The organism is Stomatobaculum longum (assembly GCA_000242235.1).
Lineage (GTDB): Bacteria > Bacillota > Clostridia > Lachnospirales > Lachnospiraceae > Moryella > Moryella longum.
The window spans coordinates 230,687-343,914 of record JH590863.1 but is presented as its reverse complement, the minus strand read 5'-3'; the positions used below and the strand labels follow the sequence as shown (position 1 = coordinate 343,914).

Annotated in this window: 117 protein-coding genes, 1 tRNA gene and 3 pseudogenes (2 of these 121 running past the window's edge); 19 read left to right on the top strand and 102 right to left on the bottom strand. The window is 52.3% G+C overall.

Annotation, left to right across the window (positions count from 1 at the left end):
- Both HMPREF9623_RS07395 and HMPREF9623_RS07390 read right to left on the bottom strand, forming a co-directional pair.
- A protein-coding gene (locus tag HMPREF9623_RS07395; RefSeq protein WP_009533274.1) for a 3-isopropylmalate dehydratase large subunit crosses the window boundary here: on the bottom strand, nt 1-909 show its 5' portion. Its footprint begins 345 nt before the window's first position; only the first 909 of its 1,254 coding nucleotides appear in the window; the start codon lies at nt 907-909; its stop codon lies off the left edge, out of view.
- Nucleotides 909-1,385 (bottom strand): LeuD/DmdB family oxidoreductase small subunit, encoded by a 477-nt coding sequence (locus tag HMPREF9623_RS07390; RefSeq protein ID WP_009533273.1) that lies wholly within the window; start codon nt 1,383-1,385, stop codon nt 909-911. Before HMPREF9623_RS07390 ends, HMPREF9623_RS07395 begins: the two co-directional genes overlap by 1 nt.
- Before the next feature lie 106 nt (nt 1,386-1,491).
- Here HMPREF9623_RS07390 and glmS point away from each other — a divergent pair, with 106 nt between their 5' ends.
- Nucleotides 1,492-3,354, top strand: a complete 1,863-nt coding sequence (gene glmS, locus HMPREF9623_RS07385; RefSeq protein WP_009533272.1) for a glutamine--fructose-6-phosphate transaminase (isomerizing) — start codon at nt 1,492-1,494, stop codon at nt 3,352-3,354.
- Nucleotides 3,351-3,737: an SMU1112c/YaeR family gloxylase I-like metalloprotein gene (gloA2, locus tag HMPREF9623_RS07380; protein ID WP_009533271.1), complete on the top strand. Its 387-nt coding sequence runs from the start codon at nt 3,351-3,353 to the stop codon at nt 3,735-3,737. The genes glmS and gloA2 overlap by 4 nt, the downstream gene beginning before the upstream one ends.
- A gap of 70 nt (nt 3,738-3,807) precedes the next feature.
- Here gloA2 and HMPREF9623_RS07375 read toward each other — a convergent pair whose 3' ends face one another.
- Nucleotides 3,808-4,347, bottom strand: a complete 540-nt coding sequence (locus HMPREF9623_RS07375) for a hypothetical protein (RefSeq protein ID WP_009533270.1) — start codon at nt 4,345-4,347, stop codon at nt 3,808-3,810.
- Between the two features lie 251 nt (nt 4,348-4,598).
- On the opposite strand from HMPREF9623_RS07375, the gene HMPREF9623_RS07370 reads away from it, so the two are divergent.
- The gene (locus HMPREF9623_RS07370) at nt 4,599-5,273 is read left to right on the top strand and encodes a YoaK family protein (RefSeq protein ID WP_009533269.1); all 675 of its coding nucleotides are present in this window, start codon (nt 4,599-4,601) and stop codon (nt 5,271-5,273) included.
- Here the strand turns inward: HMPREF9623_RS07370 and HMPREF9623_RS07365 are convergent.
- The 7 genes from HMPREF9623_RS07365 to HMPREF9623_RS07335 all read right to left on the bottom strand — a co-directional run bounded on the left by HMPREF9623_RS07365 (nt 5,214) and on the right by HMPREF9623_RS07335 (nt 13,004).
- The gene (locus tag HMPREF9623_RS07365; RefSeq protein ID WP_009533268.1) at nt 5,214-6,068 is read right to left on the bottom strand and encodes a metal ABC transporter permease; all 855 of its coding nucleotides are present in this window, start codon (nt 6,066-6,068) and stop codon (nt 5,214-5,216) included. The two genes, HMPREF9623_RS07370 and HMPREF9623_RS07365, sit on opposite strands and share 60 nt — an antisense overlap.
- On the bottom strand, nt 6,065-6,910 hold the full coding sequence (locus HMPREF9623_RS07360) for a metal ABC transporter permease (RefSeq protein ID WP_009533267.1): 846 nt from the start codon (nt 6,908-6,910) through the stop codon (nt 6,065-6,067). Before HMPREF9623_RS07360 ends, HMPREF9623_RS07365 begins: the two co-directional genes overlap by 4 nt.
- On the bottom strand, nt 6,910-7,653 hold the full coding sequence (locus tag HMPREF9623_RS07355; protein WP_009533266.1) for a metal ABC transporter ATP-binding protein: 744 nt from the start codon (nt 7,651-7,653) through the stop codon (nt 6,910-6,912). The genes HMPREF9623_RS07360 and HMPREF9623_RS07355 overlap by 1 nt, the downstream gene beginning before the upstream one ends.
- Nucleotides 7,654-7,669: 16 nt before the next feature.
- Entirely contained in the window at nt 7,670-8,638 is a 969-nt protein-coding gene (locus HMPREF9623_RS07350) for a metal ABC transporter solute-binding protein, Zn/Mn family (RefSeq protein ID WP_009533265.1), read from the bottom strand.
- Between the two features lie 267 nt (nt 8,639-8,905).
- Nucleotides 8,906-10,312, bottom strand: coding sequence for a lanthionine synthetase LanC family protein (locus tag HMPREF9623_RS07345; protein WP_009533264.1), 1,407 nt, complete (start codon nt 10,310-10,312; stop codon nt 8,906-8,908).
- A 225-nt stretch (nt 10,313-10,537) separates the two neighbouring features.
- Entirely contained in the window at nt 10,538-11,524 is a 987-nt protein-coding gene (locus HMPREF9623_RS07340) for an agmatinase family protein (protein ID WP_009533263.1), read from the bottom strand.
- Between the two features lie 238 nt (nt 11,525-11,762).
- Nucleotides 11,763-13,004, bottom strand: a complete 1,242-nt coding sequence (locus tag HMPREF9623_RS07335) for an Nramp family divalent metal transporter (RefSeq protein WP_009533262.1) — start codon at nt 13,002-13,004, stop codon at nt 11,763-11,765.
- A gap of 205 nt (nt 13,005-13,209) precedes the next feature.
- Between HMPREF9623_RS07335 and HMPREF9623_RS07330 the strand changes: the two genes are divergently transcribed.
- On the top strand, nt 13,210-14,034 hold the full coding sequence (locus tag HMPREF9623_RS07330; protein ID WP_009533261.1) for an IclR family transcriptional regulator: 825 nt from the start codon (nt 13,210-13,212) through the stop codon (nt 14,032-14,034).
- An 86-nt stretch (nt 14,035-14,120) separates the two neighbouring features.
- Here the strand turns inward: HMPREF9623_RS07330 and HMPREF9623_RS07325 are convergent.
- From HMPREF9623_RS07325 to HMPREF9623_RS07130, 41 genes are all read right to left on the bottom strand, one after another.
- Nucleotides 14,121-14,194 (bottom strand) — tRNA-Pro (locus tag HMPREF9623_RS07325).
- A gap of 45 nt (nt 14,195-14,239) precedes the next feature.
- Nucleotides 14,240-14,860, bottom strand: a complete 621-nt coding sequence (gene rdgB, locus HMPREF9623_RS07320) for an RdgB/HAM1 family non-canonical purine NTP pyrophosphatase (protein WP_009533260.1) — start codon at nt 14,858-14,860, stop codon at nt 14,240-14,242.
- A 1-nt stretch (nt 14,861) separates the two neighbouring features.
- On the bottom strand, nt 14,862-16,046 hold the full coding sequence (locus HMPREF9623_RS07315; protein WP_009533259.1) for a THUMP domain-containing class I SAM-dependent RNA methyltransferase: 1,185 nt from the start codon (nt 16,044-16,046) through the stop codon (nt 14,862-14,864).
- A 119-nt stretch (nt 16,047-16,165) separates the two neighbouring features.
- Nucleotides 16,166-17,029, bottom strand: a complete 864-nt coding sequence (locus HMPREF9623_RS10940; RefSeq protein WP_009533258.1) for a C40 family peptidase — start codon at nt 17,027-17,029, stop codon at nt 16,166-16,168.
- Between the two features lie 159 nt (nt 17,030-17,188).
- A complete protein-coding gene (locus HMPREF9623_RS07305) occupies nt 17,189-17,776 on the bottom strand; it encodes a C40 family peptidase (RefSeq protein WP_009533257.1) in 588 nt (195 codons plus the stop codon).
- Between the two features lie 274 nt (nt 17,777-18,050).
- The gene (locus HMPREF9623_RS07300; protein WP_009533256.1) at nt 18,051-19,193 is read right to left on the bottom strand and encodes an NlpC/P60 family protein; all 1,143 of its coding nucleotides are present in this window, start codon (nt 19,191-19,193) and stop codon (nt 18,051-18,053) included.
- A complete protein-coding gene (locus HMPREF9623_RS07295) occupies nt 19,153-19,599 on the bottom strand; it encodes a bactofilin family protein (RefSeq protein ID WP_009533255.1) in 447 nt (148 codons plus the stop codon). The genes HMPREF9623_RS07300 and HMPREF9623_RS07295 overlap by 41 nt, the downstream gene beginning before the upstream one ends.
- A gap of 34 nt (nt 19,600-19,633) precedes the next feature.
- On the bottom strand, nt 19,634-20,128 hold the full coding sequence (locus tag HMPREF9623_RS10935; RefSeq protein WP_009533254.1) for a DUF1700 domain-containing protein: 495 nt from the start codon (nt 20,126-20,128) through the stop codon (nt 19,634-19,636).
- Between the two features lie 14 nt (nt 20,129-20,142).
- Nucleotides 20,143-21,405 (bottom strand): DUF1015 domain-containing protein, encoded by a 1,263-nt coding sequence (locus tag HMPREF9623_RS07285; protein WP_009533253.1) that lies wholly within the window; start codon nt 21,403-21,405, stop codon nt 20,143-20,145.
- A 1-nt stretch (nt 21,406) separates the two neighbouring features.
- Nucleotides 21,407-22,576, bottom strand: a complete 1,170-nt coding sequence (locus tag HMPREF9623_RS07280; RefSeq protein ID WP_009533252.1) for a phosphoglycerate dehydrogenase — start codon at nt 22,574-22,576, stop codon at nt 21,407-21,409.
- Nucleotides 22,577-22,579: 3 nt separating this feature from the next.
- On the bottom strand, nt 22,580-23,659 hold the full coding sequence (gene serC / locus HMPREF9623_RS07275) for a 3-phosphoserine/phosphohydroxythreonine transaminase (protein ID WP_009533251.1): 1,080 nt from the start codon (nt 23,657-23,659) through the stop codon (nt 22,580-22,582).
- An 81-nt stretch (nt 23,660-23,740) separates the two neighbouring features.
- Nucleotides 23,741-25,408: a biosynthetic-type acetolactate synthase large subunit gene (gene ilvB / locus HMPREF9623_RS07270; RefSeq protein WP_009533250.1), complete on the bottom strand. Its 1,668-nt coding sequence runs from the start codon at nt 25,406-25,408 to the stop codon at nt 23,741-23,743.
- Entirely contained in the window at nt 25,401-27,077 is a 1,677-nt protein-coding gene (ilvD, locus tag HMPREF9623_RS07265; protein WP_009533249.1) for a dihydroxy-acid dehydratase, read from the bottom strand. The genes ilvB and ilvD overlap by 8 nt, the downstream gene beginning before the upstream one ends.
- Before the next feature lie 86 nt (nt 27,078-27,163).
- Entirely contained in the window at nt 27,164-28,246 is a 1,083-nt protein-coding gene (gene leuB, locus HMPREF9623_RS07260) for a 3-isopropylmalate dehydrogenase (protein WP_009533248.1), read from the bottom strand.
- Nucleotides 28,247-28,387: 141 nt separating this feature from the next.
- On the bottom strand, nt 28,388-29,362 hold the full coding sequence (locus tag HMPREF9623_RS07255; RefSeq protein ID WP_009533247.1) for an N-acetylmuramoyl-L-alanine amidase family protein: 975 nt from the start codon (nt 29,360-29,362) through the stop codon (nt 28,388-28,390).
- Nucleotides 29,363-29,602: 240 nt separating this feature from the next.
- Nucleotides 29,603-31,123: a ribonuclease Y gene (rny, locus tag HMPREF9623_RS07250; RefSeq protein ID WP_408640647.1), complete on the bottom strand. Its 1,521-nt coding sequence runs from the start codon at nt 31,121-31,123 to the stop codon at nt 29,603-29,605.
- A 115-nt stretch (nt 31,124-31,238) separates the two neighbouring features.
- Nucleotides 31,239-31,847 (bottom strand): regulatory protein RecX, encoded by a 609-nt coding sequence (locus tag HMPREF9623_RS07245; RefSeq protein WP_009533245.1) that lies wholly within the window; start codon nt 31,845-31,847, stop codon nt 31,239-31,241.
- Nucleotides 31,844-32,911 (bottom strand): recombinase RecA, encoded by a 1,068-nt coding sequence (gene recA / locus HMPREF9623_RS07240; RefSeq protein WP_009533244.1) that lies wholly within the window; start codon nt 32,909-32,911, stop codon nt 31,844-31,846. Before recA ends, HMPREF9623_RS07245 begins: the two co-directional genes overlap by 4 nt.
- A 115-nt stretch (nt 32,912-33,026) precedes the next feature.
- The gene (locus HMPREF9623_RS07235; protein WP_009533243.1) at nt 33,027-34,511 is read right to left on the bottom strand and encodes a hypothetical protein; all 1,485 of its coding nucleotides are present in this window, start codon (nt 34,509-34,511) and stop codon (nt 33,027-33,029) included.
- 137 nt (nt 34,512-34,648) lie between these two features.
- Nucleotides 34,649-35,161 carry a methylated-DNA--[protein]-cysteine S-methyltransferase gene (locus HMPREF9623_RS07230; protein WP_009533242.1) on the bottom strand — a complete coding sequence of 171 codons (513 nt, stop codon included), beginning with the start codon at nt 35,159-35,161 and terminating at the stop codon, nt 34,649-34,651.
- A gap of 43 nt (nt 35,162-35,204) precedes the next feature.
- Nucleotides 35,205-36,059 carry a CbrC family protein gene (locus tag HMPREF9623_RS07225; RefSeq protein WP_009533241.1) on the bottom strand — a complete coding sequence of 285 codons (855 nt, stop codon included), beginning with the start codon at nt 36,057-36,059 and terminating at the stop codon, nt 35,205-35,207.
- A gap of 263 nt (nt 36,060-36,322) precedes the next feature.
- Nucleotides 36,323-37,309: an SIR2 family NAD-dependent protein deacylase gene (locus HMPREF9623_RS07220; RefSeq protein WP_009533240.1), complete on the bottom strand. Its 987-nt coding sequence runs from the start codon at nt 37,307-37,309 to the stop codon at nt 36,323-36,325.
- Nucleotides 37,293-38,096 carry a protein-ADP-ribose hydrolase gene (locus HMPREF9623_RS07215; protein WP_009533239.1) on the bottom strand — a complete coding sequence of 268 codons (804 nt, stop codon included), beginning with the start codon at nt 38,094-38,096 and terminating at the stop codon, nt 37,293-37,295. Before HMPREF9623_RS07215 ends, HMPREF9623_RS07220 begins: the two co-directional genes overlap by 17 nt.
- Before the next feature lie 15 nt (nt 38,097-38,111).
- Entirely contained in the window at nt 38,112-38,774 is a 663-nt protein-coding gene (locus HMPREF9623_RS07210) for a 4Fe-4S binding protein (protein ID WP_009533238.1), read from the bottom strand.
- Between the two features lie 117 nt (nt 38,775-38,891).
- Nucleotides 38,892-39,665: a nuclear transport factor 2 family protein gene (locus tag HMPREF9623_RS07205; protein ID WP_009533237.1), complete on the bottom strand. Its 774-nt coding sequence runs from the start codon at nt 39,663-39,665 to the stop codon at nt 38,892-38,894.
- A 155-nt stretch (nt 39,666-39,820) separates the two neighbouring features.
- The gene (locus tag HMPREF9623_RS11500; RefSeq protein WP_154646135.1) at nt 39,821-40,165 is read right to left on the bottom strand and encodes a hypothetical protein; all 345 of its coding nucleotides are present in this window, start codon (nt 40,163-40,165) and stop codon (nt 39,821-39,823) included.
- A 128-nt stretch (nt 40,166-40,293) separates the two neighbouring features.
- On the bottom strand, nt 40,294-40,692 hold the full coding sequence (locus tag HMPREF9623_RS07200; protein WP_009533236.1) for a DUF3592 domain-containing protein: 399 nt from the start codon (nt 40,690-40,692) through the stop codon (nt 40,294-40,296).
- Between the two features lie 38 nt (nt 40,693-40,730).
- Nucleotides 40,731-41,384, bottom strand: coding sequence for an ABC-2 transporter permease (locus tag HMPREF9623_RS07195; RefSeq protein WP_009533235.1), 654 nt, complete (start codon nt 41,382-41,384; stop codon nt 40,731-40,733).
- The gene (locus HMPREF9623_RS07190; RefSeq protein WP_009533234.1) at nt 41,374-42,240 is read right to left on the bottom strand and encodes an ABC transporter ATP-binding protein; all 867 of its coding nucleotides are present in this window, start codon (nt 42,238-42,240) and stop codon (nt 41,374-41,376) included. The genes HMPREF9623_RS07195 and HMPREF9623_RS07190 overlap by 11 nt, the downstream gene beginning before the upstream one ends.
- Nucleotides 42,241-42,242: 2 nt before the next feature.
- A complete protein-coding gene (locus tag HMPREF9623_RS07185) occupies nt 42,243-42,617 on the bottom strand; it encodes a GntR family transcriptional regulator (RefSeq protein ID WP_009533233.1) in 375 nt (124 codons plus the stop codon).
- A gap of 289 nt (nt 42,618-42,906) precedes the next feature.
- Entirely contained in the window at nt 42,907-43,944 is a 1,038-nt protein-coding gene (locus HMPREF9623_RS07180) for a M42 family metallopeptidase (protein ID WP_009533232.1), read from the bottom strand.
- 107 nt (nt 43,945-44,051) lie between these two features.
- The gene (locus HMPREF9623_RS07175; RefSeq protein ID WP_009533231.1) at nt 44,052-44,420 is read right to left on the bottom strand and encodes a hypothetical protein; all 369 of its coding nucleotides are present in this window, start codon (nt 44,418-44,420) and stop codon (nt 44,052-44,054) included.
- Nucleotides 44,417-45,184: a DUF4300 family protein gene (locus tag HMPREF9623_RS07170; protein ID WP_242822163.1), complete on the bottom strand. Its 768-nt coding sequence runs from the start codon at nt 45,182-45,184 to the stop codon at nt 44,417-44,419. The genes HMPREF9623_RS07175 and HMPREF9623_RS07170 overlap by 4 nt, the downstream gene beginning before the upstream one ends.
- A 92-nt stretch (nt 45,185-45,276) precedes the next feature.
- Nucleotides 45,277-45,501, bottom strand: coding sequence for a DUF1858 domain-containing protein (locus HMPREF9623_RS07165; RefSeq protein ID WP_009533229.1), 225 nt, complete (start codon nt 45,499-45,501; stop codon nt 45,277-45,279).
- A 144-nt stretch (nt 45,502-45,645) separates the two neighbouring features.
- Nucleotides 45,646-46,149 carry an LURP-one-related/scramblase family protein gene (locus HMPREF9623_RS07160; protein WP_083826787.1) on the bottom strand — a complete coding sequence of 168 codons (504 nt, stop codon included), beginning with the start codon at nt 46,147-46,149 and terminating at the stop codon, nt 45,646-45,648.
- 74 nt (nt 46,150-46,223) lie between these two features.
- Complete coding sequence (locus tag HMPREF9623_RS07155; RefSeq protein WP_009533227.1) at nt 46,224-47,846, bottom strand: ABC transporter substrate-binding protein; 1,623 nt, start codon at nt 47,844-47,846, stop codon at nt 46,224-46,226.
- Nucleotides 47,843-50,368 (bottom strand): hypothetical protein, encoded by a 2,526-nt coding sequence (locus tag HMPREF9623_RS11660; protein WP_009533226.1) that lies wholly within the window; start codon nt 50,366-50,368, stop codon nt 47,843-47,845. The genes HMPREF9623_RS07155 and HMPREF9623_RS11660 overlap by 4 nt, the downstream gene beginning before the upstream one ends.
- On the bottom strand, nt 50,346-51,125 hold the full coding sequence (locus HMPREF9623_RS07145) for a hypothetical protein (RefSeq protein ID WP_009533225.1): 780 nt from the start codon (nt 51,123-51,125) through the stop codon (nt 50,346-50,348). Before HMPREF9623_RS07145 ends, HMPREF9623_RS11660 begins: the two co-directional genes overlap by 23 nt.
- Nucleotides 51,126-51,218: 93 nt before the next feature.
- Complete coding sequence (locus tag HMPREF9623_RS07140; RefSeq protein ID WP_009533224.1) at nt 51,219-51,938, bottom strand: hypothetical protein; 720 nt, start codon at nt 51,936-51,938, stop codon at nt 51,219-51,221.
- Nucleotides 51,928-52,263 (bottom strand): hypothetical protein, encoded by a 336-nt coding sequence (locus tag HMPREF9623_RS07135; protein WP_009533223.1) that lies wholly within the window; start codon nt 52,261-52,263, stop codon nt 51,928-51,930. The genes HMPREF9623_RS07140 and HMPREF9623_RS07135 overlap by 11 nt, the downstream gene beginning before the upstream one ends.
- A 262-nt stretch (nt 52,264-52,525) precedes the next feature.
- Nucleotides 52,526-53,656 carry a 5-methyltetrahydropteroyltriglutamate--homocysteine S-methyltransferase gene (locus tag HMPREF9623_RS07130; RefSeq protein ID WP_009533222.1) on the bottom strand — a complete coding sequence of 377 codons (1,131 nt, stop codon included), beginning with the start codon at nt 53,654-53,656 and terminating at the stop codon, nt 52,526-52,528.
- 119 nt (nt 53,657-53,775) lie between these two features.
- Between HMPREF9623_RS07130 and HMPREF9623_RS07125 the strand changes: the two genes are divergently transcribed.
- Nucleotides 53,776-54,675: a LysR family transcriptional regulator gene (locus HMPREF9623_RS07125; RefSeq protein WP_009533221.1), complete on the top strand. Its 900-nt coding sequence runs from the start codon at nt 53,776-53,778 to the stop codon at nt 54,673-54,675.
- Between the two features lie 4 nt (nt 54,676-54,679).
- On the opposite strand, the gene HMPREF9623_RS07120 is transcribed toward HMPREF9623_RS07125, so the two are convergent.
- The 5 genes from HMPREF9623_RS07120 to HMPREF9623_RS11655 form a co-directional block, all read right to left on the bottom strand.
- The gene (locus HMPREF9623_RS07120) at nt 54,680-57,364 is read right to left on the bottom strand and encodes a DNA-directed RNA polymerase subunit alpha C-terminal domain-containing protein (protein ID WP_009533220.1); all 2,685 of its coding nucleotides are present in this window, start codon (nt 57,362-57,364) and stop codon (nt 54,680-54,682) included.
- Between the two features lie 192 nt (nt 57,365-57,556).
- Nucleotides 57,557-57,688, bottom strand: coding sequence for a hypothetical protein (locus HMPREF9623_RS12015; RefSeq protein ID WP_306697232.1), 132 nt, complete (start codon nt 57,686-57,688; stop codon nt 57,557-57,559).
- Nucleotides 57,689-57,709: 21 nt separating this feature from the next.
- Nucleotides 57,710-57,979 carry a GNAT family N-acetyltransferase gene (locus HMPREF9623_RS11725; protein ID WP_009533219.1) on the bottom strand — a complete coding sequence of 90 codons (270 nt, stop codon included), beginning with the start codon at nt 57,977-57,979 and terminating at the stop codon, nt 57,710-57,712.
- A gap of 163 nt (nt 57,980-58,142) precedes the next feature.
- On the bottom strand, nt 58,143-58,337 hold the full coding sequence (locus tag HMPREF9623_RS07110) for a helix-turn-helix transcriptional regulator (protein ID WP_009533218.1): 195 nt from the start codon (nt 58,335-58,337) through the stop codon (nt 58,143-58,145).
- Nucleotides 58,334-58,858 (bottom strand): hypothetical protein, encoded by a 525-nt coding sequence (locus HMPREF9623_RS11655; protein ID WP_009533217.1) that lies wholly within the window; start codon nt 58,856-58,858, stop codon nt 58,334-58,336. The genes HMPREF9623_RS07110 and HMPREF9623_RS11655 overlap by 4 nt, the downstream gene beginning before the upstream one ends.
- 194 nt (nt 58,859-59,052) lie before the next feature.
- On the opposite strand from HMPREF9623_RS11655, the gene HMPREF9623_RS07100 reads away from it, so the two are divergent.
- Nucleotides 59,053-60,039 carry a hypothetical protein gene (locus tag HMPREF9623_RS07100; protein WP_009533216.1) on the top strand — a complete coding sequence of 329 codons (987 nt, stop codon included), beginning with the start codon at nt 59,053-59,055 and terminating at the stop codon, nt 60,037-60,039.
- Nucleotides 60,040-60,243: 204 nt separating this feature from the next.
- Nucleotides 60,244-61,074, top strand: a complete 831-nt coding sequence (locus HMPREF9623_RS07095) for an endo alpha-1,4 polygalactosaminidase (protein WP_009533215.1) — start codon at nt 60,244-60,246, stop codon at nt 61,072-61,074.
- A 43-nt stretch (nt 61,075-61,117) separates the two neighbouring features.
- Here HMPREF9623_RS07095 and HMPREF9623_RS07090 read toward each other — a convergent pair whose 3' ends face one another.
- The 17 genes from HMPREF9623_RS07090 to HMPREF9623_RS07015 form a co-directional block, all read right to left on the bottom strand.
- Nucleotides 61,118-62,140 carry a YeiH family protein gene (locus tag HMPREF9623_RS07090; protein WP_009533214.1) on the bottom strand — a complete coding sequence of 341 codons (1,023 nt, stop codon included), beginning with the start codon at nt 62,138-62,140 and terminating at the stop codon, nt 61,118-61,120.
- A 31-nt stretch (nt 62,141-62,171) separates the two neighbouring features.
- Nucleotides 62,172-63,023, bottom strand: a complete 852-nt coding sequence (locus HMPREF9623_RS07085) for a pyridoxamine kinase (RefSeq protein WP_009533213.1) — start codon at nt 63,021-63,023, stop codon at nt 62,172-62,174.
- Nucleotides 63,020-63,619, bottom strand: a complete 600-nt coding sequence (locus tag HMPREF9623_RS07080; RefSeq protein WP_009533212.1) for a glycosyl-4,4'-diaponeurosporenoate acyltransferase CrtO family protein — start codon at nt 63,617-63,619, stop codon at nt 63,020-63,022. The genes HMPREF9623_RS07085 and HMPREF9623_RS07080 overlap by 4 nt, the downstream gene beginning before the upstream one ends.
- Nucleotides 63,620-63,813: 194 nt before the next feature.
- On the bottom strand, nt 63,814-64,836 hold the full coding sequence (locus HMPREF9623_RS07075) for an ABC transporter ATP-binding protein (RefSeq protein ID WP_009533211.1): 1,023 nt from the start codon (nt 64,834-64,836) through the stop codon (nt 63,814-63,816).
- A 17-nt stretch (nt 64,837-64,853) separates the two neighbouring features.
- A complete protein-coding gene (locus tag HMPREF9623_RS07070) occupies nt 64,854-66,014 on the bottom strand; it encodes an ABC transporter ATP-binding protein (RefSeq protein ID WP_009533210.1) in 1,161 nt (386 codons plus the stop codon).
- Between the two features lie 21 nt (nt 66,015-66,035).
- Nucleotides 66,036-67,589, bottom strand: coding sequence for an ABC transporter permease (locus HMPREF9623_RS07065; protein ID WP_009533209.1), 1,554 nt, complete (start codon nt 67,587-67,589; stop codon nt 66,036-66,038).
- A 16-nt stretch (nt 67,590-67,605) separates the two neighbouring features.
- The gene (locus HMPREF9623_RS07060; RefSeq protein WP_009533208.1) at nt 67,606-68,592 is read right to left on the bottom strand and encodes an ABC transporter permease; all 987 of its coding nucleotides are present in this window, start codon (nt 68,590-68,592) and stop codon (nt 67,606-67,608) included.
- Nucleotides 68,593-68,730: 138 nt separating this feature from the next.
- The gene (locus tag HMPREF9623_RS07055) at nt 68,731-71,040 is read right to left on the bottom strand and encodes an ABC transporter substrate-binding protein (protein WP_040799901.1); all 2,310 of its coding nucleotides are present in this window, start codon (nt 71,038-71,040) and stop codon (nt 68,731-68,733) included.
- Nucleotides 71,041-71,145: 105 nt separating this feature from the next.
- Complete coding sequence (locus tag HMPREF9623_RS07050; protein ID WP_009533206.1) at nt 71,146-71,679, bottom strand: hypothetical protein; 534 nt, start codon at nt 71,677-71,679, stop codon at nt 71,146-71,148.
- On the bottom strand, nt 71,679-73,382 hold the full coding sequence (locus HMPREF9623_RS07045) for a M3 family oligoendopeptidase (protein WP_009533205.1): 1,704 nt from the start codon (nt 73,380-73,382) through the stop codon (nt 71,679-71,681). Before HMPREF9623_RS07045 ends, HMPREF9623_RS07050 begins: the two co-directional genes overlap by 1 nt.
- Nucleotides 73,383-73,613: 231 nt before the next feature.
- Nucleotides 73,614-74,813 (bottom strand): glycosyltransferase, encoded by a 1,200-nt coding sequence (locus HMPREF9623_RS07040; protein ID WP_195891214.1) that lies wholly within the window; start codon nt 74,811-74,813, stop codon nt 73,614-73,616.
- Nucleotides 74,814-74,833: 20 nt separating this feature from the next.
- Entirely contained in the window at nt 74,834-75,766 is a 933-nt protein-coding gene (locus HMPREF9623_RS07035; protein WP_009533203.1) for a 3-oxoacyl-[acyl-carrier-protein] synthase III C-terminal domain-containing protein, read from the bottom strand.
- Nucleotides 75,767-76,275: 509 nt separating this feature from the next.
- Nucleotides 76,276-77,568, bottom strand: coding sequence for a F390 synthetase-related protein (locus HMPREF9623_RS07030; protein ID WP_009533202.1), 1,293 nt, complete (start codon nt 77,566-77,568; stop codon nt 76,276-76,278).
- Complete coding sequence (locus HMPREF9623_RS07025; RefSeq protein ID WP_009533201.1) at nt 77,565-78,368, bottom strand: MBL fold metallo-hydrolase; 804 nt, start codon at nt 78,366-78,368, stop codon at nt 77,565-77,567. Before HMPREF9623_RS07025 ends, HMPREF9623_RS07030 begins: the two co-directional genes overlap by 4 nt.
- Nucleotides 78,365-79,348, bottom strand: coding sequence for an NAD-dependent epimerase/dehydratase family protein (locus HMPREF9623_RS07020; protein ID WP_009533200.1), 984 nt, complete (start codon nt 79,346-79,348; stop codon nt 78,365-78,367). Before HMPREF9623_RS07020 ends, HMPREF9623_RS07025 begins: the two co-directional genes overlap by 4 nt.
- Before the next feature lie 263 nt (nt 79,349-79,611).
- Nucleotides 79,612-79,710: a hypothetical protein gene (locus HMPREF9623_RS12010; protein ID WP_306697222.1), complete on the bottom strand. Its 99-nt coding sequence runs from the start codon at nt 79,708-79,710 to the stop codon at nt 79,612-79,614.
- Between the two features lie 103 nt (nt 79,711-79,813).
- Nucleotides 79,814-80,806 (bottom strand): AraC family transcriptional regulator, encoded by a 993-nt coding sequence (locus HMPREF9623_RS07015; RefSeq protein WP_009533199.1) that lies wholly within the window; start codon nt 80,804-80,806, stop codon nt 79,814-79,816.
- A 185-nt stretch (nt 80,807-80,991) separates the two neighbouring features.
- Between HMPREF9623_RS07015 and HMPREF9623_RS07010 the strand changes: the two genes are divergently transcribed.
- From HMPREF9623_RS07010 to HMPREF9623_RS06990, 5 genes are read left to right on the top strand one after another with little or no spacing between them, the layout of a single operon-like run.
- Nucleotides 80,992-81,603: an MptD family putative ECF transporter S component gene (locus tag HMPREF9623_RS07010; RefSeq protein ID WP_009533198.1), complete on the top strand. Its 612-nt coding sequence runs from the start codon at nt 80,992-80,994 to the stop codon at nt 81,601-81,603.
- On the top strand, nt 81,600-82,334 hold the full coding sequence (locus tag HMPREF9623_RS07005; RefSeq protein ID WP_009533197.1) for an energy-coupling factor transporter transmembrane component T: 735 nt from the start codon (nt 81,600-81,602) through the stop codon (nt 82,332-82,334). The genes HMPREF9623_RS07010 and HMPREF9623_RS07005 overlap by 4 nt, the downstream gene beginning before the upstream one ends.
- Entirely contained in the window at nt 82,331-83,842 is a 1,512-nt protein-coding gene (locus HMPREF9623_RS07000) for an ABC transporter ATP-binding protein (RefSeq protein WP_009533196.1), read from the top strand. Before HMPREF9623_RS07005 ends, HMPREF9623_RS07000 begins: the two co-directional genes overlap by 4 nt.
- A complete protein-coding gene (locus HMPREF9623_RS06995) occupies nt 83,835-85,592 on the top strand; it encodes an ABC transporter ATP-binding protein (protein WP_009533195.1) in 1,758 nt (585 codons plus the stop codon). Before HMPREF9623_RS07000 ends, HMPREF9623_RS06995 begins: the two co-directional genes overlap by 8 nt.
- A complete protein-coding gene (locus HMPREF9623_RS06990; RefSeq protein WP_009533194.1) occupies nt 85,589-87,298 on the top strand; it encodes an ABC transporter ATP-binding protein in 1,710 nt (569 codons plus the stop codon). The genes HMPREF9623_RS06995 and HMPREF9623_RS06990 overlap by 4 nt, the downstream gene beginning before the upstream one ends.
- A gap of 125 nt (nt 87,299-87,423) precedes the next feature.
- On the opposite strand, the gene HMPREF9623_RS06985 is transcribed toward HMPREF9623_RS06990, so the two are convergent.
- The 16 genes and pseudogenes from HMPREF9623_RS06985 to HMPREF9623_RS06920 all read right to left on the bottom strand — a co-directional run bounded on the left by HMPREF9623_RS06985 (nt 87,424) and on the right by HMPREF9623_RS06920 (nt 101,044).
- The gene (locus HMPREF9623_RS06985) at nt 87,424-87,873 is read right to left on the bottom strand and encodes an Hsp20/alpha crystallin family protein (protein ID WP_009533193.1); all 450 of its coding nucleotides are present in this window, start codon (nt 87,871-87,873) and stop codon (nt 87,424-87,426) included.
- Between the two features lie 280 nt (nt 87,874-88,153).
- Entirely contained in the window at nt 88,154-88,624 is a 471-nt protein-coding gene (locus tag HMPREF9623_RS06980; RefSeq protein WP_009533192.1) for a GNAT family N-acetyltransferase, read from the bottom strand.
- A 234-nt stretch (nt 88,625-88,858) separates the two neighbouring features.
- Nucleotides 88,859-90,355 carry a carboxypeptidase M32 gene (locus HMPREF9623_RS06975; protein ID WP_009533191.1) on the bottom strand — a complete coding sequence of 499 codons (1,497 nt, stop codon included), beginning with the start codon at nt 90,353-90,355 and terminating at the stop codon, nt 88,859-88,861.
- A 70-nt stretch (nt 90,356-90,425) separates the two neighbouring features.
- Nucleotides 90,426-91,235: a (deoxy)nucleoside triphosphate pyrophosphohydrolase gene (locus HMPREF9623_RS12100; protein ID WP_009533190.1), complete on the bottom strand. Its 810-nt coding sequence runs from the start codon at nt 91,233-91,235 to the stop codon at nt 90,426-90,428.
- Between the two features lie 248 nt (nt 91,236-91,483).
- Nucleotides 91,484-91,990 carry an EXLDI protein gene (locus tag HMPREF9623_RS06965; protein ID WP_009533189.1) on the bottom strand — a complete coding sequence of 169 codons (507 nt, stop codon included), beginning with the start codon at nt 91,988-91,990 and terminating at the stop codon, nt 91,484-91,486.
- A 242-nt stretch (nt 91,991-92,232) separates the two neighbouring features.
- Nucleotides 92,233-92,346, bottom strand: a pseudogene (locus tag HMPREF9623_RS12160) (arsenate reductase family protein); the annotation flags it as partial.
- An 84-nt stretch (nt 92,347-92,430) separates the two neighbouring features.
- The gene (locus HMPREF9623_RS06960) at nt 92,431-93,645 is read right to left on the bottom strand and encodes an ABC transporter permease family protein (protein WP_009533188.1); all 1,215 of its coding nucleotides are present in this window, start codon (nt 93,643-93,645) and stop codon (nt 92,431-92,433) included.
- Complete coding sequence (locus HMPREF9623_RS06955; RefSeq protein ID WP_009533187.1) at nt 93,638-94,528, bottom strand: ABC transporter ATP-binding protein; 891 nt, start codon at nt 94,526-94,528, stop codon at nt 93,638-93,640. The genes HMPREF9623_RS06960 and HMPREF9623_RS06955 overlap by 8 nt, the downstream gene beginning before the upstream one ends.
- 13 nt (nt 94,529-94,541) lie before the next feature.
- Entirely contained in the window at nt 94,542-95,309 is a 768-nt protein-coding gene (locus tag HMPREF9623_RS06950; protein ID WP_009533186.1) for a hypothetical protein, read from the bottom strand.
- Entirely contained in the window at nt 95,306-95,830 is a 525-nt protein-coding gene (locus HMPREF9623_RS06945; RefSeq protein WP_009533185.1) for an RNA polymerase sigma factor, read from the bottom strand. The genes HMPREF9623_RS06950 and HMPREF9623_RS06945 overlap by 4 nt, the downstream gene beginning before the upstream one ends.
- A gap of 389 nt (nt 95,831-96,219) precedes the next feature.
- Nucleotides 96,220-97,065 (bottom strand): CPBP family intramembrane glutamic endopeptidase, encoded by an 846-nt coding sequence (locus tag HMPREF9623_RS06940; protein WP_009533183.1) that lies wholly within the window; start codon nt 97,063-97,065, stop codon nt 96,220-96,222.
- Nucleotides 97,066-97,365: 300 nt separating this feature from the next.
- Nucleotides 97,366-97,644 carry a class I SAM-dependent methyltransferase gene (locus HMPREF9623_RS12250; protein WP_083826786.1) on the bottom strand — a complete coding sequence of 93 codons (279 nt, stop codon included), beginning with the start codon at nt 97,642-97,644 and terminating at the stop codon, nt 97,366-97,368.
- Between the two features lie 81 nt (nt 97,645-97,725).
- Nucleotides 97,726-98,598, bottom strand: a complete 873-nt coding sequence (locus tag HMPREF9623_RS06935; RefSeq protein ID WP_009533182.1) for an acyl-CoA thioester hydrolase/BAAT C-terminal domain-containing protein — start codon at nt 98,596-98,598, stop codon at nt 97,726-97,728.
- 515 nt (nt 98,599-99,113) lie between these two features.
- Nucleotides 99,114-100,277, bottom strand: coding sequence for a Fic family protein (locus HMPREF9623_RS06930; RefSeq protein ID WP_009533181.1), 1,164 nt, complete (start codon nt 100,275-100,277; stop codon nt 99,114-99,116).
- Between the two features lie 36 nt (nt 100,278-100,313).
- The gene (locus tag HMPREF9623_RS11190; protein ID WP_195891212.1) at nt 100,314-100,469 is read right to left on the bottom strand and encodes a hypothetical protein; all 156 of its coding nucleotides are present in this window, start codon (nt 100,467-100,469) and stop codon (nt 100,314-100,316) included.
- Nucleotides 100,470-100,561: 92 nt separating this feature from the next.
- Complete coding sequence (locus tag HMPREF9623_RS06920) at nt 100,562-101,044, bottom strand: GNAT family N-acetyltransferase (RefSeq protein WP_009533180.1); 483 nt, start codon at nt 101,042-101,044, stop codon at nt 100,562-100,564.
- 142 nt (nt 101,045-101,186) lie between these two features.
- Here HMPREF9623_RS06920 and HMPREF9623_RS06915 point away from each other — a divergent pair, with 142 nt between their 5' ends.
- Nucleotides 101,187-101,351, top strand: coding sequence for a hypothetical protein (locus HMPREF9623_RS06915; protein ID WP_009533179.1), 165 nt, complete (start codon nt 101,187-101,189; stop codon nt 101,349-101,351).
- 69 nt (nt 101,352-101,420) lie between these two features.
- Here HMPREF9623_RS06915 and HMPREF9623_RS06910 read toward each other — a convergent pair whose 3' ends face one another.
- From HMPREF9623_RS06910 to HMPREF9623_RS12090, 3 genes are all read right to left on the bottom strand, one after another.
- Nucleotides 101,421-101,987, bottom strand: coding sequence for a GrpB family protein (locus HMPREF9623_RS06910; RefSeq protein WP_009533178.1), 567 nt, complete (start codon nt 101,985-101,987; stop codon nt 101,421-101,423).
- A gap of 227 nt (nt 101,988-102,214) precedes the next feature.
- Nucleotides 102,215-102,400 (bottom strand): resolvase, encoded by a 186-nt coding sequence (locus HMPREF9623_RS12095; protein WP_195891211.1) that lies wholly within the window; start codon nt 102,398-102,400, stop codon nt 102,215-102,217.
- Nucleotides 102,401-102,487: 87 nt separating this feature from the next.
- On the bottom strand, nt 102,488-102,730 hold the full coding sequence (locus HMPREF9623_RS12090; RefSeq protein WP_330362070.1) for a hypothetical protein: 243 nt from the start codon (nt 102,728-102,730) through the stop codon (nt 102,488-102,490).
- 301 nt (nt 102,731-103,031) lie between these two features.
- Here HMPREF9623_RS12090 and HMPREF9623_RS11480 point away from each other — a divergent pair, with 301 nt between their 5' ends.
- A complete protein-coding gene (locus tag HMPREF9623_RS11480) occupies nt 103,032-103,391 on the top strand; it encodes an ATP-binding protein (protein ID WP_154646131.1) in 360 nt (119 codons plus the stop codon).
- A gap of 421 nt (nt 103,392-103,812) precedes the next feature.
- Here HMPREF9623_RS11480 and HMPREF9623_RS06890 read toward each other — a convergent pair whose 3' ends face one another.
- The 7 genes and pseudogenes from HMPREF9623_RS06890 to HMPREF9623_RS11835 form a co-directional block, all read right to left on the bottom strand.
- Nucleotides 103,813-104,139 (bottom strand): TfoX/Sxy family protein, encoded by a 327-nt coding sequence (locus tag HMPREF9623_RS06890; RefSeq protein ID WP_009533176.1) that lies wholly within the window; start codon nt 104,137-104,139, stop codon nt 103,813-103,815.
- Between the two features lie 12 nt (nt 104,140-104,151).
- Entirely contained in the window at nt 104,152-104,898 is a 747-nt protein-coding gene (locus tag HMPREF9623_RS06885; protein ID WP_009533175.1) for an N-acetyltransferase, read from the bottom strand.
- A gap of 19 nt (nt 104,899-104,917) precedes the next feature.
- Nucleotides 104,918-105,797: pseudogene (locus tag HMPREF9623_RS12155) on the bottom strand (radical SAM protein).
- 4 nt (nt 105,798-105,801) lie between these two features.
- Nucleotides 105,802-106,434: a GyrI-like domain-containing protein gene (locus tag HMPREF9623_RS06875; protein ID WP_009533172.1), complete on the bottom strand. Its 633-nt coding sequence runs from the start codon at nt 106,432-106,434 to the stop codon at nt 105,802-105,804.
- Nucleotides 106,435-106,440: 6 nt separating this feature from the next.
- Entirely contained in the window at nt 106,441-106,857 is a 417-nt protein-coding gene (locus tag HMPREF9623_RS06870) for a VOC family protein (protein WP_009533171.1), read from the bottom strand.
- A complete protein-coding gene (locus HMPREF9623_RS06865; RefSeq protein ID WP_009533170.1) occupies nt 106,854-107,774 on the bottom strand; it encodes a helix-turn-helix transcriptional regulator in 921 nt (306 codons plus the stop codon). Before HMPREF9623_RS06865 ends, HMPREF9623_RS06870 begins: the two co-directional genes overlap by 4 nt.
- Nucleotides 107,775-108,067: 293 nt before the next feature.
- Nucleotides 108,068-108,415, bottom strand: coding sequence for a CHC2 zinc finger domain-containing protein (locus HMPREF9623_RS11835; RefSeq protein WP_009533169.1), 348 nt, complete (start codon nt 108,413-108,415; stop codon nt 108,068-108,070).
- Between the two features lie 291 nt (nt 108,416-108,706).
- Between HMPREF9623_RS11835 and HMPREF9623_RS06855 the strand changes: the two genes are divergently transcribed.
- The 5 genes from HMPREF9623_RS06855 to HMPREF9623_RS06835 are packed head-to-tail and all read left to right on the top strand — an operon-like array spanning nt 108,707 to nt 110,721.
- Entirely contained in the window at nt 108,707-108,985 is a 279-nt protein-coding gene (locus tag HMPREF9623_RS06855) for a type II toxin-antitoxin system RelB/DinJ family antitoxin (RefSeq protein ID WP_009533168.1), read from the top strand.
- Nucleotides 108,986-109,411 carry a putative toxin-antitoxin system toxin component, PIN family gene (locus tag HMPREF9623_RS06850; RefSeq protein WP_009533167.1) on the top strand — a complete coding sequence of 142 codons (426 nt, stop codon included), beginning with the start codon at nt 108,986-108,988 and terminating at the stop codon, nt 109,409-109,411.
- Between the two features lie 40 nt (nt 109,412-109,451).
- The gene (locus HMPREF9623_RS06845) at nt 109,452-109,631 is read left to right on the top strand and encodes a hypothetical protein (RefSeq protein ID WP_040799883.1); all 180 of its coding nucleotides are present in this window, start codon (nt 109,452-109,454) and stop codon (nt 109,629-109,631) included.
- Nucleotides 109,632-109,676: 45 nt separating this feature from the next.
- Nucleotides 109,677-110,150 carry a hypothetical protein gene (locus HMPREF9623_RS06840; RefSeq protein ID WP_040799880.1) on the top strand — a complete coding sequence of 158 codons (474 nt, stop codon included), beginning with the start codon at nt 109,677-109,679 and terminating at the stop codon, nt 110,148-110,150.
- The gene (locus tag HMPREF9623_RS06835) at nt 110,140-110,721 is read left to right on the top strand and encodes a sigma factor-like helix-turn-helix DNA-binding protein (protein ID WP_009533165.1); all 582 of its coding nucleotides are present in this window, start codon (nt 110,140-110,142) and stop codon (nt 110,719-110,721) included. Before HMPREF9623_RS06840 ends, HMPREF9623_RS06835 begins: the two co-directional genes overlap by 11 nt.
- A gap of 506 nt (nt 110,722-111,227) precedes the next feature.
- Here the strand turns inward: HMPREF9623_RS06835 and HMPREF9623_RS06830 are convergent.
- From HMPREF9623_RS06830 to HMPREF9623_RS06820, 3 genes and pseudogenes are all read right to left on the bottom strand, one after another.
- Entirely contained in the window at nt 111,228-112,112 is an 885-nt protein-coding gene (locus tag HMPREF9623_RS06830; protein WP_009533164.1) for an SIR2 family NAD-dependent protein deacylase, read from the bottom strand.
- Nucleotides 112,113-112,306: 194 nt separating this feature from the next.
- A pseudogene (locus HMPREF9623_RS06825) lies at nt 112,307-113,226 on the bottom strand (DUF1848 domain-containing protein).
- Nucleotides 113,223-113,228, bottom strand: partial view of a nitroreductase family protein gene (locus tag HMPREF9623_RS06820; RefSeq protein WP_009533161.1) — the end only. The gene runs 864 nt beyond the window's last position; 6 of the gene's 870 nt are visible here — the last part of the coding sequence; its start codon lies off the right edge, out of view; its stop codon occupies nt 113,223-113,225. The pseudogene HMPREF9623_RS06825 and the gene HMPREF9623_RS06820 overlap by 4 nt, the downstream one beginning before the upstream one ends.

Here is a 113,228-nt window from a genome sequence, read left to right as displayed (position 1 = left end):
ATCCTCGATTCTGCCGTTGTTGCAGGAGCCGAGAAAGGCCTCATCAATGCGGATGCCGCTGCATTCCTCCGCCGGAACCACATTGTCCACAAAATGCGGCTTTGCGACAATCGGACGGATTTCCGAGAGATCGATTTCAAACACCTCTTCATAGTCCGCGTCCTTGTCCGGGTTCAGAACGGCGACCGGCTCTCTGCCGTGCGCTTTCAGGTAGTCGAGCGTCTTCGCATCCACCTCGCAGAGCCCGGTCTTTGCCCCCGCCTCAACGCAGAGATTGCAGAGCGCGATGCGGTCGGCAATGCTGAGCGAGGCGAGACCCTCGCCGCCGAACTCCATGGCCTTATAGTTCGCGCCGTTTGCGCCAATCTTGCCGATGATCGTGAGAATCAGATCGCGCGCGTAGACGCCCTGCGGCAGGCTGCCGCGGAGTTCAAAGCGCAGGGTCTTCGGGACCAGCACCCAGCTCTGTCCCGTGACCATCGCATAGAGATAGTCGGTGCAACCGACACCGGTTCCGAACGCGCCGAGCGCGCCGTAGGCACAGGTGTGGGAATCCGCGCCGAAGATAAACTGTCCGGGGGACACATATTTTTCCAGCATAATCTGATGACAGACACCCTTGCCCTCATAGAACGCAATACCGTTTGCGCGCGCAAAATCGCGCATCTTCTTATGAGAGGCCGCTGTCTTCACCGAGTCCGCCGGGACATTGTGATCGACAATCCAGACCAGTTTATTCTTGTCAGCAATGCGCGGGTGCTTCAAGTTCTCGTACATGCCGATGGTGAGATGCGTCGTGCCGTCGTTTGACATCATATAGTCTAGCGTGACCGTCTCGATATCACCCGCGTGCACCTCGGTCTTTCCCGCCGCGCGCGCAATGATTTTTTCCGCCATTGTCATAGCCATTATGCTTCCTCCCGGTTCAGCGCCGCAATAAGACCGCCCTGGTCCAGAATTGCCTGCATCTTCGGCGGCAGTTTGGTACAGCGATAACTCTGTCCGTTCACACACACCGTGCCGCTCTCCATGTCGAGCGAGAGCTCCTCGCCCGGCTTTACCTTGTCAATCAGCCCCTCGCAGACAATGACCGGCAGCCCGATGTTAATCGCATTCCGGAAGAAGATGCGCGCAAAGCTGTTGGCAAACACGGCGCGCACGCCGAGCGCCTTTAAGACAGCCGGTGCCTGCTCTCTCGATGAGCCGCAGCCGAAATTGTCGCGCGCCACCACAAAATCCCCCTCTCTGACCGCCGACGCAAAGTTCTCGTCCAGGGACTCAAAGCAATGCGGTGCCATTTCCTCGACACTCGGGTACAGGAGGTATTGTGACGCGATGATCTGATCCGTGTCCACGTCGCTGCCAAAACAAAATATCTTTCCCATGCAACTCCTCTTCCGTTTTTTTCCGCTTATTTTAGCATAGCTTTACAAGAGGTTCAAACACTTGCCCTTCCATGGTATGATAGTCACATTGAAAAGGAGGATTTTTATGTGCGGAATTGTTGGATACGTCGGCAGCAGACAGGCTGCCCCCATTTTGCTGGAGGGTTTGGAGAAGCTGGAATACCGCGGCTATGACTCCGCCGGCATTGCTGTCCGCGATGGCGACAAAGAACCGGTTGTTGTCAAAGCCAAGGGACGGCTCCGCGTCCTCGCCGATAAGACCGACAACGGCCATGCGCTGAAGGGGTGCTGCGGCATCGGGCACACGCGCTGGGCGACCCACGGCGTCCCCTCGGAGACCAATGCGCACCCGCATGTCTCTACGGACGGCTCCGTGCTCGCAGTCCACAACGGCATCTTTGAGAACTATCTGGAAATCCGGGAAAAGCTCGCACGCCACAACTACCGCTTCTACTCGCAGACCGACACCGAGGCGATTGTGAATCTCATCGACTACTACTATAAGAAGTACAAGATGGGCCCGATCGACGCGATTGCAAAGACCCTGGTCCGCGTCCGCGGTAGCTATGCGCTCGCAATCATGTTCCGCGACTACCCGGAGCAGGTGTACATCGCCAGAAAGGATAACCCCCTGATTGTGGGGCTCGGTGAGGGTGAGAATTTCATCGCCTCGGATCCGTCCGCCTGCTTGAAGTACACCCGCCGCGTCTGCTACATCGACAACTTCGAGATGGGCTGCGTGACCAAGGACAGTGTCACCTTCTACGACTTAAACGGCGATGTCGTCGAGAAGACACCGGTGTTAATCGACTGGGACGAGACTGCGGCCGAAAAGGGCGGCTATGAGCATTTCATGATGAAGGAAATTCACGAGCAGCCGAAGGCAATCGCCGACACCTTCCGCGCCTACTTAAGCGACGAGACGGACGGTAAGAAGCTCGACTACCGCGTGGATCTCGCAAAGCTCGGTCTGACGGACGAGCTGATTCAAAGCCTAAGCGGCGTCACGATTATCGGCTGCGGCTCTGCTTACCATGTCGGCGCTACGGCGCAGTATGTGATAGAGGATCTCGCAAAGCTCTCGGTCCGCGTTGAGTTCGCCTCGGAATACCGCTACCGTCACCCGGTGATCGACCCGAACAACCTGGTCGTCGTAATCAGCCAGTCGGGTGAAACCGCGGACACGCTCGCGGCGATGCGCGAGGCCAAAGAGCAGGGCTTAAAAACCCTCGCGATTGTCAATGTGATCGGCTCCGTCATTGCCCGCGAGGCGGACTTTGTGCTCTACACCTATGCGGGACCGGAGATTTCGGTTGCGACGACCAAGGCTTACTCGACCCAGTTGATCGGTGTCTACCTGCTCGCCATCTGCCTCGGCAAAGCGCGCGGCCTGATTGACGAACGCGAAGAGCAGCGGCTGCTCGCCGAGATCGCGGCCCTGCCCGAAAAGGTACAGCGCATCATCGACGACAAGGAGCGGCTCCAGTGGTTCGCCGCGAAGTTCAGCAACGCAAAGGATGTCTTCTTCATCGGCCGCGGCATCGACTATGCTATCTGCATGGAAGGCAGCCTCAAGATGAAGGAAATCAGCTACATCCACTCCGAGGCCTATGCGGCGGGCGAGTTAAAGCACGGCACCATCAGTCTGATTGAGGACGGCACCCTCGTGATCGGCGTGCTCACCCAGTCCGAGCTCTATGAGAAGACGCTCTCGAATCTCGTCGAAGTGAAGAGCCGCGGCGCTTACCTCATGGGGCTCACGACCTCCGGGAACTACGACATTGAGGACACGGTGAACTTCGCGTTCTTCCTCCCGAAGACCGACGAACACTTTGCGGACAGCCTCGCGGTGGTTCCGCTCCAGCTCCTCGGATACTATCTCGCGGTCTCGAAGGGGCTCGATGTCGACAAGCCGAGAAATCTCGCAAAGTCCGTGACCGTCGAATGAGCCTGAAACTCGAGGCAATTCACCATGTCGCCGTCATCGGAACGGACTATGCGCGCAGCAGACATTTTTACGCGGGGCTTCTGGGACTCCCCGTGATCCGGGAACATAGGCGCGAGGCAGAGGGCGATTGGAAAATCGACCTGCAGCTCGGCGATGCCGAACTGGAGCTCTTTATAAAACCCGACGCACCGCCTCGCAAAAGCTACCCGGAAGCACAGGGGCTTCGCCATCTCGCCTTTCGGGTCGCCTCGGTTGCGGAAACCGCCGAGGCGCTCAGAAAGGCAGGCGTCCGCGTGGAGCCCCTCCGCACCGATGCGTACACCGGCAAAGCGATGTGTTTCTTCTTTGACCCGGACGGCCTTCCGCTCGAACTCCATGAATGAGCAGGCGGAAAAACCGAAAACCGGACAAACAAAAAAAAGCGGCTCGCGCCGCTTTTTTTTGTTGTCGTAATTACTGAATCAGGTGACCCTGCATGTTGCCCGCCTGGGTCTCGAAGTGATACTCGACACCGTTGATGGTGTAGGTTCCGGTAATCATTCTGCCCTGCGTTCCGTCCGAAACCGGGTTCAGATAGTACTTACCGGTATTGTCCTCAAGCCAGCCGGTCTGCATCCAGCCTTTGTTGTCAAAGAAGTACCAGTCAGTTTTACCGTTGTAGCTGAGCTTTGCCCAGTTCGTCGCATAGCCGCCGTTCGAATAGCGATACCACCAGCGGCTGCCGGACTGCACCCACTCGCCTGCGCCGGTCTGCGGTGCCGCGCTGTTCGTCCAGACTCCCTTCGAGCCGATACGGCCGCCGGAGGAACGTGCGCCTCTGCCGCCGCCACCGCCGCCGCCTGCAATTCCGCTGCCCGCCGACGGGGTCGCAACGGAAGAGGTTGCAAAGGTAGACGAAACACTCGTCGAGCTTCCGGGTGCTGCGATGGCAGCACCTGCAGCGACAATCGAAACCGCTGCGGTCAGAGCGAATGCAAAAATCTCTTTTCTCATTTCCACTCTCCTTATTCGTTTTGAGGCTTAAGAAATACTTAAGCAATCCACAAGTATTTACTAAGACTTATACTGGTCAAAGCACGAATTGTCAAGGCTTTCCGGGGATTTTCAGCGCAAATTCGCGGAATTGTGCACTTTTTCGCGTGCCTTCGCCGAAAAGCACCGTCCGAGCCTTGCACCGTCGAAGAAAACTTACTATGCTTGAAGAACCAACGATTCTGTCTCACGCGCAGAAGAAAGGACTTCTCATGCAGAACCACACGACTCCCACCAGGCGTCAGGTCTCCGACACCATGTTGCTCACCGCCTTTCTCACCTTCAGCGGCGGCTTTCAGGACGCCTATACCTACATTGTCCGCAATCATGTCTTTGCGAATGCGCAGACCGGCAACATTGTCCTGATGTCGACCAAGTTTCTCGCGGGTGATTTTAGCGGCGGCATTCGCTATCTCTTCCCGCTCTTTGCCTTTGCCGGCGGCATTTTCGCAGCGGAGCAGTTTGAGGCCAGATTCAAACAGGCGCGCCGCCTGCACTGGCGGCAGAGTATCCTGCTGCTCGAAATTCTGCTGCTCGGCATTGTGGGGTTTCTCGGAGAGGACTGGAATTTGCAGGCCAATATGCTGGTCTCCTTTGCCTGCGCCATGCAGGTACAATCTTTCCGAAAGGTAAACGGCAATGCCTATGCGAGCACCATGTGCATCGGAAATCTCAGAAGCGGCACGGCTGCCGTCTCCGGTTATCTCCGCAGCAAGAAAAAGGAACAGCTGGAGCGCGCCCTCTACTACTTCGGTATCATTTTGATCTTTGGTCTCGGCGCCGGTGTCGGCGGCAATTTGTCCCCGATTTTCGGCATCAAAGCCATTTTATTCTGCCCCATCCTTCTGATTGTCGGCGTCGTGCTGATGATTGCGGAGGAGCGCTGAGAGACGCAACAGGAGCAAAACGAACAGGAACAGTGCCGCGCACATACCGGAGAGCGACACATTCATTCGGAGTGCCGCCACACTCCCGAGCACCGCAACCACAGCGCCGATTGCTAATGTGAGAAGCAACATCTCGCCGAGACTTCGCGCGAGCAGGCTCGCAGCAGCCGCGGCTGCGACAAAAAAGGCAATCGAGAGAACTGCGCCGACACTTTGAAACGCGACCACCGCACTAAACGCGCTCAGTGTGAGCAATGCATAGAAGATTCGCTGAAGCGGCAGACCGAGCAGGGTCGCATAAGAGGGGTCAAAGCAGGCATAGCAAAGCGGCCGGAAGCAGAGACCCGCGAAAGCCAAGTTTACCGCAAAGAGCAGCAAATTGAAGAGCACCGCGCGAGGCAAGCCAAAGCTCTGCAAAAAAGGCGCAAACAGCGGATTTCCCATCAGGATAAGTTCCGTGTCGAGGTGCACATTCCGAAAACAACGCGTCACCAGGATGACCCCGAGCGCAAAAAAGACCGGAAAAACCAGACCGAGCGCCTCGTCTCGCGCGACATTGCAGCGCAGTGCAATCCATTCGGTGAGAAGGATGCTAAAGAGGCCGAAGAGTGCCGCCGAGACAATGAGAACCGGCGAATTCAAATCCCGCACAAAGAAAAAGCCGAGCGCTATGCCGAGTAACACCGCGTGGCTTATCGCATCCGCCGTCATCGAGAGGCGGCGAAGCACCAGAAAACAGCCCGGAACGCCGAGGCAGAGCGAGGTGCTGAGCAGCACCAAAATGACATCTCTCATCCTCTCTCCTTTCCGAGGCGGAATAAAAATGCCGCTAATGTAAATACACCCATGCAGACAATGATCATGGGACCGGTCGATATCCCGGCCATACTTGTACTCACGGCGCAGCCGAGCAACGCACTGCACACTGCCATTGCCACAGCGAAGCGCAGCACCGCGGAAAGCGTCTTTGCGCACTGTGAAGCCGCGACACAGGGCAGCAGTAAAAAGGCCGAAATCAGCACCGCGCCGACCGTCCGTATGCCGAGGGCAATGACGGCGACCGTGAGACACAACATGACAGTGCCCATGAGCCGCTCGGGGATGCCGAGCGAAGCCGCATATCCCGGATCAAAACTCGAGTACTGCAGCGGCCGCCGAAAGAAATACAAGAGGCCGGCGAGCAGCAAAGCTCCGAGTAGCAAAAGCCATACATCCCGCTTCGTCATAAAGGCCGCCGAGCCGAAGATATAGACGCGGAGTCCTGACTGCGAGGCATTCCGAAACGCGGGATTGCCCTGAATAAAGGTCTTTAATACCATTCCGAGGCCGAACATCCCGGCGAGCACTGTCGCGAGCACGGCATCCGGCGCGAGTTTCTTTTCGCCCTGCAACCAGAGTATCAGGGCATAGGAAACCGCGGCGCTTGCCGCCGCACCGAGGCAGAGGATCAGCGGATTCCGTGTCCGGAACAGCATAAAAAAGAGCACCACGCCAGGGTAAGAAGCGTGTCCCAGTGCGTCGCCGATTAAACTCTGTCCCCGGTATACGCTGAAGCAGCCGATCACCGCGGCAATCGCCGCGAGGAGAGCTGCGCCGCTCGCGACCACCCAAAAATCGTAGGAAAATAATACGCGCATCACAGCCACTTCTCCGCCTGAAACACCTCGCCGTAGCACTTCCGCATGGCTTCGCTCACCACAACCTCCCGCGCCTCTCCGACCGCCTGTACCGTGCCGCCGTCAAGGAGCACCGCACGGTCAAAATAGCGCGTAATCGTGTGGACATCGTGGTGCACGGCGACTACGCTCTTCCCCGCGCCGACAAGCGCCTCCAGTTTTTCCATGATGGCGCGCTCGCTCCGATAATCCACACCGGCAAGCGGCTCATCGAGAAAAAACAAATCTGCATTCTGCACCAGCGCGCGCGCCAAAAAGACGCGTTTTTTTTGACCGCCCGAGAGCTCTGAAATCTGACGCTTCCTTAGATCCGTGAGTCCCAATTCTTCGAGTGCCTGTTCCACCCGCTCCCGCTCTGCCCTACCGGGCTTCCGAAACCACCCGAGCGAAAAGAAGAGTCCCATCTCTGCGACACCCTCCACGGTAATCGGAAAATTCCAGTTTACCTCCGCGCTCTGCGGCATGTAGGCGATACGCGACCTGACCTTTTCAAGCGGCTCCCCGAAAATCTCTACAGTCCCGCTCTTTGGCTTCAAAAAGCCGAGCATGGTCTTTAAAAGCGTGGACTTTCCCGCGCCGTTCGGACCGATTAAGGCAATTCTCTCTCCCGCGGGCAGAGAAAAAGCGACGTCCCGCAGCACCGTCCGCTTTCCGTATCCCGCAGACAGCTGATGCACTGCGACCGCCGCTCTCTCTTCGTTCATTCTTTTCTCCTTGCGCTCATTTCAGATGCGCCGCAATCAATTTCACATTGTGTTCCACCATCGTGATATATGTGTCTCCGTCCTCGCCCTTTTGCGCGAGCGAGTCGCTGTAAAGCTCATCACTTCCGCCGCTCACCACTTCGACCGCAAAACCGCGCGCGGCGCAGCTCTCCTTCAGCTTCTCCATGCGCGCCGGATCAGTCGTGGACTCCGCGAAGATTGCCTTAATCTTGTGCGCGACAATGAAGTCCGCCGTCTCCGCCATATCATTGGTCGAGAGCTCCGCATCCGTGCTGACACCCTGGGGCGCCTTCACTTCAATGCCGTAGCGTCTCGAAAAATAATGGAAGGCATCGTGCGGTGTGACCAGAATGCGGCTTTCCGCCGGGATTTCCGCAAGCGTTGTGCGAATCTCCGCATCCAAAGCCTCAAGTTTTTCCCGGTATGCCTTGAGGTTTGCCTGAATCTCTTTTTCATGCGCCGGGATCTTTTCGATCAGCGCCTTGGCTGCCTCGTCGCAGGCCTTCTCGTAGAGCTTCACATCGAACCAGAAATGCGGATCCGCCGCATTTGCCGCAAGGCCCATGCTACTGTCCGCAGACAGAATATCATCCTGCGTAAAGGAAGCCGTGACCGCATGGCCGTTGACCGCTTCCAGGAGTTCTGTCATGTGTCCCTCAAAGTGAAGACCGTGGTAGAGGACAAGCTCCGCCTGCTTAAACTTCTCCCTATCCTCCGGCTTTGCCTCATAGCTATGGGGATCCTCGCCCGCCGGAATGACCAGTGCAATATCGGTATAATCGCCCGCAAGCTGTTCCGTCATATCCTGCAAAAAGGTCGTCGTGACCGTCACCTTGAGTTTCCCGCTCTCCGCCTTGCTCTCCGCCGTCTGCCCCTTCTGCCCGCAAGCGCCAAGTGCCAGCAATGCGAGAAACGCAATGCCGAACTTCCGCAACTTTCTCTGAATCACCTGTACACTGTTCACGATTCTTTCCTCCGTTCGGTTATTGATTAGTTTAAACTAATCTATTTAATATGAAGATAGCATAGACTAACTTAATTCTCAAGACTTTTTCGAATTATTTTTAACAGAAAAAAGAGAAGGCTTTTCCTACGGAAAGCCTTCTCTTTTTTCGCTTGTAACAATCGGGAACTGCCGATGCTGAAAAGACAGGCACAAGCCGCGCGCAAAACTCGAACAAGCTCCCGGTCGCTTTATCTGCGTTTTGGCTGCCTCCGAATGCCATAGTACTCAGCGCTGCGCTACGCTCCCCACTGCCGGGAAAGGATCGTCCGGAAAACGGACTGCACGGAAGTTCCCGCAGAGAGCGGCATAGAGTTCCAAGAGCTGCATAGCCTCCCCCGCATTGCCGTCGTAGTAACCGATGCGCGCGTCCACCTTCCAAGGCTCAATGCGATGCCAAGACTGGAACCAACACCCCTGTTCTTCTCCGAGATCCGTAAACTGTCCCAAGAGGTAGCGACCGCTCCTCTCTGCGAGTTCCGCGTACTTTCGCTCCCCAGTCGCAAGATAAAAGCCCGTCAGAGTATTCAGCAATGAAGCCGTTCCGCAACACATACAGACCACATTCCAGTAGCCTTTGAAGTGGACTTCCGGTGCGCCAGCCGCGATGATACCTTCTATCATACGCACAGCAAAGTCTCCGTATGCATCGGGCGATTTGCATCCAGTCTCTTTGATTCTTGAAAGAAGGTAAAACAGTTTCACCGTGCCCGCAAAGCCGTTGCACATACCGAGAAAATATATCTGCTCGGGATTCGGGAGACAGAATGGCGTCAGAACCTTCTCGCCCTCTCGGATACAAATTCTTTCTATATAAGCTGCACCGCGTTCCGCTGCTTCGAGGAAAGCAGGCTCCCCGGTCTCCTCAAAGAAACGCGCCAGCACATAAGCTGTCCCGGCTGTCCCATAAAAGAAGTTCGGCATCTCACCGCCGTCATCGATACCAATGTTCGGTACCGTAATGGTACGCCACTTATACGCGCCGCCTTCTGTTTTAACCGCCTGTTCAAGCAAACGCTTTGCCGCGAGGATTGCGAGTGCCCTCCAATCTTCTCGCCCAAAGACTTTTGCCTCATAGAGTAGATAGAGGGCAATGCCCGCATCGTAGGAAATTCCGCCGGGCTCACCGAGCCATTCGACGCCTTCTCCGACCCGCTTCGCGAGCGCCGCAATCTTTTCGGTCTCCGCCGCGGCAAAATCCAGATACTTCTGTTCTCCCGTTGCCTTCCCGAGCTCGGTAAACACGAAACTTAGCCCTGCCGTTCCGCTGATCGGACCTATCTCGGAACCCGGAACCCCCATGTCGGTCTGCATCTTCCGCCCCTCGTCAAAATTTGCCAAGAGGTAATCCGCGGCAAGGCAGGCCTCCTCCCGCCAAGAGAAATCCCCCGTGATTTTCGAAAGTTCCAACAGAAAAAGTATGGGGCCCGGCATGCCGCTGTACACCGAAAATTCTCCCATGACCGTTTCTCCTTCCGGGTGCATGGGGTCTTCAAACCAATGTATGCCCGCCTCCGTCCGCTCCGCATTCGCTCTGAGCCAGCGCGCGACTCGTAATGCTGCCTTTAGGTAATCTTCTTTTGCCGGCATTCGAAACATCGGCTTTATCAAAGACTTCACCGTCTGTGCTTTCATATCTGTTTCCTCCGTCTTCATGCCTTTCCGGTATGCTTACCCGATGCCAAAAGGAGCAGAATTACCCTTCGGTTTCTGCCCCTCCTGTATTTCACTTTCGTACACCGGAGTCAGTCGTTTGCTCTCGGCACTCCGATCTCCGACACGTTTCTGTTCGCGAAGTACTTTCCGCCGTTTACCACGTCAGTCCAATTCTCACCGCTTTCACGGCTTTACTTCGATAACTTACTTTCCGCCATTTTTCTTTCTCTCCGCGTAACCATTCAGGTAGTAGAGAGCTGCCCAGCAAGCGTTGTGCGCCGCAGTCTGAAGACTATTGGTATCCGGATAAATCTCTACAAAGTCAAAGCCCTTTGCACCTGCAAGGCCTGCCTCGTGCACCATCATGCAGAGCTCGTACGAAGTCAAACCGCCCATGTCCTGCGGCCCCTGTGGCATGCTTGCGGCATCCAGCGCATCCGAGCAAATTGTGACATAGACAAAGTCCGTGTCCTTGAATGCGAGCTCGATTGCCTTGTCTATGCTTGCCTTCCAGCCGTTCTCCTTGACCTCTCTGCCGAGAATCACGTTTGCGCCGAATTTTTGCGCATTGTTAAACTCCTCTTGATGGTTTCTCGGACCGCGTATGCCGATGTGGACAATCTTGGACGGATCCATGTTCGGGTCCTCATAGAGCCGGTAGAAGGGCGAGCAGCGCGAGTAGAGATCATCGCCGAAGCAAGCGTAGTTGTCGAGGTGGGCGTCAAAGTGAAGAATACCGACACGCTTCGGATGGCGCTTCGCAATCTCACTGACAATCGGGAGTGCAATTCCATGGTCACCGCCGAAGGTCAACGGAACCGCTCCTGTATCGAGAATCGTTGCAATTCTCTCCCGAATCTGACGGAATGTGAAGTCGTAGTTGCCGTTCTGGCAGGCGACATCACCGAAATCCGCAGCCTTCAAATAATCGAAGGAGTCAAGATTAAAGTCCGGAAGGAAGCCGGTGTAGCGGATGGATACGGAGCGAATGCCCTTCGGCCCCTCTGTGGTCGAGGAATAGCCGCCGATTGTGCAGCCTCCCTCCCACGGGACGCCGCTCACAACAACATCGAGTCCCTCAAGATCTTCCTTGCACTCTGCGACCGAGAGATTTAACCAAGACGGAACACCGCTATAGACATTGTTCGGCAGAAAATTCGGGTCATAAATGGTCGGTTTGCTGTACTTCATACTGATACCTCCTGTATTTGTTTGCTATCGCCTGAAGAATGATCCTCTCATCAAAAGCTTATTCCCACATTTCTGAGTAAGAACAAGCTTTGCCTGACTCTAAGCTTTGTTGAAAACCTGCTGTGTCGTCTGAATACAGCCCGGCTGGTTTGGGGTGGCACCGGGCTATATTCAGACATCGAACAGGGGGAACTAATACTACCAAGAAAGAAAACACAAAGTTGAGTCTGAAGCTACTTTAGGAAAAAACACCGAGGAAACTGCTCACGCCGAGAATCAGCGAGATTGCAAAGATTGCAATGCCGAGAACCGTCTGAAGCATATTGTTCTTGTATTGTCCCATAATCTTTTCGCGACAGGTCAGATAGACCGTGACACCGACAACAACCGGAAGGACAATGCCGTTGACTGCCTGTGCCGTCATGATGAGACCGAGCGGATTGGTACCGAGCGCCGCAATTACAATACCGGTAATCAGAACCGCTGCGTTCGTGAACGTATAGCGCTTGTCTGAACTGTCGGTCTTCCAGCCGAAGAGGCCGGCAAGAACGTAGGACACTCCCATCGGGGTACAGACCGCACTGGAGACCCCTGCAGCGATGAGACCGATTGCCATGAAGGGGCGAGCCAGTGCGCCGAGGGTCGGCTCAAGCTGGATTGCCATATCCATCGCATTGTTGACGGTCATGCCGTGCATGACAGCTGCCGAGGTAACCATGATGGAACCGGTGACAATGCCGCCGACAATCATCGGAAGCGTGGTGCCGAAATTACATAACGGAAGTTCCTCTGCGCTGTGCCAGGTGCGCTTCGCACTCGCCGCGTGCAGGAACATGTTGTAGGGAACCACCGTCGTTCCGATCAGGGAAAGACAGGTCATAAGACCGCCGTTTTCCGGGATGCTCGGAACGCAACCCGCGAACATGGCCCCGAGATCCGGTCTCACAATGACCATGGTCATCATGAAGACAACCGCCATGATGATGACGCAAATACCGAGGAGCTTTTCGAGGTACTTGACCGCATCACCGGCGAAGTTGAGAATCAACAGAATACATAAACCCCATACGGGTGCAATAATCTTCGTTGAAATACCGGTCAAGGCACTGATACCGAGCGCCGTTCCGGTCAGGTCTCCGCCCATATAGGCGAAACCGCCGATTGCAATTGCCAGGGCAACGAGGCCACAGAGCAAGTTTCTGAGCAACGGGCGATCCGCAAAGTCATTTTTTAAGTTCTCCGCAAGTCCCTCCTGGGTGATGATGCCGAGTCTTGCCGACATCCCCTGTACCACGATAACCGCGATGACCGAGAAGATGACACACCAGAAGAGCTGGAAGCCGTAGGTTGCACCTGCTCGGGTTGAACTCGTGACGGTACCGGGTCCGATAAAGGAACCGACAATCAGGAAACCCGGCCCTAGTGCCGCCATTTTTTCTTTCCAAGTGAACTTGCGCGCTGAAGCAGTCTTTTGTTCCATATCGTTCCTCCTCTGTTCAGAACCATATAGCTTTCGATTTGTTTCAGGCACTGCACCGGCCGGGTTTCAGTGGCTTTTGTTGATGATTGTATTGTAAATGGTCTCTAAATTAACAGCAATATTGGTCAACTCTTTTTTGACATTGTCAAATACTTCTTTTTGTAGTAAGAATAGACTATACAGAAGTAAAATCGGAGGTGATGGTATGATGAATGGTCAAGAGAACAAACGAAACGGTAACAAGAAGACTCCGGGCGGCACACAGCTGCTGTCAGGAAAACAGATTCAGTCCGTACAGCGTGCCATTGACATTTTGAACTGTTTTAATCTAACCAACACCGAACTCACACTCGGGCAAATCAGCACTCGTCTCGGTCTAAACAAAGGAACCGTGCACGGCATTTTAAATACCTTGCACATGAACGGCTATATCAGTCAAAATAGTTCCGGAGAATACCTACTCGGCGCGGAGCTCTTCAATAAGGCATCTCTCGCATCTGATACCAAGCGGAGCATCCTAATTGACCGCTCTCACAACTACATGCAAAATCTGAGCGATTATTTTCAAGGCAACTGTACTCTTTTTCGCATTGATGAGTTATATCTCCAATTGATTCACTCGACCGAACCACACAACAGCACCTTTGTTGTTCGTCGCGCCAACTCCAACATGCCGCTCTACTGCTCTGCAAGCGGAAAACTCGTGTTGGCCCATCTGCGCGAAAGACTCCTCAATGTCTATCTAAAGGATGCCCCCTTCCCAGCCTACACTGCGACAACCCGCACGACTGCGGATGCTTTGCAGAATGAGTTCGAAAAAATACGAAAAGAAGGATTCTCCTATGAAAACGGAGAACTCTTCGAAGGAGTCGGTGCCCTTTCCGTCCCGATTTACTCGAGCAAGGACAATCACCTCTTCGCGACCCTGAGTCTCACCGGCATGAGCGTTACAATTGCGCGCCGCAAAAAGGAGATCTTCCCAAAACTCGCCGAAGTTGCCCGCCGTCTGCAGCAGACCATAGACTTCTGATTTCAGTCGCATCCCGCATTCCACCGATTTTCTCACGCAAAAAAGCGGAAGGCTTTGTCTCCAAAGCCTTCCGCTTTTCCTCTTCATCGGGGTGACAGGATTCGAACCTGCGACATCCTGCTCCCAAAGCAGGCGCCCTACCGGGCTGGGCTACACCCCGCATGGGTTCTACTATACTGTATTCTCCGCAAAATGTAAATCCGAATTACACCCTTCCGTCCACAGCGTCGGCGTAGATGCCCCGCAGTTTTTCCTGCATCTGCCGCAACGCCTTGCCGCGGTGGCTGATTGCGTTTTTCTCATGCTCACTGAGCTCGGCCGAGCATTTTCCGTATTCCGGCAGGTAGAGGATGGGGTCATAGCCGAAGCCGTTTTCGCCCGCCGGCGCCTTCGCAATCCGCCCTTCCATATGCGCTTCGGTGAGAAGCCGGGTGCCGTCGGGGAGGATGCAGGCAATCGCCGCGGTAAAGCGGGCGCTCCGCGCATCCCCTTCGACGCCCTCCAGGCGGCGAATCAGCTCCGCGTTCTTCTCGGTATACGAGGTATCGCGCCCGAGCCAGCGCGCCGAAAAGACGCCCGGTTCGCCGTTCAGATAGTCGACAGAGAGGCCGGAGTCATCCGACATCACAATCGCATCGGGGCGCAACGCATGCACGGCCTCTGCCTTAATAAAAGCATTTTCCGCAAAGGTCGCGCCGTTCTCCTCCGGGTCCGAGATCAGTCCCGCCTCTTTGAGCGAGTGAATCACAAAGGGAAGGCCCTCAAAAATCTCCCGAATCTCCCGCATTTTATTCTCATTTCCGGTCGCGAAAATAATCTCCTGCATCTCACTCTCCCTGCTTCTCTCGGCGCTTCTCGCGCTTCGGCGGCTTCTTACCGAGGAACTGGTAAAAATAGGTCTTCATCATGCCGTTATAAATTTTGCGATTCTTATCCGCCTTTCTGCCGATGCATTTCTCGGCGTCCGGAAATGCCGTAATCAGATAGAGCGACCAGTCCTGCAGCGCGCGGAAGCGCTCGCCGAGAGTGCTGTAGAGCGCCGCAATCCCCGCTTCCTCGCCGCTCTCGCCCATGAGACGGGCACCGTAGGGCGGATTGGTCACAATGAAGCCGTATTTTTTTGCGTGGCTGAACTGCGAGACATCCCGCTCCTGGAAATGAATCAGCTCGCTGACGCCCGCCTGCTCCGCATTGATTTTCGCGCGACGTATCACGCTGCCGTCAATGTCAAAGCCCTGGAGGTCGGTCTCGGGATGCGGAATCAGAAGTTCCTGTGCCTCATCGAAGCTGCGGTACCAGACCTTCTTCGGAATCAGGTGCTCCCAGGTCTGACTCAAAAATTCGCGGTTCATGCCGGGCGCCATATTGGACGCCATCATCGCCGCCTCAATTAAGAAGGTGCCGCTGCCGCAGAACGGATCCGCGAGAATGCGGTCGGCGTGCCAGGGTGTCAAAAGCAACAGCGCCGCTGCGAGGGTCTCGGTGATCGGCGCGCGCGCCGTCTCCGTGCGATAACCGCGCTTATGCAGCGAGATGCCGCTCGTATCGAGCAAAACCGTCACCATGTCCTTCTGAATGTTCACACGGAAGGGGAAGCTCTCGCCGTTCTCAAGGAAGGGCACAGCGCCGTAATAGCGCTCCATAGAGCGCACCATCGCCTTCTTCATGACGGACTGAATGTCCGAGGGCGAAAAGAGCTTGGAGTCCACCGATGTCGCCTTGGTGACCCAGAACTTTCCGTCCTTCGGCAGAAAGTCCCCGAAGGGCAGGGCGAGTGTGCCCTGAAACAGCTCCTCGTAGCTGGTCGCCCGGAAGCGCCCGATTTCCAGGAGCACGCGCTCCGCGGTCCGAAGCCATAAATTGGCGCGCGCAATCGCCTCGGCATCGCCGAGGAAACTCACCTTGCCGTTATCGACCGCTTTGATTTCGTAACCCAGATTTGTAATTTCCCGCTTTAAGACCGCCTCTAAGCCGAAGTGGCAGGGCGCCGTCAATGTATATGTCATCTTCATAGGAAAAGTGTACGCGAAAAAGGCAGTCCCTGCAAGCCGAAGCTCGTTGCATGCGGTAATTTTCCATCAAAAAATCCGTCAGCCGCAGCTGACGGATCTTTCAAATTCGATTGTTTCACTCAGTCGCCGATCACATTGCGAATCGCAAGCGGTGTCGCGTAATCCCACGCGGTAATCTGCACGCCCTCTTTCTTGCCTCTCGCGTGAATCGCCTTGCCGTCGCCGATGTAAATCGCGATGTGATTGATCTTGCCGTCGCGCGGCTGTCCGTCGTAAGCGATGATGTCGCCCGGGCGCATCTGGTCTGCGCTGACTGCGACGCCCTCGGTCGCCTGCGCTGCCGAATAGTGATCCAGATCGAGGCCGGCCTGTTCGCGCATCACATGCATGATGAGACCCGAGCAGTCAATGCCAGTCTTCGGATCGATGCCGCCGAACACATAGCGGCTTCCCTCGAGGCTCTTTGCGTAGCTGACAATGGCCTTTCTGAGCTTGCTGACCTTGCTCCAGTCCGTGGAGCTCTTGCCCGCGCCGCCCGAAGTCTTGGCCTGTGCCGTTACCGGATCCGAGCTGTTTCCGCTGAGCTTTGCCCGGATTTTGCCGTTCGGTCCCGCACTGCTGTCGGACTTCTGCGCATTCTCGGTCTCCGACTTGCGGGACACACCCTGGCGCACAACCGCAGCCGACGTGTTGGAGAGACTCTCGTTCTTCTCCTCGACTACCTCCACCGGCTTGACCGGCTTCATATCGCCGACCACCGCGGACTCCACGCGCTCGCTGCCCTCGCTGTCGGAAGCCTCCGCCTCCTCGGCATGAAACTCCGGCACAAGTCCGTTGACCTCGCCGCTCTCTGCTCCGCTTACGCTGCTCTGGTCAAGAGCCTCGACAAAAATCGCCTCGTCCTTCGCGGCAAATGCCGGCGCAGTCGCCGCAATCGATGCACAGATGACCAGAGCCGCACAAACTCCCAATTTCTTTTTCACAGTAGTGTCCCCCTATATCTGATGATTTCCCCGAATATCGATATTTATTACGAAGATATTGCAATCTGTTGCAAATATAGGTTCAGTATAGGTTGCGCTATCAGCAAAGTCAACGTTCTAATCTTTATGATTTCTTTATTTTTTAACGACAAATGTTAATTAATTGAGATAGCTCGCAATACGCACGGGCGTTCTGTAATTCCAAGCCGAGACAATAATGCCGGTCTTCGAAGAGGAGGCGTGTACCACCTGGCCGTTGCCGATGTACATTGCGACATGGTTCACACCGCCGCCCTTGGAATAGAAGAGCAGGTCGCCCGGCTGCATGCTGTCCGCTGTCACGGTTCTGCCCTCACCGGCCTGCTCCGCCGAGCTGCGGCTGATCGAAACGCCGCCCGCGTGGCTTAAGATGTAGCGCGTAAAGCCCGAGCAATCCGCACCGCTATGCGGATCCGTGCCGCCCCAGACATAGCGGCCGCCGACAAACGAGAGCGCGTAATCAACCACCTGCTGACGGACACTTGCCTTCTGTGCCGCCGCAGCCTCTGCCGCTGCGGCAGCTGCTGCTTCCTCCGCTGCCTTCGCCTCTTCCGCCGCCTTTGCTTCCTCTTCCTGCTTCTTTGCCTCTTCAACCCAGGCTGCCGTGTTCTTCGTGACCTTGGTGCTCGCCATCGAAGTCATTGCGCTTCCCGCGGAAATGAAAGAAGCAAGTGCCGCCATTGCAATATATCTTTTAAAACGATTCATCGATTGTCCCTCCGTGTAAAAGCATAGTCGTCTTGGACGCTCTCTCATACTCTGTTCTTGTTCTTATTACGGAACAATTCCTTACTTGTTACAGAATTATTACATTGCACAGTATACTCCGGCGGGACTCTTGCGTCAAGTTTTTTACAAAATATTTACAATTATCTTTCGGGCGCACGGGAAACTGCGGTTTTTCGCGCCTAAAAAAAGAGAATCCCGTGCGAACGGACGCACAGGATTCTCTCTGAATTGTTACAAATATGTTGCAGTGTTGTTACTCGCCTACCATATTCCGGATATGTACCGGCGTGCGGTAATCCCAGCGCGACACCATAATGCCGTTTCTCTCATTGGAGGCGTGCACCACTCTGCCGTCGCCGATGTACATCGCGACATGGTTCACGCGGCTACCGTTGCTGTAGAAAATCAGATCGCCGGGCTTTGCCTCGTCAATCGAGACTTCCCTGCCCTGCTGTGCCTGCTCCGCCGCCGTGCGGTTGATGTACACGCCGCCCGCGTGGCTCAGGATGTAGCGCGTAAAGCCCGAGCAGTCCACACCGGAGTAGGGGTTCTCACCGCCCCAGACATAGCGGCCGCCGAGGAAGGAAAGCGCATAGGCGCGGATGCTCTGACGCCGCTGCGTGGCCCGCTCTCTCCGCTGTTCCTCCTGAAATTCCTGCGAGCGAATCACGCCCTCGTACTGGTCGTAGTTATCGGAGGCCTCGGAGAGCATAGCGCGCGACTGCTCCAGCTCCGCCGCGAGCTGCATGGTGTTCCGCCGCTGACGCGCGCCCATCAGCACCGAGAGCTGAATATTACTCTCCCGCTGCAAGATGTTCTCCGCCGGTGTCCCCGCGGTTGTATCGTAGATATCGGACTCGCCGGCGTCACCGAGCATGAGAGGCTGCAAATCCTCCGTGGTCTTTGCCTCGCCGACCGGTGTCTCGCTCGCCTGCGTCTCCGCCTGCGCCGTCTCACCGCTTCCGGAAGCACTGCTCTCCGCCGGAAGACCGAGTTTTCCGCGAATCTCACTGTCTCTGCCCTGCAGGTTTTCGATGTTGTTCTTGATTTCGGCGGACACTTCCTGCAGGTTCTGCATCTCCTTGTCCTGCTGTGCGCTGTACGCCCGCAGGTTCTGGTTCTCCGAGCGTATCTTGTCCTGCTCCGCGCGAAGCTGCGCAATTTCCTGCTCGAGCACAACCTTCTGGCGCGCCACCGGTTTTAGGAGTGCCGCCGAAATGAGGCCGTAGCCGGTCAGACCGATGAGAAGCAATGTAACCGTCAGCAGGCCTTTGAAAAAGAGAGGCGGAAGCTGGAACTGCACGGGTTTTTTCTCACTGTTTGAGAGCAGCAGCAAGGTAAAACCCGTGTCCTTCTTACTTTGTCTCCGGGGCCTTCCGGTTCGCTTCCGCAACATGCTTCTCTGCCTCCTTTTGCTCGCCCACCTGTACCTTCTGCAGCGAGGTCATGGTGCACTTTCCGGCGAAGGATGCGCCCTCCGCAATCACCAGAGATTTGGTCGTGATATCGCCGATAATCTTGCCGCTCTCCGTGACCTCAAGGCGCTCCCGCACAAAAATATTGCCCTGCACGGTTCCCGCAATCAGCATGTTTTCACTCCGGACATTGCCCTCCACATAGCCGTTTGCGCCGATGATGAGATAGCCGTCGGAAATCGCCTCTCCCTTGATGCGACCGTCAATTCTCGTCGTGTCCTGGGTGTGCAGCGTGCCCTCTACCCGCGTCTTCTCACCGATAATGGTGTCGATCTTATTCCCGGACACGGGTGCGACCGGCTCTGTCTTGCTCTTTGAACTAAACATGTTCTCTCCTCCTTCTATCGCTCTGTTGGTAGGTTCAGCGCTGAAAAAACTGCATCAGCGCGCGGTACATAAAGCTAAGCAGCAGCAATGCCAGAATGATAGGCGCTGCCCAAATGATAAAGCCGATAAAGCCCAAAACGGCGAGTACCAGAAGCACGACAAACAAAAGAAACAGAATACCCGCAATCCAGGAATTCACCTGCCTCACTTCGACATGGATATTCCGGTCTTCCTGCCTCTCTCTCTCCTCGCTCTGTGTCCGGTAATAGCTGCCCGCGTCTTCACCGAGGTCACCGTCCGGATTCTGATCCGGAACGCCGTCCACCCGGTAGCCCGCGGCATCCAGAATAGACCGCGCAATCAGCGCTGGGTTTCCGAGCTCGGAAAGCACTTCTTCTTCGCGCCGCCCTTTTGCGACCTCTCCCTCGATATAACCGCGGTAATAGTTCACATTTTCCGCGACCAGACGCTCTGCGCCCTCCTCGCGGAGGCGCAGTGCCAATTCGTCTAAAAATTCCTGCTTCGTCATAGAAGTCCAATCCGTCACAAGGTGTGAATGAAAAGACCGCTCCGGAGCTTCGGCTCAAACCAGGTGGACTTCGGCGGCATCAAGAGCCCCGCGTCCGCGACCGAGAGCAGCTCTTCCATCTGCGTCGGGTACATGAGGAAAGCAACGCCGCCCTTTTGATCGACCAGCCGCTCTAATTCCTCGCTGCCGCGAATGCCGCCGATGAAGCGGATGCGCTCCGAGGTTCTCGGATCCTCGATCCCGAGCAGCGGTGCAAGGACAAGATTCTGCAGGAAGGAGACATCAAGTCCCTCGACCGGGTCCTCCTCGCGCAGCTCTTCGCGCACGCAGAGCGCATACCAGTGACCGTCGAGATACATGCCGACTTCGCCTTTTTTGCCGGGCATCGGTACGGTCTCGCCGTTGTCGCGTATCGTGAATGCCTGATCGAGCGCAAGCAGTAAATCCGCGGGGCTCTCGCCGTTTAAATCGGCGACCACGCGATTATAGGGGAGAATCCGGAGTTCCTCCTCCGGGAACAACACCGAGAGGAAGTAGTTGAACTCCTCCGTGCCCCTGTAATCCGGGTGCTCCGCCCGCCGCTTCAGCGCAACCTTGACTGCCGACGCCGCGCGGTGATGCCCGTCCGCAATATAGGTGATCGGTACCTCGCAAAAGCCCTCGGTGATGGCTTCTACCTCCGCCGGATCGGCGACACGCCACACGCGGTGGCGGATGCCGTCCTCACTCACAAAGTCGTAGAGCGGCGGTTGCTGCTTGGCGCGCTTTTCGCAGGTCTTTAAGGCCTCCGTACCGCGGTAGGTCAGGAAAATCGGACCTGTCTGCGCATTGACAATGTCCACGTGGCGAATGCGATCCCGCTCCTTTTCCTCTCTCGTATTCTCGTGCTTCCGGACCACCTGATTCAGATAGTCGTCGACCGACGAGCAGGCGACCACACCGGTCTGGCTGTGTCCCTGTAAGAGCGGCGCGAGCACGCCGCTCTCGACCGTCAGCTCATAGAAGTAGTAGACCGGCTGCTCCTCGCGCACATAGACGCCCGTTGCGGCCTGCTCCCGCAACATGTCTCGCGCCTTCTCATAAACTTCCTGCGCGTACATGTCGCAGTTTTCCGGAAACTGCGTTTCCGGGCGGTCAATATTCAGAAAGGAGAACGGGTGTCCCTGTACCGCAGCTCTCGCTTCCTCTCTCGTGTAGACATCATAGGGGAGAGCCGCAACCTCCGCCGCCTGCTTTTCGTTCGGACGAAGGGCGCAAAACGCCTTGACCTCTGCCATATCAGCCTCCTGTCACCGCGCGGAAACGTATCACGCCCGGAATGGCTCTGAGAGCCGCCTCATCCTCTGCCGTGAGACGGGTCTCGAGATCCAGAAGCGTATAGGCATACGCGCCGCGACTTTTGTTTGTCATATTGTCGATATTGATGTTTTGCTTTGCCAGCACACTGCTGATCTGGCCTATCATGTTCGGCACATTTTTGTGGAGCAACGCAATGCGCTGCGCGCCTACCGGAACGCCCATGTCGCAATCGGGGTAGTTGACCGAATTGCGGATGTTGCCGTTGTCGAGGTAGTCCATGAGTTCCTTGACCGCCATGACCGCGCAGTGATCCTCGGCCTCTTCGGTCGAAGCGCCGAGATGCGGCGTCACAATGGCCTGCGGGAAAGTCATGGAGAGCGGATTTGCAAAATCGGTCACATAGAGTCGCACCTTGCCGCTCTCGAGTGCCCGCCCCATAGCCTGCTCATCGACCAGCTTGTCGCGCGAAAAGTTTAAGAAGACCACTCCCTCCTTCATCGCCGCGATTTCTTTTTCGCCTATCATACCGGGGTTCTTGTCGGTCAGCGGGACGTGAATCGTGATGTAATCGCACTGCTTGCAGAGTTCCTCGAGAGAAGTCGCATGGCGCGCCTCTTTCGTGATTCTCCAGGCGCCGTTTACCGAGAGGTAGGGATCGTAGCCATAGACTTCCATGCCGAGCGCAACCGCCGCATTCGCGACTTCCGCGCCGATTGCGCCGAGTCCGATGACGCCGAGCTTTTTGCCCCGGATTTCCGTGCCGACAAACTGCTTTTTCCCCTGCTCGGCAACTTTTGCGATGTCAGCCTCGCCCTGCTTTTCCCGCAGCCATTCGACCGCCGGGAGCACATTGCGCGCGGCGAGCAAAAGGCCGCAGAGCACAAGTTCCTTGACGCTGTTTGCATTGGCCCCGGGGGTATTAAAGACGACAACGCCTTCCTCGGCAAAGCGCTCCAGGGGGATGTTGTTGACACCTGCGCCCGCGCGCGCAACGGCGAGGGTCGCCGCGCCGAGTTTCTCCTCGTGCATGTCCGCGGAGCGCACCAGAATGCCCTCTGCCTCTTCCTGTTCGTCGGTCAGCGCAAAATGCGGGAGCAGGCTCTTTAACCCCTCCTCCGAAATTGCATTCTTCCGGTAAATATGAAACATAACTCAGGCCTCCCGCTTCTCGAATGCCGCCATAAAGTCGACGAGACGCTGCACGCCCTCCTTCGGCATTGCGTTATAGAGACTTGCGCGCATGCCGCCGACTGTCCGGTGTCCCTTCAGATTTTCAAGTCCCGCGGCCTTGGCCTCCTCGACAAATTTCTTGTCGAGCGCCGCATTGCCCGTCACAAAGGTCACGTTCATCACAGAGCGGTCTTCGCGCCGCACCGGGTTCGAGAAGAGCTTCGACTGATCGAGGAAATCGTAGAGCAGCGCCGCCTTCTCTTCGTTCCGCTTCTGCATGGCCGCGAGACCGCCGATTTCCTTAATCCAGCGGAATACCTTGCCGCAGATGTAAATGTTATAGCAGGGCGGTGTGTTGTAGAGCGAGCCGTGCGCCGCGTATGTCTCATAGCGCAACATGGTCGGCGTGCCGGGCAGGCAGTCTCCGATCAGATCCTCGCGCACCACCGCGATTGCCATGCCGGCCGGTCCCACATTCTTCTGTACGCCGCCCCAAAGGATGCCGTAATCCGTAACCTTCTCCGGCACCGAAAGGAAGCAGGAGGAGACATCGGCGACCAGGGTCTTTCCCTTGGCATTCGGTGTCTCATGAAAGACTGTGCCGTAAATCGTATTGTTTTTGCAGAAATAGAGGTAGTCCGCATCCGCCCGAATCGACAGATCCGTGCAGTCCGGAATATAACTGTAGACCTTGTCCTCGCTCGACGCGACAGCTCGCACATCGCCGTAGAGCGCTGCCTCCTGCAGGGCTTTCTTGGCCCACTGTCCGGTGACAATGTACTCCGCCTTGCGGTTTTTCATGAGGTTTAACGGCACCATCGCAAACTGCACATGGCCGCCGCCCTGAATAAAGAGCACCTTATAGTTTGCGGGCACTCCGAGAAGCTCTCGAAAATCCTGCTCTGCGTCATCCAGAATATCCTGAAACATCTTGGAGCGGTGGCTCATCTCCATCACAGACATGCCTGTCCCCTTGTAATCGAGCATCTCTTCCGCCGCTTCCCGCAGTACTTCCTCCGGAAGTACCGCCGGACCGGCACTAAAATTAAATACGCGTGCCATCCTTTCTCCTCTCTGTCTGCAAATCCTCAAAACGAAACAAATGCTTAATATTACTGTACCATATTTCGGGTGATTTTGAAGTTACAAATCGCTCTCATCAAAAACTTCCTTGAGATCCGCACCGGGCGGGCACATCGGGAAGACTTTCTCATCCGAATCAATGAGCACATCCAGTACAGCCGCCTTCCGGCTCTCGACAGCCTCGCGGAGCGCTGTCCGCAATTCCTCCACCGTCGTCACGCGGTAGGCCTTGATACCCATGGCCTCTGCAATCTTGCAGTAGTCCACCCGGTCTCTGAGTACCGTCGACGAGTAGCGCTGCTCATAAAAGAGTGTCTGCCACTGCCGCACCATGCCGAGTGCATGGTTGTCTACGATGAGCTCAATGAGCGGGAGTTCTTCTCTCGCGACCGTCGCGAGCTCATTCATATTCATGCGGAAGCAACCGTCGCCCGCGACATTCACGACCACGCTGTCCGGCTTCGCCGTCTGCGCGCCGATGGCCGCACCGAGGCCGAAGCCCATGGTGCCGAGACCGCCGCTTGTGAGATAGGTTCTCGGGCTGTGGTACGCATAGTGCTGCGCCGCCCACATCTGATGCTGTCCGACCTCGGTCACAATGATCGCATCGTCCGGCGTGAGCCGATCCAGTTCCCGAATCACGCGGGGGCCCGTGAGTCCCTCGCCGACTTGCAGCGGGAAACGCTCCTTCCGCGCCTGAATCTCCGTGACCCAGTCCGCGTGCCGTTGTGCCGGCAATTTCTCTGTCAGACAAGTGAGCAATGCCGTCGCGTCGCCGACCAGGGAAGCCGCGACATGAATGTTCTTATTGACCTCAGCCTCGTCAATGTCAATCTGCAAGATTTTCGCCTTTGCCGCAAACTGCTTTGGGCTTCCCGCGACACGGTCGGAAAAGCGCGCGCCGACCACCACGAGCAAATCGCAGTCCGAGACCGTGTAGTTTGAGGTCTTGGTGCCGTGCATGCCGACCATACCCGTGTAGAGCGGGTCGTTCTGGTTGAAGGCCCCCTGGCCCATCAAGGTGCAGCAGACCGGTGCGTCGAGGCGATGCGCAAAAGCCGTGAGCGCCTCTGCGGCATTCGACAAAATCACGCCGCCGCCCGCCATGATGCAGGGCTTTTTCGCGGCTTTGAGGAGCGCAAGCGCTTCTTCGATTTTCTCTTCCGCCGGAAGCGGGCGCAGGGCCTCGGCCGCCGACAAAACCGCCTCATAGTCGGTTACCGCCGCCGTCACATCCTTCGTGATATCGACCAGCACCGGCCCCGGACGGTCGCTCCGCGCAATCCGAAAGGCGCGGCGCAACACGCCTGCGAGCTCCCGCACATCTTTGACAATGAAGTTGTACTTGGTAATCGGCATGCTGATACCGGTGATGTCGATCTCCTGGAACGAGTCCTTTCCGAGAATCGGATTGGCAACATTGCAGGTGATTGCGACAATCGGCGAAGAGTCCATGTAGGCGCTCGCAATGCCGGTGACCAAGTTCGTCGCGCCGGGACCGCTGGTTGCCAGACACACGCCGACTTTGCCGCTCGCGCGCGCATAGCCGTCGGCCGCGTGTGCGGCGCCCTGCTCGTGACTGGTCAGCACATGGTGAATTTCATCCCGGTGCTTGTAAAGTGCATCATAAATATTCAAAATCGCGCCGCCCGGATAACCGAAGACGGTATCGACGCCCTGTTCCTTGAGGCAGGCGATTACAATTTCCGCACCGCTCAGTTTAGTCATGGTGCCAGCCTTCCACCGAGAGCACAGCGCCCTGCGGTGCGCCGGTCACAAGCTCGCGATAGCGAACCAGATAGCCGTCCACCTCATTGACGCGCGGCTTCCAGTTCTTCTTCCGTTCCGCGAACTCCTCCTCGGAGACGCGCGCGTTCAGCGTGTGGTTGTCGATGTCGATGTCGATGATATCCCCTTCCCGAATCAGCGCAATCGGACCGCCGACCGCCGCCTCGGGGGCCACATGGCCGATCGAAGCGCCGCGGCTCGCGCCGGAGAAGCGTCCGTCCGTAATCAGTGCCACTGTAGAACCGAGACCCATGCCGACAATCGCCGAAGTCGGGTTCAGCATTTCGCGCATACCGGGGCCGCCCTTCGGGCCCTCGTAGCGAATCACGACGACATCGCCCGGCACAATCTTGCCGCCCTTGATGGCCGTGATGGCATCGTCCTCGCAGTCAAAGACGCGCGCCGGACCGCTGTGCTTTAACATCTCCGGTGCGACCGCGCTCCGCTTCACGACGCAGGACTCGGGGGCAATGTTGCCGTTCAGAATCGCGATACCGCCGGTCGCGGAATACGGCTCTTCGACCGGACGGATGACCTCCGGGTCCAGATTTCTCGCATACTCGATGTTCTCGCCGACCGTCTTTCCGGTTGCGGTCAGGCAACCGAGGTTGATGAGATTCTTCTTCGAGAGCTCCTTCATGACAGCGTAGACGCCGCCCGCCTCGTTCAGATCCTCCATATAGGTGTGACCCGCCGGTGCGAGGTGGCAGAGGTTCGGCGTGCGCGCGGAAACCTCATTCGCAACATTCACATCGATGTTCACCTTGGCCTCGTGCGCGATTGCCGGGAGATGCAGCATCGTGTTCGTCGAGCAGCCGAGTGCCATATCGACGGTCAGCGCGTTCATGAACGCGTCCTCGGTCATGATGTCGCGCGGACGGATGTCCTTCCGGTAGAGCTCCATGATCTGATTGCCGACGTGCTTTGCGAGGCGCAGGCGCTCCGAGTAGACAGCCGGAATCGTGCCGTTGCCGCGGAGACCCATGCCGAGCACCTCGGTCAGGCAGTTCAGCGAGTTGGCAGTGTACATGCCGGAGCAGCTGCCGCAGGTCGGGCAGACCTTCTCCTCGAACTCGGCCACATCGTCCGCCGTCATCTTGCCGGCCGCATAGGCACCGACCGCCTCAAACATACTGGAGAGCGAACGCTTCTCGCCCTTCACGCGGCCCGCAAGCATCGGCCCACCGCTCACAAAGATGGTCGGGATATTGACGCGCGCCGCCGCCATGAGGAGGCCCGGCACGTTCTTATCGCAGTTCGGGACACAGACCATTGCGTCAAACTGGTGTGCCCGCGCAAGACACTCGGTCGAGTCCGCAATCAAGTCTCTCGTGACGAGAGAGTACTTCATGCCCGTGTGACCCATCGCAATGCCGTCGCAGACCGCAATCGCCGGCACCACGACAGGCATGCCGCCTGCCTCCGCGACGCCGAGCTTCACGGCATCGACAATCTTATCGAGGTTCATGTGACCTGGCACAATTTCGTTGTAGGAAGAGATGATGCCGACGAGCGGCTTTTTCATCTCCTCCGGGGTGAATCCGAGTGCATTGAATAAAGAGCGATGGGGTGCCTGCTGCATCCCTGTCTTGACGTGATCGCTTAACATGATAGTTCCTTCTTTCTGACTGTAACGTTGTAGTAAGTGAATTTCGGTAAGTCGTACGGAAACGACTCATTTCGGATGATAAAAGCTCAGATGCGTTCTCTTACCAGCGCGCCCATCTCCCGGGTGCCGACTTTCTTCGTGCCCTCGGTGTAGATGTCGGGTGTGCGATAGCCGTCCCGCAACACCGCTGCGACAGCGCTCTCCACGGCGCGCGCCTCAGTCTCCATATCAAAGGAGTAGCGAAGCAGCATTGCCGCCGAAAGTATGGTTGCGAGGGGGTTGGCCTTGTCCTGCCCCGCGATGTCCGGCGCGGAACCGTGACTCGGCTCATAGAGACCGAGCTTCGTCTCGTTCAGGCTGGCGCTCGGCAGCATGCCGATCGAGCCCGTCACCATGCTCGCCTCATCCGACAGAATGTCGCCAAATGTATTCTCGGTCACGATGACATCAAACTGTCCCGGATTGTAGACCAGCTGCATGGCCGCATTGTCGACCAGCATGTGCGAGAGTTTCACGTCCGGATAGTCCTTGCCGACTTCCTCCATGACCCGCCGCCAGAGGCGCGAGGTGTCAAGGACGTTTGCCTTGTCCACGCTGATCAGGGACTTTCTGCGCTTGGTCGCGGCCTCGAACGCCTTGATGGCAATGCGCCGAATCTCCGGCTCCGTGTAGACCAGCGTGTCGACCGCAGTCTCGACGCTGTTTACCTTCTCCGTGTGCCGCTCGCCGAAATAGAGACCGCCGGTGAGCTCTCGCACAATCACGAGGTCAAAGCCGTTTGCAAGCTGCTCCGGCTTTAACGGGCAGGCTGCCGCGAGCTCCGGATAGAGAAACGCGGGGCGCAGATTCGCAAAGAGACCGAGCTCCTTCCGAATTTTCAGGAGGCCTGCCTCCGGGCGCAGGGACGGTGCCAGCTTGTACCAGGGAGACGTCTCAGCGTTTCCTCCCACGGCACCGAGCAACACGGCATCGCTCTCCTTTGCCTTTTGCAGATTTTCATCGGTCAACGGCTCGCCGTAGCGGTCAATCGAGCAGCCGCCCATGTCGATTTCGGTGAACGAAAACGTATGTCCGAACTTCTCCGCGACATGCGCGAGCACAGCCTTTGCTTCTCTCACAATTTCCGGACCTATGCCGTCGCCCGGAATCAAAACAATCTTCTTCTCCACAGTAGTCTCCTCCTGTGCCTGTCCTCGGGATTCCAAAAAGCTTTCTCTCAGGAAAAACTTTTCTCATCATAATAAAACAAGACGCTGTATTTTTCAAGAAAGCTTGAAAAATACAGCGTCTTTTGAATATCCGTATCTGTCTTACTGTGCCTTTGCGAGCGGTGCAACCCAGACACCGTTGATGTCGAGCTGGTAGCCGTCCGGGGTCACTCGGTTATGGAGCATCTTGCCGCTCTCGTCGAGGTAGTACCACTTGTCGCCGTCCTTGAACCAGCCGGTGATCACGTAGCCGTTCGCGTCGAACACATACCACTCGTTGTTAATCTTTCTCCAAGCGCTCTTCACATAGCTACCGTCCGGAAGCTGGAAGCTCCACTTGTCGCCGTTTGCCTCCCAGGTGCCTGCGCTCTCGGCAGCCGCGTTCTTTGCGCGCTGCGCGCTTGCCATCTCTTCCGTGACGACAATATCGTTCGACTCGGTCCACGGTCCGCGGAAATCCGGATTCTGTGCGCTCACGCCGCGCACCTGGAACGAATAGACGCCGGCCTTGGTGAAGAACGAGCTGACATCATGAGAGGTGCCCTGCACGGTTCTGACAACACCGATTGTCTTGCCGTCTCTCTTCCATTTGGTCTCGTAGGAGCCTGCGCCGAGGGACTCGGTCCAGCTTGCCGTGGTGTTCGTGAGGTTTGCCTCATTGATACTCGAAGCCTGCCGTGCAAGGCTCGGGAGCTTAACTTCGACAATCAGCGCATAGGCGTTGTCCTCGCGCGTCGCAGTCACATACTCCGCGCCGTCAATGCGAACCTGGCTCGCCGCATTGACCCGGAAGTAGTAGCCGTCCTCCGCCTGCAGGTGAATCTTGATGTCCGGGACATCCGTCTCCTTCCAGCTCGGGCCCTCGTTCAGAACCTCGTAGTGATTCACCGTATAGCGGCTGCCCTGCGGCTTGATTTCCAGTCTCTCGTCGCCAATCAGACTGCCCGCGTTTATGGTTCCCGTCACCTTAATGCCGACGTTATTAATCGCTTTGTCTGCATAAGCGGTCATTCCGAATGCCGCCGTGAAGAGCATCAGAGCTCCTGCCAGAACGGTTCCCTTTACGACATGTTTCATTGCCATTTCCCCCTTTGAATCGCTCTCGATTTTTGTCCTCGGAAAAAAGTGAACAGAGCTTATCCAGTTCATATGATGTTTTTTCTACATTTTTTCTAATCGGACTGTTTATAGAATACCCGATAACCGCTATATCGTCAATGACAAAGAGCTTACATTTTTCAGACTGCACCGTATGCTCGCCGTAAACAAAAAATGCCCGCGCCCTGTATAAAACAGAGCGCGGGCACTCCCGCTATCTCACTTTGCGACATCCTGGATCCGCGATTCGCGAATCACATTGACCCGAATCTGTCCCGGATACTGCATCTCCTGCTCAATGCGTTTTGCGACATTGTGCGCCAGAATGACCATATCGTCGTCCGTGACCTTCTCCGGCACGACCATGATGCGAACCTCACGGCCCGCCTGCACGGCAAAGGACTTCTCGACGCCCTCGAAGGAATTGGTAATTTCCTCGAGCTGTGCGAGACGGTTCGTGTAGGTCTCGATGGTCTCGCGTCTTGCACCCGGGCGCGCCGCCGAAATGGTGTCCGCCGCCTGGACAATGCAGGCAATCAGACTCTCCGGCTCCACATCGCCGTGGTGCGACTCCACCGTGTTGATGACAATCTGGTTCTCCTTGTACTTCCGGCAGAGTTCCACGCCGAGCTGCACATGCGAGCCCTCAATCTCGTGGTCAACTGCCTTGCCGATGTCGTGCAAAAGACCCGCGCGCTTCGCCATGCGCACATCGACACCGACCTCCGCCGCGAGAATGCCGGACAATTCCGCGACCTCAATCGAGTGACGCAGGGCATTCTGCCCGTAGCTCGTGCGGTAGCGCATGCGTCCCAAGAGCTTGACGAGCTCCGGGTGGATGCTGTGGACGCCGACTTCGAGCACGGCAGCTTCGCCGGCCTCACGCATCCGCGTATCGACCTCGCGCTGCGCTTTCTCGACCATCTCTTCAATCCGCGCCGGGTGAATGCGGCCGTCGTTGATCAACTTCTCGAGCGCAACTTTCGCAATCTCGCGGCGCACCGGATCAAAGCCCGAGAGCACGACTGCCTCCGGCGTGTCGTCGACAATCAGTTCCACACCGGTCAGCTGCTCGAGGGTGCGAATGTTTCTGCCCTCGCGGCCGATGATGCGACCCTTCATCTCATCGCTCGGCAGCTGTACCACCGAGACCGTGGACTCGGCGACGCTGTCCGCCGCACAGCGCTGAATCGCGCTCACGACATACTCTTTCGCCTTCTTGTCGGCCTCTTCCTTGGCACTGTTCTCAAGGTCGCGAATCAGTCTCGCCTTGTCATGCTTCACATCGTCCTCGACCGAGCGGAGCAAAAACTCCTTCGCCTGCTCGACCGAAAGCCCCGCAATGCGCTCAAGCTCTTCCATTCCTCTGTCGTAGAGGGAATCCACCTCACGGCTTCTCGCCGCAATGCTCTCTTCCTTCTGCTGCAGGGTCTGTTCCCGCTTTTCGAGCAAAGTCTGCTTCTTGTCGAGATTCTCTTCCTTACTGAGCACACGATTCTCATAGTGCTGTAACTCCGCGCGCCGCTCTTTGGTCTCCCGCTCCAGTTCGTTCTTCGTCCGGAGCGCTTCTTCCTTGGCTTCGAGCATCGCCTCGCGCTTCTTAGTCTCCGCGGTTTTCAGGGCTTCTTCGATAATCTCGCGGGATTTTACTTCCGCGCTGCCGATCTTGCTCTCATAATCTTTCTTCCGGTGTTCAATCGCAAGATTCCAGCTCAAAAAAGCCACAATCACCGCCGTGATGACAACTGCAATGATGATTTGTGACACAGAGCACCTCCTTATTCAGTTTTCATGGTACAATTTATTTTCTTATATTGCGCTTTCACTTTGGGCAATAAGTCTATACTAGCAAATCTTAAGAATTATCGCAAGTAAAAGTGCATATTGCATCTCGAATTGCACTGTAGGAGTACCCTTTGCGAAGCAGTGCCGCAAAAATACGCTGTTCTTCCTTCTTCTCAAGGTCTGCGGCATAGTGCCTTTTCTTAAGTTCCCGACAGATTTGCGCGGTCTCATCCGGCGCCTCTTCTTCGAGCAGTTCTTCGATGAGCTCCTTGTCGAGCCCGCGGTTTAAGAGGGCGGTCTTTAAGTAGCGCGCACTTTTCTCGCCGCTCCGCGTCCGGATATAGGTTTCCGCGACACGGCGGTCATCGACATAGTGCAGTTTCCGCCCGTAGTCGAGCGCGAGTTCCGCGATTTCTTCCGGGTAAAAGCCCTCCCGGAACTTTCTTTTGAGCTCTGCCTCGGTGTAATCTCTCTGCTTTAAGAGATAGAGAAGCCGCTCCCGACTGCGGCGAATCAGCAACGGGTAGAGTTCTGTCTGCAAAAAGTCCGCCGTGAGCTCCCGGCCGACTTCCAGTTCCATCTTTTTGACCTCTCCCCGGTAAAGTGAAAAAGCAAAGTCCTCGTCGGTGAGGACTTTGCTTTTTTTCGCGCCGAGCGGCAGAATTTCCGTGATAATCATTCCGCATCCCGCTCTTCCGTCAGCGGCAGTGTGAATTCGGCACCCTCCGGGAGCGCCTCGGTTTCAACCGGCGCGAGACCGTGTGCTTCACGGACGCGATTCTCAATCTCCGCTGCCAGTGCCGGGTGCTCGTGCAGGAAGCTCTTGGCATTCTCTCGGCCCTGGCCTATCTTATTGCCCTCATAGGAGAACCAAGCACCGCTTTTTTCGACAATATTCTCCTTGACCGCGAGGTCCAGAATATCGCCCTCCTTCGAGATGCCCTTGCCGAACATGATGTCGAACTCAATCTCCTTAAACGGCGGTGCGATCTTATTCTTCACGACCTTTACGCGGACGCGCGTACCCACAATCTCGCCGCCCTGCTTTAAGACATCGATCTTCCGGACATCCAGACGCACCGAGGAGTAAAACTTCAGTGCTCTGCCGCCCGTCGTGGTCTCCGGGCTGCCGAACATGACGCCGATTTTCTCGCGCAGCTGGTTAATGAAGACCACCGTGCTGTTCGTATTGCTGACAATACTCGTCAGCTTGCGGAGCGCCTGGCTCATGAGGCGCGCCTGAAGACCCACGTGGAGATCACCCATATCGCCCTCAATCTCCGCTTTCGGCACGAGCGCCGCGACCGAGTCCACAATGATGATGTCCACGGCGCCGCTCCGCACCATGGTCTCGGTGATCTCGAGCGCCTGCTCACCAGTGTCCGGCTGGGAGATGTAGAGGTTGTCGACATCGACCCCGATATTCTTTGCATAGACCGGATCCAGCGCGTGCTCGGCGTCGATAAAGCCCGCAATGCCGCCGCGCTTCTGCACTTCCGCGACCATATGCAGCGCGACCGTGGTCTTACCGGAGGACTCGGGGCCGTAGACCTCGATAATGCGTCCCTTCGGAATGCCGCCGAGTCCCAGCGCGAGATCCAGGCTCAGCGATCCGGTCGGCGTGGTCTCCACATTCATCATATTGCTCGGGTCGCCGAGTTTCATGACCGCGCCCTTGCCGAAATCCTTTTCAATTTGCTTTAACGCCTCATCGAGCGCTTTTCTCTTTGCATCCTGATCCATGCCGCACCTCTTCTCTCAAGTCAAACCGCGGAAGCCGCATTGCAAACATTCGTTCCGCGAACCTTTGTTCTGGTATCAGTTTACCCGCTTCCGGCGGATTTTGCAAGCGAAACTCTTATTCGCCGGTTCCGTTTACGGCAATCGACTTGAGAACCTCGATTTCTCCCTCCGTAAACGAAGTGAGTTCCTCTCCGCGCCCCACAAACGCCACCGTGACCAGCGTGTTGTGCACGCAGAGGATTGCCTTCTTCTTGAGGAGTTTCCCGAAGGGCTCGGTGCTCTTATCCAGCTGCAGAGTCACAAAAAAGGGCTTGTCGCCGTAGACCTGAACGCCCACCTGCTCGGCCTCGATAAACTGGGAGATGTACGCATTCGCGCTGAAAATGGATCTCTCGAGCGCGTTTCCGCTGTTCACCTCGGTCGTGACCTCGATGTAGGACTCGGTGTTGTAGTCCGCAACATTCAGGTGCCGGTGATAGAGCGGCCCGTTTTTGCTCGAGTTAAACTGTACCGGAAGCCGGATCGAGATGCTTTCATTGTCCTCGTTGCCGTGGAGTACCACAGTCTCGCCGCTGAACGACGAGCAGTCGTCCACCGCGCTCAAGTCGAGTTCCTTCATTTTCTGCAGATACGCATCGCCGAGCACCCTGACGCCCTTCCGCATCTTCTTGAGTTCGCCCGCATCGAGGCTGAGCGGCACCGGCTGCATGAATTCTTCTACACCGGTCACCGTATTCGGCTTGACGTTTGCCTTGTCGACATAGGGCGTTAAGTCGATGCCGGCCGGGTTATACTCTTTCACCGGAACCGTCGCGATGGATTTCACCATCTGCTCCATCAGTTCCTCGGTGAAGGGAGACTCGGTTCTTCCCCTGTATTCCTCCGCAGTCGTGCCGTATTCAAAGCGAAGCACTACCTCGCGGTTTGCGAGAAAGCCGATGTAGTCGACAAAGTCCCGGACCACCCGGCTCTTCCCCGTTCCTCTGTCCGAGCGATAGGAGAGACGAATCCACTTCTGCTTGCCGACGTTGATAACCTTGGCCTTCATGTCCGAGTAATCCTGGTAGCTGTAGCCTATCTCGAGCGAGCGCACGCGATCTGCGCCGCGCCGCACACCGGGTCCCTGCCCCGCCGTCACATCGAGCGTGATCGTCGCGGCGCGTCCCTGTCCGTCCTCTGTGACAGCCCAGACCTCGTAATTTGCCTGTTCCGGATCGTTGGAGCGCTGAAAGCCCTTGGCCGGAAGTTCCGCCGTGACGGGGCCCGAAGTGAGTGTCAGGACTTCGCCCTCCGGCTTCTTTGCGCTGCTCTTCTTCTCGTCGTAGTTGACGTCTCGGAGCTCCGTGAACGCCGCTCTCACCTCGGTCGGGAATTTGCTGTCCTCTTCGCTCGCCTTGCTTGCCGCAGTTGTCCCGCCGGATGCACTTGTCCCTCCGCTCGCCTTCGCCGCTTCGCTACTCAAAGCTTCGGAAGTCTCCGCCTTTGCCGCAGTGCTCTGATTGCCGGATTTCGACGCATCCTTTTTGCCGCCGCAGCCGGAAACCGCCAGCGCCGCCGCCAGAGAAAGTGAAAGTAACACTGTCTTCTGTCTCATCTTCATGCCGAACTCCCTTCTCTTTTCCCCGTTTTTCTGTTGTGCTTCCACTGATACCAAGAAACTTCCGTTATTATATCCTAATTTTTACTATTTTAAAATAACAAAACAGTTAAACTTTCTTAAGGTGCCGCATTCCGCTTTCACAACTGCCCCGCTTCGAGTGCGAGCAGATATTTCTTCCGCTCGAGTCCGCCCGCATAGCCGGTCAGGCGCCCGTCCGCACCGATGATGCGGTGGCAGGGGATCAGAATGAGCAAGGGGTTATGCGCGACCGCGCCGCCGGTCGCATGGGGCGACACATAGCTTTTTCCCTGCCGCGCGGCAAGGCTCTCCGCGAGCTGTTTGTAGCTCGCGGTACGCCCGTAGGGGACCGAGAGCATCTCCCGTGCAATTTCCTTTCGAAACTCGGAACCGCTGAATGAAAGCCGCGGGTAAAAATTCGGCTCCTGTCCCGAAAAATAGAGTTTTAACCAGCGCGCGGTCTCCCGAAAGATTGCGAGGCTGTCTGTCTCGCATTCCCGCACAGTCTCCTCTTTCAAAAGGGCGCGGTCATATTTCTGCCCGTCAATCCAGAGCCCCGAGAGTGTCGCGCCGTCGGCGCTCGCGAGAGTCAGCGCTCCGACAGGTGAATCCGCGTGCGCGATATACATCATACTTCCTTCTTTCCGGCCGGTCACATTTCGCTTGCCCGGCGCCTCAGTCAAAATCCATCCAGACCATGTGCTTTCCGCAGTGCAGGCAGCGGAACAGGTAGCACTGCATGGAGCCGCCGTTCACGGACTCCCGTATCCACTGCTTTTCGTTTTCGTCCCACATGGGGTCTTCCAGTACTTCTTCGAGCACGCCCTGTAGCTTCATCTCCTTGGCGCCCACATCGCCGAGATAGGCGCAGAAATCGCCGCAGTGCGCGCGCCAGTGCTCCTGCTGCCAGCCGATGTAACCGGGCGTGCGGTGAATCAGCTCATCGAGACACGCGGGATCCGAAACCCCTTCATCGACGGAAAACGGATCCTGAAATTCCCCGTCGTATTTCTGTGCGGCTTCTCCGCTCGCGATACAGTTCGGGCAAAAATGACTGTCCGCGTGAAAGCCGTAGAAGGGGCCTTCATAATAAATCTTGGTCGGCTTTCCGCAGCAATCACAGGAAATCTCCTCTTTTACCTCTTGAAACACACCGGTCTCCAGCGGATGCGGGTGGTAGCGGAAAAACGGGAGTCCTTCCTCCCGCTTGCTCTCTTCTTTGATCTTTGCCGGTGTCTTCGGGCACTTGACCGCAAAGGTATCGCCCCAATTCTCGGCGTACTCCTTGAGGCTTCCGAGACGCTTTAAGTCCTTTCGATCGCTCTTACTTGCAAGGGCGGAAAAGAGCTCATAGGCGCTCTTCTTAAAGTCCAGGAGATCGTAGACATCGACCAGCACGCGCTTGGCTTCCGGCGCACTCTCCGCTTCCAGGCTCTCCTTCAGCGCATAGAGTGCGCGCACGCTGTCAGCATCCTCTTTCTCCCGGTAGCGTTTCGAGCATTCGATATACTGTCTCTGAAATTCATTCATCGCGCTTTCCTCCCAAGTTTTCCCGATAACGCTGCCATTATAACAGGAAGCGGCTACCGCGCTCCAGTATCAATTGAAAGACATAGCAGCACTCTACGGGATTGCCCCCGCCGCTGCTTCAGCTTCCATGAACGGAATCCCCGCCTATTTACGATCGCGAGAGCTTCGGCAAAACCACCCACACGCATAGGCAAGAGGCAAGAATGACCTCCGATTCACATTCCGGAACGGCACAGCGCAGAAATCAAAATGTAAAAAGACTCTCATAAAAGCTCTAACACTTCTCCAATATCCCCGTCAATGCAAATGCTCCTGTCCGCGATCTCGCGGGGACAAAACGCCTCGCCGTAATTGACACAAGCGTACACCGCGTTTTTGTTTGCCAGCGTCATCTGCCAGAACGGATATTTCACAATGACAGGCGTATTGCCTCCCACGCCGAGTTCAAGATAAAGCACACGGAGATTTTCGTGCCTGTGCAGAAAATCGGAATAAGCCGCGGACGCTCTGTGCCATCCCGCATCCTCCGCAAAGGAATCATCGGCGCGTAGATTCATGGTAAGATCCGCGCCGTCATCCGGACATTTCGGGATAAGCTCTGCCGGGATACGCATTGTTATTTTTCCGTCTTCCGTCACCCGGAACACGCCATCCGCATCCTTCACAAAACCTTGTGCCGCCATCGCTTTGATTACCCATTCCTCATTGTCATAGGTCTTGCCGTTCCTGCCGTCCACGGTCTGAAAAAGTCCGTAATCCCCTTGCGTACAGAAAAGACGCTTTTGATCAAAGCCCGCTCTCAGGAACTGATGATCCACATTTGTGGTAATCGCAAAATAGTCCTTGTCTTTCACAAGCGTAAGAAGCTTCCGATAGACAGGTCTCGGCGGTTCTATGTAACGGTTGAAATAGATATGCCTTGCCCACCATGCCCAGCGTGTTTCCGCATCGGGGAAGGGGTAGAAACCTCCGGTGTAAATATCGTGAATACCGTACTTCTTTGCAAAGTCGAAGAAGTATCTTTCAAATCGCTCCCCGCTGTAGGTGAGTCCCGCAGATGCGGAAAGCCCTGCGCCGGCGCCGATTACGATGGCGTCCGACATCTCGATTTCCTGTTTCAGTCTTGCAATTCTCTCTTCCTTTGTCCCTGTTTCGAAAGACATACGCCCACCGAAGCACCTTACCGCAGCAAGTCCCTGCCGGATGCTCTCCGAATAACCGTTCGGCATTTCATCACACAAGTTCTTCATAGTATTTTTTGTCCTCATCCTGAAAGACATTGAAGACTACCCTTTCCATACATCCGGGATGCTCCCGCATCCACTTGCTCACGGTTTGTACCGCAATCTCCGCTGCCCGCTTATTCGGGAAATGAAATACACCCGTGGAGATGCAGCAAAAGGCCACGCTCACAAGATTATGATCCACACACATATTCAGTGTGTTCCGATAGCAGTCTGCAAGGTTTTGTTCTAATTTCGGCGTCAGCTCATATCGGACGATAGGTCCCACAATATGTACGACCTTTTTAGCCGGAAGGTTATATGCGTCCGTCAGCATCGGAACAGCGGTAGGCTGCTCGTAATCTCTGCCGTATCTTTCCCGCAGCCGGTTCATCTGACGCTTGCACTCGGCTCGAAGCTGCACGCCTGCAAAGGTATGGATACAGTTGTCGATGCAGGTGTGCATCGGAATGAAACAGCCGAGCATCTGCGAATTGGCCGCGTTCACGATGGCGTCTGCGGCAAGCCGTGTAATATCGCCTTGCCAGACGGAAATGCCGTCCCGTATCACAGGAATGTCCGCTAGCTTAACAATTCCGTTTTCACGGATACGTTCTTTCAAATACTCGTCCTGAATGCGGAGGACAGCTTCGTCCATTCTTCGCGGCATACGGATATTCATCAGCGATCGAAGAATGCGTCTTTTCCCGTCCGTATCCGCCGGTGTCTGTAAGTCTTTATATTCATCGGAATCGGCTTTGAATTCTTCTACCAGGTAGTCAAGCCGCTGATTCTGTGTCATTTTCTCGCTCATGTGCTTGTCTCCGTTTCACTCCGTTCGGCGCAAAACCGCTGTCCCCGGGACAGTGTGCGCCCTTCTTTCCACCGCACCGACAGGACAGGCCGTCAGGCAGTTCCCGCAATGCAGACAGTGTTCCCGCTCGATTACATAAGGAATACGCTCTGTCAAGATGCAGTTCTGCGGACAGACCGCCGCGCAACTTCCGCAACCGATGCAGGCGTCGGTAATAAAATACCCCTCTGCTCTTTTCTCTGCTCCCCCAAAGGTAAAGGAAGTTCTTTCTATCGGCTTCTTCGACAGGTCGAAGCACTCGCCGCTACCTTCATAAATTTGAAACACCGTCAGTGCCTGCATGGATTCTTCTGTCGGATAGATTTTTTTCATATAGGGATTCAGCTCGAACAATTCGGGTATTCTTTCGTTCCCAAGTTCACGCACCTTACCGCGAACGGATACCGCCACACAGGACATGGTATCCTCGCCCTTCAAGGCCGTCAGCGCAAGATATTGCCGCTTGACCAAGCGGTCATAAAACCCCTTGCCTTTCGCCGTCAGAAAATATAAGCCGTGCTCATCCGCAGCCATCATATCGATGGCTGCCGTAACGGGCAAGCCTTCATCATCAACGGTCGCTACGATTGTGGTGTGTATTTCTCTGACGATATATTCAAGATAGCTTTTTGCGGTCATAACCGGCATCTCCTTTGAAAAGGACTCCGAAACTTGTCTGTTCCGGAGCCCCGCTTGCGTCAGTTTTTGGATTGCCTTCCGTTCTACATCCAAACGGATGTAATTGGGGTAGCTATATTAAAATTTACCGTTCTGATTCTGCCATGTATCTTTCTCAGCGATGGTTTCCATGACATCCCAGTGCTCCGCTATCTTGCCGTCCTTGATTCTCCACAGGTCATAGTAAGAAGTGGGAGCGCCGCCGAAGCTTCCTTCGGAAACTGCCAGAACATAGTTCCCCTCGGCAAGAACCTGATGCACGGTATCGTAAATCATCTGAATGCCCTGCTTGCCGAGAGCCTCAAGCGCCGCGCCGAGACCGGAAAGACCATCCGCAATGCCTGCGTTGTGCTGGATATAGGTATCGCCGTCAAAGTAGGAAGGCGTTTTTTCGGGAGCCTTCCCCTGCATGACATCATTGAGGAAGTTCTTGATGAGCTCGCGGTTCTCCTCGGTCTTATCGAGGTCTTCCAAAGAATTGTATCCGTCAACCTGCGTATGACCGGACGGATTCGGTTCAGCCTTTGCTGCGAGGTTGTCCCAATGTTCGGCAATCTTGCCGTCGGCATCGAAGCGGAAGATGTCGAAAGCGACCTGTTCACCGGCTCCGGCAAAGTTGTAGACGGTCTGCAGAAAGACCTTGTCTTCATCCTCAAAAGCACGGATGTTGTTGACGGTGGTCTTTACGGGATCGCTTGCGAGGTAGGCAACGCTGCCTACGAATGCGTCCGCGCCGGTGCCATAGGCGAGGTTATGCTGAATGTAGCCGGGAGCAAGAAGCTCCTTCGCCTTCTCGCTGTCTCCGCTTGCGAATGTGTTGATAAGAGCCAGTGCTTTTTCTTTGTTTGTCATGTTCGTATCCTCCTCAAAAATCTGCGCGTTGACTTTTTGTTGTAATCTTTTTGATTTCATCTCGCAAGCACACTGTATCACGCGGTAGATGTAATGTCAATGGTTATATCATTTTTTTCAAATTTTTTTTCGGATGAATCATCACTTCAATGCTGTCACCCTAAAACAGGCCGGCATTCCGCAGCTTCGGAACGGGACAGCTCCATGCGTCGGCTTTCGTAAAGCGCTTCCTGCTTCTTCATCTTCTGCCGGAAGATTGCTTCAAATGCCGTTAGGTGCGAGAGTATACCGAAAACGATACAGACCTTCTTACTTAAGCCGTTTACAGCAGTAATATCCGATGCACGTCTTACCGGGCATTGGTCTGCATCCCGCACCGTTCCTTTTTCTTTGTCAGTACAAGGTTTCGCAAGGTTTCCATTTTTATTCCTGCACTTCAGGCGATGAGCCGATGCGGTTTTCCTAAGATGGATACAAAAAAAGCAGCAAATCTTTTTCAAGACTTACTGCTTTTTGGCGCTATCGCGAAAGAGCCTTCCAATTTTTATGCGCGGACGGGCTGCGACTTTCAGTCAAGTTATTCAACGTCCCGGTTTCAAAAAATAGCAGATATCCATACTTCCATCGCTTAGATTAGCCTAAATACAATGGCAATTATGCAGACAGCCGTTATTCCGAGCGAGATCAGAATTCTTGCCGGGGTAAAACTATATAACCTTTCCGGGTGCTGTGTATCGTAACGAAGCTGCACGGTGCTTCCAATTTCAGAGGAAAACGGAACTTGTATGCTTTTTTGAGAGACATACTGTTTCCCGTTAACCTTATAAGTAAGCTGTGCCCATTTTGAATTGTGAAAAGCAGTCGTGCTCGGAACTGCAGTCGTATAGGATATAATTGTGCCGGTTGTTGTTGCTGATTTATTTTGAATCAACAGGAGATTGACCAAATTGTAGACGCAGAACAGAAAGGCTATTACCGCAATGGCTCCGAGGAAATAAATCTCATTTGACACCTTCAATTTTGACATGTTAATCCCCTTTCCTTGACATCAATCAGTAAAGATGTTCACAGCTCCTTCCGGGAAAAGATACGGATAGACAAGATCATAGACAGCGTAAATATTACAACGCCGGAAATGCCGACAACAATTGCAGTCATAAGATTTGACGAACCTTGCAGAAACTCTATGATATGATGCAAATCGGGGTGAAATAAGCGTACAAGAAAAGTAGGTCCCATTGAAACAAGCAATATAGCAGCAGAAATCACAAGCTGTCCTTTTGTAGCCCCGTATTTGATCATAATCGGAGTATATATGCCGTAAAGAACAGTACTGATCAAAAAGACCGTCAGAGCTTCCGTAACATTCAAGAAATTGAACCGAGGATAAACGGCTGCGATAACTGAGTAAATAGCAAGACTTGCGCCATAGAAGATTAAATAACAGAGGTATCTGGCGATAATGTAGCTTTTCCGGGAATATGGCGCTGCACAAAGAAGCGCTACTGCTTTTGGGCTCTTTTCTTCTTCCATTGCAACAGATTGCATAAAAAGAATCTCTGTCAAAATGACCATGTATAAACAGGATATTATTTCAATCCCCGCCATTTGTGCTGCATTAACCATCAAGATAATCGGAACGAGAATGCTGACAGCTAAAAACGCCGCTGCCATCTTTTTTACCAACAAAAAGTCCTTTCTCACAAGATTAGCGACCATCACTCTTCCCTCCGACATACGCGAGCATAATATCTTCAATGCTTGCTTTTTCAAACAACACGCCCGGCATTTCTTTTTTGACGTCCGCAATCCGATCTGTTAATGCCGAAAATCCATAAGTTGAGATCTTCAGATTTCTGATTAGCCTTTTGTTTCGGTCGTTTAGTAATGCGACACTGCCTTTCACGATGCGGAATGTATCAAGGAGCTCATCTTTACTCTGCTGAAATACAATTTTCCCGCCGTCAATGAGAATAAGTACATCTGCGACCTTATCCAAATCAGAGGTGATGTGTGTTGAGAAGAAAACTCCCTTTCCTCCGTTTTTCATGTAGTCCATGATAATTTCCAGGAATTGCCTTCGCACAAGTGGATCAAGTCCGCTTGTAGGTTCATCCATAATCAGAAGTTCAGCCTGATGGGAAAGCGCCAGCACAAGGGCAAATTTCATTTTCATCCCGCCGGAGAGTGTAGAAATCTTTTGCTTTGGGTCAAGATCGAACTTTTCCATATAAATGCGGTACTCGACATCACTCCATTTGGAATAGGCCGGAGCAACAATGCTTTTCATATCCTCCATGGACAGGCCGTCATAGAAATAGCTGCCATCCATGATGATGCCCAGGCGATCCTTGATTTCCCGTTCATGCTTGTCCGCGTCTAAGCCAAAAATCTTTATTGTCCCAGATTCCTTATGTGCCAAATTGAGAATGGAACGTATCGTCGTGGTTTTCCCTGCACCGTTGGCTCCGATGAAGCCGGTGACACATCCCTCCGGCAAGGAAAAAGAAATGCTATCAAGCGTAAAAGTCGGATACCTTTTCACAAGACCATTCGCTTCCAGAATATTGTCCATGGCTAATCCTCCTCATACAAAATATCCACCATCGCATACAGCTCATCTTTTGCAATGTCAAACAGCTTCGCGTTATGAACAGCCTTTTGTAAATCCTGTTCGATGATGCGTCGTTTGAAATCCCGAAGCAGTTCCGGATTGCCCATTGAGACAAAAGTTCCTCTGCCCGCCTGACTGAAAGCAAAACCCTCTTTTTCCAATTCCTCATAGACACGGCGAATCGTCAGGACGCTTACATGGACATCGTTTGCAAAGTTTCGAATGGATGGTAAGAGTTCTCCATCCTCCAGCTCACCTTTTAAAATCGCTTCCTTAATCTGTTCTTTGATCTGTATATACAGCGGAACATCCAATGAATTGGATACAATTATGTTCATATGATTTCGCACCTCAACTGTGTATTCCGTATATACACAATATATACTCAAGGCACATTATTGTCAATAAACAATCAGAGTTTTTACGGAATGGCAAGACTTTATTTCCGTCATTTTGTCATTGGTTTTTTATCATGCACAGCCAATCGATTGTTCATGGGGTTGGGGAGTAATGTTGCTCTGCCAAGGTAAGAGTCAAGTATTTTTCACAGCGAAAAAAGAGCTTCCCGCCGCAGCGGAAAGCTCTCTTTTATGTTCGCTATTTACGCTTGTTCTTTTCGGACTGCTCTCAGTCTTCCACCAGCGGACTCTCGAGATAAGCCATCACGAGAGCCTCGGTCGCATCAATCGACTCCTTGTTGGTGCGCTCATAGGAGTGGCTCGACTCAATGCCTGCGCCGAGCAGCGCGTGCTTAATCTCCGCGCCCGCGTTCATCGCTGCGGAAGCATCGCTGCCGTAGTAGGGGTAGATGTCCACGCGGTACGGAATCTTCTTTTCCTTTGCGAGGTTCACGAGCTTCTGGCGGAATGCGTAGTGATAGGGGCCGGAGCTGTCCTTTGCGCAAATCGAGACCGTGTACTCATCGGTCTGCTGATCGTCGCCCATCGCGCCCATGTCGCAAGCCAGGAACTCGACGACCTTCTCCGGAATCGAGGAGTTGCAGCCGTGGCCCACTTCCTCATAGACCGAGAATGCAAAGTGTGTCGTGTACGGCAGCGCAAGCTTCTCGCTGTGAATGCGGTCCAGAATGTCAAGGAGAATCGCAGCGCTCGCCTTGTCATCGAGGAAACGGCTCTTCACAAAGCCCTTCTCGGTAATCAGCGTGCGCGGATCGAAGGAGACAAAGTCGCCGACTTCAATGCCGAGCGCTCTGGTTTCCGCCTCGTTCGTCACCTTCTCATCGAGACGCACTTCCATGTTGTCCTGGTTTCTCTCGGCTGTGCCCGCGTCCTTATAGACATGGCAGCTGGTCTGATGAATCAGGATGGTGCCGCCGATTTTCTTGCCGTCGGCCGTGTGCACGAGGCAGTTCTCTCCCTCAATCATGTTCCAGGGATAGCCGCCGATCTGCGCGAGCTTTAAGCGTCCGCTCGGCTTCACCGCGCGCACCATTGCGCCGAGGGTATCGACATGCGCCGTCACCATGCGCTGGTGCTCATCGTCCTTGCCCTTCACTGTCACAATGACCAGTCCCTTTTCCGTATGCTTCACCAGGAAACCGAATTCCTTTGTCTTTGCAAGCAGGTACTCCTGCACTTCCTTCGTGAAGCCGGTCGGAGAGGGAATTGCCAAAATTTCCTGTAAGTATTTCAATGTTTGAGCCATACCATTCCTCCTCACAAAAAATAAGATGCCCGGCAGGGGGCATTTCGTCAATTTGCAAAAGTTATCTTAGCACAACGCACGATGCTTGTGTAGTATTTGCCAGAATTTTATTGCTGCCGCAGTTTCAGACAGTCCGGGCAGCCGCCGGTACAGAGCTCACAGGAGAGCTCCTCCGGCACCAGCTGTTCAAAGTGCCTGCCATCGATCTCGAAATGGTAGAGCTTGGACGAAGCCCGCGCGAGGAGCGCATTCGTCTCGTCAAACAAAAGATAGGTCACTGTCTCCCCGAATACATCGTCCTCATACTGTGTGACGAACAGGCGGTAACTGTGCCCGCCCATCCGGAAGGCGACGCGGTTTCGCTCTGCCCTGCAGTCCGTGACTTCTGTCTTTACCAGGCCCGCGCGGGCAATGACGGCCTCGAGGAGCAGTTCCAAGTGCCCGACGCGAAAGGTCTTCTCTTCGATTTTCCTCACGCCCCCTTCTTCAAAACGCGATACTCCTGCATCATCCGATCGTTCTCCATCAGGAAGGTGTGTGCCGTCGGCTGGTTCTCATCCAAATCATAGAGTCCCATGAGATAGGCATTTAAGCTCGCGCGGTTCTCAAAGCGCAGCGCGCGGTACTGCTTCTGAAACGCCAGTTTCTCGACAAACAGGAGCTTTCCGCTGTCTTCCGACACCAGGACCCCCACATGACCCGGAAACAGAATATTTTCTTCCGGCGTGAGTTTCGAGTGCAGCCAGACCGTGACGATGCTCGCTTTTCCGTCCGCAAAGGAAATGCCTCGCTCCTTCCAGGCTTTTTGCACCTGTTCGCACTGTACGCCCGTGTCCTTGGTATCGGCCGCCGGCACTTCCGCAAAGAGACGCTCAAATTTGCCGTTGTCTCCGCCGCTCCAGAGTTCTACCGGTGCCTTTCGGATTGCCTCGAGATCCAGGAACAAATTTTCATCGGCGCTCTCCGCCGGCGCCGTGCCGCCCTCGACCTTGACGAGAGATCGCGCGAGCATGAACGCGGTAATCCGGCAATTCGTTCCGACAAAGTCGGGATAGGCCTTCTCCCAGCGGTCTGCCATCACATCCTCATCCGTGGCATCGCCGACCGCGCTCTGAAAGCGCTCCACCTCGCGAAAAAACTCCTGACTGTCCTCCGCCGGTATCCCGGCATCGCTGAGCGCCTGCCGCACTTCCGCCTGACCGCTCTCCTCCTGTAAATTGATCTCAACCGGTTCACTCACGCGCCCGCTCTTATGAAAAGAGCTGCAGGCCATGAGGCATAGCCCCATGAAACCCGCAGCTGCGAGGCTGAGTGCTCTCTTGCCCGCCCGCATTACGCCTGGTGGGCTGCGATGATCTCTTTGATCTTCGCAATCAGTGTGTTCACATCGAGACCGGAAGTCTGCGACACCTGCTCCAGATTGACCTGGCTCACAACCGCCTTTGCGAGCGGGTTGTTGAGCGCCGCGAACTTGTCGCTGTACTTGACAAGCTCATCCTTTAAGAACGGGTACTGCTTGAAGAGCTCGGCGAGTTTGGTCAGATTGTTGATATCCATGATGATCTCCTTTCCGAGGCAGCCTGCTGCCTCTCAAGCGCTATCAAACAGCAATAGCGACAGGACTGGATGTCCTGTCGCTATAGTATAGCAATCCTCTCCACTTTTTTCCATATCTTTTCTGTGAAGCTTTTCCGACCTTCGTCAGTGTTCCGGATGCTGTACCGAATCGACAATCAGCGCAGTCATCAGCACGCGGAGCACATTTCTCTCATCCGGCACATCAATCGCATAGGTGTCGCGAACTTTGAGATAAGCCTTGGAGATATTCGCAATCTCTCTGCCTTCCGCATCCGTCACTTGGTATTCGTGGTCCATGAAGTTGCCCTGTACCGTCCAGCCGGACTCCTCCAATTCGTAACGCGCGCGAAAGAGCGTGACTTTCTTGGCCATCCGATCTATCTTCTCGCCACCCGCGAAGAAATTATAGTGCGGCAAGAGGTGAAACATCTCGAACTTTGTATAGCCGAGTTCTTCGCCTTCGGCGTTCTGAATGCGAAGCTCCGGCGCAATCGCAACCTTCCCGCTGACTTTGAAGAGCAGCTGCCCTGCCTCATCAAAAATCTCATAGTGATCCAGAATCGACAAAAGACGCTGGCGCATGATAATTCTCATTGCATTATTCTCCTTTGACACGCGGGCAAACATGACACGGTCCCGCTATGCCTGCCAGTATAGCATCTTTTCCGGGTCTTGCCCGGAATATTTCGGCGCACGCTGCATCACGGCTCTGCTGCTTCCTGCGATGTCTCTTCGATATCCGTATCCCAGAAATGGTAAATCAGATTTCCCGACCACTGCTTTTTGACATAAGGTTTCATCAGATACTGCCGCTGCGGATAGTAGAGCGGTATGGCCGTGCAGTCATCCTTTGAGAGCAGCGTATCCGCCTTCGCGTAAAAAACAGCGCGGTCCGGCTCATAGGGCTCGCGCCTCGCGTCATCGAGCCAACTATCTACCTCGTCGCTTCGCCCGAAGAGCGCATCCGCCGGCAAATTCGCGCTGTGGAAATAGGGATACAGCGCCTGATCGCCTTCGGGATAGGGATACCAGTTCTCCTGCCAGACGAGATCCACCTGCGGGTCGGTCAGTGCTTCCGCACAGCGCGCTTCGTCTGCCCCCTCGAGCTTCAAGCCTATGCCGACCTTTTCCCACTCCCGCTTCACTTCCCGCATGAATTTCATATTTTGCCGCGGCACCACCGCGGTGAGCGTAATCTGCCCGCCGTAATAGCCCGCCTCCTCGACCGCCTCTCTTGCTCTCTTATAGTCGTAATAATTCTGATTTCTTGCATTGTTGTGCCCCGGCACACGGATGTGCAGCAGGGAGCTCGCAGGCAGCCCCGCGCCGTCAAGCGCCTTGTCAATGCAGCGCCTGCGAGCCAGCCCTACGGTCATAGCCCAGCGGAGCCGACTGTTCTTCAGTTTTGCACTGCGCGGATTCATGCGCAGCGAAATCAGTGCGACCGGATGGTGAATGTGCACTTCATCCTCCAAAGTCTTTTTGCAACGCCGGTACTGCGCCGCATTGATTGCCGTAAAATCGACCTTGTTGTGCCGGTATGCGGCAAGGCGCTGTCCGTCATTCTTATAGTACAGCACGCGGAGCTCATCCAGCTTGGCCGCGGTGCCGTGGTACTTCTCGTTCCGGACCAGAACGCACTCCCTGTCCCCCTGCTCTTTCAGCAAAAACGGGCCCGCCCCGAGCAGTTTCCCCTGTTTGCCCCAGCCATCACCCGCCGCCTCGCAGGCTGCCTTCGGATACACAGCCGCTGCCGAGAGCCCGAGATTCTTTAAAAAGGGCGCATAGGGATATTGCAGCCGTACGGTGAAATGTCTGTCATCCTGCACCGTGATGCCGCGAAGCACATAGCTCTCCCCGCGCTGCACTTCCGCGGCTCCGTCAATCATCGAAAAATACGTTGCCGCGGGCGATGCTGTCTCCGGCAACAATAGTCTCGTCAGGCTGAAGCGCACATCTTCTGCGGTCAGCGCCGTACCGTCGGAAAAACAGAGCCCCGGCTTCAGGACAAAGCGATATTCAAGCCCATCCTCCGAAATCTCCGGGAAATCCTCCGCAAGCGCAGGCTCCAGCAGGCGCTCGTCCGTAAAGCGAAACAGACCCTCCGCGACCTCATCCGCAATCAGAGAAACTTCCGGATTGTCCGTGCGCTGCACATCGAGACAAGCGCCGGGCTGCACCACCGCAACGCGAAGCACTTTTTTGCCCCCGAAATCCGGCGGCAGAGCCGCCTGCTTCTTCTGACAGCCGCAAAGCGCTAGGACCGCAAGCAGGCAGAGCGCCGCCGCACATCTCGCGTATTTGCCCCCTCTTCGTATCCTCATAGCCTCTTCCTCTTCAGAATCTCTGCCTGCATCGCTGCGCTTGCGGCACTGTCCCAGTCCGCACAGTGCTGCCGGAATTCCGCGATGTGATCCCGGTGCTTTGCAAACTGCTCGCGCCGCTTGTCCGTTACCGCCATCATATCCTCGAGATTTGAGCATACCCCGAAGCCGAAGCGGATGCCGCGAAGCTTTGCCCAGAGCTCCCGGAGCGCCGCTTCCCGCTGTTCCGCGCGGTCAATATAACTGTCCAGAAGTCCTATCACTTCGTTCGACTTTTCCAGATCGATCGAGAGCCTTCCGCTTCGCACCGCGAGCGGATCCCGCGGCATCGCGGGAAATGCCTCGAGCGATAGGCGCCGCGGCATAGGGCTGCCGAGCGGCGGCAGTTTGAGTTCCATACTGTCCGCCAGATTCCCGAAGACCTCGCCGAGACGTGCATTGCTCTCCTCTGCGGCCGCTATCTTGCCCTCAATGTCGTGTGCCCCCACTTCATTCTGCTCTTTCAGCGCCTGCAGCACCGGATGTGCCTTCAGCACCTTAAGGTCCTCCGCCAGCATGCCGCAGGTGAGACCGGCCATCTGGCCGCACGCCGCCGCGTTCTTTCTGCAGAAACTCTGCAGCTCATCCAGCTTCTTTGTCTCGCCCGGCTTGCCCTTCGCTCCTTTCCGAAGCACAGCGAGCGACCAGATTTCGAGCGCATCCCGAAGGCCGATGCCGTCCGGCATTGTCTCGGCGCTTTTCGCGTCTTTTCCGTCTTTTTTCTTCTTAAAATATTTGCTCTGCAAGCCGTGCAGCGTGTAGGCAGTCGTCAACGCCCCCGCCAGATTCGCATTCAACTCATCCAGATCCCTCTGCAGGCCGTCCTCGATGCCGTTTGTGACAATTGCGCCGAACCGATTCATCCTAAGCCTTTTCCGGAAATTCTCCGCGAGTTTTTTGTACTGTCCCAGTTTAATCTCGAGAAGCTCCTTGAGGGAATGCTTCTCCAGCACAAAATAGTCGAATACCGAGGCGCTGAGCAGCATACCGCTTCCGAGAATACTCCGCTTCAAGGCGAAAAAGGCGGAAAGCTCCCGCATCGCGTTGTCCCATCCCGCCTCTTTATCCGCCTCCGCAAGCGAAAGCAGCAATCTGGTCTGACTCGCCTGAAAGGCCCTTCGCACCGCATAGTCGAGGCACTCCGCAAACATCGGATTCTCTTTCTGCAGTCTGCTTCTCAGGCTGTCCAGATCCCGCTCTAACTCTTCCTTGCATCCGTCGAAAAGTCCCTCCTCCTGAATCACCTCTTCGGCAATCCGGAAAAAGAGCGTCATGCCCTCCTCAATGATTTTCGCATTCTCGGCCGCCGTCTTTACGTCATCGGCGCCGCGCTTGCCGCCGCCCATGAACTCCTGCGCGAGCAGCATGAGCGCCTGTATGACAAGTTCCCGTTCTTCCTGACTCAATTCCAGCATAATGCGCTCGGAAATTTTCCGCACCAGGACATGTACCGGTCCGTCCGGTTCCGCCGCAATCGGCGCGACCCGCATTTTTCCGTCCGGCCCCTCGACCAGAAAGGCATCCGGATAATGGTCGTGGAAGGGATCCAGGAGCGCCTCCAGCATATTATAATCCGCGCACTGCCGCACCACACACTCACCGGCGATATAGCCGTAACGCGGGTTGTACCCGAGCGCGCTGACCGGATCGTTGCTCCCGCGAATCAGCACGATTTTATCGCGGTAACTCTGAAATGCCGCCATGCCGTCTTGATATACCACCTCCTCGACAAATTCCGGGGAGGTCTGGGGCGCATCAATCACATAGGCCAGGGGAATCCACTCGGGGTAGATGCAAACCGCCATCTCCGCCATGAGCCCGCCGCGCGACTGCCCCAGCACTTCCACCCGATCGTTTCGAAATTCCCGCTGAAACCTGGGATCTACACCGGGCGCATCGTGGAGCAACTCGAGGTACTGCATGGTCGGAACCGTCATCGAGGAAACCGCCTCAAATGTCCTGTCGCCGTGCTCACAGCGCCCCGTCCAGAGTGCATAGTTGTTCGCATGATCATGCCAGTCCCGCGCCGTCGTCCCGCGAAACCCGATGCGATACCCCTGCTTAAACCCCTGCGCCTCGCTGCCCTCATACTGAAAGACAGCGTTCAGCTGGTAATCCGTACTGGTCATATGCGTGATTTCTCTGTCCGAAAGTCCCTGCGCCCTCAGCATTTTTTTATTCATATAGCAGCTGATGTTCGAGACCTTAATCTTCCCGAGTTCCGGATAACCCTTCTCCTCGCTGATGCAGGCCTTCAGGGTGGCAAATTCGTGCTTTTCGGCCTCGCTGAGGAAGTTGGAATCTCTTGCAAGACCCTCATCGATATCGTCAACAATTTCCTGTATCGAAATCGGCTTGTTTGCAAATTCTCTTTTTTCGATATTCAATTTCTCGAGCGGCATGTATAGAACCAAATCACAGGTATGAACCTGCAACTCTGCACGATTGAGTCGTTCTTCTTCACTCAGCAGTTTCTCCGGCATGTTCCCACCTCTCCTTCATCTCGGCATTTTTATAATCCCAGTCCAGTTTAACCCGCTCAATCGAGTGGGTATTAATACCCACTCGATCATAGGCGATTTCATTTCCATCCTGATCAAGATAGCAGATATATAGCCGTAATCCCCAGTTGCGCTCTACCATGCGTTTTCTCAGTATCTCTATGGCCTCTTCGCTTTTTGCAAAATCGCTCTTTACATCCAGTGCAATCGAAAAACCTTCTGCGGTATTGAGGTATTCCTCCAGTTCGGTTTCCGGTCCGTAATCCTGCCAATCCGGCATCAGTATGGCACCACCGGATATCGTATACTGCCCCTTCCCAAAGGCCTCATCAAAGAAAGGTTCATAAGCTTCCCACATTTTTTTCTGATACCACAGACACATATAGCTATCCCGGTAGTGAGCGCCGTTTTCATCCCACCAGTAATCCTGCTCAATCGGATAATAACAATAGTCGGCTCCGTCCGGAAACTTCTCCGAATAGAATTCCACAGTGCTCACGCCATTCGGTCTTTCTTCATTTTCCAAAAAAAAGTGAAACCGATCCCCGAATTTCCGATACTTCCGGTTCATGTACTGTTCCACGGCATGGGCATACCCGAGGCGCCGTTTTTCCTCCCGATAGACACACTTTCCCAGCTGCACCGCCAGCCACAGCGCCAAAAGCGGCAGCAGAATGCGCTTTATCCGCTTCTTTTGCCTGCGCTCCTGTTCCTCCTGCCCGCGTTCTTCCGTCGTCATGATTTCTCCTCGAAATAACTTTCTGCTCTATGTCTGCTATATACCGGCGCTGACATGTTCCCATCTCTCCTTCATCTCGGCATTTTTATAATCCTAGTCCAGTTTAACTCGCTCAATCGAATAGGTATTAATACCCACTCTATCATAGGCAATTTCATTTCCATCTTGATCAACATAACTGATATATAGCTGTAACCCCCAATTGCGCTCTACCATGCGTTTTCTCAGAATCTCTATGGCCTCTTCGCTTTTTGTAAAATCGCCCTTTACATCCAGTGCAATCGAAAAACTCTCTGCTGTATTGAGGTATTCCTCCAATCCGGTTTCCGGTCCGTAATCCTGCCAGTCCGGCATCAGTATGGCACCACCGGATATCGTATACTGCCCCTTCCCAAAGGCCTCATCAAAGAAAGGGACATAAGCTTCCCACATCTTTTTCTGATACCATAGACACATATAGTTATCCAGGTAGTGCGCGCCGTTTTCATCCCACCAGTAATCCCGCTCAATCGGATAATAACAATAGTCGGCTCCGTCCGGAAACTTCTCCGAATAGAATTTCACAGTGCTCACGCCATTCGGTCTTTCTTCATTTTCAAAATAAAAGCGAAAACGATCCCCGAATTTCCGATACTTCCGGTTCATGTACTGTTCCACGGCATGGGCATACCCGAGGCGTCGTCTTTCCTCCCGATAGATGCATTTTCCCAGCTGCACTGCCAGCCACAGCGCCAAAAGTGGCAGCAGGATGCGCTTTATCCGCTTCTTTTGCCTGCGCTCCTGTTCCTCCTGCCCGCGTTCTTCAGTCGTCATCGTCCTCATCCTCGTGGTAGCGTTCATCTTCCGCTTCGAGGTCCTCGATTTCCTGCCGCAACTGCTCCATCCAGTTCCGCATGGAGAGATTCAGGTCCGCGTGGCGCTCAAATTCCTCGTTCGTAATGCCACGAAGCCGTTGCCAGAGTTGCTCCCGCAGATAATCCGACACATAGAAAGCCTCTTTTTCCCTCGCCAGAATGGAATCACCGGCCTCCCGTTCTCCGCCCAGCAGATTACTTAAGGACACTGACTTGTGATAGCATGCCTCCAGCCGCATGCGCTCTGCCTTGCAACGGCGTATATCCTCACACCGACAGCTCATTCCGACCTCCTATCTGTTTTGACCGAAGTTCACCACTTAGTTGCAGTTACAATATACTTATTTTAACTTTTGTACATATTTGTGTCAATGTTTATTCCAATTCTCAAAGCTGATACGCCTTTATATTTATGGCTTTCCTACAAACCGCAACACACTTCCTTGGAGCTTTCGTAATTTTTCGTACAAAAAAGACAGCTGTCTTTTGACAGCTGTCTGCAATGCGGATTTCCGCACTTCTTTCGGTGCACTGCTTCCCGCTCGCTTATGCCTCTTCCTTCCCCCAGACCTCTTCCGCAATTTCCTTGATGAGGCGGAGTTTCGCAAACTGTTCTTCCTCGGTCAGCTTGTTGCCGATCTCGCAGGAGGCAAAACCGCACTGCGGGCTCAAGCAGAGGTCGCGAAGCGGCACATACTGTGCGGCCTCATAAATACGGCGCTTAATGAGCTCCTTGGATTCAAGCTCCGGACGCTTGCTTGTGATGAGCCCCAGCACCACCTTCTTGCCGCGCGGAATCTCTTTTAAGCTCACGAAGTTGCCGGAGCGCTTGTCATCAAACTCGAGATAAAAAGCGTGGACATTTTCCTGCGCAAAGACATAGGGCGCCACCTTGTCATAGGGGCCGCTGCTCGCATAGGTCGAGTGATAATTGCCGCGGCAGATGTGGGTGTTCACAACCAGATCTTCCGGCAAATCCTCGAGGGAGAGGTTATTGACCTTCAGGTAGCGCTCCGCCTCCTGCTCAAGTGTTGCGCCGTCGCCCTCGCGTATTTTCCAGTAGCCCTCCTCATCCACGATCATGCCCCAGGTGCAGTCATCGAGCTGGATGTTCCGGCAACCCGCCGCATAGAGATCGAGGTACACTCTGTGATAGGCCGCCGCGAGATCGCGGAGCAGTTCCTCCTCGTCCGGATAGAACTCGCGGGTAATCCGCGCATTGTCCTCGCGGAAGAGCTCGGCGAGGGTCTGCGCCGGAGCGGGCAGGGTCTGCTTCGCAATTGTGTTCTCGTCCTCAAACTGCTTCACGAAGAGATAGTCCTGTACGATCGGATGGTTCTCACCGCTGATTTTTCCCGTCATGCGGCAGGAGCCGTGCGTGGTCTCCTCCCCCTTAAAATAATAGCCGTGATCCAGCTCAATCTCCTCGATGCCGTTGAGTCCCCACATAAAATCGAGGTGCCAGTAACTCCGGCGGAACTCGCCGTCCGTAATCACGTGGTACCCGAGTGCCTTCTGCTTCTCGATTAAATCCGTGATGCAGGCATCTTCCGCCTTGCGAAGTTCTTCGCGGGAAATCTTTCCCGCATTCCAATCGGCTCTCGCCTGCTTTAAAGTCTCCGGGCGCAAAAAGCTCCCGACGTAGTCATATCGAAAGGGTGTTGTCCACTTGCTCATTGTTGAATCCTCCTTGCCTGTTTCTCATGTCCCTTATTGTAGCGACTTGTTCTTCTCTTGAAAAATATTTATAATATCTCGAAAAGCATAACTAATTCCTATGAAATGAGGTGTGTTCCATGACTCTGCGTCAGCTCCGCTATATCGATATGATTGCCAAGCGCGGCACTCTGACCGCCGCCGCCGAAGCCCTGTTTGTGACCCAGCCCTCGCTGACTGCCGCCCTCCGCGAACTCGAACAGGAGCTCGGCATCACCCTCTTTCTCCGCTCCCGGAAAGGGCTCTCGCTCACCCCTGCGGGAGAGGAATTCCTCGGCTACGCGCGCCAGATTCTGGATCAAGTGTCTCTCGTCGAGCAGCGCTACACCGGCGAAGCGCGCGGACGCCGCCACTTCTGCGTCTCCTCCCAGCACTACTCGTTTGCGGTCGAGGCCTTTGTGGCCCTCTTAAATGCCTACGGCGGCTCTCAGTACGAATTCCACATGCGGGAGACCGAGACCTACCGCATTCTGGAAGATGTCGCCAAGGTCCGCTCGGAAATCGGCGTTCTCTACCGGAATCAGTTCAACGCCGCGGTGTTGCAGCGAAACTTTCAGGAGATGAAACTCTCCTTCACGCCCATCTGCCGCGTGAAACCGCATGTCTTCCTCGGGACACAGCATCCGCTCACAAAAAAAGCGGAGATCTCGATGGAAGATCTCCGCGACTATCCCCGCCTTTCCTATGAGCAGGGACAGCACAATTCGTTTTACTTTTCCGAGGAAATTCAAAGCGCCGCCGAATCCGACAAGGACATCGTGGTCTGCGACCGCGCGACTCTCTTTAACCTCTTAATCGGCATGAACGGCTACACCATTTGTTCCGGCATCATCAACACCGAGTTAAACGGCAAGAACATTGTCGCGCGTCCGCTTGCGGTCGATGACTACATGGAACTCGGCTATGTTCTGCCGAAAGAACGCCCGACCAGTGATCTGACGCTCGCCTATATCGACCTTCTGCGGCAATTTGTGCGCTGACAGTTCAGGCTTCGTCACTACCGTACGGCTCCTCCGTGTCTGTCAGAACCTGATTCCAGTTCCCGCTGTTTCGCAGTTTCTCCGCCAGTTTATAGGCCGGAACGCGCGTCCCGAACAGACCGTTCAGCTCTTTTTCCAGCACCTGCAGGGACATGCGCCCGCGGACAGCGGCGAGCCATTCACACATCCGGCTTAAGCTAAGCGACGCGCTGTTTCGCGACAGGATGAGCCCGCCCGCCACCGAAAACGATGATATGCCCACCTGTTGGCGCATGATACAGGTCAGCATCCAGTCATTGCCCCGAAGCCGCCGTATCAGCGGGAATTTTTTGACTTTATTCCAGAGACTCCTGCCGTTAAAATACGGCAGTTCATAGTAGGCAGACATCAAGGTCTGGATGGCCCGGATGTCTTCGACTTTGAGTCCGTACACTTCCTCGACCTTGCGCCGTGACAGCAGAACGCGCGGTGCGGTCTCGATATAGTCCAGATTCTGCTTCTTTTTTTCGAGCACGGTCGCGAACATGGCGAGATCCAGAATCCGCCGGTCCAACAGCTCGAGATTAATCTTATCCGCCGTGAACACCAACTGCTCAAAAAAGTGAAGCGCCGTGCCGTAGGCGGCGTCATAGGCATAGGTGGTGTTCAGCGTATAGCCGATGGCGCGAAACGCCACAGCATTGATGGCTTCCTCCGAAGTATGCGAACAGACCCGCAAAAACAAGGTCTCAAGCTCGTCAATGAACCAGATCTGTTTTTTCGCGAGTGCCGCGCGCAACGGCTGGACATCCCGCGGATCGATACCCGGCACATCAATCACATACATTCCGTCGGTGTAATATTGGTTGACGGTATTGTAAATCAGAGGATTTCGCTGGGAGCTCTCCCGCCTGACGCCGTAGCGCTCCTCATAGGCCGCATAATAGGCCTGGAAGGACACCGGCGAAAGTTCCCGCAGCAACTTCAGCGCCTGCTCATCTTCGGAGGCCTCGCCGATCACCAGCATGGGCACCCGGCGGCACCAGATGCGAAACGCGAGCGAGGTCTGCGCGGCAACCGCGGACTTGATTACATAGAAGAGCTCGTGACTGTCCAGAATGCTGAGTTCCTCCATCAAGTCTGGGTAATCGCGAAAAATCAGATCGGCGGAAATCGCCATATTCTGATACCGCCTGAAATCAATCACCTCAAAGAGACGCGAGGCCCGAACGGGACACCAGCGAATCAGATTTTCGCGGTTGTATACGATATTGGGCGCATTTCTCAGATAGTTTTCGAGGGTGCGAATGTTGAACTGTAGCCGCTCCTTCTGATAGCCCCTGGCTTCGATATAGCGGTAATACTTCTCTTCCAGTTCTTCGATGCTGAGCGGCGTGTTGCGGTTTGCGATCAATACGCGCTTAACTACCTCGGCCTTGGAGATATTTTCCCGCGCATTTTTTGCATTCTCTTCTACCAGGAATTCCCGCAGTCTGCGCCGCCAGAGACCGGTGTAGGTCGATAGCGACTCCGTGTCCAATTCTGCTTTGCCGTGCGGATAACGAAGCGAGAGGAACTCATAGCCCTCCGCGCTCACTTCCGGAAACGCCTGTAAAAATCGGGACTTCGGCAGATAAAAATGCTGGTACGGCTCTGAAAAATAGTCTTCGAAAAGCAACGGAAACTTCTGCATCATGCGCGCCGTGATCTGCCGAATGCGCTCACGGCTCACCTGAAAGCGGTCCCCGATATCCTGCAATGTCTGCCCTTCCACCCGGAGGCGGAGAATCTGTGCCGCGCGCTCATCCTGTTTTCGAATTTTACGGTAAGCCTCCTCGAAGTTATCGCGATACAGGAGAATCATCCCTCTGTTTTTGATCAGAACGCCGCTCTCGATTGAAGTCTCAAGCAGCATAGTCGAGTCAAACGGCAGCTCTAAAATCCGCAGGCGCTCCGAGAGTATGGCCTCTGCAATCACGCCGTGGCGGGAGAGTCCCTCCCAAAAGGACCGGAGCGGTCTTTTCAGCTGCGGCAGTAAGAGCACCGTGCGCAGCAGCTCCTGCTTCTCAAACTGCTGCGCCTGCTGCAGCAGTTGCTCGGCCTCCAGATAGTGGTACAGCTGTTCCCAGCGAAGTGCCGTCACCGGATGCAGTTCCGTGCTGAGTTCCTGCAGGCGGCTTTTCAGTCCCTCTTCCACCGTCGCCTCGGATAAGTCCCCGGCCTCTTCGAAATGGTCGCGAAGCCAGCGCGCGACAGCCTCTTTGATTTCATCGACGGATTTTTTCCCAAGTCCCCGCAGGGTCGAAAAAACAGGCACTGCCAGTACGACCCGGTCGAGCGTGCGACAGCCCTCCCGACAGAGCACACGATAAGAGCGAACAGACAGATTGAGCTCTTCGATCGAATGCTTCGACAACTCTTCCCGCTGCTTTTCCGTCAGCGTTATGACCCTTTCTTCTTCCTCGCCCTGCAAGTCCTCTTCAAGGCGCACGCTGCGCCGCTTCGAAGTCACCGGCTGCTTCAGCAAAGTGTCCAAATCCCGCAGCGCGGCCTGAATCTCCCCCAGTGTCTTAACCCCGATGTTTCTTTGCGCCGCAATCTTCTCCATCGGCGTTACCTGCAATTTCTCGACAGAATGGATTCCCATCCGATGTAACACATTGCTCGCGCGAACCGATAAATGCAGCCGTTCGATAGAGATTTCCGCCATACCCTTCCCCCGTGATGATATCGCTTCTCCGTAAAAGTTCGCCCCGTCATTTCAATGTTATTTTATTTACTATAACACAGTTCTTCTCGCTTTTTAAGTCCCGAATACAACAAAAACAGCATACCCGCAAGCATGCTGTTTCTTAATTTTAAAAGGTAAGGAAACGCGCACGGAAGTCCGGCCGCATTGCCGTCAAGCCTCCGGCAAATCCCGATAATATGCGGTACAGGGATAGCCCCCGAGCGTGGTCTTAAGTCCGATGGCGCGGTAAAAAGCATTCGAGACCGCATCTTCCGCATCCGTGATTAAGAGAAACTGCCGCACACCGGCGAAATGTTCCGAAACCTATCGCATGAGCTCCCGCCCTATGCCTCTTCTCTGCAGGGCGGGTCTTACAATCAAGTCCTGCACATAGAGTATGTGCTCCCCGTCGCCGACGCAGCGCACAAAGCCGACCAAAGCGCCGTCTTCAAAAGCGCCGAGCAAAAAGAGAGAGCGCCCGAGTGCCCTCCGCAACTTCTCCTCATCTCCCAGATAGCTTGTCCAGCCGCAGGCCGCGTAGATTTCCTGCACTTCCGGCAGGCATTCCGCACCGAATTCCCGATAAGTCAGCATATGTACCTCCTCCGTCAATAGGCCTTCTGCCCGTATTCTCAGTCATCTAAAGGTGCCGCAAAGCATACGACGACTACTCACAGTATAACACGGAGAAGGGCGCTGCGATATCGCAGCGCCCTTGCAAAATGCCGGTGTAGAGTAGTCTCCTTATTTGTTCCGATTACGCCTCCCAGAACAGTTCGTCGAGGGTCTTATCCAGCGCGTGACAAATCGCAAGACAAAGCCGTATGGTCGGGTTATAATAGCCCTTCTCGATTGCGTTTACGGTCTGGCGACTCACGCCGACCAGATCCGCGAGTTCCTGCTGCGATAAATCCTTTGCCGCGCGCGCGGCTTTCAGGCGCAGATTCTTCATTGCTCCTCCTCTCGGCGGTTCATCACGTACTTGATGCACTGCAGTAAGAGCATACCCGCAAAGAAGATGCCAAGCAACAGCGGGAGCAGAGAAGTCGCCGAATACCGCCCGTTAATTCTGAATCCGCCCCTCATTATTTGATGGAGGCTCTGCGCGAGCGAAAGCAGGGCCATGGCAAGCCAGAGAATCAGCACGCGCTTTTCCTTTTTCTCCCCGCGGAGGCTCCAATAGGCATCGTGAAAGAGGCAGTAAGCAAAGAGCACCAACCCCGATAACAGCAAAATCGCAATCGGGATGACCCCCGGCGACACAAAGCGCTCCGTCTGCTCCTCAAAGCCCGCATAGAGCATGAGCAATGCAATGAGAGTCATATAGGCATACTGAAAGCCGCGGCCGCGCGCAATCAGCTGGCGCTCATCGTAGACCACGGTCCCCTCCTTATCCCGCTTGCGCTTCAGAAAATAGAGTAGCACACCTGCCGCAAGCATACCGCAAATCATCCCTGCATAATAAGAACTCATTTTCCTGTCCTCCTCTCAAAATATAAACGACACAATGTCATCTATATATTACATTTGCAGGATAACACCGCCTCTTATTTATGTCAAGTATATATTACTTTTTGTCGTCACAAGACTCAGTCTTGTTTTCTTTCGAAATCCCCCCTATACTGTCTCGGAAGGCTTTTAAAACAAACGATCGGAGAGGAGCTCATATGTCTGTCACCAGCGTCAATCAACAGCTCGCCACGGAGCTTGGACTCAGCTACGACCGCGAGAGCGGCATCGTCGCAGGCATCTACAACGGTTACCACATCGCTTTCATCATGCAGAACAATCTGCGCCAAATCATCGTCTCGGTTTCAAACGGCACAGGTCAAATGCCGGAGAAAGAGGTCTTAAAGCAGGCACACAAGGAGAACAAGAAAGTTCTCTCCAACCCGTCTGTTCAGGGCTACCGCGCGACCTATTCCATTCCGAGCGCAATCTCCGACAAAGGCAAGCTCGAGCGGAGCGCCGCCGCTGCTGCGGTGCTCACCGAATTCCTCAAGGCAAACTGCCTCCGCGACTGCAGTGAGCTGAGCGGCCGCCCGGATGAAAGCAGCTGCTACTATGTGAGCGGCGGTCTCCGCTTCCTGACCCGTGATGAGTACGACACGGAGCGCAATCGCGCCCAGTCCTCCTTTAATGAACAGAATAGTAAGCGCGGCAATCCGATTGCCGGTATTGTCGGCGCCTTAATCGGAAGTTTCGCAGGCCTCTTTGTAATGGTGCTGATCGGTCAGCTCGGCTTTGTCTCACCCTGGACGGGTCTGGTCATGGGTGTCTGCGTCGCAAAGGGCTATGAGCTGCTCTCCGGCAAGTTCGATACCGTCGGCCTTGTGTGCAGTATTCTCATCATGGTCGGTATGACCTACCTCGGCAATCAGCTCGACTGGGCCATCACGATTGCGCGCGCCTATGAGGCAAATGTCTTCGATGCGTTCCCGGTCGTCAACGAGGTGGTCAAGGCGAACGAACTGCTTCCGGTCTACTACCGCAATCTGGCCCTCTACTACTTCGCGATGCTCTGCGGTGCGCTTCCGACCATCTACGGCCTCATGAAGAACCGGCAGCTTCTCAATGTCTCCTACCCGATCGGACCGGAGGCACACGAATCTGTGGTCTATGTCTCCTCCGAGAATGGCACAGATTCCGAATAAGCAAAACCCGCAGCCGTAAACGGCACAAAAAGCAGCGCCCGCATTTGCGGATGCTGCTTTTTTATTTTTCCGATAATGCCCGGCCTTTTCTCCGCCGCTGCGCTTCCGCAGAGGCATCCGCAAACATCCCTTCCCGCCTCCCGATTCGTGGTATCATAAATCTCGCAACACAGTCTTTCCCCCCTTTTGAACGGAGGACACGCCATGCGAAAACCGCTTCGCTTTTTTCTGTTTCCGCTTCCGCTCCTTTTGCTCTGCCTGCTCTGCCTGCATCTTTTTCGCCCCGCACCCGCCGCAAATTCGAAGCCTTACGGCGTATTCATAGGACTCGAGACCGCGGATTTAAAACGCCTTCGCCCCTACCGAACAGTCGTGATTGAGCCGAGTAGCTTTTCCGCGGAGCAAATCAAAACGCTGCAGGCCGAGGGAAAAAGCGTCTACGGCTACTTAAACTTAGGCTCTCTTGAGAACTACCGCCCCTATTACGAACGCTTCGCAAGCCTCACCCTTGCACCCTATGAAAACTGGCTTTCGGAGTACTGGGTGGATGTCTCTTCCCCGGCCTGGCAAACATTTGTGGTCGATGAACTCGGCGGTACATATGCCGCTCTCGGGCTTGACGGCTTCTTCCTCGACAACTGCGATGTCTATGCGCTCTACCCGCACGAAGATACCTTTAACGGGCTCACGACCATGCTCCGCGGCCTAAGCCGCTACCAAAAGCCCTGCATCATAAACGGCGGCGATGTCTTTGTGAGCGCATGTATCGAAAACGGCTCCGCCCGTACGCTCTTTGACGGCGTGAACCAGGAGAGCGTCTTTACGAAAATCGACTTTGCGAAAAACCGCTATGCCGCACAGGATGCCGAGACCCGCGCCTATTACCTCGACTACCTGACGCGCGCCAAGGAGGCCGGACTCAAGGTTTATCTGATTGAATATCGTCCGACCGCAAAGCTTGCGGCGGAAATACAAGACTATTGCGAAAAGAACAGCTTTACCGCATACAACGCAAACGGAAAGGAGCTGCGTTAGGCAGCTCCTTAAAAAAAGAGCAGCGACTTCGCTGCTCTTTTTCTCAAAACATAAGCTTCTGCAGGAAAAGGCTCACAGCCGTAATCCCGCCCCAGCACATTGCGCCGAGCAGGAGCGGCTTGCCGCCGCTCTTTACGAGCTTCACGAGATTGCTGTTCAGGCCGATTGCCGCCATGGCCATGATGATGCAGAACTTGGACAGCTCCTTTAACGGGCGGAAGGCAGAAGCCGGAAGCCCTGCCTGTAACGCGACGGTCGTGATGAGAGCCGCGAGAATAAAGTAGAGAATAAACATCGGGAAGGCTCTGCGGAAGCTGAAACTCCCCGCCTCGTTTCCGGCCGCTCTCGCGCGGAGCAGGCTTAAGACCAGCGTAATCGGGATAATCGCAAGTGTTCTCGTCAGTTTCACGGTCACAGCCTTGTCGAGAGTCTGACTGCCGAGCTGCCACATGCTGTCCCAGGTCGAGGCCGCCGCCGTCACCGACGAAGTGTCGTTAATGGCGGTTCCGGCAAACAGGCCGAAACTCTCGCCGTTTGTCGTGTCGAAACCGAGGGCGCGGCCGAGCATCGGGAAGAAAATCGCCGCGAGCACATTGAAAAAGAAAATGACCGAGATTGCCTGCGCGACCTCATCATCGTCCGCGCCGATTACAGGCGCTGTCGCCGCAATCGCGGAACCGCCGCAAATCGAGGAGCCGACGCCGACCAGAATCGCGGTGTTGCCCGGAATGCGAAGCAGGCGGCAGAGTAGCCAGGCGAGCAACAGCGCGGTGCCGATGGTGCACACAATAATCGGGAGTGACTGGCTGCCCGTCTTTACCACCACGCCGAGGTTCATGCCGAAACCGAGCAGCACAACCGCAAACTGCAGCACCACCTTCGAGGTGAAGCGAATCCCGGCCGCAGCCTGTCCCTTATCACTCCAGACCATTCCGATTCCCATCCCCAGTAAAATCGCAATAACCGCGCCGCCGATTACCGGAAAGCGCTTTCCGATGATCCAAGACGGTACCGCCAGCGCGAGGCAAACCAGCAGACCTCTCCCATTCTTTTGCAACCAATTCATGCTCTTCTCTCTCCTTTTCCACCTGTCTCACTCAAATTTCGCCGAGGTAGCACTCGACCGGAATCCCGCGGTACTTGTCCGCGCGGTCCGCATTTGCCGCAATCATAGCCCGCACCAGCCGCATCGCGCGGGCAGTCGCCCGCTCAAGACTCTCTCCCCGCAGCAAATCGCCGAGCAGAATCGAGGAGAAAATGTCACCGGTGCCGGGAAAACGCACCTTGATTTCCTCATACGGAAGGCAAAAAATCTGCCCGCTCTCGCAGTCATAGCCGAGGCAGCACTTTTTTCCCTCCGCCTCCCGCACCGGAACCGAGGTGATAACCACCGAACTTTTTCCCGTTGCGCACAGTTTCCGGAGCAAAGTCTCTCCATCCGCGCGGGAGATGCCGGTCTCGTCGTAGGCGCTTCCCGTGAGGAGGCAGGCCTCCGTGTAGTTCGGCTTTACGATATCCGCGACCGAGAGCAGCTTCTTCCGGTTCTCGACCGCAGCTTCCCCGATGCCGTGATAGAGACTTCCGTCGTCTCCGAGGACCGGATCCACAAAAATCAAGGTACCCTTTTTCCGCTCCGCCGCGCAAAATACCGCGAGTAGTTCCGCCTCCTCGTCGGACGCGAGAAAGCCGGTCGCCACCGCATCAAAGGAGAAGCCGAGTTCCTGCCAGATGCGAAGTGTTTCCCGGATATAGTCCTTCGTATCCAGAATCTCGAATTTTCCGTAATCGAGCGTGTTGGAAACTAACGCTGTGGGGAGCGTAAAGAGCTCAAACCCCATGTGCGAGAGGATGGGCAGCATCGCGGAGAGCGCCACCTTGCCGTAACCCGCGAGGTCATTGACCAGCAAAAGCTTATTTCTGTCCGTCCCGTTCTTTTCTGTCACCGTCATCTTGTTCCTCCTGTTTTGTTGCCCTGCGCAGTGCCGCTGCCTGTCTTCCCGGCCGCGCGCCGCTGCCGTTCCACAAGCGGCATGAGGCGGCTCCGGTTGTAGCGCTGCATCACGACAAAAATCATGTCAAAGCAGCCTGCCGCGAGCGAGCTCAGGAAAAAGGCCGGAAACATCCCGAACGGAATCGCGCCGAGCAGCGCTCCCGCGCTGATAAGCACATTGACCTCGTGGATGATTTCCGACTGGCAGGTCACCTGTGCGAGTTCAAGCGGCGTGTGCTTCCGGAGATCGTAATACTCCGGAAACGATGTGGGCATCTTATCCTTCCAGTTCTTCACGCCGATACGCCGATAAATGGCTGTCTCCCAAGGGCGAATGCGGTACCAGCTGCGCGTGATGTCCGCGCGGTTTTGCTTCACCTTGTCGATGTAAATGCCGACAACGAGCCGTACAAAGAAGTGATAAAACGACGTGCCGACCGCAACGGCCAGGGTCTTAAATATACCGTAGTTGCTCAGATGATACAGTGTCACTGCGATTGCCAGAGCGATAAAACTGACAAGCGATGCGGTCTTCATGATTTTTAGGGGTGTCATCTCTTCGTCCTTTCTGTCGCAATACCGGTACGGTTCATTTCACTGCAAACAAAGCATAGTCTTTCCCTCTGTGTTTTGCAATCCCGCGTGCGACAGAACCTCCCACAGCGTTCTTTCATATCCGTCACAATGCGGAAAACGCCCGTGCAATGACACGGGCGTTTTCTGTATGTTCCGACAAGCTCGCCGGATTCTTATTTCACATCGTCGTAAAGGTGGCAGCAGACATAGTGTCCGTCTCCCATATCCTTCCGCTCCGGCACCTGGGTCTTGCACTTCTCCATGCACTGTGCGCAGCGCGTGTGGAACTTGCAGCCCGACGGCGGATTGGCCGGCGAGGGAATGCTTCCCTCCAGGATGATGCGCTTCATCTTTGCCTCCGGATCCGGAATCGGAATTGCGGAGAACAGGGCCTTCGTGTAGGGGTGCAGCGGATTTGCGAACAGCTCTTCCGTTGTGCCGAACTCCACGATATTTCCGAGGTACATGACACCGACCGTGTCCGAGATGTGCTCGACCACCGAGAGGTCATGCGAGATAAAGAGATAGCTCAGGTTGTACTTCTCCTGTAAGTCTTCCAGGAGGTTGATGATCTGCGCCTGCACCGAGACATCGAGTGCCGAGACCGGCTCGTCGCAAACCACAAATTCCGGATTCAACGCAAGCGCTCTCGCGATGCAGATTCTCTGACGCTGGCCGCCGGAGAACTCGTGCGGGTAGCGGTCCTTGTGGAAGGGCTGCAGACCGCAGTTGTCCATGATTTGATCGATATAGTCCTCGTACTCGTTCTTCGGCACCAGATGGTGCTCGCGCACTGCCTCACCGATGATTTCACCGACCGGCAGTCGGGGCGAGAGCGAGGAGAACGGATCCTGGAAGATAATCTGCATCTTCACGCGGAGCTCATTCAGCTCGTTCTTCGGAATGTCGTAGACTTCTTTGCCGTTGAACAGCACCTGTCCGGCGGTCTTGCCGCCGTTTAAGCGAAGTATGGTTCTGCCGGCTGTTGTCTTGCCGCAACCGGACTCTCCCACCAGTCCCATGGTGGTGCCTCGTTTGATATGAAAGGAAATGCCGTCCAGTGCCTTGACCTGACCGACCACGCTGTTGAAAAAGCCGCCCTTAATCGGGAAGTATTTCTTCAGGCCGTTGACTTCCAGGATATTTTCTTCGTTGTGCACGAGGGGCGTCAATGCCTTCTCTTCGATATTTTCCATCGTTTCCTCGTTTCCTCTCAGGCTTTGCTCTGCCCGGAACCCATGTGTGCCTCATCATAGCGGTAGCAGCTGACCCGGTGTGTCTCGGAGAGCCAGATCTCGCCCGGATAAGCGCCGTCGCAACACCCCTCGCGCTTGTCGCAGCGGTCGCGGAAGTAGCAGTAATTCGGCATGTTAATCGGGTTCGGCACCTTGCCGGGGATTGAGTAGAGCTTGTCCTGGTGCTTACCGACGACCGGCTTCGACGCCATGAGGCCGATGGTATAGGGGTGCGCCGGGCTCGAAAAGATTTCCTTTGCGGTTCCCGCTTCCACCACACGGCCGGAGTACATGACCACGACATAGTCCGCCATCTCCGCGATGACACCGAGGTCGTGGGTAATCAGCATGATGGACGAATTGATTTTGTCCTTCAGACCGCGGAGCAGGTCCAGAATCTGCGCCTGAATCGTCACGTCCAGTGCGGTGGTCGGCTCGTCGGCGATGATGAGCTTCGGCGAGCAGGCGAGTGCCATTGCGATCATGACACGCTGCCGCATACCGCCGGAGAGCTCGTGCGGATACATGTTGTAAATGCCCTCGCTGTTTGCGATACCGACCATCTTGAGAAGCTCGATCGTGCGTCCCTTGACCGCTTCCTTGGTCGGATACTCGCTCTTCTTGTGGAGCATGGTCACCTCGTCCATCTGGTCGCCGATGCGGAAGACCGGATTTAAGGAGGTCATGGGCTCCTGGAAAATCATCGACATAAAGTTGCCACGGAGGTGCTGCATGACATTCTCCGGGGTCTTCGTAATCTCATAGACCTTGTCCCCGGTGTTCAGGCGGATGGAGCCCTCCACCACCTGACCCTGCGGGCGCTGTAAGAGCTGCATGAGCGAAAGGCTGGTCACGGACTTGCCGCAACCCGACTCGCCCACGACGCCGACCGTCTTGCCGAGCGGCACTTCGAAACTCACCGAGTCAACGCTCTTGACGGTTCCCGCGTCCGTGAAGAAGAAGGTGTGGAGGTTTTCAAACTCCACGGCATTTGCCGGATTCTTCATCTCGGTCATGTACTCGCTCTCGGGCACATTCCGCCGGGTTCTTGTCTTCTCGAGCTTTGCTGTAATCTTTCTGTTTTCCTTTGATATCCGCCGCGACTCCCGCGCGGACAGATAGCCGTCATCTCTTGCCATCTTATTTCCTTTCGTTCGCGATCAGCGCTTCATCTTCGGGTCAAAGGCATCTCTGAGTCCGTCGCCCACCAGGTTAAAGGCAAGCACCGTAAGGAGCAGGCAGATACCGGCGGGAATCCAGATGAACAGATAGTTGCTGAGCACATAGGTATTGTTGACATCGTTGATGATATTTCCCCAGGATGCGAACGGGAACTTGACGCCGAGGCCCAGGAAGGACAGAGTTGCCTCGGTCAGAATCACGCCGCCAAGGCTCATGGTGCAGGTGACAATGAGCTGCGGGATGACATTCGGCAGCAGATGCCGGAAAATGCGGTTGATCGGCTTGATACCGGTTGCCTCCGCCGCCGTCATGAACTCCTGCTCGCGGAGCGTGAGGATCTGACCGCGGACCAGTCTGGTGATGGAGGGCCAGCCGAAGAAGCCGAGAATCATCATCAGATAAATCATACGAATCTGCGGATCCACATGCAGCGCGTCCATCGCCGCACCGATGATGATGTAAATCGGGATGCTCGGGATGCAGTAGAAAATATCGACGATGCGCATGATCAGCATATCGACCCAGCCGCCGAAGTAGCCGGAGATACCGCCCATAATCATGCCGATGACGGTCTCAATGATTACGACGATGAAGCCGATGTAGAGCGACACACGGCCGCCGTACATGAGACGGGTCAGCATGTCCATGCCGTTCTTGTCGGTGCCGAGCGGATGTGCCTTAGAGGGCGAAGAATAGGTGTCGTAGACACGCTGCTCTTTGACCTGCATGATATTGTAGGCCTTCGAGGGTGCATCGTACTCGAGCGTGTAGCTCGCCTCGGTGCCGTCGGCATCCTTAAAGGTAAACTCTTTCTTGCCCGCCTCAATCTCGGCAATCAGCTCTTCCTTGAACTGCTTCGAGAAGGTGACATCGCTCATAATCGCATTGATCACATAGCGGCTCGCATACGCATAGGGCTGGCCGTCCTTCGAGACCGTTCCGTCCTCATCCACCGTATAGGTGTCGCTGCCGAGCGTAAAGGAAGTCTCCTGGTTCGTGACCGCCTTCAGAATCGCGAGCTGCGTGTCAAACGGAAGCGCCTCGTTGCCGGACGCCGAAGCCACGGTCGCGAGCGAAGCAAAGGCAATCGGCTCGCTTGCGCCTTTTTTGTAAATCACATAGAAGTCCTTGCCGGCTTCCTCATAGCTGTACTGCACATTGCCCGCGGCAAAATCCGGGGTTCCCTTGCCCTTTGCGAGCACGAACTGTGCCTGCGCAAGTGCCGGGAATGCGTTCTTCTCGACCTGCTGGTAGCGAAGCTCCGTATTTACCTTGACGCCCGCATACTTCTGCGTCTGCTTGTCCGTGCGGTAAAAGAGCTCCGACTCGCCGTAGGGCGAAATCGCACCGCCGACAAAGGAAAATAAAAACATCGCGATCAGAATGAACATGCCGAGCACGGCAATCCGGTTCCGGAAGAAGCGCTTGGTGACCATCGCACCGGGCGACAAAGTCTTAACGCGGCGATCATCATTCAGGGAGTAAGTCGTTTTCTGCTGATTCTGCTCTGCCTTCTTCTCTGTTTCAGACATACAAATTCCTCCCTTCTTATTCAATGCGCACGCGCGGGTCAACCACGGCATACAGAATATCGGTCAACAGGTTGCCGATCAGTGTCAGAATTCCGATAAAGACCAGGTAAAACATCGAGAACGGAATGTCGCCCGATACCATGGCCTGGTAAGAGGTATAGCCGATACCCGGAATCGAGAACAGCTGCTCGGTAATCATGGCACCCGAGAACAGACCCGGCAGTGAAGTGCCCCAGAGGGTCACGAGCGTAATCAGGGTGTTCCGGAACGCGTGGTGATAAATGACGCGGCGCTCGGAGAGACCTTTCGCTCTTGCGGTGCGGATGTAATCGGAGTTCAGAACTTCGAGCATGTTGGTGCGGATAAAACGCATGTAAGCACCGACACTCGCAATGGTAAGCGTCATAATCGGCAACACGAGGTGCATCGCAATATCCCATCTCTGCCCCATCGGCGAGAGGAAATCGTGATTTCTGCCGATCAGACCGTTCAGGTCAAACCACTTCAGGTTGACCGAGAAAATCAGCTTCAGCAGCGATGCAATGAAAAAGGTCGGGAGGGAGATGCCGGCCAGTGCGATGACCGAAATCACATTGTCGGTGGTCGAATACTGCTTCGTCGCCGCGATGATGCCGAGCGGAATCGAAATCAGAATCTCCAGAACCATGACAATCAGGCTCATCCAGAACGAAATGCCGACAACCTGCGCAAACTTCTGGGTGACCGGAACCGTGTACTTCCAGCTGTCACCGAAATCGAGGCGGACTGCCTTCGAAAGCCAGGAAGCAAAGCCCGGGATAATGCCCTTGTCCATACCGTAGGTAGCCGAGAGCTGCTGCATCCACTCGTCAAAAGTCTTGGATCCGGGCTGCTGTGATTTCTGTCTCGCAATCTGCTCGAGATACGAAGTCGGAAGACACCGCATCAGCGCGTAAATCAGAAAAGAGACAATAAACAAAATCACGACAGACCATAAGAGTCGTTTGATAATGTATTTTTTCATAAAAAACCCGCTCTTCCATACAGGTCAGGCGACCGCTCTTCGCGGTTCCTGCTTCTATATCGGGAAAACCGCATCCCTCGCGTTACCGGGGGATGCGGTTACTGCCCGAAAACAACATTTATGGATTTCCGTAGCTACTTACTTGCTCAGCTCCAGGTTCTCGATCTCCGCATACCACTTGTAGAAGGAGGTGATATCCGGTGTGATCGTGTCGGTCTTGATGCGCTCTGCCGAGAAGGTCGTAACTTCCTGTCTCTGGTAGACCGGAACCTCGCAAGCCCAGTCGACAATCTTGTTAAGGCAAGCCTTGTAGAGTGTCTTTCTGTACTCCTGATCGGTCGACTCTCTCGCCTGCAGGATCATGCTGTCGAGGTCTGCATCCTCAATCTGGTAGTGATAGGTGGAACCGCCGTGCTGCTTGCCGCCGTTTGCAACATCGGAGTAGTAAACCTGATACATATCCGGGTCCGGCGTTGACTGCCATGCCGCGCACCAGATTTCAGCCTGTCCGGCCTGAATCTTGTTCCACATATCGGAGACATTGGAGAGATCGTTGATAGTGAGCTTCATGCCGATGTCTGCGAGTGCCTTCTGCGCTTCGGTCATAATCATGAAGGACGGGTGATCGCCCGTGCCGCTGCCCGGCACCATGACCGTGTACTCCATCTTCGCGCCTTCCGGTGCGGAGACAATCTTGCCGTTCTCAACCTTGTAGCCTGCCGCCTCAAAGAAGCCGAGCGCCGCCTTCTTTGCCGCTGCGTACTTATCCTCATCCGACATGCCGGAAGTGTAAATCGGGTTGCCGTTTACATCCTTCGAGAATGCGATCTGGTAGCCGTCGTCGGTCGGCTGCGGTGCCGCCCAGGAGGTGTTGGAAATCGGGTAGTTGATGACGCTCGCTCTGTCACCGTAGTAGGTGCTGACCGCGAGGTCACGGTATGCTGCGAAAATGGTCGCGAAGCCGCGGCGCAGGTTCTTCGAAGCATCGCTGCCCGGCTCCTTGTTGACCGAGATGTTGTGCGAGTTCATGCCGATGTAGCCGTAGCCCAGTGCATCGACCGCAACCGTGTAAATCTTGTCGCCCGAAACTTCGCCGTTGCTGTTTGCCTTCTTGATGGCATCCGCAATCTCGTTCGTGTAGGACGGATTTGCGACATCTGCCGTGCCGGCAAGAATCGAGTTGATATAGTCGGACTGGTTGATGTAGCTCATGCGAAGATTCTTGGTCTTCGGCTCGCCCTGGTCGTAGTACGGATTTGCCTTCAGCGAGACAACGCCGTTCTCGTACTTGTCAAAGACATACGGGCCTGCGCCGAGCGGCTTCGAGGTCTTCGAACGAATCAGGCTGAGGTCGCCCTTCGGGAAGCCGAACTTGTTGTTTGCGTAGTCGTACTGCGCCTTGTCGCCGTAGTAGTGAAGCGGCGAAACAACAATGCCGATCTGGTAGATGGTCTGTGCGTCGACCTTGGTCGTGACAATGCGGAACGTATTGTCACCGGTCTTCTGGATACCGCTGATGTTCGGTGCGGAAGTGCCGGTCTCAACACCGATTGCGAAATCCTGGTAGTTATCCATGAGCTCGGAGAACGGCGTTCCCGCGCTCTCCTTGTCGGACATATCCTTCACGCTGCCGTCATACTTGGCGAGCATTGCGTTGAAGAAATCCATTGCGGTCGCATCCGCCTTGAGATCCGGATAGCCGTAATTTGCCGCGACAGCCGCAATCGAGTCGCCCTCCTTGTTGGAGCCGCTCGCAATGCAGGAATCCACGATTTCTTTCACAAATGCCTCTGCAGCCTTGTGATAGGACTCCCAGAACTTCTTCTGCTGATCCTCGGTCCACTTGGAGAAGTCCGTGTTGTTCTCGCCCGCCTTGACCATCAGGTTAAAGAGGGTGTCGACACCGGTTCTGTACTCTTCCATACCCTGAATCGGCAGGGTAAAGAAGGTCGTGGAGCCGTCATAGGTCGGATCCGAATAGACGTACATCGAGAAAATCACATCGTCGACCGTCAGCGGTTCACCGTCCGAGAACTTGACGCCGTCCTTCAGCTTAAAGTCGTAGTAGACGGTGCCGTCGCTGTTCTCCGTAATCGTACAATCCGAAATGCTGTGGTAGGTATACTGCTTGCCGTTGTACTCTCTGGTCTCGCCCTCAATGCCCTTCAGGACGACGGAGCCGTTTCGATCTGTGGTAAGAAGGCCGGCCGTGCACTGCGTGACCATATCCGAATCCGGCACAGTCTCGTAAAAGAACGGCGAGAACTTACCGTTGAACTCACCGCTTGCGTATACCAGGCTGTCGCCGGTATTACCCGCCTGCGAATCCCCCGATTTCTGTGTTCCGTCCGAGGCTCCCGTGTCCTTCTTCGAAGAACAACTCGCCAGAAGCGAAACTGCCATGGTCGCTGCTAAAAGGGAAGCAACGACACGTCTTGTCTTTCTCATACCCTTCTCCTCCTTCGGATTGTTGGTTGCCGCACATACCGTATGCGCGACGACTTGCAAACAGAACGCCCCTCCCTTGCAGGGCCATTCCGGTGATGCCGATTTTTATAACTCCGTCAGACGCCAGTTGCGAATCACCCGGTCCGTCTGCCGGAAAAATAACACAAAGGTCAGCAAAAACAGGAACTGCATCAGGAGCACCAGTCCCTCGCTCAGTGTCCGCGCGCTATGGTTCAGCAACATACTGAGGAGCTGTGCGAAAAAGAACAGTGCGCCGAACAGTCCGGCGAGCGCCGCCCGCATTTGTAACCCGGTAAACAGCTGTCTATAGAGCCGTCCGTTCACGCTGCCCGTGGCATTCTGTACAAAGCCGACCAGGGTAATCCCCGTGAGCAGCATACAGACCAGTTCCAGCGCGTAAGGCAAAAGGAGCAACACCGTATGTGCGACCGCCACCTTGGGAAGAAACCCCGGCAGCAGCGCGAACGGCCAGAGCAAAAGATAACGGATTGCAATCAACCGGTTCTCCTGCTTTGCGCTCTCCTTCTCCCGCATATCCAGATAACGCTCCGCCCTCTCCTGCATAGCCTCTTTCGAGAGAGCACCGCCCCGGTCATAGGGCGTACGGAACATTCCCATCAGGCAAGATCCGACAAATCGTAATTGTCCAGATAAGCCGCCGCTGTCTCACAGACCTGCTTTAAGCAGTCCCCCTCAAACGGGCTGTCGAGTCCCGCGTTCTTCAGCAGTTCCGTGAAGACGACGCTACCGCCCTGACTCGTATAAGCCATGTAGTGCTTCCACGCGTCGTTCTGATCCTTCTGAATCCGGTTCCAGAACTGGAGTGCGACCGTCTGTGCGAGGCAGTAATCGATGTAGTAGAACGGCAGCGAGTAAATGTGATGCTGTCTCTGCCAGTTCTGTCCCTCTGCGTAGAACGGAATATCGCCGTCGAGCTTCATCCACGGCTGGTAAATGCCAATCAGCTCTTTCCACTTGGCATGCCGCTCGGCCGGAGTCAAATCCGGGTTCTCGTAGACGATGTGCTGGAAGTGATCGACCATCGTGCCGTAGGGAATGAAGGTCAGACCGCCGGTCAGATGGGAGTAGAGATACTTCTTGGCATCCTTGCCGAAAAACTCCTCGGCAAAAGCCTCCGCAAAGTATTCCATCGACATCGAGTGCACTTCGCAGGCCTCAAGGCTTGGCGCTACGGTCCCCATCGGCACGCGATCACGGTTTAAGTAGGCCTCAAACGCGTGCCCGGCCTCATGGGTCACAACTTCCACATCATGCTGGGTGCCATTGAAGTTTGCAAAGATAAATGGGGTTTTATAGTCCGGAAGCTCCGAGCAGTAGCCGCCACCCTGCTTTCCCTTGGTCGAGAGCAGATCCATGAGCTCATCGTCAATCATGTGATTGAAGAACTCGGCGGTCTCCGGAGAACGCCACTCGTAAAAATGCTTTGCCGCCGTGACAATGTCGTCCGGCGTGCCCTGCGGCTTCGGATTGCCCGAGCGAAACTCCATCGCGTTGTCGGCGTAGCTCATCGGATATGTCTTGCCGAGGCGCTTTGCCTGTCTCTCGTAGACCTTGACCGCCACCGGCACCACATACTTTTGCACGGCCTCGCGGAACTTTTCGACATCGGCCTTGTCGTAGCAGTTTCTCTGCATGCGGCAGTAGCCGACCGGCAGGAAATTGTCGTGGCCGAGCTTTTTACCGATGGTATCCCGAAGGTGCACCAGCTTGTCATAGAGTCTGTCGAGCTCTTCCTGGTTATCCTTGTACCACTGTCCCTCCGCCTTCCAGGCCGCGAGGCGTCTCGCATCGTCCGGGTCATTCTTAAACGGCGTCATCTGCGAAATGGTATAGACACCGCCCTCAAACGGAATCTGTGCGCTCGCGAGCAGCTTCTCGTAAGCGGTGACAAGCTCATTCTCCTGCTGAAGTTCCGGGATAATCGCCGGAGAGAAGGTCTTCAGCGCGAGCTCCGCATTGGTGAAGAGGATGCTGCCGTACTTCTCCTCAAACTCCTTGCGGAAGGGAGAAGCGAGCAGAGCCTTGGTCCACTCCTGGCTGTACTCCTGGATCTGCGGCGAGGCATTGTTCCAGTAGTTCTCTTCCTCGTCGTAAAACTTGTCCGTTGTGTCAATCGAATGGCGAATCGAAGCAAGGGCGGACATCGTCGATACATGTCTGTCCAGCTTGTCGATTGCGAGGAAAGCTGCCTCCGCCTCTGCGAAAGTCTTTGCCTCCTGCAGCGCTTTGATCAGCTTCTTCTCTTCTTCGGCGATGCTCTCAACCGAAATCCGCTCGTACTGCATTTCCTTGAACTTCATGCTTATCCTCCGTGGTCTTGATACACATAAATCAAGCGTTACTAGAATAATACCTCATTTTCCCCATAGCGGCAATGCCTTCCTATTGTTAGTGGTGTATAATTGCTATGTCCTACACGAATAACACTGTTTTATCCGTCCATCTGTACAAGTTTAAGCCCTTACTTTTGTACATTTTTATGGAATTGCCCTGTCGGTTTTTTGCGTGTTCCTTACAGGGCAGTTGTATTTTTATAAGTATACGGCTTTTCTGTCCGGATATCCTGTAGAGAAGAGCAGTTTCGAAATTTCCCGGCAGGCCTGTGTCGTCCCGTCCGCGGCGCGAAGAATCCGCCGGTATTTTTGTATCTGCGGCCACCACGCGCGCCGCCGTTTTTCGATTTCCTCTGCGGTGAGATCGCCAAGATTTCTCACATAGAGGCCGAACTTCTTTCGCTCCGCCACCAGCGCGGTCAGCTTCTGCTCCTCCTGCTGCGGCCGGCAGAGCTGAAAGATTCCAAAGTATAAACTTTCATAGACGCTGTTTAAACCGCCGTGATTCACGAAGAGACGGGTCTTCTTGAGCAGTGAAAGTTGCTCCGTGCGGCGCACAAAGCTAAGCCGCTCACTTCCGAGGCGTTTTTGTAAGTCCGCTGCGGCCCCTCCCGCGCTCACAATCACCCTTTTTCCCCGAAACAGCGGGCTCTGTAAAAGCGTCTCCAGTTTACCCGCGCGCGCCGCAAAAATACTGCCGAACGAGAGGTAGATATCGCAGTCCTCATAGCGGATATCGGGCTTCAGGCGGTCTCGAATCGTGGTTCCCACAAAGACAAAGGAGCGCGGAAAGCTCCGCACAAAGGGTTGAAATTCCGGGGGCGTAAAGACCAGCGTCTTATCGCCCGCATTGACAAAGAGATCCAAAAGATGACAGCGTGGCAACCCTTCCCGCCTGCGAAAGTGCCGTTCGCGCCGGTATAGCTCTAAAAATTGCGGCAGATGCCGTCCGATCAGCTTTAGACTCGGGAGCAGCAAATTTGTCCCAAGTAACACAGGCAGATTGTAGGCGAGGGTCGTGCAGAGACAGACGGACGGCACTCTGAATTGTTTCGCGAGGTTCTTTCCGAACGAACACATCGAATCATAGAGCAAAAGATCCGGCGGATTCTCTCGGATTTCCCGCCTGTAGCGCAGATAGCAGCGCCGGTTCAGCGCGAGCAGTCCGCGGTAGAGCGAGAAAAAGTCCGCCGTCAGCCGGTCGAGCGGATAGCGCGAAAAGTCCACACAATAGGGATGAAAGTGCGCGCCCGTCGCCGTGACCAACTCCCTGTACGTTTCGGTGCAATACCAGTCTACCCGAACGCCTGCCCTGACAAGCCGCGCGAGCACCGGGTACACAGCCTGCAGGTGCCCGTATGCCGGGGTCGAAAAAAAGACCACCCGTTTGCCTCTCATTGTCCTTTGCATCTTCTGCCTCAGAGCTGTAACAGCAGCAGGTTGCAAGTGAGTCCCGCCGCAGTCCCGCAGAGAAGCACCCGATCTCCCTCCTTTATCCTGCCCTCCTCAAGTAGTGCACAGAGCACATAGGGAATCGAGGCCGAGACCATGTTGCCGTATTGCCTCACCCGGTCCACATACTTTTCCGCCGGAATGCCGAGGCGGCTCATGATAAAGGGCAGTGCCTTGCTTGCCTGATGCGGCACGATGATATCGACCTCCGAACAGGAAATGCCGCTCTTTTCCTCAAACTCCCGGAAGAGTTCCGGCAGCTTTTTCGCACTGAGACTCAAGATGCTCTTCCCCTTCATGTCAAAGCAGTAGTCCGCTCTGTCCTCCGTGCGGTACTTCATGGCGGAGTGCAGTGTCCCGCCGCCGCGAATCTCAGTGGAATGCGCCCCCTCGGAATAGGTGCGTATAATGCTGTCCATGACACCTTGCTTCTCGTTTTCCGTGCGGCTTATGACAAAGGCCGCGGCGCCGTCCGAAAAGAGCTCATAACTCTCCTGCTGCGCCTCATTTAAGCCCTCAGAGGCAATATCGCTCGAGACAATCAGAACATTCCGGTAGCGTCCCGCAGCGATGAGATAGGACATCATGTCGAGCGCTGTCACAAAGCTCGTACAGGTCGAGTTGATGTCCATCGCGGGAATATTTCTGCCTTTTGCGAGCTGCTCGTGAATTAAGGCCGCATTGCAGGGAATGGGCTGCATCATAACCGCACTCGCAGAGACGATGCAGTCAATCTCCTCGATTTGCATCTTCGCTATCGCAAGGGCACGCCGCGCCGCCTTGACCGCCATATCGAGTTGCGTCTCGCTCCCGTTTGCGCGGTAGCGGCACTCCCCGTGAAATTCCATCGTGTTTTCCGGCGCATACTTTCCGTAGCCCGCAATTCGGATGTTTCTCATCTCTGCCTGCTCTCCTTTCCAAGTCCAACGCTTCCGTCTTGTTTCGCAGTGCTCACTCCAGCGTCTGCTTCGGTTTCAACTTTATCTTGCATTGCTACAATGTTCTCATTTGCATTGCTCACTTCTTCCTGCGTTTCAGGATGCACTTCACCGCTTTTCGCAGATACGCTTTTTCGTTGCTACGCTTCTTTTGTTTGTATCATACACAGGAAGCACGGCAGTCGCTTTGCCATTCTCCCAAATCCATGCCTTCCGACTGTGACGGAGGACGCCCGGGTGGCGGCGACAAAGCGCTTCGGCAGCGATTGTTTGCCGTACACGGCACGACTGCCCGATTGCGCCAAACCCACTATAAGCTCTCGGAATCACTCGGTTATCCGTCGACACATCTTTTCTAAAACCTCCCGTTTCCGCTTCGCACGCCCACGCTGTCTCCCGGCGACATATCTTTTCTAAGCCGCTCATTTCCACTCCGCGCGCCCACGCTGTCTCCGAACGGCACTTCTTTTTTAGTCTCCGATTTTCCGCTCCACGCGCTTCATCTTTCTCTGAAAATCGGACACATAGGGCGCAAACGCGATTTCCGGGCAGTGAAACTTCATCTTTTCCGCGAGGCGCGCAAATTCCCGCCGAATTTGCGCTGAGGTAGCGGAACTTTCCCGCTCCAGAAAGACCGTCACATGCGCTTTGCCATCCTGCAAGACCTTATAATTTTGCACTCCTTCCGCATAAATCACGCAGCGGCTTATGAAGTCCGGAAAGACCGCGACCTCTTTTCGACGAATGCCCGCAAAATAAAAGACATCGTCTTCTCTTCCCTCAATGTATCGAATCAGAGTTGCCGGATTCCCGCAAGGGCAGTGCCCCTTTTTCTCAACCAAAATGTCATTCAGGCGGTAGCGGACGATGGGCTGCGACTGCCGCGTAAAGTCCGTGACGATGGGCACAAAGCGGTGCGCGTCCAGATACTCTCGTTCAATCAGCACAAGTTCCTCGTTTAAGTGAAAATTCCCGCATTCGCAGACATAGCCGAGGAAGCCCTCCGTACACTGGTAGGCCTGGTGGATGAAGGGAAGCCCGAATTGTACCTTTAGGTAGGCGGCATCCTCCGCGCGCAGCACTTCCGCGACCGAGATTACTTTTTCGGGATTGATTCTAAGTTCTCCGCGCTCCATGGCCCGCGCGATGCCGAGTAAGACCGACGGCGGCGCGACCAGCAAAGTCGGACGGTAGTCCGCGAGTTCCGAAAGATTCTCTCCCATGTCTCTCAGGAGGTCAAAGTAGCGAAACCGGATCAGCTTGGAATCGATGGTCTCGTAGAGATTATTGTCCGCGCGAAGAAAAAAGGCGATGCGGTGCCCGAAAAGTTTTCCCTTCGGCAAAAACTTGGCGAGCACCGTTCCCGCCCAGAGCGCCCGCTCCCTGTCGCTCACCAAAAAGAGTCCGCGTGCCCCGCTGGTTCCGGAGGACAGCCCCACGGAAATAACACCGAGTTTCTCCGAAAATTCCCGCTGCTTTTCGCCGTCAATTGCGAGAGAAAGTGCCTCGTCCCGGTCTATGCCGACACAATTCAGCGCATTGAAATGCTCCATCATGAACTCTTTGTTCATCAGGGGCAGTTTCCGAAAGTCTTCGAAGCTATGAACGGAAAGCGCCTTAAAATACGGGGAATGCTGTTTTAAATAGGCGAGTTGCCGAAGCACCCGCTGCTTTTGATAGCTTCGCAGCGCCTTTCTCGTACGGAAGCGCCGTAAGTAGCGCGCCCGGATAAAATACCAAACGACCGCCAAACGCTCTCTCATCCCCGGATGACCTCCTCGATTCCGCGGTCATGGCTAAAGCAAAGCCGTATGCCGTCCGAGCGCATGCGCGAAAGAATGCGATCGTTTTCCCGATAGGCGCGCATATCATCCTGCACAAGCCGCGCAAGAAAGCGGAGTTCGTTTGCCCGCCCCACGAATTCGTTGCCCCAGCTTGCATCCGCCCCGAGAAAGATCTTATTTTCTATCAGACAGCAGAGCTGCCCCCGCGCGTGTCCGTCCATCTGCGTTAAGAGAAGGCTCCCGTCCCCGAAAAAATCGCAGTAGGAAAAATACGCATTCTTCTCTTCCCGAAGCTGCTCCCGCCGAAGCACCGTGCAGTGCGCCGCAAACCAGGGCGGTAAGAGTCTTTGAAAAATCAAATCCCCAAGTCGGTTGCGGCGATAACGCAAAAAGGCGTCCCGGCTCAGCACAATCCGCGCCGACTGAAAGTGCTTCACGCAGCCGATGTGGTCCGGATGCAGGTGAGACAGAAAGAGGTAGCTTATCTCCTCCGGCTGAATGCCGTCCGCCATCAGCTGATTCCGAATCTCATCCGCTGGGCGCACAGAGGTCGGATTCAACAGATGGTAGAGCCGCCCCTGTAACCCTAAGGTAGAGATTTCACTGCTATAGCCGGTGTCAAAGAGGAGATAGCCCTGTCTCGCGTGCCGAATTAAAAAGACGCCCGCTGGAAACTGCCGCTTTTCATGCGGGTATCCCCGAAACACCGTGTGCAAATCGTTGGTGCAGTATCCGCAGGCATAGTAGCGAATACTCTCAACGGACTTGAACGCTGTCATCGCTCTCCCTTCGCATACTTCCGAATTCCCGCGCGTAGGCTGACAATAGGCCTGTAGCCGAGTTCCCGCTCTGCTTTCTCGATGTTTAAGGTCTGACTGTAGCCGAGCGTACATATCGTGTAACGCGTAAACGGCGGCTCTCCGTTCAGACGGAACAGACGGTAAACCCGTTCCGTCAAGCTCGCGACGCCGTACAGGAAGCCGAGCGGCAGGCGCAGGTACCGCGGCTTTTCGCCGAGCGCCCGAAAAAGTTCCTCGAGAATTGCCCGAAATTCCCGCGGTTCGCCGTTCGTGATGTTGTAGACCTCCCCTGCCGCGGCCTCGCTCTCGATTGCAAGCCGCAGGGCGAGCGCTGCATTTTCCACGCAGGTGATGTCCACGAGATTGTGTCCACCCCGAAAGAGCGGAATGCCACTCCGCCGGTTTGCTTTGATGAGCCTCGGGATAATGCTGCTGTCTCCGACGCCGAAGAGGCCCCGCGGGCGTATGATGACACAGGGAACGCCCCGCTGCTCCCGCAGCACTTTCTCCGCCAAAATTTTGCTCTCGATATAGTAGTTCAGACAATTCGAGGCGTCGCAGTCCGTTTCGCGTATATTCAGGCGGTCGCATTTCCCGGCGTAAATACTCGGCGAAGAGACAAAGACCAGGCGCTTTACTTTATTTTGTTTGCAGGCGCGGATGACCCGCTGCGTGCCGCGCACATTGGTCTCCATAAAGTCGGAGCGCTTGCCCCAGACCGTAGAGAGCGCCCCCGCGTGAATCACAAAGTCCACGCCCTTTGTCGCCGCCGTGATATCCTCCTGCCTGCAGAAGTCCCCGACAAAGAGTTCCGCGGCTTCCGCGCCGTCCGCGCGGAGCGCTTCGAGTTTATCCCGCTTTCTCCCGAAAGCGACCACTTCATAGCCGTGCGCGAGCAACTCCCGAACCACATAGCGTCCCAGGAAGCCGTACGCGCCGGTCACCAATACTCTGCTCATCTTCCTCCCCGCTTCTTTCAAAATACAAAACCCCGGCCGCAACAACGCGCAGCCGGGGCAAAGCAACTACGCCTACAAAATCAGACCAAACTCTCCTGTGGAACGGTTTGCAGCATAATTACATCCATGCTTATCAATACGCTATTTATCATAACGGTTCGGCGAGGCTTTTTCAACACGGCAGCTTTTTCATTCTCAGTGGCATCCGTTCCACCTGATCTCGCGTTTGTTTTCACACAATCCTGTTTCAAACAATAAACAAATTATTCTTCAATCAGAATGGTCTTCTTCTCCGGCAACTTTGCCTCTATCTTCTTCGGGATGCTGAGTTTCAGGACACCCTGTTCAAACTTGGCTTTCACATCCTCTCATCCCCGGTTGCCGACGAATTCAGTCCCTTTACCAGACGCCTCGCAAGGTCATAGGCACCGCAATATGAGAATACTTCTTCTCTGTTACGAAAAGTCAGCCTTCTCTTCGTCCGAGAGAACCGTCGTATTTCCTATGTGCCATTTTGCGATATTCCGATGGAAACAGCCCTGTATTGGTTTTGAAATTTGCCGCAAATCTTCCGGCATTGGAATACCCGACAGCCGAAGCAACCTGCTCGATTACAAGGTCTGTAGAGACCAGAAGCATTTCCGCGTGACGCATGCGTCGCTGTTGGATGTATTCGGAAATCGTACAGTGATAGGTTTGCTTAAAAAAGGTCTTCAATTTTGTGGTGCCCATACAGGCGATTCGTGCAAGCATTTCCAGCGGAAGCTCCGAGTTGAAATGATCACTGATGTATGAAGCAACATTACTCAAGGCATCCATGTCCTGCTTAGATATTCTTCCGCAGCTATCATTTTTGCTGTTCTTTCCACGTTCATAAACAAGAGAGACTGCTTCCGCAACCTTGGCCTCATAAAACAACTTTGCCGGTATGCCTTCTCCTCTATACTCCCAAACCTGACGCAAAAGCTGTGACATTTCCGGGAAGTCGAGTGTTTGCCCAACGCGACTGAATGCCTCCTGCGGAGGAATGTAGTCATCCGGGTAGCTTTCCCGCAGATACTTTTCATAATATGCGGGAAATACTTCAATTCCCACGGAACGGATCGGAATATTCTTATGCATCATAGATCGATATACCTCATGTCCCCCGTGAAAGGTTTTGACACACCCTGCGGTTAAGCGGTGGTAAGGGTTCAACTCCTCCCCGGACACAGAGTCATAGTAGGTAATGCTTAAACACTCCGGCGTAGTCAGGGATATCAAATGATCCTCGAAAAAATAGAAATCGTGGATTTTAATATCAAACAAATCTTTCTCTCCGTAGACCCAGTAATATCCGCAGGCTACGCCCTTTGGAGCGAGGTACACTTTTCCGGCAGGGCTGAAGTTGTGTGTTGACTTACTCTCAACAAAACCGCTGCGGGTAAGCCACTCTCTGTAAAATTCGTTGACTTCCATACGCAATCCCCTCGAAATCATACATATCGGACGCGATTTCATACGCATCAGACAAACCGTTCTCAACTGTATTGTTTTGCTTTTCCTGATTTTTTATACTGTTTTTTGATTAGTTAAATCTAATACTATACTACCACCGCGTCTCTTGCACTGCAATGTGTACACTGAAAGGGAGGGCATTTGTTATGACAAGCGAAACAAACCGCAGGAAACAGAAACTTACAGTCAAGGATCTTATTACAGTCGGTGTCTTTTCCGCCATCATATTGATATGTATTTCCTTGAGCGGGGGGCCCTTTGCAATGTTCCCGGCCCTGACCTTTTATTTTCCGGTAGGCGCGGCGCTTCTCGCCGGACCGGTATATCTTTTACTGGTCGCAAAAGTGCCAAAACCAGGACCGATTTTTATTGCGGGGCTGATGATGGCAATCTTCTGCTATGTGACCGGCATGCATATCGGCATGAGCATCGGCTATCTGGCCGGAAGCGCACTGGCCGATCTGGTGGCAAGGACCGGACGCTATCGAAATATAAAAATCAACATTCTCTCCTACATTGTTTTCTGCCTCGGCGGAACCGGGTCCTATCTTGCGTATTTCATCAATCCGCAGGCCTGGGTAAGCCGGATGTCGGAAAAGGGCACACCGCAGGAATATCTGGATACAATGGCAGCAACCGTCAACCATTGGATTTTGATATCCATGTTGGCAGGCACTGTTTTGGTCGCCTTATTCAGCGGTTTTGTCGGCAGTCGACTGTTAAAGAAACAATTTGAAAAAGCGAGAATCACGGCATGATACGAAGTGCGAACACAGAAAGCCGTCACGGGCTGTCATTTGATCCCCGCACAAAAATTATTCTGCTGATTCTATGCGTGATTTCAGCGATGATTGCGCCCTCTCTCTCCTATGAGAACTTACTCGTTTTTGCGATTACCATATTCGGGTGCGCAAGCGGGAAAACACGCGAATCACTGTTCCGGGCAGCCTTTTACGGCGTCTTTTACCTGCTGACAACACGGATTATGTCGCTTGAAAAAGGAACGCTTTACACGGTGTTCACATCCTGGCTCGGCTTGTTTTATACGGTCTTCCCTTGTGCTTTTCTGGCAAACATTATCATTTCCACGACGAAGGTCAATGAATTCCTGACCGCGATGAACAAGGCACATATTCCCAAGCAACTGGTTATTCCGTTGGCGGTCATGCTTCGGTACATTCCCACAGTTTGTGAGGACTGGGGGTATATCAAGGACGCCATGCGGCTCAGAGATGTAACCCCCTCCTTGTTCGGCTTTCTGAAAAACCCGGTCATGACGGTGGAATGTCTCTATGTCCCTTTGCTGATGGCAGCTTCCAATGCAGCAGATGAACTCTCTGCCGCCGCAGTGACTCGCGGGATAGAGAACCCAACGCCACGCACCTGCCTTCTTGAGATTCGCTTCCGAGGAAGGGACCGTATTGTCACAGTTCTTGCAGCTTGCATTTTTGTGCTGGGTCTTATTTGGGAAAGGATTGTGTCGCCATGATTACGTTTCAGCATGTATCTTTTTCATATGACTCACATAGGATGCAGGCGAAAACACATAGAACTGAGGGTTTACATGACATCAATTTCACGGTGAAGGACGGAGAATGCGTCCTTCTCTGCGGGAAAAGCGGCTGCGGAAAAACCACCATGACGCGCCTTGTGAACGGACTTATCCCGAATGTCTATCCCGGTAAGCTGACCGGGAATGTTCTGCTTGACGGACAGAACCTTTCGGAACTTCCGATGTACGAAATCGCATCCCTTGTCGGTTCGGTGTTTCAGAACCCAAAGACACAGTTCTTCAATGTGGATACAGACAGTGAGATTGCGTTTGGCGTGGAAAACCAGGCCTTGCCCAGGGAACAGATTGCGCAAAAAGTGGCTGCCGCCGCAAAGATTCTGGAGATTGAAACTCTGCGCGGAAGGAATATTTTCTCTCTTTCGGGCGGAGAAAAGCAGAAGGTTGCTTTTGCCTCTGTATATGCCATGAATCCCATGGTTTATCTTTTGGATGAACCATCCTCCAATCTGGATATGGAGACAGTTGATGCTTTAAAAACTCATCTCAAAGAGCTTAAGTCTCAGGGAAAAACCATTCTGATTGTCGAACACCGCCTCTATTACCTGATGGATATCGTTGACCGAATCCTTGTATTGGATGAAGGGCAGATAACAAAAAATTACTCTGCCAAAGAATTCCTGACCTTGACAGACAAAGAACGCCGAATGATGGGGCTCCGAACCACCGACCTGCGAAAAGAGCTTCCCGAGCTAATTGCGAAGAAAGAACAGGAAAACAGTCTGGAGCTCAAAAATGTTTCCCTGTTCTACAGGAAAGAAACCGTGATGAGAAATATCAGCGCAAAATTCTCACGGGGCGAGGTAATTGCACTTGTCGGGAAAAACGGAACCGGTAAAACGACCTTTTCGCGAGCCCTCTGCGGATTGCACCAAGAAATCAAAGGAGATTTTTTCCGGGATGGCAAAATCATCTCAACAAAAAGGCGGCAGAAAATTTCCTATATGGTCATGCAGGATGTGAATTTTCAGCTTTTTGCAGAGAGCGTGGAAGCAGAATGCTCCTTCGGCATTCGTAACCCGAATGCAGCTCTGATCGCAGAAACGATGGACACGCTGAATCTGACCCCCTTTGCCGAACAGCATCCCGGTACGCTTTCCGGCGGACAAAAGCAAAGACTGGCCGTCGCTGTGGGACAGATCTGTAAAAAAGAACTGATTGTCTTTGATGAACCTACCAGCGGATTGGATTATGAGAGCATGACAAGCGTCGCCAAAATAATCCGCACCCTCTCCGAACAGGGGAAAATCATATTTGTTGTGACACACGATTATGAATTTCTTTGCAGGACATGTAGCCGCATACTTGCTTTTTCCGACGGTGAAATCAGCGACGATTTAAAATTCCGAGCGGATAACAAGGCACAGATAGCGCAATTGTTCTTTTCTGCCGTGGAGACAAATAGGGGAGGTGATCTGTTTGAATAAGGGAAGAGAAAAACCGGTCAAATTACTTCTTACATGGGCCGGTAGCGGCAAATGGTACTTATTTGCCTCTGTCTTGTGTGCATTTTTGAGCGGACTGCTTGTAATCGGACCGTATGTCGGCATTTATCGCTTGATGGACACCGTCCTACTGGGAACGCTGACAAAGAAAGAATTGACGGACAGCATCGTTCCGGTAACCGTCACAACTATTCTCCGCATGGTCCTGCTTGGTCTGTCCGGCGTGCTCTCGCACAAAGGTGCTTATAACACCCTGTTTCGGGTGCGCTGCATGCTCATAGAACACCTGGCGAAGGTTCCGCTTGGATATGTCAACGAGCGGAGCACCGGTGAAATCAAAACCGTCTTAAATGAGAACATCGAGAAGTTAGAGTTATGTCTTGCACATAACATTCCGGAGCTTGTCAGCTACCTCACCGGTCCTATTGTTATTTTCGCTTATCTCATGACGGTGAATGTTCCGCTGGCACTCATTTCCCTGCTTCCTCTCCTTTTGGATATTCCGGTGATGATGGCGGTGTTTCAAAAAATGTCTGATATGTTGCCGGAGGCCAACGAGTCCCTTGCCGGCTTCAATTCCGTCATGGTCGAATACATCCGCGGAATGCGTCTGATTAAGGCATACCGGATGGGCAGCAAATCATTTCAAAAATTCAGAGAAGCCATTCTCGACGGAAACAGAGCGTGGAACAGAATCTCAAAAAAGACTGCCCCTTTGTATGCTGTCTTTATTCTGATACTGGAGTCCGGACTTTTGCTGATTGTTCCACTGGGCGGAAGACTTTTCCTGCGCGGAACGATCACAGGCAGCGTATTTCTCCTGTTTACCTATATCGGTTCCTTGTATTTGACGGAATTGCTCCCGCTTCAGCAGCTTTCTGGCAATTTCGCGCAGGCGTTCAGCGGCATTACAAAAGTAAAAGAAATACTGGAACTTCCAGTTTTTGAAGGCGGAGATGCTTTCCCCGAACGCCGTGATATCACACTAAAAGGCGTGCGCTTTTCCTATGACAGAAAAACAAATGTGCTTGAAAATTGCAACCTGTGCATCCGCGAAGGCGAAAAAGTCGCCGTTATAGGCGCCTCCGGCGCGGGTAAAAGCACGATTGCCGCACTGATTTCCCGTTTCTACGACCCGGATGACGGAGAGGTTCTGATCGGAGGAAAAAATGTCAAAAGCATTCGATACGAAACACTCCTTGCGCATATATCTCTCGTCTTTCAGAAGACTTTCCTGACACGAGACTCTGTCTTTGACAATATTCGCATGGGGATGAATGCTTCTTTGGAGCAGGTTAGAGAAGCTGCACGTGCAGCACAAATTGACGATTTCATCATGTCCCTCCCCGACGGATATGACACAAAAGTCGGAAGTTACGGTTCCCGCTTTTCGGGCGGTGAAAAGCAGAGAATTGCCATTGCACGGGCAATTTTAAAAAATGCGCCGATTTTGATTCTGGATGAAGCGACAAGTGCCGCCGATCCGGAAAATCAGATGGAGATTGACAAAGCAATCCGGAACCTCTCCAAGGGGAAAACCGTCCTCATCATTGCTCATCGACTCAGTGTGGTCGGTATGTGTGACAAGGTTGCGGTGGTAGAGAATCATACGATTTCCGATATCGGCACACATGATGAACTGCTTTCGCGCAACAACTATTACCGAAGAAGTTGGGAAAGCTATGAATCGGCAAGGTCTATCACCTATGGGAAAGGAGGAATCGGAGGATGACAGATAAAAATCTTTTCCGTAAGAATGCCCTGTTTTACCGCGGTCTGATATTGACCGTTTTGGAGGGACTCCTTTCCGGAAGTAACTATATTGTCATTTACGCAGTGCTCAAAATGCTGTACGACGGTACTGCTTCTATGCAGCGCATCTTCAGTCTATCCGGCCTCGTCGGAGCTATCTTTGTGATACGACTAGTCATTTACAGCATTGGCTATACACAGAGCCAAATCGGTGGCGCCGAGGTGTCTAAAAACATTCGTCTCGGCCTTGGCGATAAGCTTAGGAAGCTTCCGTTATCCGGCTTTACGGAAAAGCGCGAAGGTCAATACATCAATATTATGACGGCAGATGTCAATAGTTATGAACAGATTCTGACGCATAAACTTGCCTCTCTTGTGAAAAACGGGATTCTGTCCGTAATCGTGATTTTCTTTATCGGTGTTCTGTATTTCCCGGCTGCGGTCATCCTACTGTTTTCTCTTCTTCTGTTGCTCCCCGAAATGTGGCTGTCGTTTCGAATTGTGGGAAAGTACGGTAAGGAAAAGAATGCCGTTACGGCCGAGGCGGTAGGACAAATCGTCGAGTACATCGACGGAATTCAGGCCTTCCGGGCCTATGGAATGGGAGGCACTAAAAACAGAAACACAACAGCTGCCCTGCGGAAATTCAGCACAGTCAGTTATCAATATGAAGCACACGGGATTCCGGTTAATTTTGCTTTTAACATTGTAAATTGGCTTACCGTTCCGCTGATTATGTGGATTGGATTCATCCCCTGGCAATCCGGAGCCATCCACGCAATCAATTTCCTGTTTCTGTGCATGATGCCGATGGTTTTAGCAAAGCTGACCGCTGCAATTTCGGTTGACATGTTCAGTTACAGGAATCTCCTGATCTCAAAAACAAACATCCAAAACCTGTTGACAGAAAAGGAAGAATCAAAGAGCAAAGATATCTTTTCGCCTAAAGAGCACGGCATCTCCTTTCATGATGTGTCGTTCTCTTATGTGGAGGGAGAACCTGTTCTGAAAAAAATGAGTTTCGCAATACCGGATCACAAGCTAACCGCAATCGTGGGTGACTCCGGATCAGGCAAATCAACAATTCTGAATCTGATTGCGAAATATTATAATCCGGAAAGCGGGGACATTGACATCGGCGGACAATCGATCCGCCATGTCAATGCGGAAGATGTACTGGATATCCTCTCTATGGTCGATCAGGACACGTTTCTGTTTCATGAAACAGTACGGGAGAACATACGCCACGCAAACCCTTCCGCTACGGATGAGGAAATAGAAATCGCCTGCAAAAAAGCGAACTGTGACACATTTATCCGAAAAATGAAAAAAGGGTATGATAGCTCCATCGGTGAAAACGGCAATCTGCTTTCCGGCGGTGAGCGACAGCGACTTTCGATTGCTCGGGCCATATTGAAAAACAGCCCGATTCTGCTTCTGGATGAGGCAACCTCCTCTTTGGACATTGAGAATGAACTCGCTGTCAAACAGGCAATTTCAAATCTGCTGCAGGAAAACAAGACCGTTGTGATGATTGCTCATACCTTGTCTGTTATAAAAAATGCCGCCCAAATCCTCGTCGTGGCAGACGGAAAAGTTGCGGAGTCCGGGACCCATGAGCAGCTTTTAAACCTGGGAGGTAAATATACCGCCATGTGGAATGCCGAACAGGCCATTACGGCATAAAAACTTAAGCTAAATCCAGAAGTCACAAAAAAGCTGCCGCAATACTGCGGCAGCTTTTTCATTCTCAGTGGCATCCGTTCCACCTGAACTCGCGTTTGTTTTCACACAATCCTGTTTCAAACAAATTATTCTTCAATCAGAATGGTCTTCTTCTCCGGCAACTTTGCCTCTGTCTTCTTCGGGATGCTGAGCTTCAGGACACCCTGTTCAAACTTCGCCTTCACATCCTCTTCTTTCACATGTGTGCCCACATAGAAGCTTCTCTGCATGGAACCCGAATAGCGTTCCTGCCGAATCAGCTTGCCATCCTGATCCTTCTTCTCTTCGTCCAGCCCCTTTGCGGCACTGACCGTGAGATAACCGTTGTTCAGCTCCACCGCGAGCTCATCTTTCTTGAAGCCCGGCAGATCAATGTCCAGCTCATAGCTGTCCTCTTTCTCATGCACATCGGTCTTCATCAACATTCTCGCGCGGCGTCCGTACAACTTCCGATCCGTCTGATCTGCCCCTTTCAACGCCGGGAAATCAAACCAATCATCAAATAAATTCTCACCAAACAGACTCGGTACTAACATACTCTTACCTCCTTAATAGTCCTCGACCGTAAGGTCGAAGCTGATTTAGGGGAAGGAGGGTGAACTCTCTTTTGCTTACTCTCTGTTCCTCTTTACAGTGCCCATTATACCTCTTTTATTAGCACTGTCAATAGATGAGTGCTAATGATTATGTGAACTTATTGTGAACTATCGCTCTGTTTCTCAGGTGACTGCACGACCTCTTTTGATTGAAGCCGCCTGCACTTTCTATGATTGGTCGGAGTTCTGTCCCAAACGCTTCTGCACGCTAAAACGGTCTTTATTTCCCTAGGTACTTAATATAAATCTGGCACGGATTCCACTCATCCCATAGAGTCGGAAAACACTCCAGCTCCTTGTAGCCCATCGCCAGATAAAAACGATTGGTAATATCATACTCCTTGTAATGTCCCATCTGAACCGTTTTTACCTGGGAGTAGGTGTAGCCCAGCTTTTTGGCCATCGTTTCATAGGTCGCATTCAATTTTGATCCGATTCCCATGCGATGAAATTCTTTTTTGACGCCCATCACAAAAACATCCGCACAATCCGCGCTCGTCGCGTTCAACACCATATAGCCGGCAATTTTTCCATCCGCATAGCAGACCAAAAAAGGTTTGTCCTGCGAATCCGTAATATATTCCTCCGTGCTCTCGGGTAATCCAAACCATTCCGGAAGAGCATAGAGTATTTCTCTTGAGATTGTCTCCTTCTCTTTTTGATCGGTAACTTCTTTTACTTCAATTTCCATCTGTTTCGAACCTCTCATTCAATCAATCAAAGCAACAACAAACAACCAGCATTCACGGAAGCTTTTCATGCGCCCGCCATTCTCAAACCACGCGGTATCACTTTAACATCGGAACATAAGAGCAGGTGCTCTGCGGCTCTCGGCAGAATACAACTGAAAACAGTATTCGGAAAAGGACTGCAAAGCACCTGAAAGAAAGCGCTATTCCGTTATATTGCCTGATCTGTATCTCTCTTACAGCTGATACAGCTTTGTATACTTCTCTTCGATGTAGTCGAGGAAGTAATTCACATCAAAGTCCTCGCCCGTGACCAGCTTCATGAGTTCGGGCGCGTCATAGCGGCAGCCGTATTTGTGGATGTGCTCCTTTAACCAGCCCATGACCACATCATACTGATTGTTCTCGAGCAGCTTGTCCACGTCCAGCTCCTTCCGCATGGTGTGCACAAACTGTGCTGCAAACGCCGTGCCGAGCGCATAGGTCGGGAAGTAGCCGAAGCTGCCGTCAGACCAGTGCACATCCTGCAGGATGCCGACCTTCGCATTCGGCACATCGACACCAAGGTACTCCTTGTACTTCGCGTTCCAGGTCTTGTCGAGGCCCTCGGTCGAGATGGTTCCGTTAAAGAGCCCCTTCTCGATCTCATAGCGAATCAGAACATGCATCGGATAGGTGAGTTCATCCGCCTCGGTGCGAATAAAGGAGGGCTTGGACGCATTGACCGCTTTCAAAAAGTCCTCAAGACTCACATCGCCGAGCTGTTTCGGGAACTGCGCCTTGAGCTTCGGGTAGTGGTAACGCCAGAAAGCCTCGGTCCGCGCCAGATAGTTCTCGCAAAGACGGGACTGGGACTCGTGCATGCCGGAGGAGATGCCCTCCGACAAAATCGTGCCGTCGTACTTCGGATCCACATCATGCTCATAGTACGCATGTCCAACTTCATGAACCGTCGAGAAAATCGCCGAGACCACACTGTTCGGGATATACTTGGTCGTGGTGCGGCAGTCGTTCTCGCAGGTCGAAGATGTAAACGGGTGCTCGGACTCATTCTGATAGCCCCAGGAAGGATCAAAGTGCAGGTAGGTAAGAAGCTCGTTCATAAACTTCTTCTGCTCTTCGACCGGGTACTCAAGGTGCAGGAAGTCCTCGCGAATCTGCTTTGCCGCCGTCACCTTGCGGATTAACGGAACCAGACGTTCTTTCAGCGCCGCAAAGAAAGCGTCATACTTTTCCTGCGTCATGCCCGGTTCAAAGTCGTCCAGCATCTGGTCGTAGACAGATTGATCGCTCTCGCGATAGCCGTACAGCTTCTTCTGGCTCTCAATGACCCGCTTTAAATAGGGCTCAAAAATCGAGTAATCCGCCTTGGACTTTGCGAGAATCCAGGCATCAAAAGACTCGTTGCAGAGCTTCTGATAGGCCACAAACTCTTCCTTCGGAATGCACATCGTGTCCATCACACTCTTATAGTAGAGCTGCACAGCGCGCTTTGTCTCGGCATCGACCGCCGGATCGTCCTTTAACTCCTTTAAGAGTGCAATGATCTCCGGGTCGGTCTCAAGGCTAAAGAGCTCTCCCGCGAGATACGAGGATCGCTCATCGCGGTAAGCCGCACCGGCGCTCGGCGCGACCGTCTGCTTGTCAATACCAATGATATTGAGTGCCATTCTGTAGGCAGAGCATTTAAAAATCCAATCGCGGTACTGTTTCAGTTTTTCCTGTGTCGTCATAGATGCTCCTTTCGAGATAAATGTGAATCGTATCGAGTAAAATCCGAACCTTAGGTTCAAACTTGAAGCCTTAGCTTTTCCCCGCCTTTGCGAGCAGCAAACTCTCCAACATGACGCCGAGCAAGGACTGCGCCGAAACGGAAAAATCAGGCGCCGTGATTCTCTCGTTAAAATAGGCAACCCCGCGGTCATGGTCGAGAAAGCCGTTCCGAACCAGGTACTGTTCCGCCTCATCCAGCGTGAAGGCCGCCTCGCGTAATCTCGCATCTGTAAAGCCGTTTGCGTAATGCACGCTCTTCATGATGCGCTTTAACTTGGTGGACGGGTAGCGCTCTCCCAGTGCAAGCCTAAGGCGGGATACCAATGCCGAGAAGTTCTGCGTCTCCGGCACAGGTGCATGAAACACGGTCTCGGGGAGGATGTGCTCCTCGCAGAGGTGCCGCAACAGTCGAAGTGCCTGCGTCCGCAAGAGATCCGGCTCTCCCATCTGTGACTCGATATTCCGAATGAGAGAGATGTCCGCGGGAAGCCAGGGCACCGTGTATAAGTCGGCTTTCGTGAGCCATCGGCCGTCCTCGGCTTCCAGTAGCTTCGGCGCGCCGCCCGAAAGCTCGCACCAGAAGCAATCCATGGAGAGATGAAACGCCGGGTAATCGTACTCGACGGTCTCGATCAAGTCGCCGAGCACAATATTCACATCGAGTTCTTCCCGAATCTCACGCAGAAGCGCCTGCTCCGCACTCTCTCCGGGCTCCACTTTTCCGCCCGGGAACTCCCACTGTCCCTTGAATTTCCCGTATCCTCTGGCTGTCGCAAATATGCTCTGTTTCTCCCGCAGCGAATCACAGATGACAGCTGCGACTACTTTGACTGTTTTCATAACTTCAGTCTATCATGTTCTGCGCCAATAGCAAGACAGGGGCGGTCTCAGCCGACATCATGCGCTAAAATACGAGCGGAAGGTAGCCTCATGATTCGTTTGAAATTCGGCATTCTTAGAATTTGCCGTAATACAAGCAAATTTTGAGTAATACCCCCGGTAGTTGCCAAGGGAAATTCGAAAATAAACACAAAGCTATCTCATTATTTGCTTGTTATAGTTCTATGAATCTAGTATTTATACCCAATCTAAATATCCAAAAACTCATAAGGCTTTTCCGAAAGAGAAGATTCGCAGCACTCGGCAAGATACGCATCTTTCTCCTTTAGGCTCTCTATGTCCGGATATACGTTTAACACTCTGTCCCCCAGATTCCAAAAATCATGTGACCAAGACTGCGGGTTTTCCCATACGTGTGGATTTCCTTTCGCCCAATTCGGAAGCTCCCTGCGAACCTTGGTTGCCACTGCAAGCTGCCCTTTTGCAGTTTTATAAATCGTGTCAATCCTTATTCCACCGTCTACCGGACGTTCTACACGAGCAATCTCCATTCCATAGAACATTACCTTTCTTCTTACCCCTTTTTCATAGAGGTTTAACTCAATCTTGTCATATCCTTCGCTTTTGTTGCGTTGAACACTTAGAAAGTCCTGAAGTGCCTGTATCACAGCGGCAGAAACACTTCCGGCGTACTTGGCAGCATCATCAAATAAGTGTAGATCTGCTTCTGCAACATAAATATTTTTTGTGGCCATAACCATACCTCCTTATTTTTGTAACTTGTATCTGAAGTTTAGCATCTATATGACTATGAGCATGATTATAATCATATTGAGGTATTTTGTCAAGATAGTCACCTCCTTATACTATTTAACAAATAAGTGCGAGGAAATATGCAAACGAAATCATTCTTGCGCCATAGCAAAAAAGAGCCGTGCAAGCCGTAACCCACAGCTTGCAGAGCTCTTCTGCACACATAGCCCCTGTTAGGAACTTCTCACAGCAACTTTTCCGTCCACTCCTCTTCTTTGAACCCCGTCAGCGCGAAGTTCTCTCCCACCAGCAGCGGCCGCTTCACCAGCATGCCATCAGTCGCGAGCAGCGCAAACTTTCATCTGTATTCAAAGCCTCTCGATTAAAATTCCACAGATACAAGCGGAAGCTCAGAACAAAATTGTCTCGGCAGTGATGTCTGCTAGACCTGATGCCTCTTGAATAATATCCCGGCTAAGGGAAGGAACAGGGCTATTATGATCGCATAGACCATTACAATCACAAAAAAGATATCCCCCACAGAATTCCCCAAGCGATATGAAATATAATAACTATATCTTGAAAGTCCTGATGTAGCCATGGCAGGCAGCCAGGCATTTGTTTTGCTCAGCGAGAAAAACATCGGAATAAAAATAATCAAGACATCAAGAATGAGCACCGCAAAAGCTGATTTCATTTTTGCCGAGAGTAGCAGGGTTATTGCAATCAGCCCGACTAAAACAATATAGGCAATCAGAATGATAAGCAAATCCGCCTGCGCAAAAGTCAAATTGTACGGGCTGCTGATATAGGCAATCTGCACAGGGAGCGCTCCCCCCTCTGCTCCGAAGGTCAGCAGCGGTAGCAGCAAGGCAATTACGGCGTTTACGGCAAATACAATGGTGCCGAACAGAAATGCAACAAAAATTTTCGCGCTGATAATCTTGTTCTTTCCATACCGCGTAGAAAGAATCACCGCATCCGCTCCTGATTGGTATTCACCCGCAAAAATCGGAGCGACCACGATGCAGATGCCTAATATGCAGATAATCAGCATATCGGCTGTTTCACCAAAGCTTGCCCAACCGAGTGCATAGCCGTACGCAAAGGGGAAGGCAAGCGATAAACTCTTTTCTCTCCAATAAGTCTTTTCATCATCGCTTAAATCCTTATTGTTTTTGATCCGTTCATCTATTGTATCCTGCCTTGTTTCATAAAATTCAGCGCCATTCTCAAGATCCACGGATAAGATATTGGCCGCACCGTATTCATTGTTGCTGTAGGCATTTCCGATCATATTCAGATAGGATTGCCTTGGCGCAAAATAACGATAGTATACTTCATCGGTAAACGATGTTTCTCCGCCGCGCTGGGTCATTAGATTCGCAGCATCGGAATACTTGTTCTTGTATTCTCTCATATCATCCGTGATGCGCTCTTCCGTTAGGCTTCCGTTTAAAATTTCATCGTATGTTTTTTTTCGATACGAAACCGCCTCACCGCGTGTCAGCATTGTACCGTTTGCATCCCAGATCTGATATTGCAAAAACGGCAGGCAGAAAATGATCGAAGTCACAAATACACAGAACAAAGTCACTGCTATCGTAAGTCTTTTTCTGCAGAGTTTAATCCACTCCAGTTTGATCAGTTCAAGCATTCTTTAATACCTCTCTTTCTTCTCCCTGAAAGTGGTATAAGTACAAATCTTCCAATGTCGGCTCAACCGCCGTTGCATCGGATTGTGGTCTCTCATCCGCTACAATCCGAATCACAGCAAGTTCAGAGGAAGTGTGGTGCAGATTAACAATGGTATATCTCTCATTCAGATTATTTAAGCTCTCTTTCGTAACGGTACAGGTCCAAACTTTTCCGTCTATCTCATGTGCTAATTCCTGTGTCGAACCGGAGAGAAGAAAACTCCCCTGTTTCATCAGAAGGATATGATCGGCAATGTACTCCACATCCAAAACAATATGTGTTGATAAAATTACGATTTTATCCTTTGCAAAATCGGCAATCAGATTCCGAAAGCGAGCACGCTCTTTCGGATCAAGCCCTGCCGTCGGTTCATCGAGTATCAATATTTTGGGATTCCCCAAAATGGCCTGCGCAATCCCCAGACGTTGTTTCATTCCACCGGAAAAGGTCTTAATTTTCCGATCGGAAACACTCTTTAGAGAGACCAATTCAAGGAGTTGTCTTGTCTGATTTTTTGCCGCAGTTTTGGGAATTCCTTTCAGAGCAGCAATGTAATGCATGAATTCTTTTGCGGTGTAATCGGGATAATAGCCGAAATTCTGGGGCAAATAGCCCAGCAATGCGCGGTAGTTTTCTCCCATGGCGCTGATTCGGTTTCCGTTTACTGTTATCTCCCCGGAGCTCGGGGTCAGAACATCACAAATCATTCGCATCAGAGTGGTTTTCCCTGCACCGTTTGCACCGAGCATTCCATACGTACCGGGGCGAAAAACCGCACTGACGTGATTGACAGCAATTTTTTCTCTATATTTCTTTGTCAAACCCTTCAATTCCAATTCCATACGAACCCTCCTCTCATGCCATGTGACGGAAGCAGAAATCCTGCGCGCATCTTTTAAGCAACAAATGACACGCAAGCACAGTTAACATCAATGCGAGCACAAAAGCTGTATACCAAGCCAGCATCAGGGTTGTATCATAGATTTTGGGTTCCCAGTTTGAAAGATAAAAAAATACGATCATAACCAGTCCACACCATCCGGCACAACCATATACATTGGATCTGATCGAAAAATAATTCAGTATGAACAGACAACCAAACGCCGTGAAAAGAAAAGGAACAAACAAAAACATGAAAATATGCGGCATTTCCAATCCAAATCTGTGAGCGGTCAGAAAACCAAGCAAAGTCACGGACAGCAGATCAAAGAGTCCTATAATTGTAATTCGTGAAATCACAGCTTGACGCAAGGTGAAACGAGTGGATAACTCAACCTCTGCGGTTTCATAGAGAAAAGCTCGGGATAGCTCTTGCGTCCAAGTCAAGAAAATCAGCGGTGTAAGCGTAGACATCACGCCGATTGTGCTTGCGGCTTCCCGCTTTCCTGTGAGCAGAGAGGCACAGAAAAGCAAAATCACAAACTGGATCAGCCAAACCCGCTTTCTGATAAACGAAAACTGCGACAGGAAGAAATCAAGGAAAGAAGCGTTCTCTTCCGTGTATTCGACTTTGCGCATAATAGCTCGTGCCTGCCGTATTGTCTGTTCAATCCTCTGTTCGTCCGGGGATGGAGAAATCTCGGAATAGTATTCTCTGATACTCGATTCAAGCTCGTTTTTCAAAACCCGGAACCTCCTTTCCTAATATCCTGCCGCAAATGTTTCATTGCTGCTCTCAAACGATACATCACTGCAAATCGGCTGATTCCCAAAGTCTTCGCGATTTCATTGACCTGCAGCTCCAGGTAGTATCGCAGCAACAAGATCTCCTGCTGGTCCTTCGGCAGCTGATTCATGTATTTGTGTAAGGTAATCCTGTTCGCAATCTCAGCTTCTTTGTCTGCCTCAACAAAAGAAATATTCTCCAGTGTTTCATCTGACAAGGGCAGCGGCTTCATCCGTTTATGCCAGTTGATACATAGATTCCGGGCAATCGTATAGAGCAGTGCTTTCGGCTTACCGCGGTCAGAGTAATGAGACAGACTGTTGATAAAACGCAAAAAAGTTTCTTGCGTCAAATCTTCCGCATCGGATCGCTGTTTTGTCCGCCAAAAGCAATACCTGAATATATCCGCATAATTTTCCCGGATCATTTCTTCAATGTCGTCAGCAGACAGTTCCGACAACTTCACTTCATCTGCCACTTTTTCACCTCCTTATACTGCTTAACAAATGAGTGCGGGGAAGTGTGCAAACAAAAGCTCAAACTTTTGTCAGCGCTTATCAGCGCCTATAGGTATCGTTGAAGCTGTCACACGCCAACACAGCGGGAAGCTCGCCGTGGCGCAGAAAAAACATCAAAATCGGAATCTTGCTGCCGTTAACGGATAAATCAAAATAAACTGTAAAAATGTGAAAAATATGGATCACATACAAAGAAGACATGGTTTGCAGTCCTCTGGTAGAGTGAGGTTGCGAGACAACACTCAGAAAGGATACTACAAACCATGTCTGATCTATATGATGAAAATCCGATAAAAAGGGGGTTATCTTTATTTCTTGTAAACCAGAAAAACTATCTGGCATGTTTTATTCATAGGCCGGAGCATTTTTTATGTTGCACAACAAAACACCATAGCAGAACGGCTATAAATGATATGGATTGGGCGATGGAAATCCTCAAAACCATAAGTTCGTCTGCACCTGTAATGGAAATAACGTGAAATATATTAACGATTGTATTATTGAAAAAATGATCTCCCATTGCCATATACAGATTTCCCGTCAATTTAGTTATCATCGCAAATTTGAAGCCAATCAAGCAAGTTGTAACAGCCAACATAACAGAATTAGCAATCAATCCTTCCAAGCTCATTGTACCGTCACAATAATTTCTAATCGGTGCCATTATGTGCCATAGGCCAAATAAACTCGATGCTATTACAGCGGAAATGATGCAGGTATATCTCTGTTCAAGCAGCCTTGGGAACAGTCCCCGAAATATACCCTCTTCCATCACAACGTTGATGATATTTCCAATCATACAAAATGCAAAGAAAACCGGAGCCGTTCGATGACCAATATTTCCATCCACGGCATAAGCACTTACATATAAAGCAAGCCCCGTAAATTTTCCCTGCAAAGCAAGCATTAAAACCTCAGCCGAGTATGCAAGTATGAACGTTACAGCTCCAAAAGCCAATCCCTTCGCTATATATTGAATTGTTTTATCTTTGTCGAAGCCGATTTCCTTGGCTTTGAACTCAAAGAGTTTTATACCCGCAAAAAGAATGAAAATCCCGGCCAGTTTATGTACAAAGGCCTCGCCAAATATTGTTTGATCTGTTCGCAGTATAAAGCATTCAATTGCGCGGAATGTATAGCAGATCAGATAAATTTTCAGCACAGCGGACAGCGGTTTTCTTTTTCCATTCATCATATGATTCCCTTGTTATAACAAACACTTTATTAAACACCTGTTCCTCTTATTGATAATGCTATTCTTGTTTGATACAGCCATCCTGTATCTATTTCTACGTCTAAAGCCCCTTACTTTTGAATGAAGAAAATTATTTACTGTCCGCACAAACATAAAATGTGCTCCTGCCCGCCCCTTCTCTTATGATAAGCCCTTCCTATTCCGGGATCATGGGCCAAAGCTTTTGTCTGACGAATAAATCCTGTCGGCCTTTGTACTCGTGGATCTTCGCAACAGCGTTTAACATACCTGTATCCCCGGCTATGTCGTAGAATCGACTGTAATCAAACAATTTCCCCATTCCGCATAAGAGGTTTTTATCCTCATATACCTGCTGTCAAGACCGCATCCAATGTGCATTACCAATGCGTCTTTGTTCTGCTTCAACATTCTGTCTGTCCAATCATCAAAGAATCGATCCCTTATGGTCATGTTATAAGCCAGCCATTTCGACCTGGATTTTCCGTGAATCGGAAATGCTTCTTCCTTCCAGATCCTTTCGGCTAAAAGATCGTTCAAAATAATACCCTGTTGACTCACCTTTTATTTTCCATATAAAGGGATATAAAGTGTTTTGTTTACTTCCTCCGTTTCTTTTCCTCAGCAAATCTCGATTTATCTTTACCAGTGATTTTGAATGAAGTCAATCACTTTAGAAGTAATATCTGCTCTGTCGGCTGCACATTCATTCGGGTATTTTCGTTCTGTCTTGAAGAGAAGTTTTAACAATCCTTCGTTTCTTCTCATCGAGATAGCAAAGTGACTGATATATTGGTACTTCAGATTCATTATTTCGTAAGGAAAGTTATGGTCTAACAGATATTCTTTTATATAATCAGCCTGTTGAACGGAAGGCCACACTGTGTCTGCTTCTGTTGATATGAGGAGAATAGGACCTTGGATTCTTTCCATGGGAATGATAGCCTCAGATCCAATATCCTTATTTGTATTATAATCCAGAATATTAAATTCACGATGAGCGATAAACTGTTTTATCACATTGAATTGTTTTATTTTATAGGGAACATAGTTCAAACTTTTTCTCTGATATGACCAGCAGGAATCACCAGATGTCCTCTTTTTCCCGATCATGCCCTCACTGACAAAATAAGAAGGGACACGTGCTATGACACAGCTGATGTCTTCAAACATTGATGCCGCAAGCAGGGCGTATTCCGATCCTTTGGATATACCATCCACTGCAATCTTTTTATAACCTTGATCTTTAAGATATCGAATCGCATTTTCAACATACTCCAACGGTACTTTATCCAGAAACTTTCCCGTATCAATTCCTGCAAACAGCGTGACTCCTAAGGCAGATATGCCGTTTTGTCTGTAGTAATAGGCCATTGTATCACTGGTCGAAGAACCCCCCTCACTACCGGAAAAGGTAATGACGACTTTTTCCTTTTCTATGGCATCATAAAGATGTCCTTCTAAACCTTGTTCAGCTATTGTAAGTATACGATCTGCATCTGTATTTTGTCTCATTCTGATTTTACTTCCTTACAGATAGGTATTTATTTATCTAAGGGAACCTTCAAATAACGCCTTCTGTTAGTCTGTGTCACTTTATTCCACAATCCCTTATCCACAAGATCATTCAGAAGTCTTCTCGTCATCGCGCCTTTCAGTCCGATCATATCTGCCACTCGATCTGCTACTTTATCTGACGGAGTTTCGTCCTCCTGCATCTGCTCGTAGTTCAAATTAGGCAATGCTACAAGGAACTGAGACCGGTCTGAATAATAGACAGAGCCCTGTCTTGTGATATGATCACGAATTCAAAGTTCAGGCTGTCAAGCTTGCCAGGGAAATCGGTCAGGCGAAGGCGGCGAGAGAACTGGGAAATCCCAAAGAACACTCTGTATACCTGGGGGTGGGCTACACGGATTGGAAATCCGGATCTCGGTTCCGGCTTACAGACGCCTCAAAGCGCCATGACTCTGAATCAGGAAATCTGAAGGCGTCGATATCCCAAGCGAGCGTATAGTTTACCGCATGATTCAAGAAAACAGAATGAAGCGATACTTTCCTTTCCCCTGACCGCTGACCGCTTCAACAATGCCGCTCTTTCGCATTTTCATCAGAAGTTCGGACGCTCCGGAAGCTTTTAAACCAAGCACCTTCATGACTTCTGTTCGTCCGAAAACCGCTCCCTCCGGGAATGCTTCCCTAAGTTTCCGTATGTTTCCGGCTGTTTTTGGCAAGAACTCGGCCATAATGTCCGGTTTCGCTGCTCCAATGTCCGGTTTTTTCTCGTCAATATCCGGTCTTTCCGATTCAATGTCCGGTTTTACTTCCCCAATGTCCGGTTTTTTCGTCCCAATGTCCGGTTTCATTGCCTCGTCGTTTGACCAACTGATATGCAAGGTCCGGTTCCGAAGCGGGTGATGCTCATTCAACAAGAGATTGCGCAGAAAGAGTTCCAGAAATGCTGTCGTCTCATGAATTCCTTTTTTTAGATCGTTATAATTTGCCCGGACAAGTGCATTACGAAAATACCAAGCATTTTCGGCAAAAACGTCGTTCGTAACCTCAAACCCTAAGGTACTCAGATATTTGATAAAAAATACCGCTGTCACCCTGGTATTTCCCTCTCCGAATATATGAATTTGCCAAAGTCTCGAAAGAAATCCCGCGAGATGGCGAATCATCTCATCCATCGACAGCCCCTTGTATGAGAAGTTTCTTTCTTCGGAAAAATCATAGTCCAAGGTTACTCTCAGTTCTGTTACACTGCCGTAAAGAACGCTTGCACCATCAAGAACCCATTCCTGTTTGGTAATGTTATAGTCCCTGAGGCGCCCCGCATGAGAATAAATCCCAGCAAATAATTTTCGATGGATTGAAATGTATTCCTGCGGTGTGAAACTGAACGCCTTTTCCGAAAGAAGTTCCGCAATTCTGACAGAAACCTTATCCGCCTCCTCGGTACGATCTTCGAAGTTACGCGAAGGATGCTCTTCATAGTAGCTCTGTAACAGGGCCTTGGCCTCTTGAAAGGATATCTCTCCTTCAATATTCCGAGCAGCCGTATGCAACAAATAGTCGGAGATTTTTAGTCCGTCTACTGCCTGAAGACCGATTCCTATCCGCCATGCATAGCCTTTTTCACGTTTGCCCGACTCGGAATCCCGCATATATTCTTGAAACGGGTCCTGGTTCACAGTTCTTCACCTCCCTCACAAAGACCAAATGAGTACCTATTCCTCGATTCGATAAATCCGATCCCCGCGATTCCCAAGATACAAAATTGCGGATACCGGTGCTTTTTCTGCTTCCCAGAGCCACCCGCTATAGGTCGTCGTATTGCCGAAATAGCCCTCGGTCATGATTTCAAATTCTGCATTTCCATACACATCCATAAACTCCCGCAGAGAAATAGATTTGCCGGCAAAGCTTGTTACATTCTCTTGTATTATTCTTCCGTGAACTTACTTTTTGTTTTGCGCTACAGCTTTAAAGCGGCAATGATCTCTTCTCCGTCCTTATCACCTGTTTCAACAAAGCCAAACGAGCTATACAGTTGGCGAGCGACATCATTTTCAGGCTCATATGATAGCCAACAATATTCTGCTGCTCCGCAAGGAAAAGTCTTTATAAAGTTCAGGGCAAGCTGAATTGCCTTCCTGCCAAACCCTTTCCCCTGATAATTTCTGTCTATCATAAGCCGCCACAGATTATAATTTCCTTGAGCTATCTTAGGTGCGTCATCCCAGCAGTCATTGACCCCAAATCCTATCATCAAAAATTCCACAGGTACACCAGCGTTATATACAGCAAACGGAAAAGCATAGCCATTTCCGCTAATCATAGTGTAAGCTTCAATAATACTGATATCATTGGAAGCAACGAAGTTTTTCTGATCGTCAGATACTCTAAGCTTTAAAATATCCCATACATTTTTTCCATTGATCTTTTCTAATCTAAGCATACGATTTATCCCAACCTACTCTATTTTTTCTATTATATATTAATGATACAACAAACAGGACTACAATACCATCGCGACGAGATCTCCCAACCCGAGAACAAAAAGAAAAGGTTGCCTTCGACAGCCCCGCCGCAAGGAAGCCATGAAGCGAATCAGAGCGCTGCAGGACTTTATCGCCGGTCAGGAAAGCGAAGTCACAGAGTTTGATGAGGCTCTGGTCAAAAAGCTCATCATGAAGATCACCATCTTTGCCAAGCACTTCACCGTGGAATTCAAGTCCGGCATCACAATCGATCTCGAAGCATAAAGCAAGGAGCCCTTACTACCGATAAGGGCAGTGTGGGGGTCTTGATCTTTTTTGTAATAAGTGAATTTGTCAATATCGGCCTCTATATTCCTTTCTTGCTTCAGCCGTCCATCTAGATATGAAATCTGTCTTTGCATTTGTATAAGCATCTCGATTATGTTCATATTGTTTCCAGAGCTGGAGCTTCAATATTTCATATTCTTTTGCCACTTCAGGATGGTCATTTAAATAATCGCGGAAGTATAGTTCATCATTGTCTCCGGCATATCGCAGATGGATATGATACACCTTGTCCGCAAATCCATTTTTAGTATATCCCTTATTAAGGGAAATCCGGTCTACTCTAGCGGACATGATGGTAAAGCCGTTCTGTTCCAATATCCTTGCCATATCTTTCAAGCTATTGCTCTCAGGTATTTCGACCAGCACATCAACAATATTCTTTGCCCATATCCCTTTAATCGTTGTGCTTCCGATGTGGCTGATTCTATGAATGGGAAAGCCTGCGAACAGATTCTGCAGCAAAATTTCAATCTCTTTGTAGTCATCTGCCCACTTATCAATATGCTCGACAAGAAAGATTGGAAACAGCTCCCATAGTTCTTCTAAAGTCATTTCTGATAATTCTTTTTCCATAAATTTCAACTCTCCAAACATCGAGTTGCCGTTCTGACATCTGTCTCACAGCCAAAACTTCTCAACATCTAACTCGACAACTCAACATAGTAACATCTATCGTGGCAACTCAACTCTCACACTTTGTCCCCAACTGCCTTTGGATCAGTTGCTACAGAGCATTTTGTCTGCCCGATGCCAAATTTGCTTGATAGCCCAAAAGCCGCAGTATTATTGGGCTTTCTAGGCTATTTTCCTTCGACCCTTGACATCAAACATACCGTCTCCACATGCTCTTCATTGTCCAAACCATTTCCCACTGGTAATTTCATATCATGATCAATAATTGGCAACCGGAAGGTAATGGACTTCAGCCATTGTCCATTGGGCTGACGATCCTCATAGATCTGTATCTCCTCGATCAGTGTTTCCATGAGCTTACGTTTTTCTTCTTCACTCATCAAAGCATACAGTCTATCAAAATACATCAGAATCTTATAGATATTGTCCCCGCTTACTTTCTAGGACTCGATTGCCTGCCGTTTTGCCTTTGCATCAATCAGGCTCTGTTCCTGCTCATCAATCTTATCATACATACGGTATAACCGATCGTCCAGGTCTGCCTCGCGGCGCTTATAATGCTTTTCGTCCGGGTACAGCATCTCGATCTCTTCCAAGGTTTTACGTTTCACAGCATAGGACTGTTTTAGCTGTTTCTCCAGAGCTTTTATCTCCTGATCAATGGCCTCGGTATCCACCTTCATATTTATCTTTTCCTGCATCAGTGAGGCAAATCTCGGATTAGCTACCAGCTTCGTGATCACCTCAACAACCGCCGCATCAAGCGTCTCTTCACGGATCTGCTTTTTATAATCACATTTGTGGCCCCTGGTCATCGATCTGTGCTTTGGTGCTGGGAGTCAAGCCTACTGGACAATTTTCTATCCATAATATAATTATCCAGTAGTATTGGACGGAATCAGCTTCATGCGCTAAAATGTCCAGTAGGATCGAGGACAGCGGTATTCTGCCAAGTCCAAACGCGAACTGGAATACTATCTCAAAGTGTATGATAAAGATGTGGCCTTAAACTCCATCCGCATCATGAATAATCGTTACGATCTCACCCACAACTTCGCGAATGTCGTTTATAACGAACTCCTCTATATGGGCTATCATCTCCAGGTATATCACTGTGGTTCTCAGGAAATTGATTTCGTGGCGAATAAGGGTAATAAGCAATACTATATTCAGGTTGCCTATTCTGTGGCTGAAGAGAAAGCCTACGAAAGGGAATTTGGGGCTTTTGCAAAACCGGACAATTCTTGTCAGAAAATCGTGATCACAAATGATGATATTGATTTCATCACCAGTACTGTACGTCATATTCGCTTTCGGGATTTCGTGCAGATGGATAAAATATGATATGAGGCCATGATCGCCGGTGATCTTCTCCACGACAGGGAAGATACTGCCGCACATTTTCACTTGAGCAATAGCCGCGCAAAAGGTATCGCAAAAAACCGCTTTCCACAGTGTCCGCAAGGAGCTTCATTGGTAAAAATCTCATTGTTTGATTTTCGTATACCTCTATCCTCAAGCAGCACGGAATCGGCGACGTGATCGTTGTCACTTCGCCGATTCCTTTCGTGCCGTTCAAACGTCTACTTCCACTAGGAAGCGACCTTTTCCCGTAACAATGCAAAACAGCAGCCTGTACATCTAAGGGGCACACGCTGCTGTTTTGCTGCCGACTTTCGGATAAAGATATAACAACATTAGACTTTCGGTGAAAGTCGTGTGTCAAAAGGAACGCTGTCCCCTTTGGAATCCTCTTCCACGAAACCTATAGTTTCTTTGAATTCTTCCTTTTCTTCTCCGGCAGTTCTTCCCACATGCTCTCTACCAGCTCACACAGGAATTCCCGGTTATCAACATCATCCACCAGGATCATCTCTTTCGCCCCATCATAAGGAAACTCCATTGATGCGTCCGACATCAGCTTCACCGCCACCGGAACAGGCTTAACCAGAAGCCTGTCATCATAAATGCCGCCGAACACTCTGTCGCGATAATAAAGGATATATTCACCCATCATCGCCCGAAAGCTAACTTCATCAAGTTCTGACAGCTGCTCTAAGACGAAATCCAGATACTCTTTCGTTGATGCCATACCGTTTTCCTCCTATCCGTTGACAAGTTTCAGGAACTTCTTATCACTCATCTGCTCATTCGTAACATATTCCCCATCATGAAACAAAGCATAATTCGTAATCGGAGTCGGAGCATTTTGCGCCTCATCTCTGTTTTCTATATGAATCGCCCGGAATAGGATACCTTTCTCTTCAGCTGCCTGCTCCAAGATCGGAACATACTTTGCATTGAATGGACACTGGCTCGTGTAATATAGAACATAGCCGCCTTCATCAATTTGCGGATGCTTTGCACACTCTCTGAATGACGGAATATCGGCACCATCCTCAAACGGCAGATACCAAAGCTGAATACCATTATCAGCTTCATCACCCACGATAAAACCCTTGTACTTAAGGAACTTCGGATCAGCCAAAAACGGCTTTTTCTTTGTAGCACATAGAATGCAAAGTCCCTTCTTCCCCTTTTCTTTACTATCCTCGATGCAGGCATTTAACAAATCTGTAGCGTATCCATGCCCCTTGAAAGAACCGGACACCCACAGACAGTCAATATACATATACCCATCCGCCTCTATCGGAATCCAAGCGTTTTCCGCCGGTATATATTCGATAAAGCACTTGCCGCGCTCCACACTCTTCAGAAAAACAAGTCCTTCATCAAACCGGTCAGCCAGCCAAGCCTTCTTTGAAGATACCTGCACATCCTTGTTGTTGGAAATCGCACAGCAAATGTGTTCCTTTTCCAAATTGTCCTTTGTTACCCTGATATACTCCATATAATCAGCCTCTCTCGCTTTATAGATCAAATATACTCATCTGCGGATACTTGTCAGGCAGTTCCTGCATAAATCTGAAACACTCATCCGGAGTTGACAGAATTCCATTATCCTTACAGATTCTCTGAAATATCCCTGTCAATTTTTTTGCATTCGGGCTTGGCAGTTCATACGCATTCCCGTACCGTTTAATGTAGCATTCTTTCATTCCTGGAAAATACTTGTCAAGCGCTGCATAATAGTATTCCCTGTCTCCTTCCCGAAGTGTCAGCCCCATGCCGAAATCAATAATGCCCTTTACCCCGACTCTTACACACTCATTCAGAATTACTGTGATGTTATTCTCAGTATCATTGATAAAAGGCAGAATCGGCGTAAGCCAGACAATCATTGGAATACCATTCTTACGCATTTCTTCCAGCACTTCAATCCGTCGCTTGGTATTGCAGACATTCGGCTCCAATATTCGACACAGGCCATCATCGGCGGTTGTAAGCGTCATCTGCACCACGCATTTTGCAGACCTGTTAATCTCTGATAGCAAGTTGATATCCCGAAGTATACGGTCAGATTTTGTCTGAATTGCAACCCCAAAACCATTTTCCAGAATAAATTTCCAGGCATCGCCCTGTCAGACTTAAGTTCTCTTCACAGTGCATATACGGATCTGACATCGCGCCTGTTCCAATCATGCACTTTTTTCTTTTCGACTTCAGCACCTTTTCCAGGAGCTCCGGTGCGTTCTGCTTCACCTCGATATCTTCAAAAGGATGCGTGAACTGATAACACCTGCTCCTACTGTCACAGTAAATACAACCGTGAGTACACCCCCGGTAAATATTCATTCCATAGTATCCGCCGCTGCCGGTCAAAATCCCTTTTGCATCAATGAAATGCATTTTATCAGCTCCCCTTTACCTTAATCGGATGCCTGATCACGGTCTTCAGCTTCTCGGGAGCAACCTTCCTTGCATCACTCAGATAAATTTCATGATGCAGCCGCTTGTCTGTGATATCCAGCTCATAACCTTGCTGTTCCATGAACTCATGCATCATGGCAACCGTAGCAGGCTCATCATCATAAGAACCAAAATGCATACACTGAACGCATAACCCTTCTTCTACCGTTAGGAACTCAACCTTAATGAAATCCTGCTTTTTCGTGGCCTCATTAACAGCCCATAGGAAATCATCCTCTGTCACAAAGTCAGGAAGGCGGATCACAGAAATCCAATAGAAATCTTCCTTGTGTGCATAGTCAATTCCATCCACGCCATCCTGCCACCAGAATCCTTCCAGAGGTGGAACAACATAATCGAAGTATCCTTCAATCCGATGGTCGCCCTTCTTGCTCATCTTAATTGTAAAGGCAATTCCATATAACAATCCAATAGCCTGCTTATATTCACCATCCTCCTGATTCGGATCTCCTGTTCCTCGCACGGCGATATAATTTATACTTGGTACAGTCACGATGCTAGGCTTATTCTTCGGCATGTAAAGTTCTTTGTATTCCTTCTTGAAATCAAACGCCACCTTGTTCTACCTCCCTGCATCCTTCTCTTCAAAAGGCTTATTCCAGGAACCGATCTCGATAAGATTCCCTTCCGGATCAGCAATATAGCAGGTTCTCTGTCCCCATGGTTCCAATTCAGGTTCTAATACCGGTGTTGCCCCGTTCTCTACCGCATTTTTGAACGCAACATCCACTTCTTCAAAGGTATCTACATACAGAGCAATCTCGGAATGACCATTCAGCCCCTTGATATACTCATATCTTCGATTTGTCATTTTCTCAAAGTCCTTGCGTCCATACAGAAGGAACAAAGTCCCATCCTTCACAAGATACACATTGGAAGTATCCTCTGCTTCCTTGCATTCAAATCCAAGCACATCCCTATAGAAGCGAATCATCTTCGCCATATCCTCAACCAATAGTCCAAAACCGTCTAATCTCATAACGCCGCGTCCTCCTTGTAGATTTTTGTCATTTTCTGCACCATACTTGCTATCTTTTCTCTTGCCTCCACCGGTTCAAGCAACTCAGCTTTATCTCCGAAAGTCATAATCCACGTAACCAAATTCTCGATGTCTGAATAATCCGCTATAAAGAGAAGCCTGCCATCATTGTTCTGTGTAAAGCTTGAAGGGCCAAACTCTTCTACCAGCCTCCATTTCTGATCTGCTTCAAACAATGCTTTAACCTTTATCTCTCCCGGAAAGATTTTCTCGTTGGAAAGATCCGGTACTGATGCCTCTCTGCATTCAAACACCTCGTCTGTTCCGCGGACGTTATCCATGCGGTTCAGCTTGAATAGCCTGAAATCCTTCCTTTTCAGGCACCAGCCCCACAGATACCAACTCGACCATCGGAACACCAGATAATATGGTTCAAGCGTCCGCTCACTTTCACCTGAGGGGGCATAATACCGGAACTTGATCAAATGCCTGTCTCCGATCGCATCCTGTATGGCCTCTATCTTAGGAGCAAGCGAATCCCGGTACCACGATGACAGATCTATCAGAAGGGAATCCCTGCCGACGATAAACGCAGAGGATCTCGCCTGAATCTTTTCCATCAGCTGTCTGTAATAACTGCTTCCGCTTACGCTATCCAGACTACGCAGCCCAGCAAGAATCATCTGCATATCCTTTGATGTCAGGATTGTTCTGTCCATCCGGTATCCGTCCATAATGCTGATGCCGCCACCGGTTCCTTGTGCTGTACGGATAGGAATGCCAGCCTTGCAAAGATCTTCGATATCACGATTTATTGTTCTCTTTGAAACCTCAAACCGTTCTGCCAGCTCCGGTGCCGTAGTTTTCTCTTCCTGTAACAGCACCGACAGTATTCCGATCAACCTGTCTATCTTCATTCTGCTCACGCTCCGTATATATCATATCGCGCCAAACACGACAACTGTATGTCATGTTAATTGTAATGCTTTCAAATAAATTCGCAACGAAAAAACAGCTGACAGAAACGAGAAATTCCATCAGCTGCAAAATTATCACTGTTTAAGTAATCGTCTTATTCAATCATCTGAAAATGCTTCAGAGCCTCTTCAATCGCCTTTTCTTTCTCTTCCGGGCATCTCGGATGCCTGCTGTCCTCGGACTTCGGCTTGTTGTGGTTCTCCCTCTCGATGATCCCATGCTTCCGCTTTACCTATGCTATATTCAGGTTTGTTACACGGAATCCATAGTTTTCCCGCACCCAGTTCCGAATCTCTGCGTAGGTCGCTTTACTCTCCGCCGCCGTCAGATCCATTTCATCCATTTCGACCTTCACACTGATGTGAGACTTCGCTTCAGAAAATTTGGACAAAAGACACACCGTCTCGCCGTGAACACCACAACCGAAGCAGTAATAATAATCCTGATTTAGCTTCAGACCGGGGATCCGATCATCGTGAAAGAGGCACCTAGCCATCCCATGCCGGTTCGCCACAATGCCATACCTCTTTGCAGCATCCGGAACGCTCACGTTCGCTTTTACAGTTTCAAACAGGTCCATAATCGAGTTCCTCCTTTGTTTGTTTCTGGATTTCTGATCCTGATGTCTTATACGGAGAAAATCGGCTAGACATGAAAAATTGGGCGAAATTGGGATTTGGAAGAGATGGTCGAGAGAAATATTGCAAATTTGCAAGAGAGTCGGTTTTGGGGGACAGATTATACAGTAAGCTTTTAACACAAAACCATCCGATTAATACATTTGTAGTCGTACGATTGCAATCGTTTACTTTATGTGCTATGCTGAATATAAACAATATCGACACGCTTACAGTGATTGGAGGTAATAGAGATGGCAAGTTCATTGGTTCAGTTCAGAACAGAGGATACCGAAAAAATAAAGGCCGTTCAAATTCTTGACAGGTTGGGACTCTCCCTGCCGTCATATCTCAGGATGTGTGTATCAAGATTGAATCAGGAAAATGGAATTCCCTTCAGCATGAAGCTGGATCCTGAACCCAATCCCAGCATTCGTGCATTAAATCGCGCCAACCGTATTGCAGAGGAATATGGAATCTCTGATATGACTCTGGAAGAAATCAATGCTGAGATTACAGAAGCGAGGAAGTAAATGCCCGTGAAATATTTTGCGGTTATTGACACCAATGTTCTTGTTTCTGCAGTCTTAAAGCAGAAATCTGTCCCGGGCAGCATAATCGAACTTGCCTTTGACGGACCTATCACCCCTGTATTGAACGAAGATATTGAAGCTGAGTATAGAAAAGTGCTATTAAGGCCTAAGTTTCATCTTACTGAGGATATCGTGAATGACATCATCGATACTTTCCATCAGCGCGGCCTGTATATCGATAGTGAGGCGATTGATATTGATCTTCCTGATCCCAAAGACAGGGTTTTCTATGAAGTCGTTATGGAAGAGCGTAAAGACGAGGATGCCTATCTCGTTACCGGCAATATCCGTCATTTTCCTACAGCCCCCTTTATTGTCACTCCAAGACAGATGCTTGATATTATCTTGAAAGATCAGGAAGGATAAATATTATCAAACCGCAAGAATTCGCAGGAAAGAGACGCAGATGGCTAATGCATGGCTTCCCGGTGATACGCGGCAACGCATCCAGGATCTGATCAAAGGCAATAACACTACACAAGCCGATCTCGCAGAAATCATCGGTCTTATGATATTGAGGAGCTGGGGTTATCAGCAGAAACGGCAAAACTTCTTTACACCGGAAAACTGGATTCCCGTGTGCTAAATCTGCTGCTGGAGAATCCTCGTTTCCCGCAGCTCCTGGCTTTCTTTGCTGGCACGCTATCAAAACGAAATTGTAAAATCCGGCATCGCCGCTATGAACCAGCAGCTCACTTTCACCAATTCCCTGCTTCTGGAACAGGCCGAATGTGTTCCGGACAGTGCTGACGCTGCCACTCAGCTCGCATCTGATCTCAGCGACATCCGCATGCCGGTAATCAATGCAGATACAAGCGCCATCCAGAATCTTTTTATGTTAATTGTCAAAGATATCAAATTGCAGGGAGAGGCTATTGCTGCGGATAGTAATGCAGTCACTGCAGAAGTGCTGCAGTGTCTGCGTGAAGAACTTTCAAAAGGACAGGATTCTCTCGATCTCAGAAAAATAACAGCAGAAGGACTGACAACAGCCGTCATGCGTGCGATTTCGATTGCGGATATTTCCGAAGATACTCTGCATTGTATCGGTTACGCATACAAAAAGGTACTTGATGAAATGAGGGAAGCAATCCATGACGAATGAGCAGCTCTGTTCACTCGTCCGGGAGGGAGATAAAGTCGCTGAATCTGCTCTGATCGAAAACATTCTGCCGTCCATCCGGATCACTGCCGCAAAAATCAAAAAGCGTCATTCCGGCATCATGCTCGAAAAAGATGATCTGGTGCAGGACGCCATGATCGGAGTGCTTCGTGCCGTCAAGACATATGACGCGGATACCGGAAACCGGTTCCTGAACCTATGCACAGACAATTGCAGAAAATGCGATGATGGATTCAGTATTTTCAGTTTTGATGCCCCGCCACCCGGGCTCGATGCAGAAGCAAATATAACTTATGCAGACATCATTCCGGACGATTACACAAAAAATCCAGAACAGCTTTTCATCAGAAAAGAGACCATTACAGAAGTCAGAAATGCCCTTGAAACAATCTCCGATCGTGAGCGCACATATCTTCATTATCGCTTCGGTTTTCTCGATTATGAGCATCATGACCAAAGTGAAACAACAGCGCATTTTCATCTCAGCCTGAGCCGTGCCAGAAGTACAGAAAGAACTGCTCTGGGCAATGTCCGTCGTGCCCTCCCCGGGTGATAATGTGCCACTTCATTTTTGATATACCTCTATTCCGCAGCCCGTGACGGTACAGGTTCCGTGACATTCGTCACATCGCCTGTACCTTTTCTCTGCTCAGGAATGCTCCTTCCAGGGAAGCAACCTTTCGCACATCTCGCGGCAAAGCCGCTTCGATGTACGTTGGCCGTCGAATGTGCACTCGTGCGAGCACGATTCACTCTCTCCGGCCTTATCGCGCAAAATATAGGAATGGATCGTGCTTCGATGGGGCACTCTCCATTTCCGTATTCGGTCTGCTTCATAAAGGTATAACACACTAGACTTTCCTACGGAAAATCGTGTGCCAACAGGGATGCTCGCGCCCCTATTGGAAATCCAGCGACAAAAGGAATATTCCCTTTGCAATCCCTCATTTCCCTCGCAGGTGCATATACAAACTACAAAAGGCAGCTTGCATTGCCTGATCTGAAAATGCAAAAGAAAGCAGTTCTATCACACAATACGCGCATGGTAGAACTGCTTTTTTATGGAATCGCAACATCGTACAAGCTCTGTAAAACCTGTCCGATATCTGCATCTATACAGACAGACCGCTTTTCAAGCCCCTGCATACAAACCGCCTGCCCTTGATTGATACAGATGTAGATTGCATTTGGATTTTTCGCTGTCATCTGCAGGAAGGGATACTTGATGATGACAGGCGTGTTGTAGCCGACCCCCAATTCCAGAAAGAGAATTTTTCCGCCTGTACGGGTCCGGAGAAAATTCTCATACCGCTCCGCCGCCCTATGCCATCCCTCGTCCTCCGCAAATCTATCATCGCTGCGAAGGTTCATGGTCAGCGGTTTCCCACAGTGGGGGCATACGGGAAGCAGCTCTGTCGGGATTTTCATGTTGTCCTGCCGTTCTATCATCTCCCGAATGACCGCTTCGTTCTCAAAGGTTTCCTGACAGCACGGCTCACTGCACTGAAACAGACCATAATCCCCCTGCGTGTAGAACAGCCGCTTTTTGTCAAAGCCAGCTTTCTGAAAGCAGTGATCCACATTGGTCGTGATCACGAAATAGTCCTTGTCGGCAACCAAGTTCAAAAGAGTTTCATAGACCGGTTTCGGGGCATCCATATAGCGGTTGATGTAGATATACCGGCTCCAGTACGCCCAATGCTCCTCCGGCGTGGCAAAGGGATAAAAGCCGCCGGAATACATATCCTTGATACCATACTTTGCCGCAAAGTCGGAAAAGTATTTTTCAAACCGTTCGCCGCTGTAAATGAATCCGGCCGAGGCGGAAAGTCCTGCTCCGGCACCGATTACCACAGTATCCGCCTCGCTGAGGGCTGCCTGTAAATTCTTAATTTGCGTCGCGTAAGCGGGCGTAGCTTTCTTTGTCCATATCTTTGATAACATTGTAGATCTCTTTCTTTTCACCTGTTTTTCGATTCATAAACCGGCTCACCGTTTCCATATCAATCTGCGCGCCGGTTCCAAGCAAGCGCGATTGCAGGAGGCCGGAATATGCATATCTCGATATTCTGTTTTCTCTTTCAAAAGCTAGCGGTTCAGAAACAAGCGCCGTTCTGACCGCTTCATAAGAGCAACCCTCAGAACAATGAGATTTGCCGATTGATGTACGACTCCTGCCGAACTTCTATGATTTTATCCCCTTTGCGGAAACCGCCGATTAAGAACGGCGAAGCCGGATCATGCAGCTTCACATTCTGTTCTACCGTTCTACGGTCGTAATTGGCATAACAGTAGATGCAGCCGTGCGGACAGCTGTTATACATTCCGATGTCGGCTCCTAAGAGGCAGCTGCACTGAGCGCGGGGAGATTTTTTCTTCTTTGGCACCGTCAGCTGACAGTCGGCTGCTGCTTCCAGCACTGCTTTTGTCATGCAGCCGGAAACATCCACGCCGCATTGTGCAAGCGATGCATTCTCACAGCAGGTACGAATCGGGATACCGTACTTTGCGCCGATTTCCGCAAACCGTGCGGCAAGGTATTTCTGCTCCTGTTCCGTCACTGCCCGTGCCGCCGGGAAATTCCGCTTTGTCTTTTCATACAAGTCGAGAAAGCTGATAACACAGAAGCCCACCCGGTTTTGCAGTGCGGAGGCCATCTTTTCAAAGGCTTGCAGATGATACTCTGCGGAGTATTTTTCTGTGATGAAAATGGGATCGTAGCGCCAGGCGACCGCTTTTGTCCCGACTTCCGCCGGATGGATTCCGACACAGTTCTTTTGTACGGTACATTGGGTTCGATCTCCTTGCCGTAAGGCGTCAGCGTGACAAACCAGAACTGCCGGAAACGGTCAAGCTCCGCAAGCCGCGGCAGCATTGGCGCAGGATTTTTGGTACAGAAGCAGAGAATATCCACAAGCTCCGGATCAAGGCGATACTTCAAGACCTGATTCGGGCGATAGGGATTGCGTGTGCATACATAGCCGGCATTGATACGATTATAGAACCATCGACTGTAATATGCCGGAATGTCCGTCCGACAACCGGTGTTTAAGATCATCT

Coding starts and splice junctions, on each gene's coding strand:
- HMPREF9623_RS07390 (WP_009533273.1), bottom strand. CDS start 1,385: ATGGGAAAGATATTTTGTTTTGGCAGCGACGTGGACACGGATCAGATC.
- glmS (WP_009533272.1), top strand. CDS start 1,492: ATGTGCGGAATTGTTGGATACGTCGGCAGCAGACAGGCTGCCCCCATT.
- gloA2 (WP_009533271.1), top strand. CDS start 3,351: ATGAGCCTGAAACTCGAGGCAATTCACCATGTCGCCGTCATCGGAACG.
- HMPREF9623_RS07375 (WP_009533270.1), bottom strand. CDS start 4,347: ATGAGAAAAGAGATTTTTGCATTCGCTCTGACCGCAGCGGTTTCGATT.
- HMPREF9623_RS07370 (WP_009533269.1), top strand. CDS start 4,599: ATGCAGAACCACACGACTCCCACCAGGCGTCAGGTCTCCGACACCATG.
- HMPREF9623_RS07365 (WP_009533268.1), bottom strand. CDS start 6,068: ATGAGAGATGTCATTTTGGTGCTGCTCAGCACCTCGCTCTGCCTCGGC.
- HMPREF9623_RS07360 (WP_009533267.1), bottom strand. CDS start 6,910: ATGCGCGTATTATTTTCCTACGATTTTTGGGTGGTCGCGAGCGGCGCA.
- HMPREF9623_RS07355 (WP_009533266.1), bottom strand. CDS start 7,653: ATGAACGAAGAGAGAGCGGCGGTCGCAGTGCATCAGCTGTCTGCGGGA.
- HMPREF9623_RS07345 (WP_009533264.1), bottom strand. CDS start 10,312: ATGAAAGCACAGACGGTGAAGTCTTTGATAAAGCCGATGTTTCGAATG.
- HMPREF9623_RS07340 (WP_009533263.1), bottom strand. CDS start 11,524: ATGAAGTACAGCAAACCGACCATTTATGACCCGAATTTTCTGCCGAAC.
- HMPREF9623_RS07335 (WP_009533262.1), bottom strand. CDS start 13,004: ATGGAACAAAAGACTGCTTCAGCGCGCAAGTTCACTTGGAAAGAAAAA.
- HMPREF9623_RS07330 (WP_009533261.1), top strand. CDS start 13,210: ATGATGAATGGTCAAGAGAACAAACGAAACGGTAACAAGAAGACTCCG.
- rdgB (WP_009533260.1), bottom strand. CDS start 14,860: ATGCAGGAGATTATTTTCGCGACCGGAAATGAGAATAAAATGCGGGAG.
- HMPREF9623_RS07315 (WP_009533259.1), bottom strand. CDS start 16,046: ATGAAGATGACATATACATTGACGGCGCCCTGCCACTTCGGCTTAGAG.
- HMPREF9623_RS07305 (WP_009533257.1), bottom strand. CDS start 17,776: ATGAATCGTTTTAAAAGATATATTGCAATGGCGGCACTTGCTTCTTTC.
- HMPREF9623_RS07300 (WP_009533256.1), bottom strand. CDS start 19,193: ATGTTGCGGAAGCGAACCGGAAGGCCCCGGAGACAAAGTAAGAAGGAC.
- HMPREF9623_RS07295 (WP_009533255.1), bottom strand. CDS start 19,599: ATGTTTAGTTCAAAGAGCAAGACAGAGCCGGTCGCACCCGTGTCCGGG.
- HMPREF9623_RS10935 (WP_009533254.1), bottom strand. CDS start 20,128: ATGACGAAGCAGGAATTTTTAGACGAATTGGCACTGCGCCTCCGCGAG.
- HMPREF9623_RS07285 (WP_009533253.1), bottom strand. CDS start 21,405: ATGGCAGAGGTCAAGGCGTTTTGCGCCCTTCGTCCGAACGAAAAGCAG.
- HMPREF9623_RS07280 (WP_009533252.1), bottom strand. CDS start 22,576: ATGTTTCATATTTACCGGAAGAATGCAATTTCGGAGGAGGGGTTAAAG.
- serC (WP_009533251.1), bottom strand. CDS start 23,659: ATGGCACGCGTATTTAATTTTAGTGCCGGTCCGGCGGTACTTCCGGAG.
- ilvB (WP_009533250.1), bottom strand. CDS start 25,408: ATGACTAAACTGAGCGGTGCGGAAATTGTAATCGCCTGCCTCAAGGAA.
- ilvD (WP_009533249.1), bottom strand. CDS start 27,077: ATGTTAAGCGATCACGTCAAGACAGGGATGCAGCAGGCACCCCATCGC.
- HMPREF9623_RS07255 (WP_009533247.1), bottom strand. CDS start 29,362: ATGAAACATGTCGTAAAGGGAACCGTTCTGGCAGGAGCTCTGATGCTC.
- HMPREF9623_RS07245 (WP_009533245.1), bottom strand. CDS start 31,847: ATGATTATCACGGAAATTCTGCCGCTCGGCGCGAAAAAAAGCAAAGTC.
- recA (WP_009533244.1), bottom strand. CDS start 32,911: ATGGATCAGGATGCAAAGAGAAAAGCGCTCGATGAGGCGTTAAAGCAA.
- HMPREF9623_RS07235 (WP_009533243.1), bottom strand. CDS start 34,511: ATGAAGATGAGACAGAAGACAGTGTTACTTTCACTTTCTCTGGCGGCG.
- HMPREF9623_RS07230 (WP_009533242.1), bottom strand. CDS start 35,161: ATGATGTATATCGCGCACGCGGATTCACCTGTCGGAGCGCTGACTCTC.
- HMPREF9623_RS07225 (WP_009533241.1), bottom strand. CDS start 36,059: ATGAATGAATTTCAGAGACAGTATATCGAATGCTCGAAACGCTACCGG.
- HMPREF9623_RS07220 (WP_009533240.1), bottom strand. CDS start 37,309: ATGAAGAACTTGTGTGATGAAATGCCGAACGGTTATTCGGAGAGCATC.
- HMPREF9623_RS07215 (WP_009533239.1), bottom strand. CDS start 38,096: ATGAGCGAGAAAATGACACAGAATCAGCGGCTTGACTACCTGGTAGAA.
- HMPREF9623_RS07210 (WP_009533238.1), bottom strand. CDS start 38,774: ATGACCGCAAAAAGCTATCTTGAATATATCGTCAGAGAAATACACACC.
- HMPREF9623_RS07205 (WP_009533237.1), bottom strand. CDS start 39,665: ATGACAAACAAAGAAAAAGCACTGGCTCTTATCAACACATTCGCAAGC.
- HMPREF9623_RS07200 (WP_009533236.1), bottom strand. CDS start 40,692: ATGTCAAAATTGAAGGTGTCAAATGAGATTTATTTCCTCGGAGCCATT.
- HMPREF9623_RS07195 (WP_009533235.1), bottom strand. CDS start 41,384: ATGGTCGCTAATCTTGTGAGAAAGGACTTTTTGTTGGTAAAAAAGATG.
- HMPREF9623_RS07190 (WP_009533234.1), bottom strand. CDS start 42,240: ATGGACAATATTCTGGAAGCGAATGGTCTTGTGAAAAGGTATCCGACT.
- HMPREF9623_RS07185 (WP_009533233.1), bottom strand. CDS start 42,617: ATGAACATAATTGTATCCAATTCATTGGATGTTCCGCTGTATATACAG.
- HMPREF9623_RS07180 (WP_009533232.1), bottom strand. CDS start 43,944: ATGGCTCAAACATTGAAATACTTACAGGAAATTTTGGCAATTCCCTCT.
- HMPREF9623_RS07165 (WP_009533229.1), bottom strand. CDS start 45,501: ATGGATATCAACAATCTGACCAAACTCGCCGAGCTCTTCAAGCAGTAC.
- HMPREF9623_RS07160 (WP_083826787.1), bottom strand. CDS start 46,149: ATGTTTGCCCGCGTGTCAAAGGAGAATAATGCAATGAGAATTATCATG.
- HMPREF9623_RS07155 (WP_009533227.1), bottom strand. CDS start 47,846: ATGAGGATACGAAGAGGGGGCAAATACGCGAGATGTGCGGCGGCGCTC.
- HMPREF9623_RS11660 (WP_009533226.1), bottom strand. CDS start 50,368: ATGCCGGAGAAACTGCTGAGTGAAGAAGAACGACTCAATCGTGCAGAG.
- HMPREF9623_RS07145 (WP_009533225.1), bottom strand. CDS start 51,125: ATGACGACGGAAGAACGCGGGCAGGAGGAACAGGAGCGCAGGCAAAAG.
- HMPREF9623_RS07140 (WP_009533224.1), bottom strand. CDS start 51,938: ATGACGACTGAAGAACGCGGGCAGGAGGAACAGGAGCGCAGGCAAAAG.
- HMPREF9623_RS07135 (WP_009533223.1), bottom strand. CDS start 52,263: ATGAGCTGTCGGTGTGAGGATATACGCCGTTGCAAGGCAGAGCGCATG.
- HMPREF9623_RS07130 (WP_009533222.1), bottom strand. CDS start 53,656: ATGAGCAAGTGGACAACACCCTTTCGATATGACTACGTCGGGAGCTTT.
- HMPREF9623_RS07125 (WP_009533221.1), top strand. CDS start 53,776: ATGACTCTGCGTCAGCTCCGCTATATCGATATGATTGCCAAGCGCGGC.
- HMPREF9623_RS07120 (WP_009533220.1), bottom strand. CDS start 57,364: ATGGCGGAAATCTCTATCGAACGGCTGCATTTATCGGTTCGCGCGAGC.
- HMPREF9623_RS11725 (WP_009533219.1), bottom strand. CDS start 57,979: ATGCTGACTTATCGGGAATTCGGTGCGGAATGCCTGCCGGAAGTGCAG.
- HMPREF9623_RS07110 (WP_009533218.1), bottom strand. CDS start 58,337: ATGAAGAATCTGCGCCTGAAAGCCGCGCGCGCGGCAAAGGATTTATCG.
- HMPREF9623_RS11655 (WP_009533217.1), bottom strand. CDS start 58,858: ATGAGTTCTTATTATGCAGGGATGATTTGCGGTATGCTTGCGGCAGGT.
- HMPREF9623_RS07100 (WP_009533216.1), top strand. CDS start 59,053: ATGTCTGTCACCAGCGTCAATCAACAGCTCGCCACGGAGCTTGGACTC.
- HMPREF9623_RS07095 (WP_009533215.1), top strand. CDS start 60,244: ATGCGAAAACCGCTTCGCTTTTTTCTGTTTCCGCTTCCGCTCCTTTTG.
- HMPREF9623_RS07090 (WP_009533214.1), bottom strand. CDS start 62,140: ATGAATTGGTTGCAAAAGAATGGGAGAGGTCTGCTGGTTTGCCTCGCG.
- HMPREF9623_RS07085 (WP_009533213.1), bottom strand. CDS start 63,023: ATGACGGTGACAGAAAAGAACGGGACGGACAGAAATAAGCTTTTGCTG.
- HMPREF9623_RS07080 (WP_009533212.1), bottom strand. CDS start 63,619: ATGACACCCCTAAAAATCATGAAGACCGCATCGCTTGTCAGTTTTATC.
- HMPREF9623_RS07075 (WP_009533211.1), bottom strand. CDS start 64,836: ATGGAAAATATCGAAGAGAAGGCATTGACGCCCCTCGTGCACAACGAA.
- HMPREF9623_RS07070 (WP_009533210.1), bottom strand. CDS start 66,014: ATGGCAAGAGATGACGGCTATCTGTCCGCGCGGGAGTCGCGGCGGATA.
- HMPREF9623_RS07065 (WP_009533209.1), bottom strand. CDS start 67,589: ATGTCTGAAACAGAGAAGAAGGCAGAGCAGAATCAGCAGAAAACGACT.
- HMPREF9623_RS07060 (WP_009533208.1), bottom strand. CDS start 68,592: ATGAAAAAATACATTATCAAACGACTCTTATGGTCTGTCGTGATTTTG.
- HMPREF9623_RS07055 (WP_040799901.1), bottom strand. CDS start 71,040: ATGAGAAAGACAAGACGTGTCGTTGCTTCCCTTTTAGCAGCGACCATG.
- HMPREF9623_RS07050 (WP_009533206.1), bottom strand. CDS start 71,679: ATGGGAATGTTCCGTACGCCCTATGACCGGGGCGGTGCTCTCTCGAAA.
- HMPREF9623_RS07045 (WP_009533205.1), bottom strand. CDS start 73,382: ATGAAGTTCAAGGAAATGCAGTACGAGCGGATTTCGGTTGAGAGCATC.
- HMPREF9623_RS07040 (WP_195891214.1), bottom strand. CDS start 74,813: ATGAGAGGCAAACGGGTGGTCTTTTTTTCGACCCCGGCATACGGGCAC.
- HMPREF9623_RS07035 (WP_009533203.1), bottom strand. CDS start 75,766: ATGAGAAACATCCGAATTGCGGGCTACGGAAAGTATGCGCCGGAAAAC.
- HMPREF9623_RS07030 (WP_009533202.1), bottom strand. CDS start 77,568: ATGAGAGAGCGTTTGGCGGTCGTTTGGTATTTTATCCGGGCGCGCTAC.
- HMPREF9623_RS07025 (WP_009533201.1), bottom strand. CDS start 78,368: ATGACAGCGTTCAAGTCCGTTGAGAGTATTCGCTACTATGCCTGCGGA.
- HMPREF9623_RS07020 (WP_009533200.1), bottom strand. CDS start 79,348: ATGAGCAGAGTATTGGTGACCGGCGCGTACGGCTTCCTGGGACGCTAT.
- HMPREF9623_RS07015 (WP_009533199.1), bottom strand. CDS start 80,806: ATGGAAGTCAACGAATTTTACAGAGAGTGGCTTACCCGCAGCGGTTTT.
- HMPREF9623_RS07010 (WP_009533198.1), top strand. CDS start 80,992: ATGACAAGCGAAACAAACCGCAGGAAACAGAAACTTACAGTCAAGGAT.
- HMPREF9623_RS07005 (WP_009533197.1), top strand. CDS start 81,600: ATGATACGAAGTGCGAACACAGAAAGCCGTCACGGGCTGTCATTTGAT.
- HMPREF9623_RS07000 (WP_009533196.1), top strand. CDS start 82,331: ATGATTACGTTTCAGCATGTATCTTTTTCATATGACTCACATAGGATG.
- HMPREF9623_RS06990 (WP_009533194.1), top strand. CDS start 85,589: ATGACAGATAAAAATCTTTTCCGTAAGAATGCCCTGTTTTACCGCGGT.
- HMPREF9623_RS06985 (WP_009533193.1), bottom strand. CDS start 87,873: ATGTTAGTACCGAGTCTGTTTGGTGAGAATTTATTTGATGATTGGTTT.
- HMPREF9623_RS06980 (WP_009533192.1), bottom strand. CDS start 88,624: ATGGAAATTGAAGTAAAAGAAGTTACCGATCAAAAAGAGAAGGAGACA.
- HMPREF9623_RS06975 (WP_009533191.1), bottom strand. CDS start 90,355: ATGACGACACAGGAAAAACTGAAACAGTACCGCGATTGGATTTTTAAA.
- HMPREF9623_RS12100 (WP_009533190.1), bottom strand. CDS start 91,235: ATGAAAACAGTCAAAGTAGTCGCAGCTGTCATCTGTGATTCGCTGCGG.
- HMPREF9623_RS06965 (WP_009533189.1), bottom strand. CDS start 91,990: ATGGCCACAAAAAATATTTATGTTGCAGAAGCAGATCTACACTTATTT.
- HMPREF9623_RS06960 (WP_009533188.1), bottom strand. CDS start 93,645: ATGCTTGAACTGATCAAACTGGAGTGGATTAAACTCTGCAGAAAAAGA.
- HMPREF9623_RS06955 (WP_009533187.1), bottom strand. CDS start 94,528: ATGGAATTGGAATTGAAGGGTTTGACAAAGAAATATAGAGAAAAAATT.
- HMPREF9623_RS06940 (WP_009533183.1), bottom strand. CDS start 97,065: ATGATGAATGGAAAAAGAAAACCGCTGTCCGCTGTGCTGAAAATTTAT.
- HMPREF9623_RS06935 (WP_009533182.1), bottom strand. CDS start 98,598: ATGAGACAAAATACAGATGCAGATCGTATACTTACAATAGCTGAACAA.
- HMPREF9623_RS06920 (WP_009533180.1), bottom strand. CDS start 101,044: ATGCTTAGATTAGAAAAGATCAATGGAAAAAATGTATGGGATATTTTA.
- HMPREF9623_RS06915 (WP_009533179.1), top strand. CDS start 101,187: ATGAAGCGAATCAGAGCGCTGCAGGACTTTATCGCCGGTCAGGAAAGC.
- HMPREF9623_RS06910 (WP_009533178.1), bottom strand. CDS start 101,987: ATGGAAAAAGAATTATCAGAAATGACTTTAGAAGAACTATGGGAGCTG.
- HMPREF9623_RS12095 (WP_195891211.1), bottom strand. CDS start 102,400: ATGGAAACACTGATCGAGGAGATACAGATCTATGAGGATCGTCAGCCC.
- HMPREF9623_RS12090 (WP_330362070.1), bottom strand. CDS start 102,730: ATGAAGGTGGATACCGAGGCCATTGATCAGGAGATAAAAGCTCTGGAG.
- HMPREF9623_RS06890 (WP_009533176.1), bottom strand. CDS start 104,139: ATGGCATCAACGAAAGAGTATCTGGATTTCGTCTTAGAGCAGCTGTCA.
- HMPREF9623_RS06885 (WP_009533175.1), bottom strand. CDS start 104,898: ATGGAGTATATCAGGGTAACAAAGGACAATTTGGAAAAGGAACACATT.
- HMPREF9623_RS06870 (WP_009533171.1), bottom strand. CDS start 106,857: ATGAGATTAGACGGTTTTGGACTATTGGTTGAGGATATGGCGAAGATG.
- HMPREF9623_RS06865 (WP_009533170.1), bottom strand. CDS start 107,774: ATGAAGATAGACAGGTTGATCGGAATACTGTCGGTGCTGTTACAGGAA.
- HMPREF9623_RS11835 (WP_009533169.1), bottom strand. CDS start 108,415: ATGGACCTGTTTGAAACTGTAAAAGCGAACGTGAGCGTTCCGGATGCT.
- HMPREF9623_RS06855 (WP_009533168.1), top strand. CDS start 108,707: ATGGCAAGTTCATTGGTTCAGTTCAGAACAGAGGATACCGAAAAAATA.
- HMPREF9623_RS06850 (WP_009533167.1), top strand. CDS start 108,986: ATGCCCGTGAAATATTTTGCGGTTATTGACACCAATGTTCTTGTTTCT.
- HMPREF9623_RS06845 (WP_040799883.1), top strand. CDS start 109,452: ATGGCTAATGCATGGCTTCCCGGTGATACGCGGCAACGCATCCAGGAT.
- HMPREF9623_RS06835 (WP_009533165.1), top strand. CDS start 110,140: ATGACGAATGAGCAGCTCTGTTCACTCGTCCGGGAGGGAGATAAAGTC.
- HMPREF9623_RS06830 (WP_009533164.1), bottom strand. CDS start 112,112: ATGTTATCAAAGATATGGACAAAGAAAGCTACGCCCGCTTACGCGACG.